The sequence below is a fragment of the Halorientalis pallida genome, assembly GCF_004118325.1.
Lineage (GTDB): Archaea > Halobacteriota > Halobacteria > Halobacteriales > Haloarculaceae > Halorientalis > Halorientalis pallida.
Genome location: NZ_RDFA01000005.1, coordinates 345,031 through 427,316 on the forward strand (window position 1 = coordinate 345,031; position 82,286 = coordinate 427,316).

The following is an 82,286-nucleotide window of genomic DNA, read 5'->3' on the forward strand; positions in this document are numbered from 1 at the left end:
GGAGCAGACTGATAGCGGACGTCGTCGACGTCGCGCTCGATCCACAGGTGATGCAGGTCTATCCGTACCTGGCGACAGTCGTGGCGCTCTGGTACATCATGCGACGTGGGACGCTCGAAGAACTCGGTGCGCCCAACTCGCTGGTCGAAACCTACAGCCGGGAACGCGACTGAAAGATCGGTGCCCTCCGGCCGTGTCACCTCGATCCGGATCGACGGCTCGGATCGACACGCCGTGACACGGGTCGGTACCACAGGCCAGTGGCGACTGCGACCCCGACTCGCCACCGGTCGTGTCTGACCGCAAAACAACTATGTCTGTTGCAGCCAAACCCGATTTGGCTACCAAAACCTTATCTCTTTTCTGATTTAAGTCGATGCGTGTCTAATAATACTCGGAGGAAAACGACAGTTCGGAAATCGAGGCGGACGTTGCTCGCGTCTCTGGGGACGGCGGGCGCCGCGGCGCTGGCTGGCTGTGCCGGGGGCGGTGGCGGCGGTGAGTCGGATTCGTTGAATGCAGCGTGGTTGTACTTCTCCGAGGTGGGTGACCTCGGGTGGACGTACTCCCACGACCAGGGACGAAAGGCTGCCGCGGCGCAGCTCGATTATCTGGAGACGGATTACTCCGAGAGCGTCCCGGCCAACAGAGTCGAGCAGTCGGCCGTCCAGTACAGCGAGAACGGGTTCGACATCGTCTTCGGGGCGAGTGGGACGTTCACCGACGCGATGTCGGCCGCCGCCGAACGACGACCCGACGACGCCTTCCTCGTGGCCGGTGGGTTCCAGAAGGGCGAGGCGTTCAGTAACTTCATGTCGAAACTGTACCACGCCAGGTACCTCGTCGGCTACGCTTCGGGGATGGTCACCGAGACGGACCGGATCGGGTACGTCGCCGCGAACCCGGTTTCGAGCGTCTACCAGGAAGTGAACGGCTTCGCGTCGGGCGTGCAGGACGCCAACCCCGATGCGACGGTGTACCTACGCTTTTCCAACACGTGGTTCGACCCGCCGAAGGAAGGTGAGATCGCGCAGGCCCTCATCGACGACAGGGGCGTCGACGTGATGGCACAGCACCAGGACTCGCCGGCCGTGATGCGAACCGCCGCCGACAACGGGCTCTGGACGTCGGGGTACGCCGCGGACATGTCGGACTTCGGTGGCGACAAACACCTGATGGATCCGGTGTTCAAGTGGGAGAACGTCTTCGTCCCGATCATCGAGCAGGTCCGGAACGGGGAGTGGGACGCGGACTTCGTGTTTCCGGGCATCGACGACGAGGCCGCGGACATCACCGAACCCAGTTCGGGTGTCCCCGACGACGTCGTGAGCGAGGTGACTTCGATCAAAGAGGAGATGACCGCGGACGACCCCGACAGCGTCGTCTGGGAGGGCTCCACGTTCGTCGACTGGTCGGACGAAGAACTCCTGTTCAGCGTCGACTCGGTCGACTTCGACAACGTCGAGGGGAGACAGCTGTGACGCCGCGTCGGTGGTGAGACACACGAACACGGAAGCGTGTGGTGCGTGGTGTGGCTCAGGTGTGCTTTCGATGTGCGCGTTCGGCCAGCTGTGGGAACGCCTCGCGGGCCCGGTTCTTGACGCTCTCGGCGTCTACTGTCGTGATCTCGCCACCGTCTAGCAGCACCTCTCCGTCGACCATGGTGAACTGGACGTCGCTGCCCGTGGCCGCGTAGACGAGGTGTGAGAAGGCGTCGTGCATCGGAATCGTCCGCGCGTCGTCGCTCGCGAGACCGATCACGTCCGCGGCCCACCCTTCTTCGAGTTTGCCGGTCTTCTCGAACCCGATCGCCTCGGCCCCGTTGACCGTCGCCATCTCGAAGACGGTTTCGGCCGGCAGCATCGTCGGATCTCGTTTGTCGATCTTCTGTAAGAGTGTCGCCTGTCGCACGTCGACGAAGGGGTCCATCGTGTTGTTCACCGGTGCCCCGTCGTTCCCCACGGCGACGTTGATCCCCCTGTCGAGATAGTCGACGACCGGCGCGATCCCGGCCCCGATCTTCATATTCGAACTCGGACAGTAACAGACGTGCGTGCCGGTCTCCGCGAGTATCTCGCGTTCCCGCTCGCTCGTCAGAATGACGTGTGCCAGGACGACGTCCGAACCGGTCAGTCCGACCTCGTGTAACCACTCGATGTCCCTGGTTCCGTAGGTCTCGTCGACGAACTCGACGACCCCCTCGTTCTCGCTCGCGTGTGTGTGGATCCGGACCTTCTCCTCCCGGTCGGCCAGTTCGCGTGCCCCACGGAGACACTCCTCCGTACACGTGGGCGTGAAGCGTGGCGTCACCGCGTATCGAATCCGGTCGTCGAACGACCGGTGGTACCGCTCCAGCAGTCGCTCGGATTCGGCGAGGGCCTCGCCGGTACTGGTCAACAGCCCCTCGGGGGACTCGCGGTCCATCATCACGTTCCCGATGGCCGCTTTGATGCCGATCTCGCCGGCCGCCTCGAACGCCCCGTCGGAGTGGTCGACCGTGAGGTGGTCGATACAGCACGTCGTCCCGTTCTCGATCAACTCGATGTACGTCAACGTCGAGGCGAGTTCCAGTTCCGCCGCCGTCATCTCCGCCTCGATGGGGAGGATGTACTCCTCCAGCCACTCGAAGAGGTCCGTGTCGTCGGCGAGGCCACGGCCCGGGACCTGCACCGAATGGACGTGAGACTGGACGATGCCCGGCGCGACGATGTCGAAGTCTCGCCGTTCGTGGGACGGGTACTGCTCGACCAGTTCGTCCGCCGGCCCCACCGCTTCGATCCGATCGTCCGCGACGACGACCGCGCCACGCTCTACGACCGTCGTCGAGTCCCGAACGACCGTTCCGGTCAGTAACATAGACATCCATACTATTTTTTCCGAGATAACCCTAACGGACAGCAGAATATATCGCTGACTGTGCCCGAACGTCCAACACCGGCCGACGACAGTGCTGGCACACGCCACATCGTCAGCCCTCGGCGGGACCCACACAGACTCATCCGGAGCGATCGGATACTGTGTCCACGATTGTGTGAAACACTCGGTTCTGTCCGGTGAGGTTCGAAATACCCGGCAATAATTGTCCAATTGGACCGGGGTTATACAACAGGTGACGCTACTGGCGTGCACTCCCTGCCGACCACTGGCGGGGGAGGAACTCGACACGATGGCCCGTACTGACACAATCGACGTAGCCCTGGGAGAGCAGCCGGCCGACCTCGTCGTCACGGACGCGGAGGTGATAGACGTCCACACTCGGGAAATCAGGAGTGGTGGCGTCGCAGTCGTCGGCGACCGAATCGCCTACGTGGGAGCGGAGGCCAGCGAGATGATCGGCGAGGAGACGACCGTTCTCGACGCTGACGGACGCTATCTGTCTCCCGGATTCATCGACGCGCACATCCACGTCGAGAGCACGCTGTTGACGCCGACGGAATTCACGAAGGCCGTGTTACAGCACGGGACGACCGCGGTAGCGACGGATCTGATGGAAGTGACCATCGTCTCCGGCGTCGACGGACTGGAGGAGATCCTCGACGAGTGCCGCCAACTCCCGCTTGGGTTTTTCTACATGGTTCCGTCGTTCATGGAGGAGGGTGACGTCCAGACGGTCGGGGGCAAACTCGAACCCGAGCTCGTGAACGAACTGATCGACCTCCCGGAAGCGATGGGTCTTGCCGAAGTCCTGGTCCCGCCAGTGCTGGACGAGAACCCCGTCGTCACGGAGATGATCGAGACGGCCATCGAGAAGAACAAGACCCGAGAGGGTCACTCACCCGATACGTACGGTCGGGAACTGCAGGCCTACGTGGGTGCGGGTGCCACGTCCGACCACGAGTCGACGAACGTCGACGAGGCACTCGGCAAGCTCCGTGCGGGACAGTGGGTGTACATGCGCGAGGGGTCGGCGTCGACGGACCTGGAATCGGTCGTCGAGATGGTCACCGAACGCGATATCGACACGCGTCGCGTCGGGATGATCAGCGACGACATCGACGCCCTCCACATCGACGAGAAGGGACACATGGACCACAAGATCCGTCTCGCAGTCGATGCGGGCGTCGACCCCGTCGAAGCGATCCAGATGGCGACGATCAACCCCGCCGAGGGGATGCGTATCGACGAGGACTACGGCAGTATCGCCCCGGGGAAGTTCGCCGACCTCGTCCTGCTCGAGGGCGAACTCGCGGACTGTGCCGTCTCTAGCGTCGTCGCCAAAGGGGAGTTGCTGTACGACTCGGGCGAACTGACGGGCGAATTGCCGTCGGTCGACTACTCGGAGACCCTCCGAGATACGGTCGACGTCGGTGGCGAACTGCACCCTGACGAGTTCACCGTCACCGTCGACGAGTCGGCGACGGAGGCTCGCGTCAACGTGCTGGGTGCCTCCGGATCGACGCTCCTGAAGGAGGCCCAGGAGGCGACACTGCCGGTCGTCGACTCCGTCGTTCGCGCCGACCCGGACGACGACGTGTTGCACATCGCTTCCGTCGACCGGTACGAGGCGAGCGGACGTGTCGGGACCGGCTTCGTCTCCGGGTTCGGTCTCGATACGGGTGCGTTCGCGACGTCGGTCGGCCACGATCACCACAACGTCACCGTCGTCGGGGCGTCGCCCGACGAGATGGCCGTAGCCGCCAACCGTGTCGCGGAGCTGGAGGGCGGGCTGGTCGTCGTACGCGACGGCGAGGTGGCTGCGGAGCTTCGGCTCCCGGTCTGTGGGCTCTTGAGCCCTGAACCCATCGACGCCGTCACCGACCGCCTGGACGAGATGAACCGACTCCTCGACGAGATGGGCTGTGAGATGGCGAGCCCGTTCATGTCGCTCTCTTTCGTCACGCTCATCTACATCCCCGCGTACGGGATCACCGACTACGGACTGGTCGAAGCCGACGGTTTCGACGTCGTCGACCCCGTCGTTGAAACGACGTGAAGTCGGACGGTCCGGAGACGGTGTCGACGAGAGCGGGCTGGTTTTCGGGCGTTCTGCCGGGAGATGTGTGCGCGCCAAATCGATTGTGTCGCGGGTAGGCTTATTCCCCGCGGGCGGGGACGCTCGGTATGGACGTCGTCATCCGAGACGCGACTGTGCGAGACGAGTCGCAGCCGGTCGACATCGGTATCGAGGGCGAATACGTCGAGTCGGTTCGCCCGGACATAGCGGCCACGGCACCGGTCGAGATCGACGCCGGCGGGGGGCTCGTCCTCCCGTCGTTCGTCGACGCCCACTCGCATCTGGACAAGGCCTTTTTCACCGACCTCGCCGATCCGCCGACGGACGGGACGCTTCCGGAACTGATAGAACTGACTGGGCAGATCAAACGGGATCTCACCGTCGCCGACGTCCGGGAACGGATCGAGCGGGCGACCCGCGCCGCCGTCGCGAACGGCACCACGAAGATCCGAACCCACCTCGACGTCGGCGCCGTGTGGGAACACAGGAGTCTCGAGGCCGCACTCGACGCCAAAGCGGAGCTCTCGGATATCGCGGACATCCAGACGGTCGCTATGCCCCTCGTCCTGAGCGGGGAGCCAAATGGGCTGACGGAAGCGGACATCGATCGCCTGGAGACGGCACTGGAGATGGGTGTCGACGCCGTCGGTGGCGAGCCAAACAAGGAGGACACGGCGGAGCTCGAACGAACGACCATCGACGCGTACTTCAGACTGGCCCAGGCCTACGACGCCGAAATCGACCTCCACGCGGACGGTCTCAACTCGACCACGGCTCGGACTGCCGAGTACATCGCGCGGAAGACGATCGACGAGGGGATGGAGGGCCGCGTCCAGGTCGGCCACGTCAGTGCGCTCTCGTACTACGACGAGTGGCATCGCCGCGACGTGATCGACCTGTTCGAGCGAGCCGAACTCGACGTGGTCACGACGCCGAAGGAGGACCAGATCGTCGCCGACCACGACACCACGGCGGTGACCGAACTGTTCGACGCAGGTGTCACGCTCTCCGTCGGCCACAACAACATCGCCGGGACGATCAGTCCCTTCGGGAGCCTGGACATGCTCGAACCCGCCTGGTTGCTGGCCCACGTCGTCGGGATGCGAACCCCGGCCGACGTCGGCCGGCTCCTCGACAGCGTCACGCACAACCCCGCGAGTGCACTGGGACTCGACGCGTACGGGCTCGCACCCGGATGCAAGGCAGACCTCACGGTCTGTGTGGAGTCGGACCCGATGGAACTGTTGCGGACGCGTCGCCCCCGTCCGGTGGTTCTCAAAGACGGTGTCGTCGTCGCCTCGTCGTCGACCACGACGACCGTCGGTTCCGATCGTGAACACGAACTCTGAACGGACCCACGGGACAGACGGCACGCTGGTGTGTGGTCGACGAACACGAATCCGCCCGGGAGTTCGATGGTGGACAAGAGTGGTGGACCTCCCGGGTCGGCCCGCGTCTCGAACGGCGATAGTTTCTCAGCTACTCGGTACCGACCCCTCCACGCCCTCCACGTAACTGCCGACGTCCGAGAACAGTTCGGCGTCGCTCCAGCCCTCGAACTTCGTGCCAGTCCAGACGCTCCGCTCGCCGTTCTCGATCTCGGAGCGTTTCGTCTCGACGTCGCTCACGACGTCGTCGGGGACTTTCGGCCCGAAGTCGTCGATGTCGACGATGTCTGTTTCGAGGCCGCCCCACAGCGAATCCGACGACCATTCGCCGTTGCGAACGTCCTTTGCAGATTGCTTGTAGAACGGTGCCCAGTTGTTGATCTGGGCCGTGGCATAGTACTCGCCGGCCTGGTCGGCCATCGAGGTGTTCACGCCGAAGTTGAACGCCTCTCGCTCGGTGGCGGCCTGAAGCGCCGCAGGCGTCACCATGTTGCTCCCGATGGCGTCTGCGCCTTCGTCGGCGATCGCGTTCACGGCCTGTCTGGCCCCCGAGGGGTCGGCCCACCCGTTCAGCCAGCGGACCTTCGTCGTCGCGTCCTCGTTGACCGTCCGAGCACCGAGCGTGAACGCGTTGATCTGACGGATGATCTGTGGGATCGGAATCGGGACGACCATGCCGAGCGTATCGGACTCGGTGAGGTGGCCGGCGGCGACGCCGCAGAGGTACCACCCCTGGTAGAACTTGCCCATGTACCGTCCCATGTTCTCCGCGGTCTCGAACCCGTTGCAGTGCTCGAAGGTGACGTCGGGATACTCCTCGGCCACCTGGAGCATCGGATCCTGGTATTCGGTCGTACACCCGTAGACGATGTCGTATCCCGAGCTCGCGTACTGCTCGAAGACCGACCGGACCTCGTTACCCGGGACGCCGTCGGAGTACTCCGTCGTGATCCAGTCGAACGAGTCGTCCATCGCCTGGCGACCGTTCTCGTGTGCCCTGGCCCAGCCGACGTCGCCGAGGCTCGTCTGGTAGACGAACGCCGCCTGCAACTGATCGCTATCCCCGCCACCGCCGCCGGACAGCTGCGAACACCCGGCCAGTCCCAACGCACCGAGTACGCCGGCCGACCTGATCGCGTTCCGCCTCGTTAGCTTTTTTCTACTCATTCGTTGCACTATATGGGATTAGTTGCCAGCTATCTTCGCTCATGTCTCTATCTTCTCCACATTCGCAACGATATTCGGAGATACATAAAAATATCTCAATTTGCTTTGTTTCCGGCCGAGACACATCCTGAGCCACTCGTTCTGACGCACAATGGCCACAAATGTGCGAACACTTGCCCAGACGGAGGTGAGAACGAGTGCCACGTGTGTGCGGTGACGAGACAGTGGAAGGCGAGACAGATCGGTGGTGGAGATGGAGGCTGGAGGGTGGCGAATTGGTGCGAGGATCTTTGCTTTTTGCGATCAAACGTGGATGTTTGATTTGGTTTCTTGCTCCCCGGCACGCTTTTGTACAGGATCACCGAAACGAACGCTATACGATGAGTACGCAAACGGTCGAGACGTTCGACGATATCGAGACAGTCGTCGATCTGGACTTTCATCTGGTGGAAAACGAGGAAGACGTGGTACCGTATCTGGAGGAGCCGTTCCAGGGACTGGTGACCCGTCCCGACGTCGAAGCGCCGAACAACTACAACATGACCAAGTTCTTCCTCGACGGGGTCGGCGGCGACATCGGGCCCGACGCCGCGGCCACACCGGCGGAGATCAAGGCGGTCATGGAAGAGCTCGGAATCGACCGCGCGACGTTGAATCCGGGTCTCAACCTCAACCTGGTGACGGTCCCGCACGACCGGTACGCCGTCGCACTGGCGAGCGCATACAACGAGTGGGTCACCGAGACGTTCCTCGACAGCGCAGAGGGGATGTACGGGACGATCCGGATCTGTCTCCGAGACCCCCAGCGCGCGGTCGCGGAGATCGAGAAGTGGCAGGATACCGACGAGATCGTCGGTGTCATGCTGGGCCCGCCGGGCTTCCGGAACCCGCTGGGCCACCCGCGGTTCGATCCGGTCTACGAGGCCCTCGAAGCGGCCGGGCTGCCGCTGTTGATCCACAACTCGGTCCTGTCGCTCCAGCACGTGTTCCCCGGTCAGTTCGAGGGCATCAACACGTTCCTGGAGGCACGGGCCGTCGGCCATCCGATGGGGCAGATGCTCCACCTGGCACGGCTGATCGTGAGCGGCGTCCCGGAACGGTACCCCGACCTCGATTTCGTGATTCAGGAGTCCGGACTGGGCTGGATTCCCTACCTGATGCGGAGACTCGATTACTACTACTCCGCCCGTCGCGAGGACGCGCCGTACCTCGAGAAGCCGCCGAGTGAGTACGTCGACCGGAGTTTCTACTTCACGACACAGCCGATCGAGGGGGCCGAGGATCCGGAGTACGTTCAGCAGGTGATCGAGTGGATCGGTCCCGACAACGTCATGTTCGCCTCGGACTATCCTCACTCGGATTTCGACAACTCGAACGCGCTGTACAAAGCGCTTCGGAGCGGATTCGAGCCGGCACAGATCGAGAACATCTACGGCGGTACTGCGCTGGAGGTCCTCGATTACTGACCCATGTCTCGCTCCGACTCCGGGGAGAGCGACCTCCCCCAGAACGCACACCACGTCGGCTCCGAAGCGGAACTGGAGAGTGGTGAGTCGATCCTCGCCGAAGTCGACGGGATCGAAATAGCGGTCTACCACACCGAGGACGGCTATTTCGCCATCAGCAACTTCTGTGTCCACCAGGGCGGCCCCCTCTGTGAAGGACCTGTCACTGGCACGCTCAGCCAGGACGACGACGGGAAACTGTGTTACGACGAGGGGACACAGGTCGTGCGCTGTCCCTGGCACGGCTGGGAGTTCGACGTCGAGACCGGCGAACACCTCTCGCGGCCGGAGTACAGCCAGCCGACCTACGACGTCCTCGTCCGGGACGGAGAAGTGTACGTCCGCTGGTGAGGTCCGGATGACCCAGACCGACCCGGAGAGCGACGACGAGTCGAGACCGAGGTGGTGGCAGCGGGCGGTCGATCACTTCGAGGCCCACGATCTCGTCCCGTACCAGCCGCCGCGGTTCGAGGACGGGACGCTCAAGCACACCGTCGAAGCCGAACTCGAGCGGCGCTTCGGCGTGACGATCACGCTCCGGTGTAAGAACGCCGACGTCGGCGACGACTGGACGGTACTGGTCGACGGTCGCCCCGTCGGGACCGTCGGTCGCTACCGGAGTCGTGACGGCTACACCGTGTACGAGATCGAACCCGACGAGTTCCGCGATCTGATCCGGAGCGCCGTCCACGACGAGTGAGTCGGTCGTCGGTCGTGGCGACAGGGACTGGGCTCAGGCGATGTTCGCTCTGTCGACGAGGTCTTCTGCGGTAGCCGTCGCGTCCGCCAGGAACGCCTGGAGTGACCCGTCCAGGGTCAGTATCTCCCGATCCTCGAGGAGAACGGTGCCGCCACAGAGCACCGTCTCGACCTCCGCGCCGCTGGCACCGTACACGAGCGCGTGGACGGGGTCGGGTGAGGGCGTGAGGTGCGGTCTGTCGAGGTCGACGACCGCGATGTCGGCCTGTTTACCGACCTCGATCGATCCGAGGTCGTCTGCCCGGCCGATCGCCGCGGCGGCGTCACGCGTCACCATGTCGAACGCCTGCTGTGCCGAGACGACACCCGAATCGCGATGGTAGCCCTTGTGTGTGGTCGCGACGGCGCCCGCGTCGGACAGCGGGTTGATCGTGTCGTTCAGGATCGAATTGTCGGTGCCGATCCCGACGGTCACGTCGTGTGCGAGCATCGACGTGACCGGCGCGAACCCCGTCGCGATCCGCATGTTCGCACGGAAGTTGTGGACGACCGGGGTGTTCGTCTGTGCCAACAGTCGCACGTCACGTTCGTTGGTCTGGACACAGTGACCCAGCAGCGCTCGCTCACCGAGGTACCCGACGTTGCGGAGGTACTCGATGCTGGAGAGGGCACCACGCTCGCTCACTTCGGCCTCTGCCTCCGCGACGTGTGCAGTCGTCATCACGTCGTACTTTTCGGACAGACGGTAGGACCCGCGCAGGGCCTCCGGCGTCGTCGTCGCCAGTGTCGCGGGTGCCGGCCAGACCGACTGTCCGTCCTCGGGCGCGTGGTAGGTCTCGATCAGCGATTCGACGTCGTCCAGGGCCGCGTCCGTGTCGACGACGAGCGCGTCCGGGCCCGGATGGGTCGAGCCGGCGTCACGGGCGGTGATCTCGTCGAACATGCGCTGGAATCCCTCGTCGACGGGGAGGTCCCTGATCCCGGCGCCGTAGATGTTCCTGACGCCCAGCTCGTCGTAGACGGCGAGCTTCCGTCTGGTCGGTTCGAGGTCGTCCCAATTCAGAGCGGTGTCGTTCTCGACGAACGTCGTCGTCCCCGAGCGGATCGCCTCGACACAGTAGAGTCGGGCCGCCGTCGCGTAGTCGTCGGGGTCCATCTCGAACAGCGCGGCCTGCTTCACGTTGAACAGCCAGTCGTACAGTCCTCGATCCTGGTCGAAGGATCCCCGGAGCAAGATGTCCGAGACGTGCGTGTGCGCGTTGATCAGTCCCGGAACGATCGCGCCGCCCGCGGCGTCGATCACGCGATCGGGAGCCGTCTCTGCTTCGAGGCGCTCCGCCGGCCCGACGGCCGAGATGCGGTCGTCCGTCACGGCGACCGCGCCGTCGGGGACGAGTTGTCTGTCCACGTTCTGCGTGACGACGACGCCGTTCGTTATCAGTAGGTCAGTCATGGTCTGAGGGGTTCGACTGCCGCTCGTCCGAACCTCGGGTGTGAACGCCGCTATCTCGGGGGCGACAGGGACGTCCCGGGTCGGCGGTTGCCCCTGCCATCAGATAAAGACTCTGGGGCAAAAGCGGCGGCACACGTGTGTCGAACTGACCCGACGCAGACCGCTGTCTTCGCCCTTCCGCCCAGCCCCCTCGTTTTCACACATTCTACGTCTTTTGGCCCAAAATGTGGGAAAGACGTATGACACATGGGCCGGTACCTCTACTAAATGGCAACGATTCGCGTCCGAGATTGGACGAAAGAGAAAATCAACGAGATCCGGGACGCCGAGTCGCACTCGTCACACGATTCGGTCATCAAGTCGCTGTTGAAAGACCGTGAACTCGCGAAGTTCGCTGGCGAGAGCGCCGAGCCCGCTGGAGAGGCGCCATCGATCGGTCGAGACCGCACGGCGGACAGGGCGATCGAGGAAATGGCCGTCGTGGACGAGCTGTCGGTGCCGGACAACGGCGTATTGTTCCTCTGGTGTCCGAACTGCGCGATGGAGATCGCGCACATGAACGTGGACGGTGAGATGAACGTCTCCGTGCTGGAGATGGACTGCCCGCACTGTCTCACGAACCTCGATCAACACGCCATCGTCTCCATCGACATCGGTTACCCGCTGGAGCGAAAGCTCGTCGAGGACGGGCTCCAGGCGGACATGAAGACCTGTGTCGTCGACTACTGGGACCGGACGCTCCGGACCCGTGCCGAAAACACCACCGACGAGGGGGTCGGTATCGAACAGCTCGTCTGGCAGTTCGGACGGTACGCACGGGAGTTCGCGTGGGAGTGGCCGACCGAGGTGCCCGCAGTCGGGTTCGAGGCCGGGAACACGTACCGGAACACGATGACCGACGGGTACATCGACGTCGTCGAACCGGTCACCGGGAACCGGAACGCGCTCAACTCGTTCGAGGTCAAGCGCTACGGTCTCGACACCGACCCCGCCGACGTCGAACCGGAGATCATGGACAGCAGTACGATCGTCGATCTCATCGTGACCCGGAGCCTGCTGCTCGAAGTCCAGTCCGCACCGTCGATCGAGCGACCCGATAGCGGGTCGGAGCAGTCAGAGTAGATCGACCCGGGAGTCACTCGAACTCACTCGGCTCGACCCCGACCGGCGACCGGGAGTGGATCGGTCCCGCACGCTCGGTCAGGTGGTTCGGCGACCGGTCGTGGTGGACCGCCGTCACTTCCGCGACGATGCTCTGTGCGACGTGCAAGGGAGTCCCACCCCCGAGGTCGAGCCCGACCGGGGTGTACACACGGTCGAGTTCGTCGTCGGTGAGGTGGTGGCCGTCCTCCGCCAGGGCGGATCGCAACTCCTCGAATCGTTTCCGTGGTCCGAGCAGTCCAACGTACTCGGTCGGCGCGTCGAGCACCTCCGTGAGCGCGATGCGGTCGTCGACGAAGTTGTGGGTCATCAGGACTGCGTAGGTCTCGGCGTCGAACGAGACTACGTCCCGGAGGTCGGCCGGTGAGGTGGAGACCACCCGGTCTGCGGCCGGGAACCGGTCGGCCGTCGCGGCTCCACCCCGGAACGTGACGACGGTCACCCGGAAACCGACCTCCGACGCCGATCGCGCGACCGGAGCGACGTCGCGGCCACTGCCGAAGACGACCAGTTCGGGCGGTGCGGTCACGCAGTCGACGAAAATATCGATGTCGTCGCCTTCGTACCGTACGGAGACGGTGTCGGACGCATCCGCCGACAGCAGTCTGTTCGTGGGTCCCTCGAGCGCTGTCAGGAGTTCGTCGGGCCAGTCGGTGTCCTGGAGACACGGGCCGCTGGCTCCCGACTCGGCGGGGAACACGACGGTTCGATCACCACGTTCGACAGGTGTCCCGTCGCCGTCGACGACTGTCAGGACGACGGTGTCTTTGCCACTCTGGTACGCCTCGACCACTGGACGATAACTCTCCGCGAGCGGTTCGAGCAGGACGTCGATCACGCCGTTACAGCCCACGCCGAGACCCCAGACGTCGTCGCCGGCGGTCAGGTCGAACCGTTCGACCCGTGGCTGTCCACAGTCGAGTACCTCTCGGGCCAGCGCGACGATTTCGTCTTCCAGACAGCCGGCGGTGACGGCACCCACACCGTCGCCGTCCCCGATGACCATCTTCGCCCCGGGTCGGCGATAGGCACTCCCCTCGACGGCGACGACCGTGGCGAGGACGGCCCTGTCCCCGTCGAGCGCTTCGCCGACGTTCGCCATCACGTCGGTCTCGGGAGCGCTCCAGCCGCCGACGGTCACACCAACCACCTCCCGCTCGCACGCCCCGGTACCGTCGCTCGTGGGACACGACGGGCCGTCGGACTCCGGTCGGCTCCAACGGTCGTCGCATTTGGACTGGCGTGGTGGCCCCGTCTCATGCGGGCACGTCGACGCCGGCGCGCTCGGCCGCAGTTTCGAGCGCCTGCTCGGTATACGTCGGGAGCAGGTCCGCGCGATACGCCGCCGACGCCTGATCGTCGTCGATCATCGCCTCGGTGTCGATGCCGTCGAGAGCCCGACTCGCCGCGGTTTCGATGGTGTCCCCGTCGAGTCGCTCGCCACGGAGGGTGTCCTCGACAGGTTCGAGGCCCACGCCGCGCTCCGTCACGCCGTTGGCCGCGACACGGATCGCCGAGACCCGGTCCCCCTCGACGGTCATCCGCGCCGCGACGCCGAGCAGACTGTACCGCATGGTCACGCTCTGCTGTTTCACGTACGCGCCGCCCGTCTCCCCGGTCGAAGCCGGGATTTCGACCGTCGTGAGGAGTTCGTCGGCGGCGAGGTCGGTCGCAGGGTTCGGCGCGAAAAAGTCCGCCGCGGCGATCCGTCGCTCGCTGTGGGGGCCCACGGTGACGATCGTCGCGTCGCTGGCGATGATCGCTGCCGACAGGTCCGACACCCGAACCGGATGCGCGAGGTTGCCGCCGATCGTTCCGCGGTTGCGGACCTGTTCGTCGCCGATCACGCTGACCGCCTCGGCCACCGCCGTGGCGGCGTCCCTGAGTCGCGCCGCGTCTTGCAGTTCCGCGTACGTCGTCACCGCACCGATCTCGACGACGTCATCGGTCACCTCGATACCGCGGATGGCGTCGATTTCGCTGATATCGACGACGACGTCGGGGTCGGCCGCCTCGTTCGTGATCGCCGGCAGGAGGCTGTGCCCACCCGCCAGCAGCTCGGCGTCGGGATGGTCTACCAGCAAGTCCAGCGCGTGGTCGACGCTCTCGGCGCTCAGGTACTCGTAGGTCCCTGGATGCATCACGCACCAGCCCCGTTCGCTACGCCCCTGTCTGGGCAGTCTCCATCTGACATATCCGTCTGGTAGCCGTCGATTATGATCAACCCTTCGTCAAACACACCGCTACCACGCTGAAACACGCGTTTGTCGGGTGTGTGCCTACTCGTGCCACGGCAATGTGTGCCCGCTCTGGCCACGGCCACGGGACCGACCTGTTATTACTCTGGTCCGCGTCAGTTTCACGCTGTGTCACTGGAGTTCGAGTTCGTGACGCCGACAACCACCGGCGTGCGTCGAACGAGCCAGGCCGGCCCGCGGTCAGTTACCGATGACGAGGGGTGAACTCCCGGTCGTCGACCCGCCGTTCGACGGCAGCGATCAGCCGGCAGGTCGAGCCGAAGGGACCGTCGTCGGCGTCGTTCTCGCGGCTGGCACCAGCACCAGGTACGGGGCACGGAACAAACTCCTCACCGAGTGGGCGAGCGAGCCGATCGTTCGACACGCGGCGAGGACGGTCGAGCGATCCAGCCTCGACGCCACCGTGGTCGTCGTCGGCCACGACGCTGCGGCCGTCCGCGGTGCGGTCGAGGGCCGTGTCGACGCCGTCGTCCGGAACGAACGATACGCAGAGGGACAGGACACGTCGGTCGAACGGGGCGTCGAGGCGGCTCGTGATCGCGACGCCGATGCCGTGCTCTTCGCACTGGGAGACATGCCACGGGTCGCCGTCGAGAGTGTGAACCGTCTCGTCGCGGCGTACCACCACGGAGTCGGTGACGCGCTGGCGGTCGCACACCAGGGACAGCGCGGGAATCCAGTCATATTCGATAGTAAATACTTTCCTGCACTCTCGAACGTGAGTGGCGACGGCGGCGGCCGGCAGATCCTCCTCGCAGCCGACGAGTCCGCACTCGTCGAAACTGGCGACCCGGGCGTTCTCCTCGACGTCGATACCCCACAGCATCTCGAGGAACTGTGAACCGCCACGTCCTGTCAGCGCCGCGAGTTTCGAGCGACGCTCGCAGGGACATCCGGATTGCACGAGAGTCGACCTCGAAGATGGTCAGTCGGGACACGAGACGCGTCGAGGAGAGATACAGCGTGGTGGAACCCGAGGTAGGCGAATCCCTCGAAGAGCCCTCGAACGAAGGCCCCGAGGACGGCACCGACGGCAAGCGCTGGGGATCGTCGGTCCGCCGTCGGAGGGTGGCGGGGCGACCCCGACCGACCCCGATGGCGACGGCCTCTACGAGGACCTCAACGGCAACGGCACGGTCGATTACGACGACGTGGTCGGACTGTACGACGCTGTCCGATCGGTTCGAGCGGTCTGTGCCACCTGTGAGCCGGTCCGATGCGGGTGAGCAGCGGACCTGCAGTCGGACGCGGTCGGGGCCGGACAGCCCCCGTTTCGCCCGTCCCTCGATCCGCCGGACGAACGGACTCCGCCGCGGTTTCGTGAGGATCCCTCGCAGCGGATCGATATGTGGCAGTTCACCGAGGGGGCGTCGGCTGTTTCGAAATTGGCGCCAAAAATATTATTTTTGACACAGATGGATTCGCTCTCAGAATCCTGAAAACGAGTGTCTCTGTATCCGTACGTCGGGGAATATATATTATGTATACGAGGTGCGATACCTTTTTTGTGATACGGGAGTAAGTGGCACACATGAAAAATCCCCGTGTGATGGGCATCCCGCCACTGGTGCTGGGGCTGCTGATGTTGCAGTCGTCCGCCAGTGGCCTCCTCGGGGCATCGTACACGCTGGCGGATCTCTCCTGGCTCATGAACGTTCCCGGGGCGGTATTCGGACTCGCGGCGACGGTCGTCGGCATCGCGCTCGTGCTGCAACTGGATCAGTACGTCATGGGTCGAGCCGACGGGTGAGGTCGCCGAGTACCCGCGATACGGGACGGAAGTTTCGGTTTCGTTGGACTCCGATGCCCGCGCCGTGCCCAGAAGGGACAGTCCATCGAGGGCCGACTGATCCCGGAGACCGAGAGCGTACCGAACAGTACCCACACACCACGGTAGACCGCTCCTGTACACGTCGGATCGGTACACACCACCTGCAAGGTGCTATCGAAGTGGAGTCCCGCTGGCTCCGTCACGAAAGACGCGAGGTGAAACGGCCGGCTCGGATCGAACCCGTTGCCCCACCCGATCCAGAGGACCGGAACACTGCAGACCAGCGACAGCGCGGCCAACGCCGTTCTGCGGGTCGCGTCGGTAGCTACGCGTCGTATCGTCGGTGGATCAGTGTCTCACGTGGTGGTTTCGAGCGCTTCGATCAGGCGATCCGTGCCGAACAGGACGGCGCCCGTGAGGATGGTAAGGCCCAGGAGCACGGCACCAGTCCTGAGGAGGCGACCGTCCGAGAGTTGCGTCCCGGCGTAGGCGATGACGAGAAACGAGGGGCCGCGGCCGAAGAGGACGAGCGCGAGGAACGTGGGCGGGTCGATCTCCGAGAGGCCAGCGACGAAACAGAGGATGTCGTCCGGGAAGGTCGGCAGGAGAAACAGGACGAAGAGACCCGGCACGCCGGTGCGGTCGAGAAATCGATCCCACCTGTCGAGGGTATCCTCGGTGAGCACGCGCTCGACGTACGGACGGCCGTACAGTCGTGACGCGCCGAAGACCACGGCACTCCCGATGACGACACCGACGATCGTGTAGAGGGTGCCAGGGAGCGTCCCGAAGAGATAGCCAGCGACGCCCGCCAGTATCTGACCCGGAACGGGAGCGACGACGACCTGCACTGCCTGCACCGTCGCGAAGACGACCGGTGTGAACGGACCGTAGCTCCGGAGCGTCGCTCGCAACCACGCCGGGTCGGTCACCTGCGGGAAAACGGCCGTGACGAGTAGCGTGACGGCGGCCAGTGCGAAGCCGAGCGCTCCACTCCGCACCAGCGTCCCGCGACGAGCGGCGGCCGACACGAAGACGCTACCGGATTCGTCGTCCGCAGGTTCACCTGCTTCGGCAGGCGCCGTTCCGTTCGCGGTGTCCTCAGCAGCCATCCATCCAGGAGAGGGTCGTTCCAGGTGGTTCTAGCCCGAAGGCCCCCAGTGGCAGATACGGAGCGGGGACCGCGTGTGAGGCAGGTCGAGGCCCGAGGTTGCGACCCCTGCACCAGCTGTGGGTCGCCCCTCTCGACGGAAGTCCGCCCCTCATAGAAAGCCAAACTCCAGTGCGAGGGCCAAGAGCGCCGCAGCTCCCCCCAGGCAGGCCGCGAGTCCGTGTCCGATGTCGGTCTTGTACGATTTGTAGTTCGAGACCATGAGCGGACAGACGGCGAGAGTCAGGAGGCCAGCGACCCACCCGTTCCAGGGTCCGACGAACAGTGTGAGGAAGTAGTTGGCGACGACCACGAGGTTCGTGTGGACTACCGTCGTCCCGTGATAGTAGCTCGCGCCCTGGTCAGTCCCGAAGCCCTCGCTGTTGTGTCTGATCAGCCGGAGTCCGCCGAACGCGATGACGGCGAATCCGACCACGAGACTGGCGAGAACGTTGGGCGCGACGAAGACGTGATACAGGAGCGCGGCCGTGACGAGGTAGACGAAGACGTCGATGAACGAGTCGACCTGCCGCCCGAACGGTGAGCCGGTCCCGGTTCGACGGGCGTACCAGCCGTCGGCCTTGTCGAGCCCGAATGCCGCCAGCATGGACAGAATCGCCCAGTTCGCCTCGCCACGCAACAACAGGAGTGCGCTGGCCCACGCGGCGAACAGCGCACCCAGGCTGATGTAGTCCGCGCCGGACAGCGTGGTCACGATATTCGTCCGCTCCGCCGCCTCGGTGACCCGACGGGAGGCCGGGTCGAGCCGACGCTTCGCGCCCTGTATCGCCTCCCTGAGTTCCTCTGTCATCTTCGCCCGTCAGTTCCGTCGTCAAACAAATAAAACTTGGCTAAAATATTTACTATTTTTGTATCTATATATCTACAGAGTCCGCTGGAACGGGCGGGTGCTTCCGAATCCAGGCAGTGGCCGGTCTCAGGGGCGTGGCGCGGCCTTCTGGAGAGCGGCTTCGGCGATGTTGCCGCCGTAGTCTGCGGTTCGGCCGATCGAGTCGACGACCAGGCCGATGGCCTGTGCGTTCTGGGAGTCGTGGTCGTGGACGGCTTCGGAGATCTCGCGTGCGCGTTCGTCGACAGAAGCGACCGTCGACCGGGCGTCGTTTGCGAGTCGGTGTGCGTCGGCTGGGTCCGATTCGAGGAGGGCGTCGATCGCCACGTCGGGAACCTCCACGGACATCTCGTGGATGTCGGTCAACTCGGTTGCGAGGTCCTGGTCGAGTTCGTCGATCTCCGTGGCGCGGTCGGCGATCTTCGTGGCGTGGTCCGCGATCCGTTCCAGTTGGCGGGCCCCGGTCTGGTAGTCGAAGCAGGTCTCCCGCGGGAGGCCGACCTCGGTGCTCGCGACCGGATTGCGGAGGATCGTCCGGAACACACGCGAGATCAGAAACCAGAGTCTGTCGACCTCGTCGTCACGGTCGACGACGTCCCTCGCGAGTTCGTCGTCGCCTTCGAGGACGGCCTCCATCGCGTCGTTCACCATCGCCAGCGAGAAGAGGCGCATCCGTGTGAGGGAGTTCTCGACGGAGAGTTCCGAGAGGTCCAGCAGGTCCCGGAGCACGATCTCGTCGGCCGATTTCGACGTGACTTCGAGGCCGACCAGATCCTGGGCGGCGTGTCGGATGATCCGGCTCTGTGCGGCGTCGAGCCGTGGCGCCTCCAGCGTGATGCGGTCGAATCCGCTGACGTACATCGTCATGACCGCACGGGTCAACTGCTCGCCCTCCAGTCCACTCACGTCCATCGAGCCCTCGATCTCGGTCGTGCCCGGATTCGGCGACAGCAGTAGCGCCTCGCCGTCGGAGTGGAATTTGACGACGCTCCCGGCACTGACGTCGTTCAGCTTGGCCCAGTCCTTGGGGAGCGATACCGTGTACGTCGACCCGCCCGTCACCTGGACTTTCCGCGTGACCATGGTACAGTCTGGGAGCGTCGTACGAATGAAAACCACTCAAATCTATATATTTATGCTATGTAGTACCATGAGTTGGCGGTGTGAGGTAGTTTCTCCTGCATCTCGATTCAAGTCGCCATATGCACGTTACTCGTCCGTCTCGTCCCCAATTCGATCGGCAGAGTAGATAGTGGATTCTATATAGGCCGGGTCCGTCTGCGTCCATGTGGTGCACCGACCGTTCATCTGTCGCGACTGCGGGCACGAAGCGGGTATTCGAGAGGCGACCGAAAACGGAACGTTGACCTGCCCGAACTGTCTGGGTGACAGTCTGTCTATCTAGCGTCCGGCTACTCCTTCGGTCCACGACGAAACGCCTCGAGACAGACAGAGCAGGGATGGGACGAATCGGACGTCGAATCCTCCGGCCATTCCGACGTGTCCCCTCGTCGACCCGGGTGTCGATCGATATAGCAATACGTGCGGGTAATAGCAACGTACTTTTGTGTCTGTTGCGGGGGTGAGGGTGTGTCGGTCGCCAGTCTGTTGGAGCGGCTTCACGGATCAGTCGGACGTCGCGGTGACAGCGAGACGGACGTCGCCATCGCCCGTCAGGGTGGTGTCAGCCACGCGGCGTTCACCGCTAGTGTGCTCACACGCCTGCTCTCGGACCTACCCGATTCCCATCGGATCGTCGGCCTCAACGGGACCTCCGGCGGTGCAGTGTCCGCGAGCGACTGGTAGTCCGGCGGCTCCCAGTTCGGGGCCCGAGGGCCGCCACAGGGAGCGCCGAATCCAACCGGAAGGAGACCGAACCACAGCTTCCTTCGGAGCCGAACGATGATGGGAATCGTGCCAGCGAACGGTCGTGTGCGACGGCGAGTCCGGGTAGTCGCGGGTCTACTTCTCGGTGGCGGCGCGCTGCTGGGCTATCTCTGGTTCGCCGGCTTTGGCGACATCGCCGTCAGACTCCGGGAGTTGGAGCCGGTGGTCGTCGCGCTGGTCGCTGTCCTCGTGATCGCCGAGGGAGCGGTCGACGGACTCGGGGTCTGGGCCTCGGTTCGGCCACTCGGTGACGGCCTCACTGGCCCCGAGAGCGTGCAGTTCGCCCTCGCGGGCGACTTCTTCGACATCGTCAGCCCCGCCGGCCCGGCGAGTTCCGAGCCGATCATGGCGCAGTTCGTCCACACGGCGACGGCCACGAACTACAGCGAAGCCCTCGGCGTGCGGAGCGTCGCGAAGTACGTGAAGTCTGCCGCGCAAGTCACGCTGTCGATCCTGCTCGCTCTCACCGTTCTCCAAGGGAACGCCACCGTCGGCCCGATCCTGCGTCCGCTCGGTATCGCCGGCGTCGCCATCGTCGGGCTCGGCATCCTCGTCGCCGTGGGCAGCACCGCCCTCAGCAGGGTGGCGATCTCGATCCTCACCCCGATCGCCCGCGTAATTCGGCGGTTCGTACCCTCGGTCGACCCAGACGAAGCGGGCGTGAGGGACGCAGTCGGGCGCTTTCGGCGTCGAGTCGGGGAGTTCCGAACGGTGCCGCTGCTCGTCGGGCTGATCGCCGTCGGTGGCATCCTCGAACAGACCATCGTGGCGGTCGCACTGTGGCTCCTGCTCTCGGATCTGGGCGTGGCGGTCGGGTTCGTCCCGATCCTGCTGATCGTCCCGCTCCCGCAGGTCGGGACGGTCGTCCCGATTCCGGCGAGTCTCGGCTCCTACGACGTCCTCCTCGCCGGCGCACTCGTCCTCACGACCGGGGCATCGGGACCGGTCGCGGCCAGTGCCGTCCTCCTCTTTCGCGGCCTCACCCTCGTGTTCGGGCTCGCGGCTGGCGGCTTCTGTGCGGCACAGCTTCGAGGGTGGGACGTTCGGCCCTGACTCGTCGTCGGCGGATGTTCGCGGCCGAGTCGGGTTTCGGGTATTGTGGGATCGCGAGTGCTATTGTGCACACATATCAATGGCTACAGTCCGGGAGGCCGTGTGTGTCGCATGGGCGGCACGACCGAGTGCAACCGGGTCGTTCTGATCACGATCGATTCGTTGCGACGAGACTGTCTCGACGAGATGCCGACGCTCCGATCGTTGGCCTCCGAGGGAGTCCACTTCCCGCAGGCCGTCGCGCACAGCAACTGGACCCCGCTCTCCTTTCCCTCCATACTCGGACCGGATCCGGTGTTCGTCCGCTCGAATGATCACGATCTCGGGACGCCGACACTGGCTGAACATCTCTCGAACCACGGCGTCGAGACGGTCGGCCTGAACGCCGCGAACGGCTTCCTGACCGAACACTGGGGGTACGATCGGGGATTCGACCAGTTCGAGTCGTTCCTGGACACGAACGGGCGCGTGAGCCAGTGGTTGGCGACGCACCCGACGACGCACGGGTGGGTTCAGCTGTTCGGGAGCGCCCTCCGCCGACCGTTCGCTCCGTCCGACGACCGCCACACGGTCGATACCTCGAATCTCCTCGACCTCGAAGACCGGTTGTGCGAGGTCCTTCGCCCGACCCGGGGCGAGCAGTTCGTCTGGGCGCACCTGATGGACACGCACACCCCGTACGTGCCGGCACCGCAGTACCTCTCGGACGATGCGAAGCCCTCCGTGGCGTCACAGCTCCTCCAGCAGGCGAACGCCAGTCTGGGGAATATCCTGGGGACAGCCGACATCTCATTGCTCAGGGACCGGTACCACGGCGCTGCTCGGCAGATCGACCGGAGTCTCGCCAGGATCGTCACGGTGCTTCGGGACCGCGGGCTGGCCGACGAGACCTGCCTCGTCGTGGCCGGCGATCACGGCGAGGAGTTCCTCGAACACGGACACACCGCCCACTATCCCAAACTCTACACGGAACTCCTCGAAGTACCGCTGGTCGTCCACCCGCCGGGCGGTGGTGGCAGCACCGTCGAGGCACCCGTCGGTCTCGAAGTGATTCCGGCGACCATCGCGGATCTGTTCGGGCTCGATCCGTCACCGTTCGAGGGAGCGAGCGTGCGTAGGGTGCTAGAGGGAGACGACGTCCAGCGAGACGGACCCGTCGTGTCCGTGACGGTGCGCGGTGAGTCGGTGACCACACAGCCGATTCCGCGCTCGCCGACCGACGGGTCGCTCCTGCTCTCTGCCCGTGACGAACGCTGGACGTACATCTATCACGACGGGACCGGCGAGCGCGAACTGTACGACAGGACTACCGATCCGGGCGAACAGGACCCACTCCCCCCGGACGAGATCGCGCCGTCGACGATCGACCGCCTCCACGACGCCGTCCAGACGCGTCTCGACCGGATCCACACGCCGACGGACCAGCGTGACGACCACGGGGAGAACCCGCCCACGTCCGTGACTGAACGGCTGGAGCATCTGGGGTACTCGTGAGTGCTCCTCGCCCCGACGTTCGGGGTTCGTTACGCGGACCGTTGGGAAGACACGCGGAACGGAAGCTGGCGTGTAACCAACAGCGGCGTGTGGTCGGGGAATTCGTTCTCCCGTACGGACAGACACGAACCGCGGGGTGATTTCGCGATTTCGACCGCAGATCGACAGGGCATCGGACGCCCAGTATCAGAAATACCCGAGCGCAGCCAGTTGCTCTTTGGTCTCGTCGGCGGGTTCGCCGCGACCCACCTGTCGGACGCCAGCCGCTTCGACTGGGCGGAACGCAGCCGACAGGCGGTCCCGGCCACGGTCACTCGGCTGGCCGACCGACCCCGCACGCGGAACCTGGACCGTCCCGACGGCATCCCCCCACGAGTAGGTCTTGCGGACACCGCTGGGTGTCTGTTCGTAGACGACTCGGCTCTCCCGGAAGAACGGCCCCGGGTCTGTCACGGCGGACTCGTAGCGCCGGCGGAGTTCGCCAGTAACAGGCTGTTTCGAGGCGAGGACCTGCTCGCGAGCACAGGTGGTGCGATGCCCCTCGCGGGCAGCGTTCGCGACCTGTGGGATGGCGGTCAGCGCCGCCGGATCGGTGACGGTCCGGCCCTCGCGCTGTCGCGGTCGTTTTACTACGAGCGGAACGTGCAGCAGACTCTCCGTCGTCGGGACGATGTGGGCCGCGGCACGGGGCTGGCCCGAGAGTCGTCCGAACTCGCCGAACCCCTCGCCGTGGTCGCCGCAGACGATCAGGAGCGTATCGTCGTATTCGCCCCGGGCCCGGAGTCGTTCCACGACGGTCCCGAGAACGGCGTCGGCTTGCCGAATGCCACCGTCGTACAGCGATTCGAGCCCAGAGAGGTGCCAGTAGGGAACGTCGCCACCGTGGACCGGGAACTCCCAGCGGATCGGGAGGTCGGCCTGGAGCCGCCGGGCGTCACGATCGCCCCAGTGGTCGTACTCCTGGGCGGGCTGGTACGGTCGGTGGGCGTCCATCAGGTTGAGACAGGCCGCCCACTCGTCACGCTCGCTCGTCCAGTCCAGCATCGCGTCGGCGTAGTAGAAGCCGTCCGGTCGCTGGCCCTCGGGGTACTCGCCGTCGGGGACCGTCACGACGGTATCGAACGGTTCGTCGAGCCCGGCGGGGTGTGACGCGACGAACCCGTTCTCCGTGAATAGTCCCGTGTCGTAGCCGGCGTCGGCGAAGTCGTCCCAGACCGTGTGACCCGGTTCGAGTGCGTCGTGGACCGTCACCCGGTGGGCGCTGGTCTGCAACCCGGTGAACAGCGAGACGTGGCTCGGGAGCGACCAGTTCGACGGCGCCCGCGCCTGTTCGTACACCGTGGCCTCGTCGGCCAGCGATTCGAGCGTCGGCGTCGTCTGCCTGGGGTACCCGTACAGCGAACAGTTCGCCGCGCGTACTGAATCCAGTACCACGAGAAGCAGGTTCATACCGGTCCCAGACGTGGAAGCGGCCAAGAACTTGCTAAGAGGTGTATATATCAGTGTAGTGTGGTACAGAGCGGTATTGCCAGGTCGCGGGAGCGTATCGCGGAGACGAGACGATCAGAAATCCCCGAGTGTCGTCTGGTTTCGCTGCAGCGACTGCGCGGGATAGGGCGTTTCGCTCGTGAGGTACGACGCGAACTCGTCGACGGCGCCGTGCTGGACGTACACCTGCTCCGGGTCGACACCGCGAACGAGATCGAGCAGTTCTTCGTGGTCGCAGTGATCGGAGAGGACGAACGTTTCGTCGTAGTCACCTCGAAACTTGAAGCTGCTGTCGATCGCCCAACCCGAGAAGCCGGCCTTGATCGCGTCGCTCGATTCACGCAACTGCTCGACGAAGGAGAGGGAGTTCGTCTGTCCAGGCAACACCAGGACGTCGTCGGCCGACAGTTCGGTCGCTCGTTCGTACGGCTGTGCGCCAAAATCGACGTCGAGATGAGCCTCGACGACGCCATTGATCTCCGCGATGGCATCGGTGACGAGGAGTCTCGATCTCCCGGCACGCTGTGCGAGGAGTTGTATTTCCTGGGCACGACCCAGCGTGTAGCCCATACAGATCACCGGCTGGTCGGCCGTGTCCTCGAACCAGTCGACGACCTCGGCTTCGAGTTGGGCCTGTGAGGGGAAGACGTACTCCGGCGTGCCGTAGGTCGCCTCGACGACGAGGACATCCGCGTCGACCGGTTCGAAGCCGTCGAGATAGAACCGATCTCGCGTCGACACGTCACCGGTGTACAGGATACGGACGGGTTCGTCGCGTGCGGTGTCCTCTGCGGTGAGCAGCGCCGCTCGGGATCCGGGCACGTGTCCCGCATCGAGTAACTCGATGTCCGGATGGGTGGTCGGGGTCGGTGCACGGTCACGACGGACGTCCGCGAGGGCCGCCGTCAGGTCCGAACAGACCATCGAGTCGGGGGCTTCCGAGTAGAGGTGGTCGCCGTGAGCGTGACTACAGACCGCGACGTCGCCGTTCGGCCGTGACGCGTCGGCGTGGACGACCCGGCCGTCGGCGAGTTCGATCTCGATACCGTCGGTGTGCCGAACGGACGTCACTACGAACTCGTAGGGGCGGTGCCAGCAAAACGATTCTGCCCGCCGTCAGCGGACAGTGGGGGGAGTTCACTGGTCCTCGAACAGGGTCTCGACGCGCTCGATCGTGTCGACGTCTGCCGGCGAGAGGTCGTCACGCACGTCTAGAAATCGCGGGAAACGGAGTGCGTACCCGGACCCGTACTCGGGGGACTGCTGGATCGCTTCGTACTCGACTTCGAGGACGACCTCGGGTCGGAGGTCGACCATCCGACCGTCCTCGGAGACGATCAGCGCCGTCAGTTTGTCGGTGAGCGCGGCCAGTTCCTCGTCAGTGTACCCGGTCGAGAGGCGACCGATTTCGGCGAACTCCCCATCGCGGTCCCGGCAGCCGAGGAACAGCCGGCCGAGATAGTCGCTCCGACGCCCCTCGCTCCACTGGGCCCGGGTCACGACGAGATCGAGTGGTTCCATCACTGGCTTTACTTTCACCATGTAGCCCACCCGCTCGCCGGGTTGGTACATCGCTGCGAGATTCTTCAGCATCACCCCCTCGTGTCCGGCCGCGAGCGCGTCCTGATAGAAGTCGTTTGCCGACGTGTCCGTCTCGCGTGCTCGGTGGGTGGCGCGTTCGATCACACCCGCATCGGGTTCGAACGCTCTGTCGAGTCTGTCGAGCCGATCACGGAGTGGTGTCTCGAACAGCGAGTCACCGTCGTGACTGAGGACGTCGAACAGGTAGAGCGTGACCGGTATCCGTTCGACCATCTCCGCGATGTCGTATTTGCGTTTGATGCGCCGCGAGAACTCCTGAAACGGGATCGGATCGCCGGTCTCCGGCTCGTACCCGACGAGTTCGCCGTCGAGGAGACACCGCTTCGCGGTGACGTGCTCGGAGACTGCCTCGACCACGTCCGGGAACTGCGGCGTGACGTCTTCGAGCCGGCGGGTGTACACACGAATATCGTCACCGTCGACGTGGATCTGGACGCGAGCCCCGTCGTACTTGTACTCCAGATGTACGTCGTCGGCCTCGTCGGCGACGTCGTCGATACCGTCGCCGAGCCCCTCGGCTTTCTTCGCGAGCATCGTCTGGACCGGCCGGAACAACTCGACGTCGAGGGCGGCGAGGCCGTCGCGACCGTCGTCCCGGGCAGTCGTCGCGACGAGTCCGTAATCGTTCGTCACCTGGTGGGCGCGCTCGACCGCCTCGCTAGCCGCCCCGCTCCCGTCGAGGAACGCCGCCGCGACGGCGTCACGCATCGTGCCGTCACCGACGCCGAGCCGCATGTGTCCCAGCGCCGTGCGGACCACGTATCTCGCCTCGTCCGGGTCGGAGTCGGCGATCAGCCCCGCGACTTCACCGACTCGTCGATCCTGACTCCCCTCGCCGTCGAACTCTGCGAGTTCGCGAAGAGTCTCGTAGACTCGTTCGAGTGTCAGCGGCTCACTGAACAGCGATTGCTGTGTCTCGTGTTCGACTGCCCAAGCGGCGGCGTCCCCGAGGTCCCCGGTCTCACTCCAGACCCTTTCGATTCGGTCGACCCCGACACCGGTCGCCGTGTCGATCGCATCGACCGTCAAACCCGAAGAGACGCCGATTTCGGCCGTCTCCCACGGTTCGAACACCTTCCCGCGAACCGTCGCGACGACCAGCGGTACCGTGTCCGCATCCGTTTCGGTCAACCAGTCCGCCAGGATCCGGACCTGTTCCAGATCCGCGTCGGTGGCCGCCAATCGGTCACAGAACGTCGCGAACTCGGCGTACTCCATCCGACCGTACTATGGATTCCACGTGGTTAACTTCCAGTCTCGATTCGATGAGTGGCGGAGTCGATGAAACACCGGCTCGGAGAATCGGAAACGATTCGGCGACAGGGGCGACTTGCTTGGGTCTCGGTTTCTGGAGGGCCGGACCACGACAGTTACCCCACGAACGGTGTATAGTCCGAATATGTGGGGTAACAAACGTGTCAGGTCCGGTCGGCGAGTCCGATCGTCCCGACCATCGATCCAGACACACCTCTATCGATGTGTATTCGCTCTCCAGGTAGGCGGAACTCGAGGAGGGTGTTCGGTGAGTGATTACACGGCTTGTTCGCCGGCTCGATAGTGTGGTAGACGATCAGAGGCTCGATAGTGTGGTAGACGATCAGCGAGGTGATCGAACACACTGACACCCCTCTATCGATGTGTTCTTCCGGGAAGGGCAAGGGGGTTGTACAGGGACTGCTCGGGATTCAGGATAGCGGACCCGACGAAGGTGCAGGCTAACGGTCGTGAGTAGGCAGAACACACACAGCTCCAGTGAGTGAGATCGGAGTTTCTAGAGATACTCCGCCGACAACAAACGACTAGCGGGGACCGAACACATCGAACACTTCGATAGAGGGGTGTGTGTGTCTAGTTTCTAGCTAGCTAGAAGAGAAGAGAGAGAGAGTGGAGAAACCAGCAACGCTGGCCGCCTCTAGAACTAGTGTGGTCCGTGGTAGAGATCTCGTATCATCAAAAATCCCGATCTGAGGATCTTCTTCTGTCGATTCTGTGTACATCCACCCGCTCCCCACTCGCTCTCCAACCCCCCACCCTCTCGATCACTCGAACACATCGATAGAGGGGTGTGGGAGTCCGCGAATTCTTTCACCTTCACCGTGGATCACTTCGTCGGCCCCTCGGAGACTGATCTTCGTCGAGATAGGTAACTCCCGTAATTCAAGAGTTCCAGTTCCACTATCTACCGATCACACTTCGATAGAGGTGGGGCAACACTTTTTATCGTTGGCTGAATGGATGCTGACATGGATACTGACGGCTCCGACCACGTCGGTGACGACTCGGAGTCCGGAGAGCGGTCATCATCGGTCGAATCCGATCCACCGTCGGAAAGGGCAGATGGGGACCTCGAGGTGGATCAGTCGATACCATCGGTCGACGATGAGCCGGCGGACCCGACCGGATCGGACCGACCTCAGGTCCCCAGCGGCGACGAGTCGGAGTCGATCGAAGAGCTGTTGCTGGAGTTCGACGACCAGGAAGGGCTGATTCGGGACCGATCCTTGCTCGATCCCAACTACGTCGTCAAGGAGGATCGAATCGTCGGTCGGGACACTCAGCTCCAGGAAGTCACGAAGATGTTGCGGGTCGCACTGGGCGACAACCGACCGCCGAACCTCTTTCTCTACGGGCCCTCGGGGACGGGCAAATCCCTGATCACGAAAGCGGTCTGTAAGAACATCAGCAACATCTGTGAGCAACGCGATATCAGGTTCGGGACCGTCGAGGTGAACTGCCAGGATCTGGACACTCTCGGTATCGCCGTCTACGAACTGGCCGAGCGGGCCGCCGACGAAGCCGGCGTCTCCGTCGAGGTCCCCAAACACGGGGTCGCGACGAAAGAGAAGTGGGACGAACTGTACCGGATCGTCGACGAGAACTTCGATTCCGTGGTCTTCGTGCTCGACGAACTCGACATGCTGGTGGGTCGTCGGGACAAACAGGATCCGGCGTTCTCACGACTCCTCTATCAACTCTCGCGGTCGGGTGCAATCGACGACCTCTCCGCGCACGTCTCGGTCGTCGCGATCTCGAACGACACGAAGATGATGGAGTCGGTGGGGAGTCGGGCCCTGAGTTCGTTCACTCCGGAGGACGTCCACTTCGACGACTACGACGCCAACCAGTTGCAGGCGATCCTCCGCCGCCGTCAAGACGCGTTCTACGACGACGTCCTTAGCGACGACGTCATCCCGCTGGCGGCGGCGTTCGCGGCACAGACCCACGGTGACGCACGGAAGGCGATCGATCTCATGCGGGTGGCCGGTGAACTCGCCGAGCGCGAGGGCGATTCCCGAGTCCGGGAAGAGCACGTCCGGAACGCACAGGAGAAAGTTGAGAAAAATCGGGTTCTCGAAGTCATCCGGGGGATCAGCACACAGAAGAAACTCTGTCTGTACGCGACCGCGACCGTCGCGAACGAGACCGAAGACGGTACCGCGCGCAGTACGACCGGCTATCGTGTCTACCAGTTCCTCACCGACGCGATCGGGGCCGACCAGTACCATCAAGAGACCTACGTCAACAAGATGAAAGAATTGACGACGTACTCACTGGTCGACTTCGAGCGCCGCAGCCACGGCCCCAGTTCGGGGATGTTTCTCGAATTCCAGTTCGCCGAACGGCCCGGTACCATCCTCGATACGCTCCGCGAGGACTCCCGCATCGACATGGTCTCCCCGGAAGAAGTCCAGACGGTCGTCAAGGCACAACTCCGAAACCAATCCTGAGGTCTCAGGTGCCAATCCATACACGGACTCACTGAGGGTCGCGCTAAACCGGACTCACTGAGGGTCGCACTAAACCGGACTCACCCGGGGATTCGGCCAACACAGACTCCCCGAGACACACCTCTATCGATGTGTTCACCACAGACAGTGCCAGTTCCCACAATTCGTTCGACTGAAACAATCCGTCGAACGACACCATAGCTGAACGACCACGGCCGACACGAGACTCCACACCCCTCTATCGATGTGTAATTTCGAGAAATAACCGCTCTTCCTCGCGGTATTTCGATTTCGAACGGCGAAGCCGCTGTGGAATCCCCCTGTCGACAGACCTCTCGGGATGAGGTACAGACCTCGCAACTCTCGGCAGTCCGATGGGAACAGCGAGACGGACACACCTCTATCGATGTGTTTCGAGGAGTGTAGACCCAGTAAAGAGGTCACCCCAGATGGAATGTAGGCGATCGCTCCCCTACTGGTCGGTGACGTTACCCCACAAACTGAACAGTGAACGAAACGTGGGGTAACCATGGCGGACGACCCACAGCCAAGACCGTCACCGCCGGACCTGCCGAACTACCTCCGCGACCCGCTGGAGAAACAACCGCCGGACCGCCTGGAAGCAGTCGCGACGTACGCGAGCGAACTCGCGGCGTGGAAGCGCGACCAACGGCAGTCCGAACTGGAGGCACGCCGGGCGGACGAGGAGATCGACGAGGAAGAGCGGGACCAGCTAGAAGAGCGCGATCTCTCGACGGATCCGACCGACTACGAGGACGTACCGAGCAGTGGCGCCTACATCACCGTCAAGACGACCAAGCAGACGGCCGAAACCGAGTATCGCTACTACTACTGGCAGTGGCGCGAGGGCGATTCCTGGAAGAACGAGTACATCGGCCCGGTGAACCCGAAAGAGTGAGCCCGACACTGAAATATCCGTGACTCGTCGGTAGTGACAGTCCAGTTCCCTCCGAGCGACGTGGCAAACACCCGACACGGACCGCACATCGACACACAGACCCGACCAATCCAGAACGGGTACTACTCCGCAATGTCGTCGAAGCAGTCGTCGAGTTTGTCGACGATTCCGTCGTCGATCCCGCTCTGTGGCAGGGTGAGCGGCGAGACACTCACCCGTCGATCCAGCACCGCCCGACGGTCGCTGCCGTCTTCGTCCGGGACGTCTCCCTGTGCCATCTCGGCCCAGAGTGGGTTGTGGATGCTGAAGCGACCGTCCGCGAGGTCGGCGTGCATATCGTACTGTGCGGTCGGGTGGGTGATCGCGACCCCCTCGATGGACCGATCCGGTCGCGGAAGGTTGACGTTGAAGTAGTCGACGGCGTCGAACACGCCCGCGGCGGTCGCACTATCGACGACGTTGCGTCCGATTTCGGACGCCCGCTCGAAGTCGGCCGGTTCGAGCGCCGACCGATCCAGGCCGAGGACGTCCATCGACACGGCGATCCCGGGGACGCCGAGCGATGCCGCCTCGGTGGCGGCACTGGCGGTTCCGGATCGGGGCAGGACGTGCATCCCGAGATTCGCGCCCGCGTTACACCCCGCGACGACCACGTCGGGGTCGAACGTGTCGACGCCGAGGATCACGCAGTCACAGGGCGTGCCGTGGATCGCGTACCCGAGTTCGTGTGACTCGTGGGGAATCGTGACGGTGAATGGATGGTCCGACCCCTCGCCGAGGCCGACCGCACCCCCGTTCGATCCGTCGGGCCCCATCCGGCCGTAGGAGAGCCCGCGACCGACAGCGCTCTGGTTCTGTGCGGGGGCGACGACGGTCACGTCGCCGATCGAGTCGAGCGCCGACGCCAGCGCTTGCAGGCCCGGCGCGTCGATCCCGTCGTCGTTCGTGAGAAGGATGTTCATCGCAGTTTGAATCGTCGGCCGTCCACTCGGTCACTGACTCGATCCCGTGCTGGCATACCTGCACAATCCGAGCCACGGACAAAAACTCGGTCGGCTCGGCACGGCTTTCGAGGAAGGCTGGAGCGATACAGCACCTCGTTCGTTGTCCTCTGAGTGCCACGTCGAACGATAGCAGTCCTGTAGCTATGGACCAGTCACCCGATAACTACCCTGTCGGACGAGAGTCCGATATTTTTGTTAACTAAATAGTTCTGTTTTTTGTCAGAAGGGGTGCCGCGTGACGGACGCCGATCCAATTTCCGAATTCTCGTGATCACCCGCTCGAACCGATCCGCGTCGCTGGAGACCGTCGGTGGTGTCGATGTAGACGTACGGAAGCGAGTGGATTGGTGTATAGTGGAGCACAGATCGGCAGGCGCATAGTCCAAGGCCATCTGGGGTGACGATTCGACACTCGATGACGTGTTCGTGTCCGAGGGAGCGCGTTGGCAGACAACTCGACGCTGTACTCTTTCCACTCCAGCGAACGGTCCGGTCGTGGAGAATCGAAGAACGCGGGTGTCGACCTCCTCAACGGGATTATAGCCGGTAGTACAAATCAGTCCTGTACTACACTCATTATATATTGATGTTGATGTTGTTGATATAAAGTCAGCACCATACACCGCTATTGATGTTGTTGATATGGGGCTATCTCTATAAATCAATATAGGCCAAAATTATCAGATTTCAAACGTACGAATTACCATCTCCTCTCTGTCGATGAACGATCAGACACGCCGACGCGTGCTCCAGAGTGCTGGCCTCGCACTGACCGCCGGTTTTGCAGGGTGTGGCGCGAACAATTCCGGATCGTCGAGCAGTGACACAGTTACCTTTCTCGAAACGCCGGCGGAAACTCCTGGAGATACCGAAGAGATGTGGGAGCCGTTCCGGGAATATCTCCAGTCAGAAGTCGAGGGCTTGGAACTCGAAGTCGAGTTCGCTGACAACACGTCGGCCATCGGCCAGTCCCTGATCAATAATCAGGCCGAGATGACGCGCAGTGACATCGTCCTCCTCGCGAACCCGGACCAGATCGACGTGGTCGGCATCGTCGAAGAGGGCGGTGCATCGGTGTATTTCTCGGCGCTCGCGACGCTCCCCGACTCCGATATCGAGGATACCAGCGATATCCAGGGGGAAACCATCGCCTTTGCGGACCGGCCGTCGACCAGTGGATCGCTGTACCCCAATTACATGCTGAATCAGGCCGGCCTCGACACCGGTGAGGCACCCTACGGTGACCCATCCGACTACAACGGTGAGTGGACTGGGAGTCATCGAAACGCCGTCCAGACGCTCATCAATCGAGACGACGTCGTCGCCTGTGGGTGCGACATAGCGGTGCTCCTGAACCACATCCCGGAAGACCAGTGGCCGGATCGAGTCAGTGAGATGTCGGGTCGGTGGGACGGCGACGTCGGGTCGGAATCGCCCGAACTGGAGCTGGTCCAGGCGTCCACCTCGCTCCCATTCTCCCCCATCATCGCCCGGAGCAACTGGGAGCACCCCCTCCGAAGCGAAATCGAGGCGGCGATCACCTCGATCGGCGACGACACGCTTCGAGAGCCGGACGGCGACGTGGATAATCCGCTGTCTGCAGTGACGGAAGCCAGCATCGATGATTACCAGCCAGTCATCGACGTGATCAACACGCTGGATGTCGACCTGGGCCAACTCTAAGCAGCCATGGCCCTTCGAGTAGATAATCTGACCAAAACATACGGCGATACGACGGCGTTGTCCGAGGTCTCTTTCGAGGTTCCCGATGGCAAGTTCGCTGTCGTGCTCGGACGGTCCGGCGCCGGCAAATCGACGCTACTGCGGATCCTCAATGGGTTGACCGAGCCCACGTCGGGGAGTGTCTACCTCGACGGCGAGGCGGTCACCAACTCCCGTTCGGATGTCGGGATGGTGTTCCAACAGCACAACCTCGTCGAGGAACTGAGCGCCTACGACAACGCACTCACCGGGACACTGAATCGGACCGGATTCGTTCGAAGTCTGTTCAATCGCCAGCCCGTCGACGACAGAGAACTAGCGCTCGAGGCCTTGGACACGGTCGGCCTGCTCGACGAATCCGGTCAGAAGGTGAGCAGCATGAGCGGTGGACAACAACAGCGCGTCGGGATCGCCCGCGCGCTGGTACAGCAACCCGCCCTCCTGCTCGCAGACGAACCGGTCGCGAGTTTGGACCCGTCGAGCGCCGAGACGGTGATGGAGTATCTCCGTGAGACGGCCGAAACGCGCAACCTCACGACCCTGGCGAGCCTTCACCAGGTGAACATTGCCCGGGAGTACGGTGAGCAGTTCGTCGGGTTGAAAGAAGGTGACGTGGTCTTCGACGGACCACGCGAGGAGCTGACGGCTGCGGTTCTCGAGGACATCTATGGCTACATCGAGACGGACGAACTCCGTGAAGGGGCCGAGAGTACCGACATGAACGAATCCATCCAGAAAACAGACGAAGGCCTGGAGACCGAACCATGAGTGCGGACTCTGACTCCCTGTTCGAGAGGTTACTCCCACCATCCCTCGACGGTAGCAACGGAGAGTCAGCCATCGAACAGCAACACGCCGAACTGAAACGGAACCGGCTGTTGCGTCGCCTCTCCCAGTCGGCCCTGCTCGTCTGTATCGGGATCTTGCTCCTCTGGTCGCTGCAGATGGCCGGGTTCTGGAAGGAAGAGTGGATCCAGTACTGGCCGGAGTTCACCGAGGCCCTCACGCAGTACTTTCCACCGGCACTGTATTTCGACCTGATCCCGTTCGTCGACGTCGGTCGATACTACCAGTTCTGGGTCGAAGAAGGGCTGGTCGGCGAAGCCGGCATAACGCTGGCGATAGCCCTCGCAGGCACGATCGTGGGTGCCCCGCTGGCACTACTGTTCGGTATCCTCGGCAACGAGCGTGTCACACCGTTCCCGTTCAACTTCCTCTTTCGCGGTGTGATGAGCATCATCCGCTCGATCCCGTCGCTCGTCTGGGCGCTGATATACGTCCCGCTGGGGGGCATCTCGCCGGTAACTGCGACACTCGCCATCGGGACGGACACCATCGGGGAGCTGGGCCGACTGCTCACCGACGAACTCGAAGAGATCGACGACGGACCGATCGAAGGGATCAGGAGTACCGGGGCCAGCAAGCCACAGGTGATCACCTTCGGGATGATCACACAGATCGTTCGCCCGTTCATCGCCTGGGCGATGTTCATCCTGGAGAACAACGTCCGGTCCGCAGTCGGTCTCGGAATCATCGGTGCCGGCGGGCTCGGCGTGACGCTGTCGATCGAACAGCAAACGTTCAAATTCACCAACATGATGGCGACGATCCTGTTCATCGTGGTGCTCGTCCTCTCGGTCGAGATGATCAGCCAACGAACACGGTCGTACCTTCGCGGCGATGACGACGAAGAACAACTGAGCCTCTACGAGCTCATCGTCGGCTTCCCGGAACGGATGTCGAAGTCGCTACTCAAGTAGCAGTGCTACTCCGAGTTCCGATCTCTCCTTTCGTTCACCACTCGTTTCCCGCAGCCTCACGCCGCGTCCGGAGCCACCGACAGTAGCCAACCGGGTGGCTACTGGGACCGTCTCACCGACCAGCGGTCGCCATCACTCCCGGGTCATCACCCCCACACGATTCCCCTCGGTGTCCCTGACCATCGCGTACTCGCCGCCGTCGTCGAGTGGCTGTGGCTCGACGAGGACCGACCCCCCGGCCTGCTCGACACGAGCGAGCGCCGCGGTCAGCCCGTCGCCGACGTGCAGATAGACCGTCGGGCCAGTCGCACCGGGTTCGATGGACACGCTCGACCCGCGCTCGTCGAAGCTGTACTCGTCGGCGGCCAGGATGGCACCGCCCACCGCGTCGCCGTCCGTCTCGAAGACCCCGTACGGGCCCACGTCCATCTCGAGGGTGTCGATCGCGCAGTCCAGCACGCGCTCGTAGAACTCGACCGCTCGCCCGAAGTCGGCTGCCGGAATCTCGAACCAGTTGATGGCGTGGCTCGTGTGTGATCTTTCGTTCTCTCAGGCCAAGAACATGACCGAGGGCCTACCGGTAGTCTGTCGTGGCGAGAGCGGCCCGTCATCAAACCGTTCGCCCTCGCTCCAGATCTCGGAAGACGAGTAATCCGTACGTGGCGACGAACACGGACGGGAAGGCGACGAGGATCGCACCGACGACGATCCCGGCGACAGTTCCGTTTCTGACGAACGCGGTGAGTACATGAGCGCCGAGGTGTACGAGGCGGGCGTCACGGAACTGCCGATCGACCGGGTCCGGGACATCTACCACGCCGAGAGGACGAACTGGGCGGCCATCGGGGGACCGGATCCGGAGATCGACCCCGTCGGTGGCCCGAGGCGATCGCCGACCGGCCCGACGCCTTCGGCGACCTCCTCGTCGGCTACCCGAGAGCCCACGGTGGCATCGCTGCGCCGGACGTGGTGACCGACGGCCGCGCGCGCGGCATTCTAAATCCCGCGTACCCCTGACCTGGCGTGCACTGCTCGACACGTGGGACGGAACGGACGACCGTGAACGAGCAGTTCTCGACGCACTCCAATCACCACTCGGCTAGCGACTCTTCGTGGCGGCCCGGGGCAACCGATTCGAGACGCTGTCCGCGTGATGGGTTAGGGACCTGCGCGCCACGCACAAGCGCGACCGGAGTTGGACCCCGCTGGCGGACCCATGACCGGCCGCTCGCTCGGGGACTGGAGCCGGAGTGAGGGCCTCCTGGGTACGGACGGCCATCACCGAAGGGTGCCGACGGAGTCCCAGCTACTGCCGCGGTGTCTCGGTCGCCGGACACCCAGATACCACACCGCCACGGGCGAATGACTCTTCAACTCACAACTGACTTGCCGATGTGAAACACCCTGTAGATAGCTACTCTGTAGGGTAGCTTACGACATATAGCCCTCATACAGTAATATACTAAAATTATACAAAATTTAACCTATACGTTACGATAACCTTTTTGTGACGAATCAACGAAAGAAGTCGGACCTTGGACGCCGGGCGTTCCTCGGCCTCTCCGGGAGCACAGCACTCGCACTACTGGCCACGTCGGCGGTCGCGGACACCGACTCGCATTCGGGGCCCGGACAGTCGACCACCCAGATCGAAGGTGGCACGATCCAGCAGAGCGGCGCCATCCGCCTCGAATCCATCGGGCGCTACCAGTCGGGCCTGTTCGACGAGGGCGGGGCCGAGATCGTCGACTACCACCCACCCACACAGCGCGTCTTCGTGATCAACGCCGACCTCGGCGGCGTCGACGTGCTCGACATCGCCGACCCGACGAACCCGACGAAAGTCGACGCGATCGACGTGTCGGCCGACCTCGAGGGCGTGAGCAGCGCCAACAGCGTCGCGGTCGCGACTTCCACCGTCGCCGTCGCGATTCAGGACGAGAACGCACAGGAACCGGGCCAGGTCGGCTTCTACGACCCCAGTTCGCTCGACCTCCTCGGTACGGCCACGGTCGGGGCCCTCCCCGACAAGGTGACGTTCACCCCTGACGGACAGAAAGCGCTCGTCGCCAACGAGGCAGAGCCAAACAGCGAGTACACCGTCGACCCGCAGGGCTCGGTCAGCATCGTCGACATCTCCGCGGGTGCGGACGCGGCCACGGTCAGCACCGCCGACTTCACCCGGTTCAACGGCATGGAGGAGGACCTCCGGGAACGGGGCATCAGGATCTTCGGGCCGAACGCGAGTGCCGCCCAGGACTTCGAGCCCGAATACGTCACCGTGAGCGACGACTCGACGACGGCGTGGGTCTCGCTCCAGGAGAACAACGCCATCGCCGAGATCGACATCGAGAGCGCGTCGGTGACGGAGCTCCTGCCGCTGGGCTTCAAAGACCACAGTCTCCCGGGCAACGAACTCGACGCCAGTAACGAGGACGGCGGTGTCAACGTCCGGAACTGGCCGATCAACGGCATCCTCCAGCCCGACGCGATCGGTGCGTACAGCCCCGACGGCGAGACCTACATCGTCACGGCCAACGAGGGCGACGGCCGCGACTACGACGGGTTCAGCGAGGAGGCCGAGGTCTCCGAACTCGACCTCGATCCCGAGGCGTTCGACTTCGACGAGATCGAGGGCATCGACAGCGTCGAGGAACTGCAACAGCCGGAGAACCTCGGCGCGAAGGGTGTCACGACGACGCTGGGCGACACCGACGACGACGGCCTCTACGAGGAGATCTACGTCTTCGGTGGCCGCTCGTTCAGTATCTTCGACGCGGACGGCGAGATGGTGTTCGACAGCGGGAGCGACTTCGAGCGCATCACCGCCGAACGGTTCCCCGAGAACTTCAACAACGACAACGCCGAGAGCGACCCCGACGGTCGCAGCGACAACAAGGGTCCCGAACCCGAGGGGCTCACGCTCGGCCGGATCGGCGACCACTACTACGCGTTCGTCGGCCTCGAACGCGTCGGCGGCGTCATGGTGTACGATATCACCGACCCCGAATCGCCCGTGTTCGTGGACTACATCAACGAACGCGACTTCTCGGTGAACATCGACGAGCAGATCGCCGATGGCGACGCGCCGTCGTACGCCGCCGGCGACCTCGGTCCGGAAGGCCTGGCCTTCGCGAGCGTCGAGGAGAGCCCGATCGACGACCCGCTCGTCTTCGTCGGCCACGAGATCAGCGGGACAACGACGATCTTCCGTGCGGCGACGACCGTCCTCGGCGTCGGATCGGTCGCCGTCGGCCCCGACAGTTCCGCCGCGGTCGACCTCGACCTCCGCTCCGCACGGGACGGCCTCGCCGGCGGGCGAGTGACCGTCTCCGTCGACCACCCCGAAGTCGCGCGCATTCAGGACGTGGAGTACGGCGACGCGCTCGGCCTCACCGCCGACCCCGCGATCGCCGCCGACGGCTCGTCGGTCACGCTGGAGTTCTCCGACGTGGGCCGGGCGGTCGAACCCGGCACTGACGGCGTCACGCTGGCGTCGCTCACGCTCGACGGCCACAGCACCGGCACGGCCGACCTCACGGTCGAGGTCGAGGCGCTGGACGACGAGTCGGGCAGCGAGATCGACCCGGTCGTCGACGAGGGCCTCGTCGTCACCGGCCCGCCCGCCATCGGCAGCGGCAGCGGTTCCGGTGGCGATGCCCCGACCGATCCCGACGGTGACGGCCTCTACGAGGACGTCAACGGCAACGGTCGGATGGACTACGCCGACATCGAACTCCTGTTCGAGAACCTCGACAGCGATGCGGTCCAGCTGAATGAGGAGGCCTACGACTTCAACGACAACGGTCAGATCGACTACGACGACGTGGTCGAACTGTACGAGGAACAGTAGGCCGAACGCCACTCGACACGGCCACTCCCGTCAGCCCACTCTTTCTCGCAGATTTTTCACTCGCTCCCGACAGCCCCGACGCGGGCCGAAACCCACCCGATCAGGTACGGGTCCCTCTGAAGGAGTCTCAACGGAAGAATGGTGAGTACGCTGTTCCCCGCGTCCGAACTGCTCAGTCCCAGAGCAACACGGTCGCTTCGCCGTCGATCACGACCTCGTCGTCCTCGGACCGAACGACCGTGGTCAAGCGCCACCGGTCGTCACCCAGTTGCTCCGAAGCCGTGATTTCGGCGGTGACCGACTCACCGACGGCCACCGGTTCCAGGAAACTCAGGCTCTGAGAGAGATAGACCGCAGTGCCCGGGAGGCGGGCGACCGCGGCGCTGATCGTGCCCGCGACCAGTAGCCCGTGGACGATCCGATGGCCGAATCTCGTCTCGGCAGCGAACCCGTCTTCGAGGTGGAGGCGATTCGTGTCCCCGCTCGCTTCTGCGAAGGCCGTCACGTCCTCGTCGGCCATCTGTTTCTCGAACTGGAAGGTTTCACCCTGTTTGACCGCCGACGGGCGGTCCCCACCGTCCTCGAAGTCCCAGTCGGCTCGCTCGTAACTCGTCTCGTTGTGCCCCGGGACGACGAGTGCGTCACCTTCCTCGGCCGTTGGGATGCGGTGGAGGAGCTGCGGGAGGTAGGTGGCGACGTCGGTCGTCGACAGGACACCGACTACCTCGGACTCGTCCGTGACCGGGACCTGTCGCTCGTCGACCGACGTGACCACCGTGAGTGCCTCCCGGAGGGGCGTGCCAGCGGTCACCGTCGGTGGCTCCGGGGCCGAAACCTCAGCGACGGGCGTGTCCGAGAGGGCGATGTCGTCGAGTGTGCAGTCCAAAAGGTCAGAGCGCTCGATGAGGCCCTGCACAGCGCCGTCCTCCGTGACGACGACGGAGCCGATATCGTGTTTCTGCATCAGCCGCCCGGCCGTTTCGAGTGAGTCGTCTGGTCCGACGGTGACCGCGGGCGACGACATGACCTCTCGGACGCGAATTGGAATCATCTGGTAGGTGGACCGATTTCACTTCGACGGGGAGATCCTTGCTATGAGCAACCGACAGAGACCCGGACAGGTTCCCATGGATCTGTACCGCACAATAGCGCACTCTGAGCCGGAAGCTGCTGTCAGAGCGCTTATCCTCGGGTCGGGTGAACGTCGACGCAGATGCAGCTCCACCGGCTCGTTCGCAACCGCTACGGGCGCGCTGTCTACGAGCGACTCCAGGCGGCCGGCGTCACCGCGACCGTGATGTCGGAGTATGGCCGGCAACTCCCCAGCGACGTGGCGGCCGATGCCGACGATCTACGCGTCGAGATCTGTGAGCCAGCACGGGTGCAGACACTCGACGCGCCGACGGACGAACTGGTCGACGGCGAAGTCGTCGTCGGTGCGTTCGCCGACGGGGCCCCGCTGGGGTATCTGTTCAGTTCGGTCGACGCGACACTGTCGATTCACCCGCTCGAACGGGACCTGTCGTTCGACGGTGTGTACGTCCGGCGGGTGTTCGTCGCGCCTGATCACCGGGGCCAGGGGATCGCGGGCGCGCTGCTGGATCACACGCTAGCTCACGCCAGCGAGGCCGGGGCCGAACGCGCGACGGCACTCGTCGCCCGAGACAACGTCCCGTCGCGGGCGCTGTTCGAGTCTCGGGACTTCACCGTCCGTCGGAGCCACCGCTACGTACGAGTCGGTCCGGTGGCACACTACAGCACGGTCAGGAACTGACCGGTCAATAGGTATATAGATGGTTCGTGAGTAAATAATTCTCGGAGTACATTTATACGCTGACCGGCTGGCACTCTACACACGCTGTATGAGCAGGGGACTGCGCGAGACGATCCGGGGGACCAGGGATCGGGGTGGGGGCACGGACCTGGGTGGGCCCGTCGCACTCGTGTCGGCACTCGAGTGGGGGGACCTGTGAGCGGAGCTGTGGGTCGGACGGTCCGGGTCGATATCCACTGTCACACTGCCGCTTCGTACGACAGCCAACTGCTCCCCGAGCGGCTGCTCGCCCGTGCCGAGGCGGTCGGGCTGGACGCCGTCGTCGTCACCGACCACGATACGGTCCAGGGTGCCCACGTCGCCACCGACTTGGCGGACGACTTCGACGTGACGGTCATCGTCGGTTGTGAGGTGTCGACGGCCGAGGGCCACCTGCTCGCGCTCGGCGTCGACGAGGCACCGCCACCGGACGAACCGCTGTCGAGGACGGCGCACCGGATCAGGGACGCAGGTGGGCTGGCCGTGGTGCCCCACCCATTCCAGCGCTCCCGACACGGCGCGAGTGCCGACGCCATCGAGGGCGTCGGGGGCATCGAGGTGTACAACGCCCTCACGCTGGTCGGCCTGCGCAACGCCCAGGCCGAGCGCTTCGCCCGCGAACACGGGTACCCGATGTTCGGTGGCAGCGACGCCCACCGGACGACTGGGCTCGGACTCGCGGCGACCGAAGTGACGCTCCGGCCCGACCAGTTACCGACGCAGGAGGATATCCTCGCCGCGATGCGCGACGGCCGGACCGCCGCGGTCGGCCGCCGCACCTCGACGTGGCAGTACGTGACGAAACTCGTCGCCACGGCGCGGTACAACGCCCCATCGTTGCTGTGACGAAGCGGTCGGACGGCCGCACACACCACGGGCTCCCCCGCTGAGAACGACCACTCCCAGCCACCTCGCTTATGACTGTCGAGACGGATATAGTGCTCAATAGCAGTAATGATGGCCCTGACCCACGGCCTCGCGAGCCTCGCGCTCGTGGCCCTCGCGACCCCTGCCCTCTCGGAATACGCCGGTCCTCCCCTACTCGCGGCTGCGTTTTTTGGCGGCATGGCACCGGATCTCGATCTAGTGGCCGAACACCGGAAATCGCTCCACTTTCCGGTCGGATACACCCTCCTCGCCGCGATCTTCACTGCGTGGGCCGCCGTCAGCCCGAGTCCCGGCGTTCTGCTGTGCACGGTGGCCGTCGGTGCCGCGGCGCTGCACGCGTGGTCGGACGTGCTGGCCGGCAGTGTCGAACCCGCTCCGTGGAACCCAACCAGCGAGCAGGCTGTTTACAACCACGCACTGGGCAGGTGGCACCGGCCACGTCGGCTGGTTCGCTACTCCGGTGCGCCCGAGGACGGGCTACTCGCCGTCGGCCTCGCAGCCGTCGCACTGCTCACGCCCGCGACGGGGCCGACCGCCGACGCGGCCCTCCTGTGGTTGCTCGTCGTGGCGGGAGCCTACGTGCTCGCACGAAAGCGGCTGACGGAGCTCCGTAGCCGCCTCGCCGCGCTCACACCAGCCTGGGTCGTTGCATCGTTTCCAGTCGTTTCCGTCGAGGAGACCGAGAGTGGCGCTACCCGGATTGCACTCCGGCGGCGCTGACGCGTCGTGGCTCTGACCAACCGGCGGCAGGAATCTCTCTGTCCCACTCGAATCGTACAGGGCTCGATCGCCACCCGAACGAACCGGACCTGAAGCCATATCTCGGCCCCTTGGTCGACCGTGTGCCCATACGTGCCGAGAGGCCCAACAACCCCTCAGTCCGCGTTCGAGGCATTCACACAGAGCGCTGAGTGATCACTCTCGCGACGATCTGCCTGCGCGATTCCGTATCCTCAGCAGCGGCCGCACGAGGAAACGCCTCTATACCACCCTCGACACCGTCGGCGATGTCCGCACGAATCTGCAGGGCGCAGACTACGACCCCGAAGCAACTCAGTACAGAGTTAGCCAACCGAATTTGGAGGGCTAACACCGAAACGAGCTTCCGCTCGATGCGTGTCACCGAAGTCTTATCCGGGTGACTGACGTATAAGTAGTGATGAGACGGAATCCGGACGACGACGAGGACCCGTTCGGCGATCTCTTTGGCGAGATCAACGATATGTTAGCGGGGAAAACTGGTGAGGAGACGGAGGCTGTCGACGTCCACGAATACGACGATGAGCTCCGTGTCGTCGCAGATATTCCAGACGCCAGCGAAGAAGAGATCGAGATACAGTGTGACGGCCGGATCCTGGCGATCCGTGTCGCACGTGATCCGCGCCCGGTCGTCGAGCGCCTCGACCTCCCAGCCTACGTTGACGATCAATCCGCGCAGATGAGCTTCAATAACGGTATTCTCGAGGTTACGCTCGACCGAACGACCGATCCTGCGAACATCGGATTCCAGTAGAGCCGACGGATTTTGCCAAGAAGCTGATAAGAGCTATCGAGTGCCTGTCCTGCGGACGATGGCACGTGATTCTTCGATAGAGAGTGGGTCGATAGCCGTCCGCTCTCCCTCGGCCGTATGGAAAATTGCGGCGGTCACGTGGCGATCGTCGAACCACTCAGAGAGGACGTGGTAGTAGACACTCAACTGTTTGCGGTACTCCGATTGTGTGTGACGGGTGCGGTACGTCTCGTGATCGATTATCTCGACTCGTTCAGGTACGACGTGAACGAGATCGACGACACCGGAGATCGAAACACGCTCTTCGTCCACAGTGAGCGGGAGACATGCTTCCTCTTGGACCAGCAATTCGCCATCGAGCGAATCGATGAGACTTCGGACGTGGGTGAAGTCTTCTTTCTGACCCGGGCTCACAGACGACCGTAGACGTCGTCTTGCGAGCGGTCTCGCTCTCGACCGAGGCAGTAATTCTCGTGTCGGGCGTCTACGTCGTTGTCGTCGCCGTATCGATGGCTACGACGACTGTCGCGACAGGCGTCGGGATCATCAGTAATGCGGACCGTGTGATGACCCAGGCAGGTTGGCTGAAACGATTTGCCCGCGTTGTGATGGTAATTGCTGGAATCGGTCAACAGTACCTTTCGCTGGTCGTTTACTGATTCGGTGTGATCAGTTCGGTACAGATGTGCCACGTCGACTCGCCGGCCGATCGGAGTCGGTAGCTATCGGGTTCTCTCCGAGTGTTCCACTCCAACACGTGGTGAGCACTGCACTGACTTTATTCACGCCGAAGGTTCTGCAGGCCGCTTTGCCACCGAAACAACTGGAGAATCTCGACCTTGATCCGGTCGCAACTCGATACTGTCGGTGTATCGGCGGCTTTCCTGAGGAGGCCGAAACCGACCCGCGCGTCCTCCTGGAGAACCTCATCGAGTGGGGCCAGGAACCTGCGGCGATGACGACCGACCTCCGCACGAGGAGTACGCCGATTGCGATGCCTTCCGGGGCCGGATCGTGCAGTCAGCACATGGTTTGGCCGGGTCGATCGTCCATCTGCTCGATGAGGCCGGCGTGATGATCCATCGCGAACTCCTGCTAGCGCCGGGGCTGGACCACGAGACACTGGATTCGATCCGAGCGACGCTGCTACACGAAGCCCAGATCCAGTCGCAGTATCGCGATCACACGGTCTACCGCCAACTCTACGAACAGCGGCCGGACAAGGTGCGCCAGGCCCCACTCGTCGATGTCGACGCCGCCGATCCCTTCGGCGAGTACATCGGCTCGCTGACGATCCGCGGGCCCCACGCCAGCCAACTCGGCAACCACCTCGAAGGCTACCTCCGCAGCGCCAGGAAGCCAACCCGTGAGGACGCCCGCGAAATCGCTGTTCGCCTGCCGATCGGGACGGCTGGTCGCGAGGCCTACGCCGAAACCATCTCCCGGCTGTGTTCCCAGAAGAACCTCCACAGTACCCGGGAAGCGGTGACACTGTGCCGAGCGCTGGCGGCCAGTCCCCACGCCGTTGCCGATGGCCTGCACTGGCTGGAACGCGAGGACACGCCGCGGGATCTCCGCCTCGACGAGGTCCGATACGTCCTGGCCCAGCTGGAGCCAGCTCGCCTGCTGCCCGACGCCGCGCCGACGGTCAGTGCGGCGGTCGCGACGCTGCTGAAGGCGAATCAACCGCTCACTCAGACGGAACTGGCCACCCGAGCCGACGTGTCGACGCGGTCGCTCCGGAAGTACGTCGACGTACTGGCAGCGCTGGATCTCGTTCGCGAAACCGAGAGCGGCTATCGGCTGGCGCTGCCGTTCCAGGACGACGACCGCGGCGACCTGATTTGCCCCGAGCCCGTCGAGACCGAGTCGACCACCGCGACCGAACTGCTCTGGGAGGTGGCCGACGTCCTCTTGAACGATCCGATGCGGCTGGGCGACCTCGACGATCCGGTTGGGGCGGCGTTTGCCTATCCCGTCGAATTTGATGCGCTACGGTGGGAATGTCCGCGGATCAACCCCAGTGTTCGTGTCGCCGGAATCCTCTGCGTCGTCCCCGATACGGAGGATACCGTGGTGCAGTTCGGACAGGTATATAAACAGATGCCGTTGACCGTACAGTCGAACGCGGCTTCCGGTCTCGCTAAACGAACTGGCGACTAACCAAACAACGCACTATCGCCGCCATCGTCCTAGATCTCCGCGCCGATCTCGTCCAACTCGTCGCGGATCTGATCCAGCCGCCCGGCCAGCTCCCCGATCCGGTGGTCCCACCGCTCGTCGCGCTCGGCCCGCTCGTCGACGACCGTCTCCTCGACGCGCTCCAGGACCGTCGCGACCTTCGCGAGGTCGTTACTGACCGACGACCGCACGGCCGCCGACTCGTCCTCGACCGTCGCCTCCAGGCTGTCGACCCGGGCCGCGACGCCCTCGAGGCTGTCCGCGTGCGCGTCGGCGGAGTCTTCCCAGTCATCCATCCGGCCGTCGAACTCGGTCAGTAGCCGCTCTACGTTGCCGATGGCCTCGTGCAACTCGCCGGAGTCGGCGGCCTCCTCGCGCAGGCGCTCGATGCGTTCCTGCAACTCCTCGATTTTCCGGTCCTTCTGATCAAGTTTGTACTCTAGCCGATCCAGATCGCCTTTGAGCGTGTCGACGTATTCTTCGCCGTACGTCGTCCCGTCGCCCTGGTAGTACAGCCCAGCCTTCTTCGTGACGGCGATGCACTCGCGGAGAACCTCGGACCGATTGAGTCCGTGCGCTTCGCCGGCGTCGTCGATCCAGTCCAGTGAATCCTCAGATAGCTTAAACGTAAGTTGCTCGTTGTACTCGGGCATTTTGGAGGTAATATCCTCGTTGTACCGGGACTCCAAAGGGGATATAAAATAATACCTGCATCGTTTCGAGATCGTGAGCTACAGCGCCGTTCGCGCCGCTTGCACCAATGTTGCCGATTTTCGACGTAATACGCGATTCGATAACTCTCGAGCATTACACCAATCGAAACCGACGGAGCGGCTGGTGCATCGACCGGAGCGGCGATCTTAGGCTTTAATTTACTCGCAAAGCACTGTATATCGTCCGCAATAAGGGGGCCGGATGCGGGTAGAGAGGGGAGAGTGAGGATGGAGATGGGTGGCCTTGTTGAAACCCTCAATCGATGATAGTTTTCAGCAGTCTTGCTGAATAGAGGGCGCGTATCTCGCACAGAATCATCTTCCAATTTAAGTAGGGTGAATCGCTCAGTACAGCGGATTCACTTACCGACTAATTCTCGGAGAACACTCGCCACCAAAGGCGGTCTGTAATCACGATACCAACATACCCTCCAATGACTATGGCCAGAAAGGGTGTAATCGCGTCGGTGATTGTCTCAACACCGAACAAGTTTGATAGACCTGCGAAGTCGATAGCGATTGCCAGCGCCGCAATCACAATTAACGACAGAAGTAATTGCAGCTTGAACAAGGAGGGACTATCCGGCTGCTGACTGTCTGTATCCACAATGATTGATTCTTGCCTAACCCCATAAACTCTTGATTAATTCGTAGGCACATTCTATCGGTTGGTTCAGAGTTTAAATGGAAAAATAACGCCGTTCCCGTACTGACTACAAGCTCTAAGTCGGTCACAGTGATTTTGACAGAGAATAAGGAGGTCGATAGCGCCTGTGCAAGATAGAGTGCGCGTATCTTGCACGGAACCAGATCCAGATAGTAAGGGTAAAACTGCTCAGTAGAGAGCGTGGACTCACCAGAGTGATCAATTCGCACGTACCGAAGCAGTATGTGAAATTCTTCTATGAGTCTTCCCCAGGGTTTAGTGAATAGCTCAGAGACAGAGTAACATGGAACCTAAGGATTACGCGATATTGTTCGCACTTCAGGTAGTCGCAACCGTTGTTGGCATTTTCGTATACATCGGTATCGGTGGTTCGTTCTAATCACACCTCTAAGACAGGGTACAAAATCGAGATGCAACATACGCACGCCTACTGACCGTCGGACTCATCCAATCTGGTGTGAAACCAACGAGAGCCGACTGCTGACTTAATCCTCTGAGTCTTGCACGGCAATTGTGATAAAATTCAGATAGAAAATCGAGGCCGTGCAAGATGCAACGCGCGAGTGTTGCACTCGGAAGTGCATGAGCAAACGAGATTATAAAAATCAGCGCGCGGAAAAACGGATTATTCGCACCGTCAAGTGAATTGATTATGGTATCGTTCCGGTCGCGTTATGGGGATAGGACGGGGTCGCTTCCGTCCTGCCAATCATCATCGCCATCGAAGACGGAGTCAGGATAGTTTGCATTCTTGTCACCATCGAAGACGGAGTCAGGATAGTTCGCATTCTTGTCACCATCGAATGCCTTTTTCGCCTTGAGGAACCGGTCTTCAGGTGCTGCATCGTTTGCTACACTGTTACCCGGCCCTATCTTTTCGTCAAAGAAGGATTCAGGGAACTGAACGTTGTCACCAGGCATTACACCCTTCTTTTCGTACTCATCCATCTGGTCGGGGTCGGTGACGGTGACCTTGTCACCCGGTGCGGCCACGGCGGGAGCAGCCATCATCGAGAGTGCAACCGTCAGAACAACGGTAAACACCGTTAATCGGATAGTAATATTCGTCATTACACTAATCAATTGAACATATGAGATAATAACTTAGTAGTGAAGTAAGTTAGCATTGCTCACAGTGCCACTTCTCACTCAGCATCTATGCCCCCTCCACAGAAACCATGACGGTCACAGAACCCATATACAAAGCCACGTCTCGATGCTGTCATTATGCGTTTCACAATAGCCCCGCTCTCCTGCTGCATACACGCTCTCTATTCAGCAGTCCGTTCCTCTCAGAATCACGGACAATCACACTCTTCGTCTGAAATAGCGAGGCTTCGCTCCAGATTGTGAACGATGCACTTGATGACAAGCTCGCGGAACTGCTTCCACCAGAGACGTGACCGCACGAATGCACCGAATCTCTGTTTGATCGCCGCGTTGACTGTCTCGTTCATGTTCCGCCTATGGTAGAGATCGTTGTCCAGCCGAGCATTCCACGCCTTGTGGAGAGGTGTGAACTCACGGTGCTTGATGAGTGCCCGGATATTGTGATCCCGAGCGAGACGCCGGAGCTTCTGGTCGTCATATCCCTTGTCACCGGTCAACACCGTAATGGAACCTGCATTCCGTTTCACTACCTGCGGTGCAATCTGCGTATCATGTTTTCGTGTCGTCGTTACGTGAATGTCGAGAACGGCGTTGGTAGCTGTATCGACCAACAGCGTCGTCTTCAACTGCTGGATGGTGAGATTCGTTCGCTTCGTGTAGTGAGTTGATGCATGCGCCCGCTCGAACCCCGAAGCATCGATGCCGGTGATACCGTTCAGCGGCAAGTCCGCGAGTGAGATGTTCAGTAACACTCGCCAGACGGCCATCTCCAAGCGGTCGAACGCCTTGCAGAGTGTCGAGGGTGCGGGAACAGAATCGAGATCGAGGGCGTCACGGATGCGAGGCATCTCGATGAGTTGGTCAACGAGTTCGCGGTACGTGGTCGTCTTCTTCACTTTCAGACAGAGAAGAACGACGTGCTGGCGGAGCGTGAACCGCTTTCGAGAATAGCGTGTCGAAAACCGTGCAACAGCACGGCGAGCCAGCACCATAGCTCGTTCAACGAACCGGAGAAGTCGTGACTTCGGCAGGGAATCCATCCTGTCTCAGACTACTCACCCATTATGTTTGCCCGCAAGGGTTTCAACAAGGCCTGTTTTTTCAGTTGAATCACACCCCTTCTCAACATCTGCTGATGCACGACCGGAAGATGTCTGCTGTGATTCTTCATTCTCCACTCCCGAATCTGGTTTCGTGGAAGATGCTGTCTCTTCTGTCTGAGTATCTTCCTGCACTGATTCTCGTTCTATACCAAGGTCGCTATCTGAAAGCAGGGAATAAATATCAACAAGCGGCCCCTCTCTTTCCCCCGCCTCTTCATTGCCCAATTCAGCTTGTGGCCATGCCGGAAACTCTTGGAGTCGGGAAAGCGCTGAAGGAATAGAGCTATCTACAGGAGATGCAGGCAAAGCTTCGTTTGATTCTGGTGATATTGGAAGATAGATATTCTCAGAGATATGGTCAAAATCGTCGCCATCTATCGTGATCGTTTTGATAGCAGGGAATTCAGTCACATACTCCCCATCTCCGTATTCAGCTCTGTATTCGTCCATAGAGAACGTGTTTCGATGGATAGTTTGCTGAAGATAGCTCATACTCATCGACATATACTCCGTCTGCCGCCAGACAGTCTCCAACGCGGTTTCCCATTCAGGAAATCCATCGGGAAGTTGTTCAAACAGAATGCGGAAACAATCGCAAAGATCTGCAAGTTCGTTTGGTTCAATCACACCACGATCCGATGAGAGCCCAGGGAACTTGGTAGGATCAAGGAGGGCACTATTATCAGTATCTTGGTGTGTTTTTCCAGGAGTAGTGGGAAACTCATCCAATAATGAGAAGGCATCTACTAGTTCTTCTGACTCAGGATCAAGAGGGAGGACTCGCTCTGACATCGGCGCAACCGGTAAACGAACAGATTCCCTCGGAGACTGTTGAGCAAGTTCTGATGGATCTCTCGTCTTGATCGCAGGAAATTCGATTACCCTTTCACCATCGCCATAAAATGACCGATATTCTCCAATTTTGAAGTCGTTATTTTCAGCCTGTTGCTCTCCGTAAGAGGTGTTCCCATCTGCAAGACCAACTCCCCCGAAGAGGATAGACTCAATCGCAAGTTCCCACAGGGGATCAACATCTTCTGGAAACTCTTCCCGCATAGTATAGAAAACCTCATATAAGTCTGCCAGCTCATTTGGAGGCAACTTCGTTTCAGTCATATGTAGTATATATCAGTATTTTCCAAAGATGCTTATTCTTATTCACTCCCATGGAGAGATTTCGCGGCAGATTATCTAAACACAACTTTTGAAGGTTCGAATGGTAGTATATGACTGCAATATTCCAGCTGATTTCTCAGCTCACGGACCATTGGCCATATTTATTAATCGCTCTTGTGAAATACATTGTTGATGGACCGCTGTCTTGCGATTAAGGAATTTCGATAGTGAAGTCAAAACTGGACCAATACGCCACCATCACAGCCTCAAACGCTGGTCAGCACCCCCAAGTCAGACTGGAAGCGAGATATCAACAACCTGCGTCACAAGAGCGTAGAACATATTTTAGCAACAGAGAGATTGCGAAACTGTACATTTTTCAGAATTTTGTCATTACTGGTCGTTCCGTTACAACGACTTCGACTGGCATAGCGAGACGGTCTCGTGTACTGGTCCCGGTACCGACTTCTTTGGACGTCCACCAGTGCCAGCAGACCTATTCGACTGGCCGCCCCCTTCGTAAGTATGCGAAGATGGGCTGCTATCGGTCTCGTTGCGCTGCTCGTCGTCCTCGCAGGCTGTGGGAGTACGACACCCAACGCGACGGACCCATCACCAGCAACGACGACTGCCCCAGCTGGGGGCGACACGACTCAGGAGTCACCAGGCGATGGCTCGACGACTGCAACGCCAACTGGAGCGATACCCACGACTGGCTCGTTGTCAGTCCACCTTATCAATGTCGACCAGGGGTCGAGCACACTCATCGTCGGCCCGACCAACGAGACCATACTCATCGACAGTGGCGATTGGCAGGACGATGGTGAGTACGTCCTCGAGTATCTGCGCGCGAACGATATCGAGCGCATCGACCATCTGGTGACGACCCACGCCGATGCTGACCATATCGGTGGGCACGCGGCAGTGATCGACTATTTCGAGACCGAGGCCAACGGCGTCGGCGCTGTGTACGATCCGGGCATCACCTCGAGTAGTCAGACCTACGAGCGCTATCTCGACGCCGTCGAGGAACACAGCGTGACGCTGTACGAGACGCGAGCTGGTGATAGCATTGCGTTCGAGGGCGCATCGGTCGACGTACTGGCACCACCAGAATCGTATGTCGCCAGCGGCGATCGCAACGAGAACAGTATCGTCCTTCGGGTGGCTCACGGCGGCTCGAGCTTCCTGTTGCCCGGTGACGCCGGCCGTGAGGGCGAGGAGTATCTCGTCGACGAGTACGACTCGGCGCTGAACGTGACGATCCTGCAGGCGGGCCATCACGGCAATGATACGAGTTCGAGTGCAGGGTTGCTGGACGTAGCCACGCCACGGGTGGCGGTGATCTCCAGTGCTTACGACTCCCAGTACGGCCATCCCGACGAGGCCGTGCTGGAGCGATTCGACTCACGGGCAATTCAGACCTATTGGACCGCGACCCACGGCGACATCGTCCTGACCAGCAATGGGACGGCGATCACAGTCGCCACCCAGCAGGTGGCTCCAACGTCGCCACTTGAACTGCGTGACGGTGACGCGATCGCACCTGTTGCTGGCGGTGCCGTTCAGCACCGGACAGTGATCGATGTCGGTGGAACTGAACCCATCGCGACTGACGGCGGGTCGGACACGCCGACGGCAACGACGGTGACGGCAACACCGACAACATCGCGGACGCAGACGCCAACCTCGACGCCTGAGCAATCCGGCGGTGCATTGGCAATCGCCACGATTCACGAGGACGCTGCCGGTGACGAGTTCGACAACCTGAACGACGAGTACGTGGTCTTCGAAAACACTGGTGGCGAGCCACTGGAGCTGTCCCGATGGACTCTCTCGGATGCGGCCGATCACACCTACACGTTCCCGTCCGGGTTCACACTGGATCCGGGTGCCGAGGTGACGGTACATACCGGGAGTGGACAGGACACTGACACGGATCTCTACTGGGGCTCGGGCAGTCCGATCTGGAACAACGGTGGGGATACGGTTATCGTCCGAGATGATGCGGGTACCATCGTGATCCAGGAGACTTATTCATGATCGACGACGGCACCTACACGGCGGTAGTGGACCGATTCGAGAACGACCTTGCAGTACTGCTGGTCGAAGGTGAGGAGGAGCTGGTTGGGGAGTCGGTGGTTGATCGAGAGGCGTTGCCCGAGGATGGACAGCACGTCGATGCGGTGTTTTCTGTGGTTGTCGAGGACCAGGAACTGGCCGAGGCGACCTACCAGGAACACGAGACCGAAGATCGGAGTGAAGCAGCCCAGTCCCGGTTCGATCGGTTATCGGAGCGACCACCCGAGGCTAATGATGAAAACTCAGACGATCCGGAATAACGACTCGAAGCAGTTCGATGGTTATTTTTCTTTCAGATATCACTCGCCCTAACTATAGGCTCCGAGCAGTATGTTTGAGGGAGCGCCAGGAGAGGAGATACGTATGAGTTCGAACGTCCACGAGGTTCCGACCATGGTTTGAGTGACGACAGCCCTCTTGGACCGAGACGCCTAGGCGTTGTTCACCATGTATTCCGCTTGGCCAGAACAAACGGATAGACAGCCCCACTGTCGTTATCTCGCAGGGTCATTCCCGCTTCCGTAAGTGTCCACCGTGAATTGACCGTCTCGTCGACCAACAGCACGGGATCCGAACGAACAGCCTCTGTCACTTCGAACGCTCCCTCCACGTTCCAACGTTTCTGGTACGAATTGGATAGTTCGTGTTGGGGGTCAGTCTGACTGACTTTTCGGAGGGCTGTTTCAAAGGGCAGTCCCAGCCCGTCTGCGATTCGGGACGCCAAATCGGCAACTTGGGCATCCTCGTCCTGTGATGGGATAGCCGTCACCCAAGTTGGCGCCGGTGTCGGCTCCCAGACGGTCTGGATGTGTTCAACCGCAGCCTCGACCAGTTCCTGACCGTACGGTTCATCGCTGCCCTGCTGTTGGCGTACGAGTTCGCCGAGACCGGGATCACCATAGACTGTCAGCGCACGCCCGTCCGCAGGTTTGCGAGATGGCGCAATCTTCGAACGACCACCGTCGCGATCTGGATCGTAGTACCGTGCGGAAATCACACTCCAAGATGCAGAGCGATAGTGTTCGACGGCTTTGTCGACAAGTTCCTCGTTTTGGACGGTGGACGGCAAGAACTCGCCAGCACAGCTGGCACACTGGCCACACGCCGCCTCCATCGTCCCGTCGAGGACGTCGTCAATATATTTTGTCAGACAGCCGTCTGTGTCGACGAACTCCTGAATTTGGGCCAGTTCTCGCCATCGCTGTTCCGTGATCGACTCGAATCGTTCGTGGTCGTACTCCCACTCTTTGGACGTGCGCTCGAATCCATCATCGACACGGAGCACTGCATTCTCGACGCGCAGAATGTCAAGACACTTCGTGACCACCTTCCAGGAGACGTTCGTCCGCTTCAGGACGTCGTTCTTGTAGAGTGGGTCGTCGCTCTCTTCGAGGGTCTGCAGGACGGCCTCAAAATCGGCCGGTTCGGGAAAGGCTTCTTCAATAAAATACTCCGCAATTTCGTCGTCCTCCTCCCCCGAGAGCATGAGGGCGTATGCCTCGTCCAGTCCCCGTCCAGCGCGGCCGATCTCCTGATAGTACCGAATAAGATTCGGCGGTCGTTGGAAATGGACTACCCAGCCGAGATCAGGCTTGTTGAACCCCATCCCCAGTGCGTTCGTCGCGACGAGTGCGTCGACCTCGTTCGCTAGCAGCTGGGCTTCGAGCCCTTCGCGGCGATCACCGTCCATCCCGCCGTGATACGGCTTCGCAGTGAATCCCTGCTGAGTCAACCACTTGGCGACCATTTCGACCTCGTCGGTGGTTAAGCAATAGACGATCCCGGCCGACGGCAGGTCGTCGAGATTCTCCGCGAGCCACGCGAGACGGCTAGCACGTGAGTCCATGGTGATGGTCTGGATCTTGAGCGAGTCCCGAACCAGAGCACCACGGATTACCCGCAAGTCTGGAATCTGTGCCGTAACGTCGTCCACGACACGATCGTTTGCCGTCGCGGTGGTCGCTGCCACTGGAATCTGGCTCGGCAACTCCTGGAGAATCCGTCTGATCCGACGATAGTCCGGCCGGAAGTCGTGGCCCCAGTCGGAGATGCAGTGGGCTTCATCGATGACGAGCAGCCCAACGTCGTCCTCCATCTCCATGAGGATCTCCTCTCGAAACTCCTGTTTCGAGAGTCGTTCTGGCGAGATGAGGAGAATATCACACTGACCGTCGACGACACGTTGCTTGGCCTCGTCCCACTCCTCGGTGTTGTTCGAGTTGATTGTCCAGCCGTCGAGTCCCAGCTGTTGTTCTGCGTCTTCGATTTGGTTCCGCATCAACGCCAAGAGTGGGCTAATGATGAGTGTCGGTCCTGCACCACGCTCTCGGAGCAGTTTCGTCGCGATGAAATAGACTGTACTTTTGCCCCAGCCGGTACGCTGCACGAGTAGCTGTCGCTCCTGATTGTTGACGAGCCCCTCAATCGCTTCCCACTGGTGGGGGCGGAAGTCCGCATCTTGGCCGATGCTCCGTTCCAACAACTGCTGGGCCTGCGCTCTCGACACCTGGTCCGACGACTTAGTCACGTTTGCGTGACTCCAGTCGGTGGGCTATTGATTCTGGGCTAGGCTCACTGGTCGATACTGGAAAGAGGGAATTTGAGTGTGAGTGTTTTATGGTTGGATGGTTGGCATTCAATCATTCTCTGAAGTCCGTACTGCGGTGCATATGATCCTCACAGTCTTGGAGACCCCCGATTAAGTCCCGAACGTCGCTTACATGTCTTCGTCGCGCGTTTCCGGGTGTTGATTTCGTCTGGTGCTTCGTTCGTGATTATGTGTCGGCAGTCACCCGGCATGATGTTGAATTGGGGTGTGTACCCGCGGTACGTGACGAACCACTCACCGAAGCAGGCCGCGAGGTCAGCTTGGCCGATGAATGGAGAATTTCGGCCACACGCACATCAGAATTCGGCGGGATTCACCTCACATATGTCGGCTTGGAGATAATACAGAGTGTTCTATAGCTGTAGAATACAATTCAGTCCCGAGCCGCAGTAGCACTCGAAGGGTCGACCGATTTATGACTACGGTATGGATATTGATACTAATGCGCCTCTATCGGCTCGATACACCGGAGACTGAACCTACTGCGACACCTATAGAAGCTTCTCCAATCGCACCAGCAAGCGAGGGCGAGGGTGAGGGCGAGCTCGAGGAGTTGCTCAATGCGTCACCCGATGCGCTCTTCGATGAACCAATTCTCCTCTTTGCCCGACAGCCAGGCTTGACGACTGGCATTCCCGATTTGCTTGGCCTCGATCGCTTCGGAAACAGCGTGGTGTTCGAGCTCAAACGCGGGGATTCTGGGTCGGAGTCTGCCTCTGAGGCAAGTATCGTTAGCCAGCCTCAACTCTATGCTCAGGCACTTGACCGGTACGATTACCACGAGTTGGATGCGCTAACTGACGAGTACCGTAATGGGGATTGGCCAGTCCCATCTACGATTGCCGAGACAGATTCACTCATCGAGGCCTATAACGACTTCTTCGAGCAAGACAGAGTCCCTTGGGAGCTGAATCGAGCACAACGGTTGGCCATCGTTGCTGAAAGGATTACCTTACAGACCCGACAATCGGCCCGCTGGCTACGCGATAGAGGTCTGGACATCCAAGCTGTCGAGGTCCAGCGGTTCGAGGCACCATCCGGCGAATCGTTCTTCGGGGCGACTACGATCGTCGACTACGACGAGACTCGGACACAGAACTCATCACAGTCGAAACCTGGCGATCGTGTCTTCACGATACGCGTTTTTACCACTGCGTTCCCGAGCATCAAAGATGTGCTCTCGGCCGACAGAATGGACCCACTGTTGGGAAATCTCACGACCAACTATCCTTATCTCGAATCGCAGGCACCAGGGCATCCAGAACCGGTCCGATACGCACTTCGGGTGAATCCTTATGGCGATAACGAGGTGAAAGTTGCAATCGATGCAACCGGTGACGGAAACATGGACGCAGCAAACTATCTTCGAAAAAACCGCGATCTGTTTCGAGATCGAGGGTTTACCGTGAGTCAGCGAGACTCAATGCGGGTTGTTGTGGATACGTGGGAAGACATTGAGGTAAGCGACCTTCGGCAAGAGGAGTTTATCGAACGAGTAGCGGCAAGATACGTCGACCTCGTCAACCTCGGTCACGAGGTCTTTGACGTAGCCTAGCAAACTACCGTCCTTCACTGTCAACTATTGTATAAGCCACCGGTGCGGAGGCCCGTCGTGACACGCGTCCCTTTAGCCGTCTAACTCCCGGAGCAGTTCGTCAGCCACGGATGTCGTCACGTAGTAGGTGTGCTTGCGGTGTGTCTCGTCTTTGGGTTTCAGCTTACGCTCGCTAGCCTTGATCGTACTCCCCTCGTAGGTGGTCACCAATCCCACGCGCCGCAACGCTCGGTACAGGTTGCGGACGTACTCGAAGTCCATGTCCAGTTCCTCGGCGGTCATCCGCGGATAGTCGGGGCCGCCGCGGGCCAGTCGCTTCGCGATCGTCTGACCGTCGGACAGGTGCCGGAGGACGTTCTTTTTCCCATCCCGTTCTGCCAGAAAGCGCAGGAGGTGATCGCCTTCCCGCGAGAGGCGGTAGTAGGTGTGGTGCTGGCGGACCTCGTCGGCTTTCTTGGCCTTGACGCGGCGTTGCTTGACCGTCCCCGACTCGACGCGCTCCAAGAGGCCGGCTGTTTCCATCTGCTCGCACAGTGCCTCGACCTGTTTCCGTTCGGCATCGAGGTGCCCGGCCATCGACCGCGGATAGTTCCCCTCCACAGTGTCGAGGTGATACAGAATGCGATATGCCACCGGATCGGCCGGGAGTGGGGCCAGCTGGCCGACGACGGCCTGTTGCTGTTCGAGCTTGGCTTCTAACTCCTTCACCCGTTCGTAGCGCTGTTGGGCGTTGGCCGCTGGGTCTTGGTCGAGATCCAGCACGACCTCGATGGTCTCACCCTGTGGAGTCTCCAGTGTGACCGTGAGTTCCTCCTCGTCCCAGTGGTCGCCGGGTTCGTTGCGCGCCTCTCGGAGTGCCTCCTCGACCGTCTGGTAGCGCGTCATGACCGTGTCGGCTTCCAACCTGAGGCGCTCGATTTCAGCCTCGGAGACCATCCTAGCCTCTAGTACACTCGTCGCCCGTTTGAAGCCATCGTGTCGGTCAGTGTATCAACAATTGGGAAGGCGCGATCACCCGTACCGCGTTGTGTAGTGTGACACGGGATTCTCGTTCCAGACAGACCAGGCCGGTGTTGCATATCCCACATGGGATGCCCCCGCTAAACCAACCGCTCAATTCACATTGCACACGGGGTGTGTGATAAAAAAATACGGCAGTTGTCCCTTTGCTCGTACGGGTTGGCTGGCGATTTATAAAACAGAGCTTGTCAGAGCTGTCGAAAGTTTGCTGTCGCCGTTGGGCTGGGATCGCTCGAAGATTCGTCGGGAACATTCGTCGGGAACTCGCCGAGACAGGAATGCCGGAGTTAACGGCGTTTGCGATCACTGAGAAAGATTAACCAACACAAGGGTTACCCGTAATGAGTTTGTTGGTTAACCATACCCCCACGAGGTTGAACCCTCACACCCCGTGTGCGAGATGAAATCGGGAAAACGACGGGAGGGGGTGGTCGAGGAGAGAGCCAACGAAACGCTAGAAATTCACGATTTCACAGAGGAGAAGTCTCAAAGACGGCAAAATTGAGATGACCTTTGATCTAGAGAAATCTTTATCTACCCACTCTGTCAACAATGTCCGCACTAGAACTAGAGTCGGTCGAAACGAAACAATACGTTTCGTGACATGACCGCACTCATCTATTACTTTGACCCTCGTGAACTTGACGTCTTCCTCTGTTTTACCCCTTCTCGTGGGTTCTCCGGCCAGATCCCGAGTTTCTCGGATGGTTCGTCCCTACCCCACCCTCTCGTCAAATTCATCTCGCACACGGGGTGTGGGGGTCAGCTACCGACGAGATCACATCTCACTCGGGATTGGCAGAGATATTCTCGTATTATCTGGATCGGGATCACGTCTGAGTTTCATCTTGCACACGGGGAGTGCCGTCACCTAGTTCTTCTGACTCGCCTCGACATCGACGACTGTCCGATGAGCCATCCAGAATTTCATATCGCACACGGGGGGCGTTACTCCAAATTGATATCGCCCGCGGTAATCGCGTTCTACTAACCACAGCCCTCAAAACAGTCTCTACCGCCTAATTTCGACTGATTTAACCTCGCACACGGCACCCATATTTATTTATACCCTCGACGTAATTGCGCTTAAATGACCGACGGCGACGACCAACAATCCCTCTCACAATCTATCAAAGGCCGTCTTCAGGAGGGTGTTCAGAATTCTGTTTTTCGAGATAAGGGACTTCTCGACCCGGATGCCGTCATCGACGAGGACCGAATTGTGGGTCGTGATGAGCAGTTAGACGACATTATCACCTACTTGCGACCGGCACTACAGGGAAACCGACCGCCCAATATGCTCCTCTACGGCCCGTCGGGTACCGGAAAGTCGCTGATCATCAATGCGGTCTGCCAGCAGGTCCTCGAACTCGCAAACTCTCAAGATGACCGGTTTGGCGTCATCAAAATCAACTGCCAGACGATCAAATCGCATGACCGTGCCGTCTACCGCCTGGCAAAGAATGCGGCTGATGAAGCTGGTGTTGATGTCGGTATTCCACAGAGTGGTATCTCGACAGACCAGAAGCTCAATCGTTTTTACGAGGTTCTGAGCAACAATTTTGACTCGGTGATCATCATTCTGGACGAAGTCGATCTACTGGTCGGCCGACAACGAGATCCGAACGATGAACCTGCCTATTCGAAGCTCCTCTATCAGCTGTCCCGTGCGTCCCAACTTGGACGGATTGAGGGACACGTATCAGTCGCAGCACTCACGAACGATCCTCGGTTTATGGAGGATCTCGATGGACGCGCCGAGAGTTCGTTCAATCCACAAGATGTCGTCTTTCCGGACTACGACGCGAATCAACTCCAGGCGATCCTCGAAAGACGTCGCGATGCATACCAGGATGACGTTCTCGAGGATGGCATTATTCCGCTTAGCTCAGCGTTCGCCGCACAGGATCATGGAGACGCTCGGAAAGCGATCGATCTATTCCGGAAGGCAGGCGAAATTGCGGACCGCGAGGGAGAGGAAATTGTTTCCGAAGAGCATGTCCGGGATGCACAGCAAGAGGCTGAGCGAGATCGGACGCTGACCCAGATGCAGGGCCTTTCAACACAAAAGAAGCTCTCACTTTTCGCAACCGCTATCGTCCCCGTTTATTCTCAGCGCAATCTCAATGCCATTCCCAGCACGGTTGCATACCGTGTATACCAATATCTTACCGACCTGCTGGATGCAGACGAAAAGTCACGCGACTCCTATCTTCGATACATGAGTGAAGCAGAGACATACAACTTCGTCACATCTGAGAAACGAGGCCGTGGCTACGGCAGTGGCGTCCACAAAGAGTACACCTTCGTCGATGATCCGGGAGTTGTCGCAGAGACGCTTCAAACCGACATTCGATTAGAGGAAGTCGAACAGGAGGAGGATCTTATCCGGTCTGTTGTCAACGCACAGATAGAGGATTTCTTTGAGGGTAAGTGACGTAGTGAGCGGTTGACGACGGCTTCAAATTCATTTCGCACACGGGGTGTGTGTTCGTCGCTACTGTTGTTGGGATTACTATATATGTCTGACAACGGTACGCATGATTTCATTTCGCACACGGGGTGTCCTTGGTCAATCCATCACTCAATTCACTTCTCACACGGGGTCTCTTGCGAGAGATGGCTACTATCATATCGCACACGGAGGGTACCGGATGAATTGCACGGAGAATTCACTTCGCACACGGGGTGTGTTGTCCTTCGAAATACAATAGTCGCCGTCGTATCCGCCGGGATTCACTGGAATCTATATTTGGCTTGACCTTGCATCCTTCCCGAGACTGCCAGTAGTAGCAGCTGTATTTGATGACCGTGGCCACGATGGGATATCATCCGAGACAGAGACTCAGAACCAGGAATTTGTTAATCATCCCGAATGCTGGTTCGGTCATTCTGCCAGTCGTCAATGAAGTATTCGATAACCTCACCCGGCTTGCAGTCGCCGGGTTCGTGCCCGAACCGGGGAGTATCACACTCTGCACAGACCCACACCGGTCGTCCGCGCTCTCCCTCCAACGTTGACTTCCCGGTGTACCGATGATCCGTGTCCTCCTCACATTGCTGACAGTGGAGGATCTCTGGGTTGGACTCAGGGATTGCTCGATCGGGGTCTGACTTGTACCGGCGAATAATGCCCGGCACAAGCCAGTACTGCTCATCACCGTCTGTGATCTGCCCCTCGAGCGTGTCGACGTCGTCCTGAGTCACGAGCGGGTCACCCTCAGTCAGATAGAGGTGGGTGTTTGCTCCCGAGTCCTGGACTGTCCGCTCGATAGCCGCCTCGAACAGTCGCTCACCATCATCGGTGTCGAGGGGCGCAACCTCGACGACATCGCCCCAGCCAGCTGTGAGGTGCCTCGCCGGCGAACTCTCGAAGTCGGCCACCGGCTTCACATCGGCGTACCCAGCGTTCGTGTCACCAAGCAGTGCATCACCATCGGCGAGGGTGAACGCCGAGGTGCCAAGCGCGAGCGCTTCGTAGCGCGTTGATGCTTGAACGACCGCAAAGACCACCCGACCGAACGTCCAGTCGGGTGTCTCTTGGTCACTCTCAGTCTTGGTGTTGTCATCCTGGGGCCAGGGGCGATCCGTCGTCTCACCCGCTTTCCGGGCACAGAGCCCACAGCGGTCATAGGACTCTGGGATCTCCCTATCGCAGTCCTGGCAGGTATGGCGGTCGTATTGTTCGCGCTGGGGCTTCTGATCGGGATAGTAGCCGCTGGCCGGATCGTGTTCGTCAGGTTCTGTATGTGGATCGCCAGTCGGGTCAGAGTAGACCGTTCCGCGAGGATCATCTTCGTCGTAGAGAGGATTCTTATCAGACATAGAGCCTGAGAGAGAATTGGACGACATAGACAATAGTTCTTGGCAATTGTCAGGAGACATTCTACTTCTTCGCGACGGAGAAAAATCGGGAGTGGCTGAGCGACCCGCTCAGTTCAAGAAGAACCCGAGCTGGCGCGGCCGATACTCGTCAGTGCGAAGGTCGACGACGTGGTCGATATCGACGCGCCGGATATACACGTCACCCTCATCAGTCCGAACGCGGAGATTGCGGGCATCCGCACGGCTGAACTCGTGGACGGCGACCTGCTCTGCCTCGGTGTCTCCGTTCGGCGTGGTCACGACTGCGTTGTTCTTGAGAACAACGAGAGCGACTGGATCGATCACGCAGAGTCTCCCCCGTTGGTCAGCAGATCGGTGAGCTTCTCGCGACGGGTGTCGATGTCGTGCTGGTCGACGAGATCGAGCGCAGCGAGGACGGCACCGTCATTGGTCACGCCGTCGGCAGCGAGGCTCCAGAGCCGCTTGACGGCCGCGCCCTCGTCAGTGCTACGTCGGTGGAGATCGGGAACGAGATCGAGACTCATTTGCTTCCAGTCGGCGGTCGTCCCGGTGATTTCCAGCGACCAGTCGTCTTTGTCACCGGCGCGTTCGTACCCGTCCATCGCATGATCGTAGATTAGGTCCTCGATGACCCTGAGTTTGCAGACAGTCGGGCCGTTCCCGTCGAACATCGGGTCAATTACCGTCTCGAAGTCGTCGGCTGATCGTAGCTGCCGTTCGATGGAGAGTTCGACGGTGTCGTGTTCGGCGAGAATGGTTGCTTCATCGTCGCCACTGACCTGGCGGGTGAACGTCGCTGGCCCGGTCGCGACGACCGTCAGTGTCGGGTCCGCGGTCGTCGATTTGGACTGCTGTGCTGTCGCATCGGTCGAAGAGTCGGATGCTTCGGAGCTCATTGGTTTGAGTCCTCCAGTCAGATGGGGGACACAAACTCGGGAGAGGCACCCCGCTATCGAATTGTGAACAGTGGGATGAAGCAGTGTAATGCCGTATTATCGAACATTTACACTGGAAACGTGGGGGGTGACAAAATATAATTAGGATATTATATATCCTCAGTCTGGAACACAGTCAATGACTGCTGTTCGGTTGCAGTGTCGTCGGGGACCGAGCCTGTTTTAGCGACCAGTTTTGCGGGCTCTGACTTCTCCTCGGACGCATCGGTGTCGTCCTCCGGAGCGAGGTTGCCTCGGAGAGTCTGGATCTGTTCGTCGTCGAGTTCGCGAACAGCGCCGCCCCGAGGGGAGTGGGTCGTCTGCCAGACGCGACGATACTCGAGTGTGAGTGAGTCCCCAAGGATCGCATACCCATCCATATTGAAGAAACAGAGGTTCAAAGCGGTCATCTTGGCACAGAGGGGGTCTTTGTCCTGGCCGACGAACACTGCCTCTGGAAGTCTCCGGCCACCGCACAACAGCATCCGCCCGCTCCCACAGGCCGGGTCGGTGACGACCTGCTGGGTGCCGTCGTCGCGGGGCTGGTCGTTGACGGTGTGGGTGATCTCGACCAGCATTTCACAGACGTTGTGAGGTGTGAAGTGCTGGCCGAAATTGTCGCTGCTCATGCCGTACTCCTCGTACACGGCGCCAAGCACGTCGGCGTTGGTCTCGGCCATCTGTTTCTGGAGTTGGCCGAAGGCGTTGGCGAAGAGGTCCACCGTACGTTCTCCCTCTGGGTGGTCCATGTCTCGGGCCTGGCTGTAATCGTCGACGATCTCCAGGTACGGATCGTCACGGCGCTGGAGGGCATACAGCATCAGATCAACCCAGTCCTCGAAAATCGTGTAGGCGCTGTGGCCGCGCTGCTGGATCTGGTTGAGAATCGAGACAATCGGATCGGTATCGACTTGTGGTGAAAACATCCTCGCGCCCTGACAGAGAGAATAAACAGGGGCTCATTTGCGATTCAAGGAAGCCAATACCGGTTCCTATACTCTGAACAGAGAATACTATAACTCGACAGCCCCCACTATTCTGGTGCGACAACACCATCACACGCAGGGCACTCGGCCCAGATGCCTTCACTGCCGTCTTCTTTCTCGTATTCGACCAGCAGCCATGCCTCTAAGATATCCTCGCCGCAGTCTGGGCAGCGGCCGAGTGAGGATTCGTCAGTGTTCATGCAAAGGGAAACGGAAGGAGCGTGTGACAGTGTTCCTTCCAATGGATGAAATCAGGTGTATGAACGTAAGCTTTTGGCAGAATTGCGCGCTGTCAAACACACCGCGTTTCTGTTGAAACGTTGTCCACCAGCATTAACTCACCGACGCCTGAATCGAAGAAGACGATGGGAGTCCGGACAGCTATCACTCGATTGCTCTGCGGTGGTGGGTCCACGGTGGTAGTCGAATGCCGTCGCTGTGGGACAACTGTATCGCCGGAAACCGAACACTGCCCGGACTGTGGAGACAACGAGTTCTGTCAGTACGAGATTTTGGAGTAGAGTCCCGTTGACATATACTTTGAGGAGATGTTTTAGTACGTCGTCCGCACGATTCGGTTGTACCTACAACGTCGAAAGTGGGCGAACCGTGAGTGATCCCCGTCGTACTGATTCTGAACGTCCCAAGTAGGTTAGGAGTTGATCGCGAACGTCTGTGCGAGACATTGCGACGGTTTGCTGACCTGCTACCGAGGTTATTCGATGGCGAATAAACTCCCGATCCAAATCGCGACTGGCGAACTGAGAGTGGAAGAACAGCGTCCACTCGTCCCTGAATGCCAGCCGAACGGCGACCGGTTCATGCTTAAGTTCGACGAGAATGCACTCAGCGAGGGATACTTGACGAGTTTCTGAAAGGCTGTTCGGAATGTCGCACCTCAGATCCGTCCAGGGTGCCGTCAGATCCGGATCGGTTACCGTGGGACAGACTGGGGCGCCGTGCTGATCGAAGTGGAGCTGTACGTGGTCCTCGCAACTGGTTGAATCGTCGATTGACATTGGTTGACTCTCTCGGGAGGACGACTCCCGCACGCGCTGCGGGGAGAACAAACACAGGAGGGCGCGCTCTTCTCCCCTGGTCGTACCTCCCCGGACTCCCTATCTGTCGGGGAGTTTCCCGTCTGGCCGCGGGACGGTGCCGGCCTCGATCTCGATGGCGACCCGCCGGAGGTGCTTGCACTTGTCGATGGGGGTGTCTGGATCGCTGCAGGTCTGCTCAAAGTCGGGGCAGGTACACCGCTCTGCGACGACATCGACGTCGTAGTAACTCCCAGAGGCCGAGTGGACCTCGTACACACCGGGTTTCTCCTGAAACGAGACGTCGATCTCCTCGCGTTTGGCCCGCTTGGTGCGTGGATCGTCGTCGTCGGCGACGGCGAGTGGATCGTCGGCGGGATCGGGAACGGTCCCATCTGCAATCCGAGCCTGGACGACGCCGCCGTCGGGGACTGCCTCCGACGGCGCGTCAGTCCAGCGCGTATCCCGGACGATCACGCGGTGGTTGTCGGCCTCGGCGTCGAGAGGCCCGACTGACAGCCGATCCACGAGGCGAAGGATGTCCCACTGGGTGGCTGGTTCGGGCAGGGCAATCTCGAACGTGTGTTCGCCGGTCCGGGTGACTGCGTACTGGCCGGCAGGGAACTCGTCGGTCACGAACGCCGCGAGGCGGTACACGGACAGGCCGTCCATCGCGTTCCCCTGACGGCTGTCGAGACGACGTTGACAGCGTTCACTGGGCGCGCCAGACTGCTGGACGACGGCCTTGGCGCCGATCCGGCAGTCGGCACAGGTGTAAACGAGCGTCTCGCGGTTGTCCGCGAGGTGTTGGGAACTGCGCTCGAGCGATGCGTCGCAGAGGGCGCACTGCTGGGTCGGTTGCTGGTCGGTCTCTGGACTTGCGGATGTGGATTCGTCGACGGACATGAGTACGAGCGGGCCGCGCTCTCGGGCACGACCCTCACCTAACCTGGGGAAGACAAACTGCCGTCGACGGCGGACTTACCCGTTTGTGTATCGCTCACCCATCTCCTCCGCTCTTCGGTCGAGTTCGTCCTGATGGTCGACCTCGGACATAGAGACTCGCCCGGCTCGTTCCTCGAATCCACAGCGGGCACTGCATTCGTAGTACACTTTCCAGCTGCTGGCTTCCTCTTTCGTCCCGTACAGCAGTGGCTCGCTACACTCTGGACACGCAGCACTCGGATGCTCGATCATGAACATAGTTACTCTGTCGGGTGCGTTTCGGGCTTGAGTTCGACATCGATGATCTCCTCGTCGGTTGACCGACGCTCGGTCGTAAGCAGGTCAGCGGTGGCGAGTTGCTCGTGGACGAGCGTTCGGAACCAGGGGTCGGCTTCTGGATCGAACACGATCCGGGCTCTGTTCTCCTCAATCTCGGTACCGACGGTGTCCATTGGGGACAGCTGTTCGGTCTGAGTCGTGGATTCCTGAGACATAAATCTGAGTCGCTGCACCCCCTCGGCGTAACAAACTGAAGGCGAGACCGTGAGTTCAGTCTTGTTGGCGGAGTTCACTGGCCCGTAGCCGGAGCTGTCCGAGAATCGCCGCCCGATTCTGATGGGTATTTTCGTAGGCTACGTACTCCTTCACCGTTGTTAAAGAATACATACACTGGATCCCTGCCCGGATCAATTCCGGATTTGTCGCCGACAACAGTTTCTCCGGAGGGAGCTGGTCAAGGATTGCATCGCGATCTTCGTCGTTGGTCATGCTGACGCACCTCCGGTCTCCCCGAAGTCACCGAGTGTGACCTGCTGGCCCTGTTTGAACCGACACTCGGGATAGTGCGCGAGGAGTGTGCTGTCGAACACGTCCCAGAAGGCGCACTTGTGCGGTTCGACGGACTGCCACCAGCGCGCTCGCCGGAGGGCATCGTCGACGCGCTGGCGCTCGATCACCGGCCACTCGTCGCGTTCGATCAGGACCATCGCGATTCTCCCTCCGGGTGGTCGCGCATGTACGCGGCGGCCAACTCAAGACCGGCAACGAGCGTGTCTTCGGTGCCGACGATTCGGGAGCCTCGCTTCAGGGTCGTTCCAGTCTCGCCTCGGTGAAGTGCGAGTGTTGCCGTGTCATCCGGAATATGCCAGCCGATCCGGTTCTGGGTATGGACGAGATATTCCCACCCGCCGGCGGTGGCCTCTTTGGCCCGCTGTTCGATATCGATCCGAGTGTCGCCGGCTCGCGAGCGCTGACCGCCAGCCCCGAAATCGCCAAGCGTGAAGTTCTCAGACATTGGTTTCTCCTCAGAGGTGGTTCCACTCGTCGAGCATCGCGACGGCCGCCTGGAGGACCGTCGTGACCTGCGCGTCGACGGGCGCATCGGCGTCAACGTCGACGTCGAGACTCACTCTGAGGTCGTGAACGTCGGGCACGCAGAGAGCAGGGACCTGCCGCCAGAGCGTCTTGAGGACGTGGTCACGGACGGTCTGCGGCGAACTGTCGGCGCTGACCTGCTCGATGACCGAGCTTTCGATCTGGAGGTTGTCGGGCTGGCCGCCGGTGGCCACGAACTGTTCGAGCGCACGCTGCTGGCCGCTATGTGCTTCGATTTGGGAAGACATGCTCTCACCTGCCCCGGAGGACACAAACTGACGCTGGCGAGCGAGAGGGGCTGAGTCTTTAACCAACACATCTGGCGAAATACCCCGATTTCGCAGAGCAAATGGCTCGACTGTTGGTTAAGGCTGCGGACCACCAGTTCTTGCTGGAGTCGCTACGGGGGTGTCCAGGTATCAATCTGGGCCTGTCGGTGTTCGTTGTCCAAGTCCTCGCTCGAGACAGAGCCGTCCTGCTCGAACGGCGGAGTCACGAGGACGGTCGCGTCGTCGTCGTACTCGCGGCCGGGCCGGCGGACACAGTCGACGGGTTGGATTGGGCTACACTCGATACAAGAGCAGACTCCTCCTTCGAAGCCGGCGATCTCGACGGTCCAGCCGAGGACGCTCTGGATCCGGTAGGTTCGGTCGTCGCGAGCGCCGTCTGGTTTCCCATTAGCCCAGCCTCGGACGCTGGTGGAGCGACAGCCAACAGCACCACAGATATCGCAGGTTTGGAGGTAGTCCCGATCACCGGAACGGAACTGGTCTGCCGCGACCGTTTCGTTGTCGCGCGTCGACAGCGCACAGTCGTCGCAAATAACGAAGTGGTACACTCCATCTTCCTGGGCGACGTCGGCAGGCCACCGGACGTAGGTATGCGCGCTGCCGAAGAACCGAGCGTCGGCGGTCCCGCAGAATCGGCAGTGGTCGGCGTCTGCGGTCTTGGAGATTTCCTCAGACATCGGTGAACTGTCTGAGGTGGCGCTGTTCGCTTGGCGTTCGCGACGACTGGTAGGCGTCCTCGTCGTGGTGGTCCTTGCGTTCCCGGAGCTGTTTATGCTCGAAGATATGCTGGAGCCGCTCGAGGACCATCGAACTGAACAGTATCGGCGGGGCTGGTGTCTCGATCAGCGGCCCGCCGAACGGATCGACCCCCTGGGTGTCGAAAGTATCGAGCAGGCGGACGCGGGCCAGCGTGGCTGCGTAGTCGATGTTCTCACTCAGGAGGACCACGGCTGGTTTGTCGTGATCCAGTCGGCAGGGCCAGAACGGCTTCTCGTGGCTCGGATCGCACAGTTCCATCGGCGCAGTGTATTGCGGACAGGGTGGTGTGTCTGATCGGTCTGACATCCTTCCAAACTGCAGAGGGAGACAAACTCAGCGTAGCGTCTCAGCTAGTATACTCAGCCGATTTCTTCTGATCTCTCTTCCCTCAACTGGTGATCGGTCCCTACTGGCGTGCTAAATACAGAGGATGCATACACCAACGGTTGCGTCAACTACTCGAACTCTGTCAGTAACGGTGAGACCGATACAGCGGCTATATTCCGAAATACTGCTTCATGACCCTACGAATCCAGCGAGACTCCATCGTGTCTTCGCCGAGTTCCTCTGTAACCATTTCATCGAATGCCCCTTCAAGCGTCATTTCGCCTGACACCACCCTACCCAGTAGTTCTATTCCCATCTCTGTACCTTCCTTGAATTCCCCTCGAATGAAGCTGACAACTATCATCTTATGGATATGCCGTTCCTCATTCATCAACATCCGATTCCACTGATCCATGAAAACGAGGGTGCTCATTCCAGGTTTTCTTGGGTGGAGTTTAGAGTCCGCATCAGGCATGTTTACTGAGTACGCGAGGCTATCAACCACCATTGAACGCATATACACGGAGACCGGCAAGAAGATGGTGTAAATGCCTATGAAGAACCCGATGCCGGCCCAAACATTCAATATGCTAATGAAAAGAGCGATGATGCCGACCGAGACACCAACGATGAGTTCACCGATCGTGTGACGCCGCCGAATCCTATCTCGGCTTTGTCGTATCGACGCAAGTAGTTCTTCTTTCTGGGGCGTCGTTTCGTCTGGTTCGATTTGTCGTACGGTGAGTCTTCGAATTTTACGTCGGAATTCCAGCATATCGTTCTCGAAGGAGGAGCGCATCGCTCGTCGGAGACGTTCCACCCCGAGATCGTTCGACAAGATTCTTTCTCCCACACGTGGCACAAGAAATGAAATCCGTATGAACCACGTGACGGCCGTTGATTGAAGGCTTACCTTCGTCAGGTCAACTATCGGTTTGATGTAGGGAATGACAGCAAATGCGGCGGCAACGAGAGCAGTGAGGCCGAGAATGATCCCTTGCTGATAAAGTCGGCACCGAGGTTTGGGGAGAAGAGTGAGAAAGAACACAAGCATAAGCAGATCAATCAATACGCTCATTCGACACGTAGAAAATAGTACTGAATCGATATGAAAGTACACACCGAACTCACTTAACCGAACTGTTATTTATTGCTTAATTCATTAGCGATGGTGCACACGCGTCCTGTATTCACCAGCCCACTCCTATCAGTCGATAAATGTTAATATAGACTCAATTTTCTCCAAGCCGAGACGGGGATCTGGCGTACAAATTAGCGTATCAACGGGTGTTCCAAAGAGACGAATCGACGCAAAGCCGTGCTGGAGGGTCGTCTCCCGATCGCGTTCGGGACAAGCCACACTGCCGTAGCCACAGTGGACGCGCTCCTTATCACCGCGCTCTCGATCTGCCATGTGGATGTTCAGCGACGACCACCGAACGCCAGAGTGGAAGCCGACCACGGGCTCGATGTCGTCGCACACGGCAGTGATCGCGTCCCAGGCTGCTTCCACCGCTTCGCGGAGCTGTGCATCCGAGGTGGCGACTTCGCTCGGGGCATCCTGGAAGTCCGCGTTGGCGTTGTGCCAGAGGTACACGCCCGGTGTGAGCGGGTCGTCGCGAGGGCTGACCTCGTCGTAGTGGCTTGGATCGAGGACGACGTGGAAGCGCCCGGACGGGATCGGGGAGCCACAGAGGGTTGGTGACGTATCGGGATCGGCCCCGTGAGCGTGGCTGTCCTCGACGTGGTAGTCTGCAGTGTCGCGGACGTCGGCACTGTCTCCTTCTATTTCGGTGAACTCGGTGAGCGTCCGCTGATCAGTCACTCGGACCACCTCGGGAGGTGGGCATCCGCGAAGTCAACGTCGTCTTCGTCCCACTGGACGCGCAGAAGAGGCGACGTGTAGGGCGTCCGGGTGTTCGTCGGCGTCAGTGGTTCTTCAAGTGCATCTTCGCACTCGTGGAGACAGGTTGCCGAACAGAACGTCTCCGGCAGCGAATTCGATTCGACGAGCTCCGTGTCGGGGACCGGATCGAGACACGTCGAACATCGAACCGGCGTGACTATCTCGTGGGTGAACTCGGAAGCAGCTGCTTCGATCAGACTGACGACCTTCGGTGTGGTGAGTCGGTCCGAGCCGTCGACGCGGGTCTGCAGCCGGACCCATGGCGGCGATGTCTCCTCTTGCTTCTCGTCGTCAACTGGATCGTAGTAGACGAAGGCCCGCTGGTCCTCGTGTGGGAACCAGAGCATGTCATCGCTAGAACGGAGTTGGTCGATGACAGCTCTTGGTTTGCCCTTGACCGCGAACATGGTGAGTTGGCTCTGCGGGGTCATGTCCAGGAATCGAGCGTGGATTGCTCTTTCACCTGTTCGACCGGACAGAGAAACCGCCATTTCCAGCGCTGGCGAATAGCTTTGTCCTCACGATTACTGGCCTCGCTCGGTTCGGCGAACCCAGTACAGGTCCAGCCCTTGTCTCGGAGGGCTCGGATCATGGCGCCGTCGTAGTCAGCGCGAACCCAAGTGAGCAGGAACCGTGTTCCTTCCCGGTCACCGTAGTCGGCGACGAACCGCTCTTGGGACCGCGCAAGTGCCGCCGACGCGAGGTTGGGCATCCGAACACCGAGACAGATCCGGGCGGCCTCGACGAGCGTGTCGCCGGTGACGACCTCGTCGTCGACGATCTCGCTTGGCTCGATCTCGTCGAGGATCCGCCGGGCAGTCGGTCGGAGTTCCCGAGGGAGGTCCTCCTCGATGGTCACAGGTTGGGGTGCCAGCTGGCCGCCAGTGCGGTAGCGAATCCGCTTTTTCGAGATGAGGGGGTATCTGTACGTGATCGCACCGACGAGGTTCCCCTGGAAGCGGACGCCGTGGTGAACGAGATTCACCGACGGCAGCGAATCCATGTAGGAGTGGTGCGCGTCGTAAATCGCGGCTGCTGTCTCGCGCTGGATCGGATCGACGGTGACATGGTCGGCGAACCGGAGGCCGAGTGGCGCAGTGAACGGCTCGCCGTCGGCGTGGATTGGACACTCACAGGTGGGACGATGTCGGTGCTGGAACGATGCTGCCTGGGCCGGTACCGATCGTGGCTCGTAGGACATCCCTCGCCCGACTGGGGAGGGACAAACGGCCGGTGGCGCCGCTACGAGGTTATTTCCTCACGATCTGCTCTGGCGGCTTTCGCGACCGTTGGAAGCTCGGGGAAATCTCGGATCTCGCGTTGCTCAAAGACGCCGTATTCTTCGTTGTAGACGGTCAGCGCTGTTCCCTGCTCTGGTCGGGCCGAGGAACTCTGCTTGAAGTAGAACGGAATCCCTTCGTCACGACACTGCCGCCGGATCTCGTCAGCCCACTCGTGTTTCATCTCCCGGCGGTGCTCGTCTGGAGCGGACTCGCCACCGACGACGACCCAGTCGATATGGTCGAGTGCCACCTCGCCTATTGGCTCGAGCAGCGGCTCGAAACTCACCCACTTCAGGCCAACGTCGATATCGCGGAGCTGTTCGATCCGGTGGAGCGTCGACGGATACTCGTGGCCGGCGCTCCCGACGCTGGTCCCGAGCAGACAGTTCTCGGGCCAGTCCAAGCGCCAGTCAGCGGCGTTGTGCGGCCGCTTGGTGAGCCAGATCCAGACGTGTTCTGGATGCCGGGCGCACACGTCCAGCACGTCCTGAACGAACGCTGGGTCGGTTTCTGAGTGGAACATATCGGTCATCGAGCCGACGAAGACGCGCCCCGGACCTTCGGGAAAGTGATACTCGTCGGGATCTTCGACACGCTCGGGGTGCATCGTCACGTTCTCGTCGGCGTTCTCCGGCGTCCATTTGGAATCGGTGCGCTCCTGGCGACGGCTGAATTTTTCGGCGTAGCACTTCGGGACGCCGGCGTCGGAATCGTAGCAGATCGGACCGATCCGCGAACAGCCGGTCTGGGGATTCCACGTGTAGTCGCACCAGCTAATCGAGGTGGTTTGCATCGGGTGTTCCTCCACCCCAGCAGGGACCAACAAACAGGCCGTTGCACAGCAGCGAAAACGGGAACAGCCCCTCAGTCGTCCGAGGTGATCTCGCCGTAGTTCGGCACTTCGGCGTCCGGATTTTCGGAGATCCCGCCGCCGAAGGTCGAGAGACTCGGATTCTCGCTGGCCAGCACATGCTGACACAGGGCCGTCGCGAGATGGACGGGGACGGCGTTGCCGATTTGCTCGGTGACGGCCTTCTTCGTCGACCCACAGATCTCGTAGTCCGCCGGGAAGCCCTGGGCTTGCTTCAGCTCTTGGGGTTTGAGCATCCGGTAGCGGACATCCAGCCCCCACGGCCACGCTTCAGGGACACAGAGGGCGAAGCGATCACGGGTTTCCACAGCTCCGAGTGGCTCGTCGACGGCGCCGGCGTCGGACTGGCCGTGGTAGTCCACGAGGAACGGGTTTGCCACCCCAGCCGGGCTCTTCGACGCTGGCACAGTCATCAGCGGCCGCTCGATCGAGCGCGTTCGGGGCCGTTGACCGTCGCGACCGTTGTAAAGCGGACAGAGGTACGGCTGACCGAAGCCGAACACGCCGCCTTTGGCCGTCGTGATCGTAGGGAGTGGCTTCTCGAGATCGAGTGAGGCCCCACCGTGGGAGTACCGAAGCAGCGTCGGCGAAACGAGGTAGCCGTCCGTGTTTTTCGCGGTGACAGTGTGCATCGGTCGCGTCTCGGGCTGATAGAGAGGGTTCGAGTGTAGGCCACGCTGGAAACCGTTCCGGGGCATCACGAGCGGGCGCGCTTCCACTTTCTGATGCCCGCCACGGGTCGCGATTGTCGGGACGGGCTTGTCAGTCGACACTGGGCTCGCTCCGTCCTGTTGTCGGAGAAGGTACGGGGCTGAGAGGCCGACGCCACCGGTAGTGGGACACCGCACGAGGAACGGTTTGTCGACGGCCTGGGCCACAGTCGCCGCATCGTCCAGCGGAACAACCCGGGAGGTCCGAAGCTCCCGGACGTCGTCGCGACCAAGGTCGGCCAGCGCGTCGGCCAGCGGCTCGTAACGGTCGGGACAGTTTTGGCGGATCCCCTCTGCGATCCGCTGCATCGTCGAGTTCTTCAGCGGCTTCTTCCGGGGGGCATCGATATCCCGGGTAAAGATCGACCCACCGGGATCCGCCCAGTCGATGATCTCGGCTGCGGGCCGATGATCGGCGAGGTCGTCGTCGTCCTCTGCGGAGTGGGTCGGCTGGGGGAACGTCGGCTGCTTGGTCCGGCTCGCGACGATGAACAGCCGCTCGCGGCTCGTCGGATCGCCGTAGTCTGCGGCGTTCAGGATCCGGTGCTCGACCGTGTAGCCGAGGGCCTCGAACATCCCGACCCACTGCTTGAAGATCGACCCGTCCCGTGTGGGTTGGCCGTCGACGACGGGACCCCAATCGCGGAACGGCGGGACGTTCTCGAGGAGGACGTTCTCCGGACGGAGTTTCTCGACCCAGTCGAGGACGTGCCACGCAGAGGCCCGCTTTTGCTCGCGAACAGGCTTGCCGCCGCGCGCGCGACTGAAGTGGACGCACTCGGGACCGCCGACCAGGAGGTCGACAGTGCCCGGCTCGACGACGTCGGGCGGATGGAGTTCCTCGATCTTGGCGTGGTAGTGTTCGGCCCACGGATGGTTCGTTTCGTGGGTTTCGATGGCGGGCTCCCAGTGGTTGATTGCGTGGAGGTCGACGTCTTCGCCGGGTGTCTGGCCCAGCTGTTCACAGGCGAAGCCGGCACCAGTCGAGAAGCCGCCGGCACCGCAGAACAGGTCGACAACGGTCGTTGCGCTAGTCATCCGACTCACCCTCGGGGTGACGGCACTCCTCGCAGCGGTCCGCGTTCGGGACCACCTCTCGCTGGCCACAGTCCACGCAGGGCGGCGCGATATCCGCGAGGTGTTGGACGGTATCGTCTTCTGGTTCGCCGACGTGCGGTGCTTCCTCTTGGTGGATATGATCGAACGTCATTCGACTCCTCCACCCGACTTGAGGAAAACAAACTCAACTCCAAGGCCAGCAAAGTGGTCGTGGAGGGTTACCGATATCGAACCTGTAGGGATAGATGAGGGTGGTTCACCAGAAAGTCTTTGTCTGTAGATAGAACAACATGTGGTATGACGGCGTGGGAGTACAAGATTATCGAACTCTCGGATGGAGGTTTCTTGGGTGGTGGCGACGAAGTCTCAGAGGCGCTGCTCAATGATTTAGGCGAGGACAGATGGGAACTCGCTACAGCACTTACCGGGTCCAGGAGGAGCCTTGGTGGTCGGCCAAAAAGCACGACAGACGCGCTGGTATTCAAACGGCCAAAGGAGTGAGTGGGCCTCAATGCTTGAACTGTCAGGTACGCCTTGATTCGGCGTTTGATTCAGTGACAGCGCCCAGTTGCTGTTGCTCGGTCGCGAGGTACTGATCCGGGACTTCCTCGAAGGCGCCGAGATTGGCTTGTTCGGTCGACTCGATGTCGATGTCCGGTCGGTCAAGCTGCCAGCGGGCCTGGTCACGCTCATAGCCGGCATCGAACGCGGAAAGTTCACGGGTTCGGGCCGGCGCTGCGACGGCTTCCAGTTCCTCAGCGCGATCGCCCAACCAACCCATCTGCTCGAACATTCCATCGAAGTCCTGCTCCTGGAACGGGAAGCGCACGGACGCCTTCGGCGGGAGAGCCGTGTGTGTCTCCCGCCCAGTTTCCAGCGCTGTCGGTCGACCCTCGAAGATCCCCCGCTCGCGAAGGGCGTCAACATAGTCGCTCCCGGCGAGGACGACCAATTCCCGGCAGGGGGACTTCGCCTGATCGGCACAGAACGGTCGGCGAAGCCAGTCGGACAACCCAGAGTGGACCCTTCGGGCCCACCTGTCCAGTTTCGTCGTGACGGGATCGCCCGAGGGCAGTTCGAATCGTGGCTCGCCCTCGATTGGCACGTCGCGAAGGTCGTCGATAGTCGTGTCGTAGGGTGCTGTCTCCATCCGGGCAGGCAAAATCCCGTGTTCGGCGGAGAGTACAGCCCAGGCGTTCGCCCGCCTGTCGGCTGTTCTGGCCCACTGGACGGCGGCCTCGGCATAGCGGCGCTTGACTGCAAAGTATGACGATGTATACAAGTTGCGAGCCTCGACGGGTTCGTCGGTTTTTGCGTCGCCACAGCCAACGAGGACGAACCGGCCACGCGTACGCTCAGGCGCCATCGGCCTCCCACCGCTCGGCGGGATCGAGCTTCCGAACCTCGGCGACGCGGCGGTTCCGCTCAGGCGCGAGGAACTCTGCAGTACAGCCGGGGCACGCCCGGACCTGCGTGACGCCGACGTCGAAAACGAGCGCCTCGAACTCGTACTGGGCCGGTTCGCTACATTCTCGATAGAACTCGCACTCAACTGGATTGATCTCGATCTGTTCGTCGGTCGCCTCTGCTGAGTCGGTGGCCATGAACGAAATCCTCCACCCACTCGGGGAGAACAAACAGACGGCGACAGTATTGTCAAACCCAGTCGAGTACCATGGTAAACGGCCCCTCCCAGTCTCTGGCCTGCTCGGGCGCGTTGTCGTGTGCCCAGAGCTGTTTGGCTTTGCAGGACCCGTCGTCGTACAGACTTCCGCTTTCGTCAGTCGCATCCTCGGCTGGGACGACGAAGTGTTCGCGCTTCTCGGCCGGAACGAGACGGCCCTTGTGCCAGGTCTGTGGGATGAAGGTCACGCGTACCCGGCTGGACCCGTCACACTTTGGCGGATCTGGAACCAGATCGAGCAGGTCCAACCGTCCGGCGATGTCGGTGTGCTGGCTGAGCCACTGGCGGGCTTCCGCGATGGCGTCGTTGATATGCTCCTGATCGAGCGAATCGCTCCGGCCCCACTCGGCGCCGTCTTCGATCACGGTCGCGCAGGCTCGCGCGATGATCTCGCTAACACGGGAGTCCTCGGCGTAGCCGGTGACGCCCTGTTGAGCGGTCTCCAGTTCGCGGTACAGCATCGACTCGGTGCCGGTCTCCTGCTCACGCTTGTGGACGGCACAGCGCAGGTGGGCGACGGCGTCCAGCAGGTGTCCCAGCTGGGAGTCATCCTGGATGTCGTCTTGGACTTGCTTCCGGAGCGGGATCGAATCGAACTCACGGGCGGCTCGGCGGGCGAGATCGGTCTGCTTCTCGGCCCCGAAGGTCGTCTCGGCGACGGTCATCGCTGATCGACCTCCTGCATGACTGGGCGAGTTTCGGGCCACTGCTGTCCGGCGAAAATCGCGCCGGACTGTTGGGCGTTTCGATGTTCGGCTTCAATGTCACGTTCTATGTTGTCGGTATGGTCTGGCGATGCGTCACCGCGTTGCTCGTCGGTACTCATGGTGAAAAAGCCTCCAGCCAGCAGGGGGAGACAAACTCAGGTTGCTGTGAGACTCATCCGGGCATTGGAGCCCCTGTGCTGAATACAACGCGCGTATGCAGCATTCCTGTGGATAGCACCTCCTGATCGTCAGGTCCTCCCCTTCAACGGCTTATGATAGAGTGCGAACCCAACGACCGCAGATAGACACGCGATAGCGTTTCCCTGCCAGGGAGGATTCCCGGGTGTGTTCTGGAGCACCGACAGCGTCGCCCACAGATTGGGGAGATAGAACAGCAGAATGACTGCTGGCAGCGCGTACAGTGCCCATCGGCGGTCGCTCCGGAACGGAAAGACCAGCAGCACCAGAATTACCACGCCGACAGTGAACCAGCCGCCGCCGGCGACGGTCATCAACGCCGAAATTAACACCTGATTCGCTGCCTCGACTTCGCCCCAACCCATCGAGAGTGCGTCGGCGTGATACGGCATGAACGATTGCTTGACGGCGTAGATGCCGCCGAGGACCAGGCTTACGATGGCCGTGATGCCGTACGATAGTCCAGCCGCCCGCTTCCGAAGGCTATGATCGGCGAACACAGTGAATCTCCTCGACATGATCTACCAGTTACAACCGAGTATGGATTTGCCCAACATCTTGGTGACACAGTCGACTGTGAGATGACTCGATTCGGGTGGTTCGGGAGTAACATCGACGCCAGCGTACGTGTCGGGTCACGCCGTGGATGCAACTGCGCGGTCGTCCAGCATGACGAACTCAACACGTGACCGTGCGACCAGCGTACTCTCCGGGTCGTTTTCCGGGTCGTACGGCATTCCGAACTCGTGGGTGTCCGGTAACTCGAACAGTTCGACTTCGATCGCTAGTTCGTCCCGCTCACTGCTCGTCGTTCGGTCCCGAACCACTGCATGAGCGGTGACACCCTGTGTCGCACTCTTCTCGAAGGACACGTCCATCGCTGTGGTGTACGCCTTCCCACCAGGCGTGCCGTACTCCCGCCAGACGGCAAAGAGGCCCGCCATATCCATCACACTCGTGAGCACGCCACCGTGGACGTGCCCCACTGGCGTCCGTAGCGTCTCCGCGTCCGGAATCTGCATCCGACAGATGTCCTCGTCGGTTTTCGCTTCCACGAACGTCAGTCCCAGATACTCGTAGAAATCGACGGCATCGAGAACCTGTTGGTAGACCTCAACTGCACTCATGACCGATCACCGCCACACTGTCGGGGTCGCTGACTCGGGATACGTCGTGTCGGCCCAACAGATCCGCACGCACGCTGGCTGTCGTGCCGGTCCAATCCGTCGCTGAAGTGTACTGGTGTGACATGCAAAGCAACTAGAGCGGAGAGTTTGGGGTACGACTTTGCCCAACATGTTGGACAAACCGATTCCTCGGGATCACGCCCACATCAGTATGTGATGCGACGGAAACTGTGTCCCCGACTGAAGTACAGGACCGACTCGACGGAACCGAGAAACCGGAGGTGTCGAGAATGAACGCACATCTCGGATCACCGATCAGAACTGGATCGGAACTGGCGACGGAACTTCGGCGCCGGAGTCGCGTGCTGTTCGCCGTCGCGCTCGTCAATCTCGTCCTCGCAGTGGTGTTCACCGCGCTGCTGCAACTGGACGGTCGCACCATCCTCGGACGGAACGTCTGGACCAAACCCTGGAAGTTCGCCACCTCTATCGCCATCTTCACTGCGACGGTGGGCTGGCTGATCCCCTCGCTGTCGCTGGCCGACCGCGTCGAGTGGCTCGCGACCAGAACCATCGGCGGGGCCATGCTCGTCGAGATCACCCTCATCTCGACCCAGGCCGCCCGCGGCGTGCAGTCGCACTTCAACAAGGCGACCGCTCTCGACACCGGTATCTTCGCCGTCATGGGCACGACGATCACCATCAGCACGCTCGTCGTGGTCTACGTCCTGTGGCGCACCGTCCGTGACCCGCCAGACCTCGCACCCGCGTACCTGTGGGGTATCTGGACCGGATTCTTCCTGTTCGTCCTCGCGAGTTTCGAGGGCGGGCTGATGATCGCCAACGGCTCTCACAGTGTCGGCGCACCCGCCGACGGACCCGGACTGCCGCTGTTGAACTGGAGTCTCACCGGCGGTGACCTCCGTATCGCACACTTCGTCGGCCTCCACGCGTTGCAGGTCCTCCCGCTGACTGGCTACGTCGCAGCACGCTGGGACGACCTGTCGACCCGCCAGTCGCTCGGCGTCGTCGGCGTCGTCGCAGTCGGCTACAGCAGTCTCGTGGGTGGGGCCTTCGTCTGGGCGCTGCTCGGAAACCCGCTCGTGATGTCGCTTCCCCTCCCGTCGATGACGGGCATCTTCGACGGGAGTTTCCTGCTGGTCGCGCCGTTCTGGGGACTGATGATCCTCGCACCGACCTGGCGCGTGACCGAGCGAGTCGTCGCCTCGCCGCTGCTCGCCGTTCCCGCCGCCCTCCTGTACCTGCTCGTCATCGTGCCCCAGTTCGGCCCGGTCGTGAGTGGCGCCCTCTCGCCGTCACTCGCCGGGATGCAGTCACTCCTCGCGACGGCCGCCGGTACTACCCTCGCGTGGGTCCACTTCCTCGCGTTCGACCTCTTCGTGGGCCGGTGGATCTACCGCGACGCACGCCGCCGAGGACTCCCGTGGCTCGTCGTTTCCCCGCTGCTGGTCGTGACACTGTTGCTGGGACCAGTCGGGTTCCTCGGCTACTGCGTGGTCCGTGTCACGACGGCCGAGGTCCGGACGTCGACCGCCACTCCGAATCCGGGAAGTGACTAAACTGTCCCACACTGGGTCCTCTTTCTCGGCGGCCTCCACGGATGAGACCCGAGACTGACTGGCCCGGCCCCTGGGCCGAGACTGACCCACAACCTGTTGTGGGTTCAGCAGAAACGAGTCCAACAGGAGGGGTCGGTCTGCTTCGCGCACGCTTCCGGATGACGCTGCCCGAGGACATCTGGGTTGCAGAGGTGTCCACATCGTTTCCGGATGCGACGTTCCGACTGCTCACTGGCGTCCCGAAAGGTGACCGGGCGATCGAACTGGGCGAAATCCTGGCCGACGATCCCGAACTCGCGGCCGCTGCACTCCGGGACCATCCCGACATCGTCGCCTACGACCGACTGCTCGTCGACGACCAGCGAGCCATCACCCAGTACGAGGCCGAAGAACAGCGCCTCTATCAGTTCCTCTGGGAGTCGTCGCTGCCCCCGGAGTTCCCGCTGGATGTCGAGAACGGCGCGATGGAGTTCGACCTGACCGCGACACAGGCACAGTTCGAGGCGTTCGGCGAGGTACTCGACGCCACCGGCCTCCAGTACGAACTCCTGACGGTCGTCCACACCGACGACGAGGAGTCGCTTTTGACCGAGCGCCAGCGCGAGTGTCTGACCGTCGCCCAGCGCCGCGGCTACTTCGACGTGCCACGGGACTGTACGCTGGCGGAACTGGCCGACGTGCTAGACGTGGATAAATCGACGGCGAGCGAGACCATCCGCCGCGGGACTGCCCGCGTTCTCGAACAGTTTCTCGTCGGGCACGAGTGACCGTCGCCCCGACTGTCCCGATGGGTGATATGGAGTCGGCCTCTCCGGTTCGTCAGCCCTGTCCACGCAGTCGGTAGCGTTCCACGATTACAACCTGTCGACGCCGTCGATGGGCTCTCGAAACGTCACAAGAGACTACCGGGAGGAGTTTTTTCAGCCCAGCAATCCGAGTGCATCCAATTCCTCACGGACAGCATCCAGAGCCCGATGCGCATCGCCGGGATCTTTGCCACCGGTGATAACGACCTTGCCTGATCCGAACAGCAGCAAGACGACATCGTGATTTTCGAGTCTGTAGACTAACCCAGGGAACTGTTCTGGTTCGTATTCGACCTGTTCGAGGCCAAGTCCGATAGCCATCGCGTTGAGATTTAGATTCGTACCCAGATCGCCAGACGAGACGATATTTTGCACAGTAACGTCTGGTTCGTCTGGCACGTCGATATCAAGATCGCTGAACGCATCGAAGACGACATCCATGCTCCCGTGTACAGCGTCCACACTCTCAGCACCGGTACAGACTATTTTACCAGACCGGAAAATGAGTGCCGCTGCTTCGGGGTCGTTCGTCCGGTAGACTAGTCCGGGAAACTGTTCGGGATCGTAGTCTGCCCCGTCCAGATCGAACGCGACGCTGTCGAGATCCAGTTCCTGACCGATACTGGTCGATGCGACGACGTTCTCGATTGAAATAGATTGTTGTACGGACATTGTATGCTCTCCCGATACTCAGTAGAACTCTCGAACGAGGTTCATTGCGTCGTCGGGCGCACCGTCGGGAATGCTTGCCATGGAGTCAGTCAGGCCTTCACGTTTCTCGAAAGGCACCGACTGGTCGTTTTGGTAGATCACGCCCTGATATTCCTTGTCGGCGTCCAGAATCTTCCCCTTGGCGTCGCCGTAATCGGTCGGGTCGTGGCCGGTTTCGCCGAGATCAACGATGGTGTCGCGGAAGTAGTCGTAGGTGTCCACGTCGTTGAAGGTGACACACGGCGGGTAGACGTTTACGAACCCGAAGCCATCGTGTTCAACTGCTTTCTGTACGATCTCTGTGTGGCGCTGAGAGTCAGAACTGAACGACTGGGCGACGAACGTGCCCCCGGCAGCCAGGGCTAGCGCCAGCGGGTTGACCGGGGGCTGTTTCGGCCCGTCGGGGGACGTCGAGGTCTCGAAGTCCTCCCGCGAGGTGGGCGAGGCCTGCCCCTTCGTGAGGCCGTAAATTCGGTTGTCCATGACGATGTAGGTCATGTCGACGTTCCGGCGGACGGCGTGGATGAAGTGGCCCGCACCGATGGAGTAGCCGTCGCCGTCGCCGCCGGCGACCATCACTTCGAGGTTGGGGTTGGCCAGCTTCGTCCCGATGCCCACGGGCAGCGCGCGGCCGTGGACGCCGTGGAGCGCGTAGCTGTGCATGTAGGTGCCGATCTTCCCGGAACAGCCGATGCCGGCGACGACGAACGTGTTGTCGGGGTCGTTGCCCGTGTTCGCCAGCGCCTTCATCATGCCGTTCATGGTCCCGAAGTCACCGCAGCCGGGACACCAGGTCGGTTGCTTGTCGGATTTGAAGTCCGTGAATCGAATGTCTGAGCTCATTGGTTCAGTCTCGAGGTTCTGTGTTCTCTATACTGTTGCTTGGGTCGGTTCTCCCGAACGAGAGAGGTTGTACGAGGCACTCATTTTGAGTGCCTGGGCGAGGCCGTCTCGATCTCGCTCACTCCAAGTTCGGCGATTTCGGCAGTTATCGGCGGTGGCAGTGTTTCGATTGTATCGACACGCTGTGGATTGATCGACACACCGTCGATTTTGAGAGCCACCAGTTTCCCACGGCTCCCGTGGGCAGCGACCTCGAACTCGAATGGACGGTCTCGGTCGTCGACGGCTTTGACCCAGACTTTTGCGAGTCCGTTCGCGCTCTCCCAGTGGACGCTGTCGACGACGGTGAGGCTGCCGGCAGGCGGGACACACGAGGAGCCACACGCGGGACAGCGAGCCAGGTGCGGCGCTGTCCCGACGTAGTCGTACTCGGCATCGCACTGGTAACACTGTAATGCGACCGTACTCATCGGTGGTCACCCGTCATTAGAGTCGCCCCGCTCGTCCGGGATCGACATCGATCGCATCGACCGGACAGACATCGACACAGAGCATACAGTCGATGCACTGGGCTTCGTTGGCCGGATCAGCCTTGATCTCGCTCTCCGGGTGGTCTGGCGTGTCTGTCCACTCGAACACGTCGACTGGACAGTCCTCCAGACACGCTCCATCGGCGATGCAGATGTCGAAATCGACGGCCACGTGGGTGCCGTGAATGCCCAACGTTTCTGGTTCGTCGACGGGTCCCCAGACCGTGTGGCCCTCGTGCTCGTCGGCGACATCGCGGCTGGTCTCGAACGTCGGATCGATTCCCATTGAGATTGTCTCCTGTATGATCTGCTCTCTTGCCTACTACCCGAGCGAGCCCTCCATCTCGAGTTCGATGAGACGGTTGAGTTCGACTGCGTACTCGATGGGCAGTTCTTCCGTAATCGGCTCGATGAACCCGGCGACGATCATCTGCTTTGCGTCGTCGTCGTCCAGGCCGCGGCTCTGGAGGTAGAACACGTCCTCGTCGCCGATCTTCCCGACCGTGGCCTCGTGAGCCACGTCGACCTTGTTCTCCT

General features: G+C 61.3%; 87 protein-coding genes (1 of these 87 running past the window's edge). 33 read left to right on the forward strand and 54 right to left on the reverse strand.

Features of this window, described 5'->3' with window-relative positions:
* Together EAF64_RS15170 and EAF64_RS15175 are read left to right on the forward strand one after the other, a co-directional pair.
* Window positions 1-173, forward strand: the end of a protein-coding gene (locus EAF64_RS15170; protein ID WP_129069824.1) for an ABC transporter permease. 799 nt of this gene lie to the left of the window's left edge; only the last 173 of its 972 coding nucleotides appear in the window; its start codon lies beyond the left edge, outside the window; its stop codon occupies window positions 171-173.
* 258 nt (window positions 174-431) lie between these two features.
* Window positions 432-1,481, forward strand: a complete 1,050-nt coding sequence (locus tag EAF64_RS15175) for a BMP family ABC transporter substrate-binding protein (RefSeq protein WP_193767713.1) — start codon at window positions 432-434, stop codon at window positions 1,479-1,481.
* Window positions 1,482-1,536: 55 nt separating this feature from the next.
* On the opposite strand, the gene EAF64_RS15180 is transcribed toward EAF64_RS15175, so the two are convergent.
* Window positions 1,537-2,856 (reverse strand): 5'-deoxyadenosine deaminase, encoded by a 1,320-nt coding sequence (locus EAF64_RS15180; protein ID WP_129069826.1) that lies wholly within the window; start codon window positions 2,854-2,856, stop codon window positions 1,537-1,539.
* Window positions 2,857-3,166: 310 nt separating this feature from the next.
* Here EAF64_RS15180 and EAF64_RS15185 point away from each other — a divergent pair, with 310 nt between their 5' ends.
* A complete protein-coding gene (locus EAF64_RS15185) occupies window positions 3,167-4,933 on the forward strand; it encodes an adenine deaminase (protein ID WP_129069827.1) in 1,767 nt (588 codons plus the stop codon).
* 128 nt (window positions 4,934-5,061) lie between these two features.
* On the forward strand, window positions 5,062-6,303 hold the full coding sequence (locus tag EAF64_RS15190; protein WP_129069828.1) for an amidohydrolase family protein: 1,242 nt from the start codon (window positions 5,062-5,064) through the stop codon (window positions 6,301-6,303).
* Between the two features lie 126 nt (window positions 6,304-6,429).
* Here EAF64_RS15190 and EAF64_RS15195 read toward each other — a convergent pair whose 3' ends face one another.
* A complete protein-coding gene (locus tag EAF64_RS15195) occupies window positions 6,430-7,509 on the reverse strand; it encodes a BMP family ABC transporter substrate-binding protein (protein ID WP_129069829.1) in 1,080 nt (359 codons plus the stop codon).
* Window positions 7,510-7,889: 380 nt separating this feature from the next.
* On the opposite strand from EAF64_RS15195, the gene EAF64_RS15200 reads away from it, so the two are divergent.
* From EAF64_RS15200 to EAF64_RS15210, 3 genes are read left to right on the forward strand one after another with little or no spacing between them, the layout of a single operon-like run.
* Window positions 7,890-8,975 carry an amidohydrolase family protein gene (locus EAF64_RS15200; RefSeq protein WP_129069830.1) on the forward strand — a complete coding sequence of 362 codons (1,086 nt, stop codon included), beginning with the start codon at window positions 7,890-7,892 and terminating at the stop codon, window positions 8,973-8,975.
* Window positions 8,976-8,978: 3 nt separating this feature from the next.
* Window positions 8,979-9,365 (forward strand): Rieske (2Fe-2S) protein, encoded by a 387-nt coding sequence (locus EAF64_RS15205; RefSeq protein ID WP_129069831.1) that lies wholly within the window; start codon window positions 8,979-8,981, stop codon window positions 9,363-9,365.
* 7 nt (window positions 9,366-9,372) lie between these two features.
* Window positions 9,373-9,714 carry a hypothetical protein gene (locus EAF64_RS15210; RefSeq protein WP_129069832.1) on the forward strand — a complete coding sequence of 114 codons (342 nt, stop codon included), beginning with the start codon at window positions 9,373-9,375 and terminating at the stop codon, window positions 9,712-9,714.
* Between the two features lie 33 nt (window positions 9,715-9,747).
* Here the strand turns inward: EAF64_RS15210 and EAF64_RS15215 are convergent, their stop codons facing one another.
* The gene (locus EAF64_RS15215) at window positions 9,748-11,166 is read right to left on the reverse strand and encodes an amidohydrolase family protein (RefSeq protein ID WP_129069833.1); all 1,419 of its coding nucleotides are present in this window, start codon (window positions 11,164-11,166) and stop codon (window positions 9,748-9,750) included.
* A gap of 267 nt (window positions 11,167-11,433) precedes the next feature.
* Here EAF64_RS15215 and EAF64_RS15220 point away from each other — a divergent pair, with 267 nt between their 5' ends.
* Window positions 11,434-12,288, forward strand: a complete 855-nt coding sequence (locus tag EAF64_RS15220) for a hypothetical protein (RefSeq protein WP_129069834.1) — start codon at window positions 11,434-11,436, stop codon at window positions 12,286-12,288.
* A 13-nt stretch (window positions 12,289-12,301) separates the two neighbouring features.
* Here the strand turns inward: EAF64_RS15220 and EAF64_RS15225 are convergent, their stop codons facing one another.
* Both EAF64_RS15225 and EAF64_RS15230 read right to left on the reverse strand, forming a co-directional pair.
* The gene (locus EAF64_RS15225) at window positions 12,302-13,468 is read right to left on the reverse strand and encodes an XdhC family protein (RefSeq protein ID WP_129069835.1); all 1,167 of its coding nucleotides are present in this window, start codon (window positions 13,466-13,468) and stop codon (window positions 12,302-12,304) included.
* 115 nt (window positions 13,469-13,583) lie between these two features.
* Window positions 13,584-14,468, reverse strand: a complete 885-nt coding sequence (locus tag EAF64_RS15230) for an FAD binding domain-containing protein (protein ID WP_129069836.1) — start codon at window positions 14,466-14,468, stop codon at window positions 13,584-13,586.
* Between the two features lie 307 nt (window positions 14,469-14,775).
* Between EAF64_RS15230 and EAF64_RS15235 the strand changes: the two genes are divergently transcribed.
* Window positions 14,776-15,426, forward strand: a complete 651-nt coding sequence (locus tag EAF64_RS15235; protein ID WP_129069837.1) for a nucleotidyltransferase family protein — start codon at window positions 14,776-14,778, stop codon at window positions 15,424-15,426.
* 690 nt (window positions 15,427-16,116) lie between these two features.
* Window positions 16,117-16,335 (forward strand): hypothetical protein, encoded by a 219-nt coding sequence (locus EAF64_RS15245; RefSeq protein ID WP_129069839.1) that lies wholly within the window; start codon window positions 16,117-16,119, stop codon window positions 16,333-16,335.
* Window positions 16,336-16,712: 377 nt separating this feature from the next.
* On the opposite strand, the gene EAF64_RS15250 is transcribed toward EAF64_RS15245, so the two are convergent.
* The 3 genes from EAF64_RS15250 to EAF64_RS15260 all read right to left on the reverse strand — a co-directional run bounded on the left by EAF64_RS15250 (window position 16,713) and on the right by EAF64_RS15260 (window position 19,439).
* A complete protein-coding gene (locus EAF64_RS15250; protein ID WP_129069840.1) occupies window positions 16,713-17,468 on the reverse strand; it encodes a TVP38/TMEM64 family protein in 756 nt (251 codons plus the stop codon).
* Window positions 17,469-17,618: 150 nt separating this feature from the next.
* Entirely contained in the window at window positions 17,619-18,317 is a 699-nt protein-coding gene (locus EAF64_RS15255; RefSeq protein WP_129069841.1) for a CDP-alcohol phosphatidyltransferase family protein, read from the reverse strand.
* Between the two features lie 126 nt (window positions 18,318-18,443).
* Complete coding sequence (locus EAF64_RS15260) at window positions 18,444-19,439, reverse strand: phosphate signaling complex PhoU family protein (RefSeq protein WP_129069842.1); 996 nt, start codon at window positions 19,437-19,439, stop codon at window positions 18,444-18,446.
* 507 nt (window positions 19,440-19,946) lie between these two features.
* Between EAF64_RS15260 and EAF64_RS15265 the strand changes: the two genes are divergently transcribed.
* The 3 genes from EAF64_RS15265 (at window position 19,947) to EAF64_RS15275 (ending at window position 22,790) form a co-directional block, all read left to right on the forward strand.
* Window positions 19,947-20,162, forward strand: a complete 216-nt coding sequence (locus EAF64_RS15265; protein ID WP_129069843.1) for a hypothetical protein — start codon at window positions 19,947-19,949, stop codon at window positions 20,160-20,162.
* A 126-nt stretch (window positions 20,163-20,288) separates the two neighbouring features.
* A complete protein-coding gene (locus tag EAF64_RS15270) occupies window positions 20,289-21,296 on the forward strand; it encodes a lysylphosphatidylglycerol synthase transmembrane domain-containing protein (RefSeq protein WP_129069844.1) in 1,008 nt (335 codons plus the stop codon).
* A 111-nt stretch (window positions 21,297-21,407) separates the two neighbouring features.
* Window positions 21,408-22,790, forward strand: a complete 1,383-nt coding sequence (locus EAF64_RS15275) for a sulfatase-like hydrolase/transferase (protein WP_129069845.1) — start codon at window positions 21,408-21,410, stop codon at window positions 22,788-22,790.
* A 186-nt stretch (window positions 22,791-22,976) separates the two neighbouring features.
* Here EAF64_RS15275 and EAF64_RS15280 read toward each other — a convergent pair whose 3' ends face one another.
* The 3 genes from EAF64_RS15280 to EAF64_RS15290 all read right to left on the reverse strand — a co-directional run bounded on the left by EAF64_RS15280 (window position 22,977) and on the right by EAF64_RS15290 (window position 27,098).
* A complete protein-coding gene (locus tag EAF64_RS15280) occupies window positions 22,977-24,239 on the reverse strand; it encodes a sulfatase (protein ID WP_129069846.1) in 1,263 nt (420 codons plus the stop codon).
* A gap of 114 nt (window positions 24,240-24,353) precedes the next feature.
* On the reverse strand, window positions 24,354-25,349 hold the full coding sequence (locus tag EAF64_RS15285; RefSeq protein WP_129069847.1) for an MBL fold metallo-hydrolase RNA specificity domain-containing protein: 996 nt from the start codon (window positions 25,347-25,349) through the stop codon (window positions 24,354-24,356).
* A 66-nt stretch (window positions 25,350-25,415) separates the two neighbouring features.
* Window positions 25,416-27,098 carry an ATP-dependent DNA ligase gene (locus EAF64_RS15290; protein WP_129069848.1) on the reverse strand — a complete coding sequence of 561 codons (1,683 nt, stop codon included), beginning with the start codon at window positions 27,096-27,098 and terminating at the stop codon, window positions 25,416-25,418.
* A 1,025-nt stretch (window positions 27,099-28,123) separates the two neighbouring features.
* Between EAF64_RS15290 and EAF64_RS15295 the strand changes: the two genes are divergently transcribed.
* Together EAF64_RS15295 and EAF64_RS15300 are read left to right on the forward strand one after the other, a co-directional pair.
* Window positions 28,124-29,608, forward strand: a complete 1,485-nt coding sequence (locus tag EAF64_RS15295) for an orc1/cdc6 family replication initiation protein (RefSeq protein ID WP_227739000.1) — start codon at window positions 28,124-28,126, stop codon at window positions 29,606-29,608.
* 529 nt (window positions 29,609-30,137) lie between these two features.
* Window positions 30,138-30,527: a hypothetical protein gene (locus EAF64_RS15300; protein WP_129069849.1), complete on the forward strand. Its 390-nt coding sequence runs from the start codon at window positions 30,138-30,140 to the stop codon at window positions 30,525-30,527.
* A 122-nt stretch (window positions 30,528-30,649) separates the two neighbouring features.
* Here the strand turns inward: EAF64_RS15300 and surE are convergent, their stop codons facing one another.
* Window positions 30,650-31,489 carry a 5'/3'-nucleotidase SurE gene (surE, locus tag EAF64_RS15305; RefSeq protein ID WP_129069850.1) on the reverse strand — a complete coding sequence of 280 codons (840 nt, stop codon included), beginning with the start codon at window positions 31,487-31,489 and terminating at the stop codon, window positions 30,650-30,652.
* Window positions 31,490-32,251: 762 nt separating this feature from the next.
* Here surE and EAF64_RS15310 point away from each other — a divergent pair.
* Genes EAF64_RS15310 through phnE form a run of 3 tightly spaced genes read left to right on the forward strand, consistent with a single transcriptional unit; the run spans window position 32,252 to window position 35,013 of the window.
* Complete coding sequence (locus EAF64_RS15310) at window positions 32,252-33,214, forward strand: PhnD/SsuA/transferrin family substrate-binding protein (RefSeq protein ID WP_129069851.1); 963 nt, start codon at window positions 32,252-32,254, stop codon at window positions 33,212-33,214.
* Window positions 33,215-33,220: 6 nt separating this feature from the next.
* Window positions 33,221-34,021, forward strand: coding sequence for a phosphonate ABC transporter ATP-binding protein (gene phnC, locus EAF64_RS15315; RefSeq protein ID WP_129069852.1), 801 nt, complete (start codon window positions 33,221-33,223; stop codon window positions 34,019-34,021).
* Window positions 34,018-35,013, forward strand: a complete 996-nt coding sequence (gene phnE, locus EAF64_RS15320; RefSeq protein WP_227739001.1) for a phosphonate ABC transporter, permease protein PhnE — start codon at window positions 34,018-34,020, stop codon at window positions 35,011-35,013. The genes phnC and phnE overlap by 4 nt, the downstream gene beginning before the upstream one ends.
* 132 nt (window positions 35,014-35,145) lie before the next feature.
* On the opposite strand, the gene EAF64_RS15325 is transcribed toward phnE, so the two are convergent.
* Complete coding sequence (locus EAF64_RS15325; RefSeq protein ID WP_129069853.1) at window positions 35,146-35,532, reverse strand: VOC family protein; 387 nt, start codon at window positions 35,530-35,532, stop codon at window positions 35,146-35,148.
* A 229-nt stretch (window positions 35,533-35,761) separates the two neighbouring features.
* Between EAF64_RS15325 and EAF64_RS15330 the strand changes: the two genes are divergently transcribed.
* Both EAF64_RS15330 and EAF64_RS15335 read left to right on the forward strand, forming a co-directional pair.
* The gene (locus tag EAF64_RS15330) at window positions 35,762-35,986 is read left to right on the forward strand and encodes a hypothetical protein (protein WP_129069854.1); all 225 of its coding nucleotides are present in this window, start codon (window positions 35,762-35,764) and stop codon (window positions 35,984-35,986) included.
* A gap of 534 nt (window positions 35,987-36,520) precedes the next feature.
* The gene (locus EAF64_RS15335) at window positions 36,521-38,866 is read left to right on the forward strand and encodes a choice-of-anchor I family protein (protein ID WP_193767714.1); all 2,346 of its coding nucleotides are present in this window, start codon (window positions 36,521-36,523) and stop codon (window positions 38,864-38,866) included.
* A gap of 172 nt (window positions 38,867-39,038) precedes the next feature.
* Here the strand turns inward: EAF64_RS15335 and EAF64_RS15340 are convergent, their stop codons facing one another.
* Complete coding sequence (locus EAF64_RS15340) at window positions 39,039-39,890, reverse strand: CBS domain-containing protein (protein ID WP_193767715.1); 852 nt, start codon at window positions 39,888-39,890, stop codon at window positions 39,039-39,041.
* A 189-nt stretch (window positions 39,891-40,079) separates the two neighbouring features.
* Here EAF64_RS15340 and EAF64_RS15345 point away from each other — a divergent pair, with 189 nt between their 5' ends.
* The 3 genes from EAF64_RS15345 (at window position 40,080) to EAF64_RS15355 (ending at window position 42,287) form a co-directional block, all read left to right on the forward strand.
* Entirely contained in the window at window positions 40,080-40,640 is a 561-nt protein-coding gene (locus EAF64_RS15345; protein WP_129069856.1) for a GNAT family N-acetyltransferase, read from the forward strand.
* A gap of 183 nt (window positions 40,641-40,823) precedes the next feature.
* Complete coding sequence (locus EAF64_RS15350) at window positions 40,824-41,525, forward strand: CehA/McbA family metallohydrolase (RefSeq protein WP_129069857.1); 702 nt, start codon at window positions 40,824-40,826, stop codon at window positions 41,523-41,525.
* 111 nt (window positions 41,526-41,636) lie between these two features.
* Window positions 41,637-42,287 (forward strand): metal-dependent hydrolase, encoded by a 651-nt coding sequence (locus EAF64_RS15355; protein ID WP_227739003.1) that lies wholly within the window; start codon window positions 41,637-41,639, stop codon window positions 42,285-42,287.
* Between the two features lie 175 nt (window positions 42,288-42,462).
* Here EAF64_RS15355 and EAF64_RS15360 read toward each other — a convergent pair whose 3' ends face one another.
* Window positions 42,463-42,690 carry a hypothetical protein gene (locus EAF64_RS15360; protein ID WP_129069859.1) on the reverse strand — a complete coding sequence of 76 codons (228 nt, stop codon included), beginning with the start codon at window positions 42,688-42,690 and terminating at the stop codon, window positions 42,463-42,465.
* Between the two features lie 36 nt (window positions 42,691-42,726).
* Here EAF64_RS15360 and EAF64_RS15365 point away from each other — a divergent pair, with 36 nt between their 5' ends.
* Entirely contained in the window at window positions 42,727-43,080 is a 354-nt protein-coding gene (locus tag EAF64_RS15365) for an Hsp20/alpha crystallin family protein (protein WP_129069860.1), read from the forward strand.
* Between the two features lie 33 nt (window positions 43,081-43,113).
* Here EAF64_RS15365 and EAF64_RS21770 read toward each other — a convergent pair whose 3' ends face one another.
* Window positions 43,114-43,494 (reverse strand): PD-(D/E)XK nuclease family protein, encoded by a 381-nt coding sequence (locus tag EAF64_RS21770; RefSeq protein ID WP_227739004.1) that lies wholly within the window; start codon window positions 43,492-43,494, stop codon window positions 43,114-43,116.
* Window positions 43,495-44,094: 600 nt separating this feature from the next.
* Here EAF64_RS21770 and EAF64_RS15375 point away from each other — a divergent pair.
* Window positions 44,095-45,243, forward strand: coding sequence for an HTH domain-containing protein (locus EAF64_RS15375; RefSeq protein ID WP_129069861.1), 1,149 nt, complete (start codon window positions 44,095-44,097; stop codon window positions 45,241-45,243).
* A 29-nt stretch (window positions 45,244-45,272) separates the two neighbouring features.
* On the opposite strand, the gene EAF64_RS15380 is transcribed toward EAF64_RS15375, so the two are convergent.
* The 5 genes from EAF64_RS15380 to EAF64_RS15400 all read right to left on the reverse strand — a co-directional run bounded on the left by EAF64_RS15380 (window position 45,273) and on the right by EAF64_RS15400 (window position 49,970).
* Entirely contained in the window at window positions 45,273-45,914 is a 642-nt protein-coding gene (locus EAF64_RS15380) for a hypothetical protein (RefSeq protein WP_129069862.1), read from the reverse strand.
* A 430-nt stretch (window positions 45,915-46,344) separates the two neighbouring features.
* Window positions 46,345-46,581, reverse strand: coding sequence for a hypothetical protein (locus EAF64_RS15385; protein ID WP_129069863.1), 237 nt, complete (start codon window positions 46,579-46,581; stop codon window positions 46,345-46,347).
* Between the two features lie 732 nt (window positions 46,582-47,313).
* Window positions 47,314-47,712, reverse strand: a complete 399-nt coding sequence (locus tag EAF64_RS15390; RefSeq protein WP_129069864.1) for a hypothetical protein — start codon at window positions 47,710-47,712, stop codon at window positions 47,314-47,316.
* Window positions 47,713-47,939: 227 nt separating this feature from the next.
* A complete protein-coding gene (locus tag EAF64_RS15395; RefSeq protein WP_129069865.1) occupies window positions 47,940-48,791 on the reverse strand; it encodes an IS5 family transposase in 852 nt (283 codons plus the stop codon).
* Window positions 48,792-48,806: 15 nt separating this feature from the next.
* Window positions 48,807-49,970, reverse strand: coding sequence for a hypothetical protein (locus EAF64_RS15400; protein ID WP_129069866.1), 1,164 nt, complete (start codon window positions 49,968-49,970; stop codon window positions 48,807-48,809).
* Window positions 49,971-50,495: 525 nt separating this feature from the next.
* On the opposite strand from EAF64_RS15400, the gene EAF64_RS15405 reads away from it, so the two are divergent.
* Complete coding sequence (locus EAF64_RS15405; protein WP_129069867.1) at window positions 50,496-52,013, forward strand: lamin tail domain-containing protein; 1,518 nt, start codon at window positions 50,496-50,498, stop codon at window positions 52,011-52,013.
* Window positions 52,010-52,312, forward strand: a complete 303-nt coding sequence (locus EAF64_RS15410; RefSeq protein ID WP_129069868.1) for a DUF3006 family protein — start codon at window positions 52,010-52,012, stop codon at window positions 52,310-52,312. Before EAF64_RS15405 ends, EAF64_RS15410 begins: the two co-directional genes overlap by 4 nt.
* Window positions 52,313-52,494: 182 nt before the next feature.
* On the opposite strand, the gene EAF64_RS15415 is transcribed toward EAF64_RS15410, so the two are convergent.
* Complete coding sequence (locus tag EAF64_RS15415) at window positions 52,495-54,579, reverse strand: RecQ family ATP-dependent DNA helicase (protein WP_227739005.1); 2,085 nt, start codon at window positions 54,577-54,579, stop codon at window positions 52,495-52,497.
* 523 nt (window positions 54,580-55,102) lie between these two features.
* Between EAF64_RS15415 and EAF64_RS15420 the strand changes: the two genes are divergently transcribed.
* On the forward strand, window positions 55,103-56,215 hold the full coding sequence (locus EAF64_RS15420; RefSeq protein WP_129069869.1) for a hypothetical protein: 1,113 nt from the start codon (window positions 55,103-55,105) through the stop codon (window positions 56,213-56,215).
* A 72-nt stretch (window positions 56,216-56,287) separates the two neighbouring features.
* On the opposite strand, the gene EAF64_RS15425 is transcribed toward EAF64_RS15420, so the two are convergent.
* The gene (locus EAF64_RS15425; protein WP_129069870.1) at window positions 56,288-57,151 is read right to left on the reverse strand and encodes a DUF2250 domain-containing protein; all 864 of its coding nucleotides are present in this window, start codon (window positions 57,149-57,151) and stop codon (window positions 56,288-56,290) included.
* Window positions 57,152-58,325: 1,174 nt separating this feature from the next.
* On the opposite strand from EAF64_RS15425, the gene EAF64_RS15435 reads away from it, so the two are divergent.
* The gene (locus EAF64_RS15435; RefSeq protein WP_129069872.1) at window positions 58,326-59,672 is read left to right on the forward strand and encodes an orc1/cdc6 family replication initiation protein; all 1,347 of its coding nucleotides are present in this window, start codon (window positions 58,326-58,328) and stop codon (window positions 59,670-59,672) included.
* Window positions 59,673-60,097: 425 nt separating this feature from the next.
* Here the strand turns inward: EAF64_RS15435 and EAF64_RS15440 are convergent, their stop codons facing one another.
* The 5 genes from EAF64_RS15440 to EAF64_RS21455 form a co-directional block, all read right to left on the reverse strand.
* Window positions 60,098-61,060, reverse strand: coding sequence for a hypothetical protein (locus tag EAF64_RS15440; RefSeq protein ID WP_129069873.1), 963 nt, complete (start codon window positions 61,058-61,060; stop codon window positions 60,098-60,100).
* Between the two features lie 108 nt (window positions 61,061-61,168).
* A complete protein-coding gene (locus EAF64_RS15445; protein ID WP_129069874.1) occupies window positions 61,169-61,405 on the reverse strand; it encodes a hypothetical protein in 237 nt (78 codons plus the stop codon).
* Window positions 61,402-61,977 carry a hypothetical protein gene (locus EAF64_RS15450; protein ID WP_129069875.1) on the reverse strand — a complete coding sequence of 192 codons (576 nt, stop codon included), beginning with the start codon at window positions 61,975-61,977 and terminating at the stop codon, window positions 61,402-61,404. Before EAF64_RS15450 ends, EAF64_RS15445 begins: the two co-directional genes overlap by 4 nt.
* A gap of 149 nt (window positions 61,978-62,126) precedes the next feature.
* On the reverse strand, window positions 62,127-62,942 hold the full coding sequence (locus tag EAF64_RS15455) for an N-6 DNA methylase (protein WP_129069876.1): 816 nt from the start codon (window positions 62,940-62,942) through the stop codon (window positions 62,127-62,129).
* A 107-nt stretch (window positions 62,943-63,049) separates the two neighbouring features.
* Window positions 63,050-63,202, reverse strand: a complete 153-nt coding sequence (locus EAF64_RS21455; RefSeq protein ID WP_227739006.1) for a phage terminase large subunit family protein — start codon at window positions 63,200-63,202, stop codon at window positions 63,050-63,052.
* A 522-nt stretch (window positions 63,203-63,724) separates the two neighbouring features.
* On the opposite strand from EAF64_RS21455, the gene EAF64_RS21090 reads away from it, so the two are divergent.
* Entirely contained in the window at window positions 63,725-63,877 is a 153-nt protein-coding gene (locus tag EAF64_RS21090; protein WP_193767716.1) for a hypothetical protein, read from the forward strand.
* 243 nt (window positions 63,878-64,120) lie between these two features.
* On the opposite strand, the gene EAF64_RS15460 is transcribed toward EAF64_RS21090, so the two are convergent.
* The 15 genes from EAF64_RS15460 to EAF64_RS15530 form a co-directional block, all read right to left on the reverse strand.
* Window positions 64,121-64,945, reverse strand: coding sequence for a hypothetical protein (locus tag EAF64_RS15460; protein ID WP_129069877.1), 825 nt, complete (start codon window positions 64,943-64,945; stop codon window positions 64,121-64,123).
* A gap of 299 nt (window positions 64,946-65,244) precedes the next feature.
* Complete coding sequence (locus EAF64_RS15465) at window positions 65,245-65,478, reverse strand: hypothetical protein (RefSeq protein ID WP_129069878.1); 234 nt, start codon at window positions 65,476-65,478, stop codon at window positions 65,245-65,247.
* Between the two features lie 55 nt (window positions 65,479-65,533).
* Complete coding sequence (locus EAF64_RS15470; RefSeq protein ID WP_129069879.1) at window positions 65,534-65,752, reverse strand: hypothetical protein; 219 nt, start codon at window positions 65,750-65,752, stop codon at window positions 65,534-65,536.
* A complete protein-coding gene (locus EAF64_RS15475) occupies window positions 65,749-65,970 on the reverse strand; it encodes a hypothetical protein (protein ID WP_129069880.1) in 222 nt (73 codons plus the stop codon). Before EAF64_RS15475 ends, EAF64_RS15470 begins: the two co-directional genes overlap by 4 nt.
* The gene (locus EAF64_RS15480) at window positions 65,961-66,278 is read right to left on the reverse strand and encodes a hypothetical protein (RefSeq protein WP_129069881.1); all 318 of its coding nucleotides are present in this window, start codon (window positions 66,276-66,278) and stop codon (window positions 65,961-65,963) included. Before EAF64_RS15480 ends, EAF64_RS15475 begins: the two co-directional genes overlap by 10 nt.
* 10 nt (window positions 66,279-66,288) lie before the next feature.
* Window positions 66,289-66,606, reverse strand: coding sequence for a hypothetical protein (locus tag EAF64_RS15485; protein WP_129069882.1), 318 nt, complete (start codon window positions 66,604-66,606; stop codon window positions 66,289-66,291).
* 152 nt (window positions 66,607-66,758) lie between these two features.
* Complete coding sequence (locus EAF64_RS15490) at window positions 66,759-67,325, reverse strand: hypothetical protein (protein WP_129069883.1); 567 nt, start codon at window positions 67,323-67,325, stop codon at window positions 66,759-66,761.
* Window positions 67,318-67,665, reverse strand: a complete 348-nt coding sequence (locus tag EAF64_RS15495) for a hypothetical protein (RefSeq protein ID WP_129069884.1) — start codon at window positions 67,663-67,665, stop codon at window positions 67,318-67,320. The genes EAF64_RS15490 and EAF64_RS15495 overlap by 8 nt, the downstream gene beginning before the upstream one ends.
* Window positions 67,666-67,903: 238 nt before the next feature.
* Window positions 67,904-68,812, reverse strand: a complete 909-nt coding sequence (locus EAF64_RS15500) for a hypothetical protein (RefSeq protein ID WP_129069885.1) — start codon at window positions 68,810-68,812, stop codon at window positions 67,904-67,906.
* Between the two features lie 129 nt (window positions 68,813-68,941).
* Window positions 68,942-69,559: a hypothetical protein gene (locus EAF64_RS15505; RefSeq protein WP_129069886.1), complete on the reverse strand. Its 618-nt coding sequence runs from the start codon at window positions 69,557-69,559 to the stop codon at window positions 68,942-68,944.
* Window positions 69,556-70,047 carry a hypothetical protein gene (locus EAF64_RS15510; RefSeq protein WP_129069887.1) on the reverse strand — a complete coding sequence of 164 codons (492 nt, stop codon included), beginning with the start codon at window positions 70,045-70,047 and terminating at the stop codon, window positions 69,556-69,558. The genes EAF64_RS15505 and EAF64_RS15510 overlap by 4 nt, the downstream gene beginning before the upstream one ends.
* Window positions 70,048-70,067: 20 nt before the next feature.
* Window positions 70,068-70,841, reverse strand: coding sequence for a hypothetical protein (locus EAF64_RS15515; protein WP_129069888.1), 774 nt, complete (start codon window positions 70,839-70,841; stop codon window positions 70,068-70,070).
* 41 nt (window positions 70,842-70,882) lie between these two features.
* Window positions 70,883-71,716: a DUF5131 family protein gene (locus tag EAF64_RS15520; RefSeq protein WP_129069889.1), complete on the reverse strand. Its 834-nt coding sequence runs from the start codon at window positions 71,714-71,716 to the stop codon at window positions 70,883-70,885.
* A gap of 71 nt (window positions 71,717-71,787) precedes the next feature.
* On the reverse strand, window positions 71,788-73,542 hold the full coding sequence (locus EAF64_RS15525) for a DNA cytosine methyltransferase (RefSeq protein WP_129069890.1): 1,755 nt from the start codon (window positions 73,540-73,542) through the stop codon (window positions 71,788-71,790).
* Entirely contained in the window at window positions 73,535-73,714 is a 180-nt protein-coding gene (locus tag EAF64_RS15530) for a hypothetical protein (RefSeq protein ID WP_129069891.1), read from the reverse strand. Before EAF64_RS15530 ends, EAF64_RS15525 begins: the two co-directional genes overlap by 8 nt.
* Before the next feature lie 146 nt (window positions 73,715-73,860).
* Here EAF64_RS15530 and EAF64_RS15535 point away from each other — a divergent pair, with 146 nt between their 5' ends.
* Window positions 73,861-74,064 (forward strand): DUF4177 domain-containing protein, encoded by a 204-nt coding sequence (locus EAF64_RS15535; protein WP_129069892.1) that lies wholly within the window; start codon window positions 73,861-73,863, stop codon window positions 74,062-74,064.
* Between the two features lie 22 nt (window positions 74,065-74,086).
* Here the strand turns inward: EAF64_RS15535 and EAF64_RS15540 are convergent, their stop codons facing one another.
* The 6 genes from EAF64_RS15540 to EAF64_RS15560 all read right to left on the reverse strand — a co-directional run bounded on the left by EAF64_RS15540 (window position 74,087) and on the right by EAF64_RS15560 (window position 77,279).
* Entirely contained in the window at window positions 74,087-74,929 is an 843-nt protein-coding gene (locus tag EAF64_RS15540; RefSeq protein ID WP_129069893.1) for a DUF6884 domain-containing protein, read from the reverse strand.
* Window positions 74,919-75,167, reverse strand: coding sequence for a hypothetical protein (locus EAF64_RS15545; RefSeq protein ID WP_129069894.1), 249 nt, complete (start codon window positions 75,165-75,167; stop codon window positions 74,919-74,921). Before EAF64_RS15545 ends, EAF64_RS15540 begins: the two co-directional genes overlap by 11 nt.
* A 52-nt stretch (window positions 75,168-75,219) precedes the next feature.
* Window positions 75,220-75,912 (reverse strand): hypothetical protein, encoded by a 693-nt coding sequence (locus EAF64_RS15550; protein WP_129069895.1) that lies wholly within the window; start codon window positions 75,910-75,912, stop codon window positions 75,220-75,222.
* Entirely contained in the window at window positions 75,909-76,073 is a 165-nt protein-coding gene (locus EAF64_RS21095; RefSeq protein ID WP_193767717.1) for a hypothetical protein, read from the reverse strand. The genes EAF64_RS15550 and EAF64_RS21095 overlap by 4 nt, the downstream gene beginning before the upstream one ends.
* A gap of 129 nt (window positions 76,074-76,202) precedes the next feature.
* Window positions 76,203-76,670, reverse strand: coding sequence for a hypothetical protein (locus EAF64_RS15555; protein WP_227739007.1), 468 nt, complete (start codon window positions 76,668-76,670; stop codon window positions 76,203-76,205).
* Between the two features lie 117 nt (window positions 76,671-76,787).
* On the reverse strand, window positions 76,788-77,279 hold the full coding sequence (locus tag EAF64_RS15560; RefSeq protein ID WP_129069897.1) for a PaaI family thioesterase: 492 nt from the start codon (window positions 77,277-77,279) through the stop codon (window positions 76,788-76,790).
* A gap of 290 nt (window positions 77,280-77,569) precedes the next feature.
* Here EAF64_RS15560 and EAF64_RS21460 point away from each other — a divergent pair, with 290 nt between their 5' ends.
* Window positions 77,570-78,859: an ABA4-like family protein gene (locus EAF64_RS21460; RefSeq protein ID WP_227739008.1), complete on the forward strand. Its 1,290-nt coding sequence runs from the start codon at window positions 77,570-77,572 to the stop codon at window positions 78,857-78,859.
* A 158-nt stretch (window positions 78,860-79,017) separates the two neighbouring features.
* The gene (locus EAF64_RS15570) at window positions 79,018-79,626 is read left to right on the forward strand and encodes a helix-turn-helix domain-containing protein (RefSeq protein ID WP_227739009.1); all 609 of its coding nucleotides are present in this window, start codon (window positions 79,018-79,020) and stop codon (window positions 79,624-79,626) included.
* A 153-nt stretch (window positions 79,627-79,779) separates the two neighbouring features.
* Here EAF64_RS15570 and EAF64_RS15575 read toward each other — a convergent pair whose 3' ends face one another.
* From EAF64_RS15575 to EAF64_RS15595, 5 genes are all read right to left on the reverse strand, one after another.
* Window positions 79,780-80,337, reverse strand: coding sequence for a TATA-box-binding protein (locus EAF64_RS15575; protein WP_129069898.1), 558 nt, complete (start codon window positions 80,335-80,337; stop codon window positions 79,780-79,782).
* An 18-nt stretch (window positions 80,338-80,355) separates the two neighbouring features.
* Window positions 80,356-81,219 carry a 2-oxoacid:ferredoxin oxidoreductase subunit beta gene (locus EAF64_RS15580; RefSeq protein WP_129069899.1) on the reverse strand — a complete coding sequence of 288 codons (864 nt, stop codon included), beginning with the start codon at window positions 81,217-81,219 and terminating at the stop codon, window positions 80,356-80,358.
* A gap of 80 nt (window positions 81,220-81,299) precedes the next feature.
* Window positions 81,300-81,689: a hypothetical protein gene (locus EAF64_RS15585; protein WP_129069900.1), complete on the reverse strand. Its 390-nt coding sequence runs from the start codon at window positions 81,687-81,689 to the stop codon at window positions 81,300-81,302.
* Between the two features lie 16 nt (window positions 81,690-81,705).
* The gene (locus tag EAF64_RS15590; protein ID WP_129069901.1) at window positions 81,706-82,035 is read right to left on the reverse strand and encodes a 4Fe-4S dicluster domain-containing protein; all 330 of its coding nucleotides are present in this window, start codon (window positions 82,033-82,035) and stop codon (window positions 81,706-81,708) included.
* Between the two features lie 36 nt (window positions 82,036-82,071).
* The coding region (locus tag EAF64_RS15595) for a SufD family Fe-S cluster assembly protein (protein WP_193767718.1) at window positions 82,072-82,286 on the reverse strand (215 nt) is incomplete at its 5' end.

Coding starts and splice junctions, on each gene's coding strand:
- EAF64_RS15180 (WP_129069826.1), bottom strand. CDS start 2,856: ATGTTACTGACCGGAACGGTCGTTCGGGACTCGACGACGGTCGTAGAG.
- EAF64_RS15185 (WP_129069827.1), top strand. CDS start 3,167: ATGGCCCGTACTGACACAATCGACGTAGCCCTGGGAGAGCAGCCGGCC.
- EAF64_RS15190 (WP_129069828.1), top strand. CDS start 5,062: ATGGACGTCGTCATCCGAGACGCGACTGTGCGAGACGAGTCGCAGCCG.
- EAF64_RS15195 (WP_129069829.1), bottom strand. CDS start 7,509: ATGAGTAGAAAAAAGCTAACGAGGCGGAACGCGATCAGGTCGGCCGGC.
- EAF64_RS15200 (WP_129069830.1), top strand. CDS start 7,890: ATGAGTACGCAAACGGTCGAGACGTTCGACGATATCGAGACAGTCGTC.
- EAF64_RS15205 (WP_129069831.1), top strand. CDS start 8,979: ATGTCTCGCTCCGACTCCGGGGAGAGCGACCTCCCCCAGAACGCACAC.
- EAF64_RS15210 (WP_129069832.1), top strand. CDS start 9,373: ATGACCCAGACCGACCCGGAGAGCGACGACGAGTCGAGACCGAGGTGG.
- EAF64_RS15215 (WP_129069833.1), bottom strand. CDS start 11,166: ATGACTGACCTACTGATAACGAACGGCGTCGTCGTCACGCAGAACGTG.
- EAF64_RS15220 (WP_129069834.1), top strand. CDS start 11,434: ATGGCAACGATTCGCGTCCGAGATTGGACGAAAGAGAAAATCAACGAG.
- EAF64_RS15230 (WP_129069836.1), bottom strand. CDS start 14,468: ATGCATCCAGGGACCTACGAGTACCTGAGCGCCGAGAGCGTCGACCAC.
- EAF64_RS15235 (WP_129069837.1), top strand. CDS start 14,776: ATGACGAGGGGTGAACTCCCGGTCGTCGACCCGCCGTTCGACGGCAGC.
- EAF64_RS15245 (WP_129069839.1), top strand. CDS start 16,117: ATGAAAAATCCCCGTGTGATGGGCATCCCGCCACTGGTGCTGGGGCTG.
- EAF64_RS15250 (WP_129069840.1), bottom strand. CDS start 17,468: ATGGCTGCTGAGGACACCGCGAACGGAACGGCGCCTGCCGAAGCAGGT.
- EAF64_RS15255 (WP_129069841.1), bottom strand. CDS start 18,317: ATGACAGAGGAACTCAGGGAGGCGATACAGGGCGCGAAGCGTCGGCTC.
- EAF64_RS15260 (WP_129069842.1), bottom strand. CDS start 19,439: ATGGTCACGCGGAAAGTCCAGGTGACGGGCGGGTCGACGTACACGGTA.
- EAF64_RS15275 (WP_129069845.1), top strand. CDS start 21,408: ATGGGCGGCACGACCGAGTGCAACCGGGTCGTTCTGATCACGATCGAT.
- EAF64_RS15280 (WP_129069846.1), bottom strand. CDS start 24,239: ATGAACCTGCTTCTCGTGGTACTGGATTCAGTACGCGCGGCGAACTGT.
- EAF64_RS15290 (WP_129069848.1), bottom strand. CDS start 27,098: ATGGAGTACGCCGAGTTCGCGACGTTCTGTGACCGATTGGCGGCCACC.
- EAF64_RS15295 (WP_227739000.1), top strand. CDS start 28,124: ATGGATACTGACGGCTCCGACCACGTCGGTGACGACTCGGAGTCCGGA.
- EAF64_RS15300 (WP_129069849.1), top strand. CDS start 30,138: ATGGCGGACGACCCACAGCCAAGACCGTCACCGCCGGACCTGCCGAAC.
- surE (WP_129069850.1), bottom strand. CDS start 31,489: ATGAACATCCTTCTCACGAACGACGACGGGATCGACGCGCCGGGCCTG.
- EAF64_RS15310 (WP_129069851.1), top strand. CDS start 32,252: ATGAACGATCAGACACGCCGACGCGTGCTCCAGAGTGCTGGCCTCGCA.
- phnC (WP_129069852.1), top strand. CDS start 33,221: ATGGCCCTTCGAGTAGATAATCTGACCAAAACATACGGCGATACGACG.
- phnE (WP_227739001.1), top strand. CDS start 34,018: ATGAGTGCGGACTCTGACTCCCTGTTCGAGAGGTTACTCCCACCATCC.
- EAF64_RS15330 (WP_129069854.1), top strand. CDS start 35,762: ATGAGCGCCGAGGTGTACGAGGCGGGCGTCACGGAACTGCCGATCGAC.
- EAF64_RS15340 (WP_193767715.1), bottom strand. CDS start 39,890: ATGTCGTCGCCCGCGGTCACCGTCGGACCAGACGACTCACTCGAAACG.
- EAF64_RS15345 (WP_129069856.1), top strand. CDS start 40,080: ATGCAGCTCCACCGGCTCGTTCGCAACCGCTACGGGCGCGCTGTCTAC.
- EAF64_RS15355 (WP_227739003.1), top strand. CDS start 41,637: ATGGCCCTGACCCACGGCCTCGCGAGCCTCGCGCTCGTGGCCCTCGCG.
- EAF64_RS15365 (WP_129069860.1), top strand. CDS start 42,727: ATGAGACGGAATCCGGACGACGACGAGGACCCGTTCGGCGATCTCTTT.
- EAF64_RS15380 (WP_129069862.1), bottom strand. CDS start 45,914: ATGCCCGAGTACAACGAGCAACTTACGTTTAAGCTATCTGAGGATTCA.
- EAF64_RS15390 (WP_129069864.1), bottom strand. CDS start 47,712: ATGACGAATATTACTATCCGATTAACGGTGTTTACCGTTGTTCTGACG.
- EAF64_RS15395 (WP_129069865.1), bottom strand. CDS start 48,791: ATGGATTCCCTGCCGAAGTCACGACTTCTCCGGTTCGTTGAACGAGCT.
- EAF64_RS15400 (WP_129069866.1), bottom strand. CDS start 49,970: ATGACTGAAACGAAGTTGCCTCCAAATGAGCTGGCAGACTTATATGAG.
- EAF64_RS15405 (WP_129069867.1), top strand. CDS start 50,496: ATGCGAAGATGGGCTGCTATCGGTCTCGTTGCGCTGCTCGTCGTCCTC.
- EAF64_RS15410 (WP_129069868.1), top strand. CDS start 52,010: ATGATCGACGACGGCACCTACACGGCGGTAGTGGACCGATTCGAGAAC.
- EAF64_RS15420 (WP_129069869.1), top strand. CDS start 55,103: ATGCGCCTCTATCGGCTCGATACACCGGAGACTGAACCTACTGCGACA.
- EAF64_RS15425 (WP_129069870.1), bottom strand. CDS start 57,151: ATGGTCTCCGAGGCTGAAATCGAGCGCCTCAGGTTGGAAGCCGACACG.
- EAF64_RS15435 (WP_129069872.1), top strand. CDS start 58,326: ATGACCGACGGCGACGACCAACAATCCCTCTCACAATCTATCAAAGGC.
- EAF64_RS15440 (WP_129069873.1), bottom strand. CDS start 61,060: ATGTCTGATAAGAATCCTCTCTACGACGAAGATGATCCTCGCGGAACG.
- EAF64_RS15450 (WP_129069875.1), bottom strand. CDS start 61,977: ATGAGCTCCGAAGCATCCGACTCTTCGACCGATGCGACAGCACAGCAG.
- EAF64_RS15455 (WP_129069876.1), bottom strand. CDS start 62,942: ATGTTTTCACCACAAGTCGATACCGATCCGATTGTCTCGATTCTCAAC.
- EAF64_RS21455 (WP_227739006.1), bottom strand. CDS start 63,202: ATGAACACTGACGAATCCTCACTCGGCCGCTGCCCAGACTGCGGCGAG.
- EAF64_RS21090 (WP_193767716.1), top strand. CDS start 63,725: ATGGCGAATAAACTCCCGATCCAAATCGCGACTGGCGAACTGAGAGTG.
- EAF64_RS15460 (WP_129069877.1), bottom strand. CDS start 64,945: ATGTCCGTCGACGAATCCACATCCGCAAGTCCAGAGACCGACCAGCAA.
- EAF64_RS15465 (WP_129069878.1), bottom strand. CDS start 65,478: ATGTCTCAGGAATCCACGACTCAGACCGAACAGCTGTCCCCAATGGAC.
- EAF64_RS15470 (WP_129069879.1), bottom strand. CDS start 65,752: ATGACCAACGACGAAGATCGCGATGCAATCCTTGACCAGCTCCCTCCG.
- EAF64_RS15475 (WP_129069880.1), bottom strand. CDS start 65,970: ATGGTCCTGATCGAACGCGACGAGTGGCCGGTGATCGAGCGCCAGCGC.
- EAF64_RS15480 (WP_129069881.1), bottom strand. CDS start 66,278: ATGTCTGAGAACTTCACGCTTGGCGATTTCGGGGCTGGCGGTCAGCGC.
- EAF64_RS15485 (WP_129069882.1), bottom strand. CDS start 66,606: ATGTCTTCCCAAATCGAAGCACATAGCGGCCAGCAGCGTGCGCTCGAA.
- EAF64_RS15490 (WP_129069883.1), bottom strand. CDS start 67,325: ATGTCTGAGGAAATCTCCAAGACCGCAGACGCCGACCACTGCCGATTC.
- EAF64_RS15495 (WP_129069884.1), bottom strand. CDS start 67,665: ATGGAACTGTGCGATCCGAGCCACGAGAAGCCGTTCTGGCCCTGCCGA.
- EAF64_RS15500 (WP_129069885.1), bottom strand. CDS start 68,812: ATGAGCGTATTGATTGATCTGCTTATGCTTGTGTTCTTTCTCACTCTT.
- EAF64_RS15510 (WP_129069887.1), bottom strand. CDS start 70,047: ATGTTCGCGGTCAAGGGCAAACCAAGAGCTGTCATCGACCAACTCCGT.
- EAF64_RS15515 (WP_129069888.1), bottom strand. CDS start 70,841: ATGTCCTACGAGCCACGATCGGTACCGGCCCAGGCAGCATCGTTCCAG.
- EAF64_RS15520 (WP_129069889.1), bottom strand. CDS start 71,716: ATGCAAACCACCTCGATTAGCTGGTGCGACTACACGTGGAATCCCCAG.
- EAF64_RS15525 (WP_129069890.1), bottom strand. CDS start 73,542: ATGACTAGCGCAACGACCGTTGTCGACCTGTTCTGCGGTGCCGGCGGC.
- EAF64_RS15530 (WP_129069891.1), bottom strand. CDS start 73,714: ATGACGTTCGATCATATCCACCAAGAGGAAGCACCGCACGTCGGCGAA.
- EAF64_RS15535 (WP_129069892.1), top strand. CDS start 73,861: ATGACGGCGTGGGAGTACAAGATTATCGAACTCTCGGATGGAGGTTTC.
- EAF64_RS15540 (WP_129069893.1), bottom strand. CDS start 74,929: ATGGCGCCTGAGCGTACGCGTGGCCGGTTCGTCCTCGTTGGCTGTGGC.
- EAF64_RS15545 (WP_129069894.1), bottom strand. CDS start 75,167: ATGGCCACCGACTCAGCAGAGGCGACCGACGAACAGATCGAGATCAAT.
- EAF64_RS15550 (WP_129069895.1), bottom strand. CDS start 75,912: ATGACCGTCGCCGAGACGACCTTCGGGGCCGAGAAGCAGACCGATCTC.
- EAF64_RS21095 (WP_193767717.1), bottom strand. CDS start 76,073: ATGAGTACCGACGAGCAACGCGGTGACGCATCGCCAGACCATACCGAC.
- EAF64_RS15555 (WP_227739007.1), bottom strand. CDS start 76,670: ATGTCGAGGAGATTCACTGTGTTCGCCGATCATAGCCTTCGGAAGCGG.
- EAF64_RS15560 (WP_129069897.1), bottom strand. CDS start 77,279: ATGAGTGCAGTTGAGGTCTACCAACAGGTTCTCGATGCCGTCGATTTC.
- EAF64_RS21460 (WP_227739008.1), top strand. CDS start 77,570: ATGAACGCACATCTCGGATCACCGATCAGAACTGGATCGGAACTGGCG.
- EAF64_RS15570 (WP_227739009.1), top strand. CDS start 79,018: ATGACGCTGCCCGAGGACATCTGGGTTGCAGAGGTGTCCACATCGTTT.
- EAF64_RS15575 (WP_129069898.1), bottom strand. CDS start 80,337: ATGTCCGTACAACAATCTATTTCAATCGAGAACGTCGTCGCATCGACC.
- EAF64_RS15580 (WP_129069899.1), bottom strand. CDS start 81,219: ATGAGCTCAGACATTCGATTCACGGACTTCAAATCCGACAAGCAACCG.
- EAF64_RS15585 (WP_129069900.1), bottom strand. CDS start 81,689: ATGAGTACGGTCGCATTACAGTGTTACCAGTGCGATGCCGAGTACGAC.
- EAF64_RS15590 (WP_129069901.1), bottom strand. CDS start 82,035: ATGGGAATCGATCCGACGTTCGAGACCAGCCGCGATGTCGCCGACGAG.